Raw genomic sequence first — 115,343 nt, forward strand, 5'->3', positions numbered from 1 at the left:
TAAGTTCTGTTAAACGCTGAGCAAGCCTTTCCTGCTGAGGAATAGTAAAAATATTAGAGCAGTGCCATAATGAATCCAGTTGCTCCTTCAGTTTATCTGTAATGTATGGATGACAATGCCCTAGAGAGGTTGTAGAAATTCCTGCAGCAAAGTCTAAATTTTTTACCATCCTTATCGAAGAGATATACTCCTTCTCCTCTAACTATAGAAGCTTCAGATCTATTATAAGCGTTAACAACATGATCCATTTTAAATATTATCTATAGTGCATGAAAAAGCTTTCCCTTAATATTGCTTAAACTAAAAATTGGGCTAATATTATACAGTTCAACATAAAACTCAGAAATTTAATATGTAAAAAAGTAAAACTACACCAATTCACATTCAGCAAAAAAGAAAGCTATTTCTCTATGAGCGTTCTCTAGACTATCAGAACCATGCACTCTATTTTCACTAATATCATTAGCAAAATCACCCCTAATTGTACCTTTATCTGCCTGTTTTGGATCTGTAGCACCCATGATTTGTCTGTATTTACTGACTGCATTTTCACCGATTAAAACTTGAACTATCACAGACCCAGAAGTCATAAATTCCACCAACTCTCCAAAAAAAGGCCTATCCTTATGAATTTCATAAAACAGCTCTGCTTGTTTTTTTGTCAGCATCATCATTCTTTGTGCTATAATTTTTAGTCCAGATTTTTCAATGTAAGAATTTATACTGCCTGTAATATTATTTTTTACTGCATCAGGTTTTAATATTGAAAGTGTTCTCTCAATTGCCATATTATTTTCTTATATTAAGATCGTATATTTACTTTATTGTAAATTTTTGTTCCATCAAAGAGATTTTTTATTTATAGTCAAGAACAAAACATCAAGGGGTAGTTTATGGTTTACTCTCGTAAGAAACTAGTGAATAATCTTAAATCATCAATTTTCTGCGGAACAAAAGGTTTTTTAACCTTTAATTTGGCATTTTTAAGTTATTTAGAGTATAGCTTACACAATAATACAAAATTAAAAGGAGGTGCCGCTTTTGCGATGAAAAGGAACGTTGTTCCATTTGGTGAAATGATTGCCATACCGCTGTTTTTTTGCTTTGTATTACCAGCTATGGTAGGCAACATAAGCCTTATCGAGTGCGCACTTATATGTGCTGCACTGATGGTTGCAACATGTTTTGTTGTAAGAACCTTTCACTTGCGTGAAAAGTTATTGAAAAAAATGACTAATAATGAAAATCATACCAAGAAAGAAATAGAGCAGGAATTTAAGAAAGACATTATAAAATTTCCTATCTTTGATAAAAACAGACATCATATTGAGTATAATTCTCATAATCCAGGACAACTAATGAGTGAAAGTCCTCCCTCTCTCTTTGTTAGGGTTTTACTTTTTCCCCTTACGATTTTTCTGAAGGCTCTACAAAGCTGCATAATGATATCTTTGGCTGCTGTTGAACTTTTTGAAGCAGTGCCAAGTTTTTGTGTTGATGTGGTTTTTGATAGAAACTTTGTATCTACACAGAGTAACGTGAAGAGATCTGGCCATCTATTGTATGCTAGTGTGAGAAATTTAGTGCCTGTAACTAAACTTGATGAGTGTGTAGCTGATTTTATAGGCAAACCTGAAGAAAGGTGCTGTCAGTGAAGAAGGCAGTAATCTTATTTAACCTAGGAGGACCTGATTCACTAAGTGCGGTCCGTCCTTTCTTATTTAATCTTTTTTACGATAAAAGAATAATAAATCTACCAAATCCTTTTCGCTTCCTTTTAGCAAAGTTTATCTCCAAAAGGCGAGAAAGTACTGCACAAGAAATATACGAGCACATTGGAGGTAAATCGCCAATCTTGGAGAATACGAAAGCACAAGCTGATGCTTTAGAACTAAAATTAAATGAAAATGGAAACCATGTATATAAGATATTCATCTGCATGCGTTATTGGCATCCATTTGCTGATGAAGTTGTTAAAAGAGTAAAGCAATTCGACCCTGACGAAATCATTCTGTTACCACTATATCCGCAATATTCAACCACCACAACTCTATCATCCATCGAGAATTGGCAAAAAAATGCCAAACTGGAATGTAACACAAAAACAATTCACCATTATTATGAAAATGAAGACTTTATTGAAGCTCATGTTAATCTGACGTCTAAATATTATAAATTAGCTAGCAAAATCGGTAAGCCAAGAGTCCTATTCTCGGCTCATAGCTTACCTCTTAGTATCATTAAAAAAGGCGACCCTTACGCTTCACAGATAGAAAAAACAGTAAAATTAATAGTAAAAAAATTGAATATTGAAGATCTTGATTGGGGAATATGTTATCAGAGTAAGGTTGGCCCTGTAAAATGGTTGGAGCCTAGCACTGAAAGTGAGCTATCACGCTCAAAAGACGATAATATACCTGTAGTTTTATCACCTATATCTTTTGTTTCTGAGCATTCTGAAACACTGGTTGAACTTGATATAGAGTATAAAGCAATTATCAAAGACGGATATTACTTTCGCGTACCAACTCTCAGTACTGATCTCTTATTTATCAAGTGCTTGGCCGATTTATGTTTAGATCACTCTCAAAGTACTGATTTATACCACTTTTCTTTTTAGATTTTTATAGTATAATATTAAAAAGTTATTATTTTATTATCTACTTATGCCAAAAGGTAAGCCAAATACATTTATAGAAAGTATACATGATGCTCACAATCATGATATTAGAAAGATGTATTGTATTGCAGTAGGTTTAACAGGCATATTGTGTAAAATTTCATTGCAATTCTGTTGCGAGTTTATTGATAACAACAGATCCAATATTTGTACTATATTAGATATTTCTAAGTTCATAAAACTACCAACATCAATAATATTTGCTCTTCACTTTGGTCTCAATTTAGCTGGATATAAATCTAAAAAACTTCAGAATGGTAAAGGGGGAAATGAACCTGAAAAACCAATACAGGTTGTGGGTAGCTCAGCCTTCTTGGCAAACTGTGTCATAGGAATATTGATGCAGACAAAAATCATTCATTTCCTAGCTGGGAACAATAAAGATATAATAAGTTATATTAGCTTAACATCAGCAGTTCTGTTTCTATTTTCAGAATTCGTAAGCTGTTATTATAAGTGCGAAGAATATAAGGAAGTGCATAAAAAATATCAAGAAGCATGTAAAAAATACAAAAAGGGTGATGACGAACTTACGAAATGTGAAGCTGAGCTTGCTAAATGCAAGAAGAATGTTATGTTTAGCACATTCACTTTTTCATTAGGCTTATTAAGCTTTACATTAAAGAGAATGGAAATTGCAACTATACCGATAGACTTGGGTGGTGGCATAATCTATAATTTAAACTTAACTGTTACGGTCAGTTTGATACTAAGTATAGCATATCTAGTATCAAACATCGATAAGTTTGTCAATCAACCTAATAATGGTACTGATCCTTCTACTGGATTTGATGACGCTCACCATATTCAGCATAATGGCAGCATTGTAGAAAGTAATTATTCGAGATGAAAAGACTTAATTTCTACTGCCAATGCTAGCACTGCTAATTTGCTAACAATATTCCAAAGTGGCAAAGTTTTATTTTCTTGGCTGATGTCATAAAATTCACAGTCAGTGGAATTCAAGCTAGAATATACATCTTTCCTGCTATTACATCGGTATAAGTAACATGTTGGAGTATCTCCTATATAGTATATTAGCGGTTCTGCAGAACTACTTTTAAATATGTCAATAGTTGGTACACCTTCTTGTATAATAACACTATTGATTGCTATTCCTTCTTTTATCTTTTTCATTTTATGACGCTTTTTTTTATTGAGATTTAATATTTCCTTTCCACTTGTTGCTGTTATAATGCCCATTCCATATGTGCCATTGCTTGCTTTGATAAAAACGTAAGGTTGTGTTTTTATTTCATATTCCTCATATTTTTTTTGCACTAGAGATAATATTTGGTCAACTTTAGTCGCTACTGCTCCTAGTGATGAATCATCATTAAAGTCAACTCCATTACAGCTTTCTGTAAGCACAGAAATAAGCCATGGGTCCATTTTAAATTCGCCACAAAATTCGGACACTAATTTTTGATAGATTTCAAAATATTGAAATTTCTGCCTACTGTGCCAGCCATATAATGGACTTGGCACTATCTCTTGTTTTACGTTTTCTAGCGTGTCTGGAATGTGGCTCGTCATATCACGGTTCAGTATAATAATATCAGGCACAAATCCTGAAGTTGTCTTCAGCAAAGAGTTTTCTTTCACAACAGTTTCATACTGTTCTATTAAATTGTACGTTTCATTATGAAAGAGGCCAATTCTAGTTTCAAAACCTGCGAGTTGCAGTACCTTTTCTATGGCAAATACATTTTCTATATACATTTTATTTCGTGTGTAATTCTCCGGTATTATAAGGGCCTTTTTATATTGTTTTGTTTCGAAGTAGCTTTTTATCAATTTTGCTGCTATCACTTTTGATACTTCACTTAGGTTATTAAACCCTGCAGGAAATAAATTGGCGTCTACTGGAGCAATTTTGTAGCCTGAATTCCTAAGATCTATGGAGCTATAAAATGGTAATGTAAAACCATTAAATTTTGTTTTGAACCAATTATTTATATCTTTTTCCAGATTTGGATGAATTATGTTTTGCATCTACACTTTAAATGTTATAAGAAAAGTACTATATTATAAGTTATAATCTTAATGTAATATAACGAATTAAAATAACAAAAAAAATGATTCATCATGACAGCAGTGAAATGTATGGTACTACTATACTGTCAATTAGAAGAGACAAAAATGTAGTAGTAATAGGTGATGGGCAAGTCTCGCTAGGCCATACCGTTATAAAATCTGGAGCAAAAAAAGTTAGGCGTCTTTCTGGTGATTCCGTAATTGCCGGTTTTGCTGGAGCAACAGCTGATGCATTTACTCTCTTCGAAAGGCTAGAATCTAAACTTGATAAGCACCCAGGACAGTTAATGAGGGCATGTGTTGAACTTGCAAAAGACTGGAGAATGGATAAATATCTGAGAAAATTAGAAGCTATGATGATCGTGGCAGACAAGTCCATTTCATTGGTCATTACAGGAACGGGTGATGTTCTTGAACCTGAAGATGGCATTGCAGCCATTGGCTCTGGAGGAAATTTTGCTTTATCTGCAGCAAAAGCTTTGATTGACGTTGAAGGAATATCAATAGAGGAGATTGCAAAAAAGGCTATGAAGATAGCTGCCGATATATGTGTTTATACAAACCATAATCTAATTATTGAAAAAATAAAGGAGTAATATGTCAAGAACTTTGTGTACCAATTCTTCTGGTCAACCTGTAGTAGGTCAATCTGATAATAATGATGACTGCAATAAAAAAAACGGCCTCTATGAAAATGAAGGTACAGAAAGTAGCAGCATCCAAAGCTCACAAGCTTTATTAGATGATCTACCACCACAGAAGATAGTTAAAGAGTTGGATAGATTTATAATCGGGCAGAATGACGCAAAGCGTGCTGTTGCTATTGCACTCAGAAATCGTTGGCGTCGAAATAAAGTACCACTTCCACTACGTGAAGAGATTATACCTAAGAATATACTCATGATAGGCCATACGGGAGTTGGTAAAACTGAAATAGCTCGCCGTTTAGCAAAGCTTGCTGGTGCACCTTTTATAAAAGTTGAAGCAACCAAATTTACTGAAATAGGATATGTTGGACGTGATGTTGACTCGATAATACGTGATTTAGTTGACGCAGCAATAGTTTTAGTTAAGGAAAAAGCACGTAAAGCCTTAACTAAAAAAGCTTTAGGTTTGGCTGAAAAGATAATAGTCAACTCCATGGTTGGTGAAGATGCAACCGAGGAAAGCAAAAAAGTTTTCAGAGAAAGACTGAGAAATAAGGAATTTGAAGATGGAGAAGTTTCTATTAACGTCAGGGAGAGCAAGGGTATGCTACCCACTTTTGATATACCTGGTATGCCAGGTGGGCAAATTGGCGTGATGAACGTAACAGAAATAGTGGGTAAGATGTTTAATGGGAACAAAAAAACAAAAACTATTACAGTTAAAGTGAAAGAAGCGCGTGAAATATTGATTAATGAAGAAAGCGAAAGGTTAATGGATGAAGACAAGATAATCAAAGAAGCGATTGATCTTGTTAGCAATGAAGGTATAGTGTTTTTGGATGAAATAGATAAAATTGCAGCACGTACAGAAATAAAAGGTGAAGTCAACAGAGAAGGAGTGCAACGTGATCTGTTACCACTACTTGAAGGAACAACTGTTTCAACTAAGTATGGCACCCTAAAAACAGACTATATATTATTTATTGCATCTGGTGCTTTTCATTTGTCTAAACCATCCGATCTTTTACCAGAATTACAGGGTAGATTGCCAATTAGAGTGGAACTTAAGGCACTTACTCGAGAGGATTTAATAAAAATATTAAAGGAACCAGAATCTAGTTTGTTAAAACAGTACATAGCTTTAATGAAAACGGAAAATGTAACACTTGAGTTTACTGATGATGGTATAGAAACTATAGCTGAAATAGCTTTTACAGTTAATAGAGAAGTAGAAAATATAGGTGCAAGAAGACTTCATACTGTCATGGAGAAGCTTTTAGATGAAATAAGTTTTATCGCTTCTGAAAAAAATAATGAGAAATTTGTTATAGATAGCAAGCACGTAAGAGATAAGCTTGAATCAATTTCAAAGCAGCTTGATTTATCTAAGTTTATACTTTAGAAGAAACTTTTTCTTTAAGTAATATATAGCACTCAAGAAGTTTTATTTTTTCTTACTTCGTAATTCTTTAAGCTATTTTTCAATAGTAGAATTCAAGCTTAAATCAATTATTGCAATATCACAATCTATGCCTTTTGTTAACACATCAGTTAAAAGATCAGGTGGGGAAAGAACTGTTCTTTTATTACCAGCTCTCATTCCCACAACTCCAAGTTCTATAGCAAGCGGCATTTTTCTGTCACCAACTTTAAACTGCACTGTTTGATCTTTGACTATATACTCACCATTATATCTCTTTATGCTATATTGAGCCGATATCTCATCACCACACTTTACTTGTTTTCTAGTTTTGTTAATTAAGTCATTAAAAATCATTAGGTTATTTACTGAATCAGGATATTTATCTTTTACTTCAATCAGTTTGATGTAATAAGAGTTAAAACTCATTTTGTTGTCATCAGCGGCAATAGTAACTACACGCTCTCCACCTTCTTTCATACCTATTACCCCCAAACTCACTTCTTTTTCACCTATTCTCAGAGTAATATCAGAGACTTGACTTGGTAATGCTGCCAGATTGTTGGATATTTTGTACATTTGTAGCAGGACTTCTTGGCCACAGAAAGCCTTACTGCCGCTGCCTTCAGTAATTTCATAAAATTTTATCGTCTCTTCTTCCTTTTGCTGTGTTATTTCTTCTAAATATTCTGCTAGCCCATGCTTTTCAATATAGCGATCAAGTGCTGATTCAAGTATGGGCTTTACTAGATAACGTGCTATCGTCTGTGTTAAACCATCATGTGTGGCATTTATCTCGTAAAGCTTGTCCTCTTTTTCCGGTTTATCTTTATTTATATAAACAATAGTGATTATAAAAACAGAAGCTAAAGTGAGAACCATTACTAGAAAGATAAATATTTGTAATATAATTTTTTTAACCATCTTTTTTTACTTGATTCAATAAATCATATAAGTCATTAGTATTCCCTGAAAGCGTACTTAAATTATCTGAGGCCTGTTTAAAGAGACTATCTATATAGTTTTCCATTTCATTTTTGCCAAGCACGGACATTAAATTGTTTGTTTTATCTTGCTCATAATCTTCAATATCATCCTTAGCTTGAAAAATAAGCCCCAGATTTATTCCATAGTTATATAACGCTCTCCGCTCCTTGGTTGTAGCATTGCCTATTATAGCCCCTATTTCGCATGAAGCTGCAAATAGTTTTGCAGTTTTCATCAAATGAATTTCCTTTATTTTATTCAAATCTGCATCTATATCCAAAATCTGTCCTCCCACCATTCCCCTAACTCCTATCGCTTGAGAGAGCACTTTGATGATCTCACAATTTAACGAAGATAATACCTCAAAAGCCAAAGTAAGTAGTGCATCTCCGGCCAGTACTGCTGTTGCTTCACCAAATTTTTTGTGGCAGCTCAGCTGGCCTCTTCGAGTGTCACTATTATCCATGCATGGTAGATCATCGTGAATTAGAGAGTAAGCATGAATAAATTCAATTGCTGCTGCTGCTGTTATTGCTTTTTCAACCTTTATGTTGAATATCGACGAAGATGCTATAACTAAAAAAGAACGTATATGTTTTGCAGGAGCAAGAAGCACATAACGCATAGCTGATATAAATTTATTCTCGCTATTTTCAGGTAAGAGCTTATTCACTTCTACAACAAGCAAATTTTTTGTTGTTTCGTCTAGCATTTTTAAATTCATTAACTATCGAGTGCTAAGAGATAGGAAGTTTTTAATAGTTTATATAATCATAAAAGCTATTGCAAACATCAAAATTTCTTATAACATCAGAGAATAGGTTATTTTTTAGTAAGAAATGAGCGAATTGGCAAAAAGCACTAGGGAAGATATAGAAGAAAAAGTAAAGAAGATTATACTAGAGCACATCAGTAAGGATGTAGAGAGATTTGGTAGTTCTTCAAAGCTTTCAGACCATGGCACAGATAGTTTAGATGCAGTTGAAATAATCATGGCAGCTGAAGAAGAATTTGGTATAGAGATTCCTGATGAAGATGCACAAAAAATGGAAACTATGGAACAGATAGTTGAATATGTAGTAAACAAAGCAAACAATTGATGTTGAATGAGCAGAAGAGTAGTAGTTACCGGTGTTGGCTTAATTACTCCACTAGCAGCAGATGTTAATAACACCTGGTCAAAGCTGAAAGAAGGTAAATCTGGCATCAAAGCAATCAATACAAATAGGTTTGATTCTTCTGATCTTGCTTGCAGAGTTGCAGGGCAAGTTCCAATGCAATCTGATGATATTGAGAACTATTTCAATCCATTAGATTATATTTCTGAGAAAGATCTAAAAAGAACAGATCGCTTTATTCACTACGGCGTTGCAGCAGCTATTCAGGCAGTAGATGATTCACTAATTTTGGAAAATAAAAATATTAATAAAGAGCGAATAGGTGTAGCTATTGGTTCTGGTATAGGTGGTCTTCCATCAATTCAGGAAAATGTAATTACCATGCAGGAGAAGGGGCCTAGACGTGTTAGCCCATTTTTTGTTCCTGCAAGTCTAATAAATTTGATATCTGGTCATATTTCTATTAAATACGAATTTATAGGTCCAAATGACTCAGCGGTAACTGCATGTGCAACAGGTGCGCATGCGATTGTAAACTCAGCAAGAGCTATAAAACTCGGTGAAGCTGACATTATGATTGCAGGCGGAGCAGAAAGTGCGTTATGCAGAGTTGGAATTGCAGGTTTTGCATCGATGAAGGCGTTATCAACTAAATTCAATGATAATCCTGAAGAATCCTCAAGGCCATGGGATGAAGAACGTGATGGATTTGTCATGGGCGAAGGAGCAGGTATATTAGTGCTGGAAGAGTATGAACATGCAAAAAAAAGAAAAGCAAAAATATATGCGGAACTCACTGGATATGGACTAACAGGAGATGCACATCATATCACAGCACCTCATCCAGAAGGAAGAGGCGCATTTAAGGCAATGGAGCTTGCTTTAAAGAATGCACAAATCAGCCCAAGTCAAATTGGGTATATCAATGCACATGGTACATCGACACCGCTTGGAGATAAAATAGAAGTAATAGCAATGAAGCAGTTATTCGGTGACTATGCCTATAAAATACCTGTTTCCTCGACTAAATCTTCTATAGGACATTTACTTGGTGCCACAGGAAGTGTTGAAGCAATATTTAGTATCCTTGCATTAAACAATGGAATTGTTCCACCAACTTTAAACCTACACAAACCTTCAGAAGGGTGTGATTTAAATTTTGTACCACTTAAAGCTCAAGAGCATAAAATTCAATATGCGCTTTCTAATTCATTTGGTTTTGGTGGTACCAACGCGTCTCTCATCTTTGGAAAGGTGTAGATATAGCTCTTTTCATAATAGTCCGGAAAGTTCATAGAAAAGCAGAATCAACAGCATGACGAAAAGATGTGAATAGAGGGATGTTTTTCCTAGCTCTATTTTTTATAGCAAACCAATGATGCTCAATTTTATTGAAATCTGGGGAATACGTAGGAAGATACAAAATTTCAGCACCAACTTCTTTAGCAAGTTCAGTAATCTTATTAGACTTATGAAAAGTAGCATTATCAAGGATAACAGTTTGTCCAGGTTCCAAAATAGGTGTCAAAAACTGCTCAAACCATTTATTAAAGATATCCATATTACAATGGCCCTCAAATGTTAACGGAACAACTATTTTTCTACTATTTAGAGCTGCAATCATGCTAATTCGTTGAGTTTTCTTTCCAGATTTTAGGGCATAAAATCGCTGTCCTTTCTGAGAATATCCATAGGGATAGTCTTCGGTATTATCAATACCAGATTCATCTATATATACTAAGTTTTGAGGTTCTTTCGTTGCTATAATTTTCAAAAATTCAGCACGTTTTTCTTCATTCCTTTCTTTGTATCCATATGTCTTTTTTGCGTGTGAGTCCAATTTTTTAAGAGCTAGATGAATCGTTGGGATACTAACATTACTCCAAAGCTTAGCCATTTCCGATAGAGTTTTTCCACCATGTTTTTTGGCAAATTCAGTAAATTTATTCCAGTCGGTAATTTTATGATTATAACCTCCATTTCCAAGTTTTTTCGACTGAAAATCTCCTGTTTCTTTTTTTCTTTGCTGCCACTCCCATAATGTAGTTCTTCCAATTTTAAATCTTTCTGCTACCGTTTCTCTGCTTTCCCCTTCGTCTAGTACCTCCATTGCTTTTTTTCTTAAATCATAACTATATGCTGCTGGCATACTTACCTTCACTACTATAAACTCTTATTTTAAACCGTTTGGACCATTATGAAAAGAGCTATAATTATGCTATTTTGAATCGACTACGAAAATGTTATTCGAGTAGCTGAAACTGGAATCCATTTAAATTGGTCAGCATAAAAGTAATGTTGAAATATAACATTTTGATGATGATGAAGAAATGGATCCTAGTGTCAGCTACTCGAATGACAGAAGAAGAAAAAGCAAAATTTTGCCTTTTACCGCTAACCTATTATACTTACTTGATAAGTTCTATCGCTTGATTAAATGCATAAAATATTAGTAAGAAGTAACCATAAGCCCTTGATTGGAAAAATCAAGATTAATGGTTCAAAGAATGCCGTCTTGCCAATAATGGCGGCAAGCTTGTTTAGTGATTCTTCAATAACTTTGCATAACGTACCTGATTTAATTGACGTGCATTTGATGTCTGAGCTGCTTAAGAGTCTTGGTGCAGAAGTAAATTTTATATGCAATAAAGACTATAAAGCAAATCACACTTTGGAATTTGACTGTAGCAATATCAATAACTATTTAATATCACATGAAATTGCAAGCAGACTGCGAGCATCTTTTTTAATGCTAGGTCCAATGCTCAGCAGATTTGGTAGAGTTTCAACAGTATTTCCTGGTGGATGTAATATTGGAAAACGTCCTGTTGACATTCATATTAAGGCACTTGAAGCAATGGGAGCTAAAATTGAAATTGATAGCTGTAATATAACCGCAACAACAAAGGGGAAATTGCAAGGCAAAGAAATAACATTTGAAAAAGTAAGTGTTGGTGCAACAGAAAATATAATAATGGCAGCAACACTTGCAGAGGGAGTAACAATAATAAACAATGCTGCAATCGAGCCGGAAGTTCTTGATTTAATAGAGTTTCTGAAGATTATGGGTGCCAATATTGAAGTTAATAATACAAAAATCACAATAGAAGGTGTTGAAGCATTGAATGGGTGTGAGCATAAAATAATACCAGATCGCATAGAGGCCGGTACTTATGCTTTGGCTGCTATCATTACCGACGGCGAGCTAAAGTTAGAAGGAGTAAGTTTGTCTGATATAGAATGTATTGCAAATGAATTGAAGACTATAGGAGCCAGAGTTGAGTTACATGATGATGGTATTATTATTTCTAGAAAAAATGGCTCTATTAAATCTGCTCACGTTGCAACAAATCCATATCCTAACTTTCCCAGTGATATGCAACCACAACTAATGTCTGCTATGTCAATTGCAGGTGGAATATCAATCATTGAAGAGAACGTTTTTGAAAGTAGATTTGCACATGCAAATGAGCTAAGAAAATTAGGCGCTAATATCAGCATCGAAAAAAGTAAAGCTACTATAAGTGGAACAAAGAGCCTATCTGGAGCTAATCTGCATGCTAATGACTTAAGGTCAACAGCAGCTTTAATTCTCGCTTCTTTGGTAGCCAAAGGAGAAACTACAATAAATAACTCACATCATTTATGGAGAGGCTATGAAGCAATGCACGAAAAACTCAATTCATGCGGGGCTGATATTTTCGTTTCATCTTGAGGATATATTATGAATGAGACAACTAAGCGAGCTACAGTAAAAGAAATAGATGACATTCTATACGAAGAACATAAGGTGTTAGATCATGGATTTGTTCGAGTGATTGATTATATGGGCTCTGATAGCGCCATAGTTCAAGCCGCTCGTGTTTCTTATGGAAAAGGAACAAAACAGATAAATCAAGATGAAGCGCTTATAAAATATTTGATGAGACATCATCATACAACTCCATTTGAAATGTGTGAAATTAAGTTTCACGTGAAACTTCCAATTTTTATTGCAAGACAGTGGATAAGACACAGAACTGCAAATGTGAATGAATATTCCGGAAGGTATTCGATACTTGATAATGAATTTTATATACCAGAACAGGTTGCAAAACAATCTGATAATAATAAACAAGGCAGCGGTGAAGCTTTTGACTCAAGTACTTCAAAAGAAATAATAGATTCTCTAATAAATGATTCTAATTTAGTATATTCTCATTATGAGAAATTTATTGAACAGGGCCTTGCAAGGGAAATTGCCCGAACTAATCTAACACTTAATTACTATACTCAGTTTTATTGGAAAATAGATTTACACAACCTTCTTCACTTTTTAAGGCTTAGAGCTGATCAGCACGCCCAATATGAAATTAGAGTCTATGCAGAAGTTATGTTGGACATAGTAAAGAAATGGGTCCCGCTGGCCTATAATGCTTTCATTGAATACTCCTTAAAATCAGCCTGTATTTCAAAAACTGGTCTTGAAATAATTCGCAAGCTAATAAAAGGAGAAAATGTTACGAGAGAAGAAAGTGGCATTGGTAAAAGAGAATGGGATGAGTTGATGTCTATACTTTGTAAATAACAAAAAAGATCAAGATATGTACGTTCACAGACTTGCAGGTGTGAACAACAATTGATTCATGCCTTTATCAACTGATATATCAATTATTTTTGAATTTGTTCTTTCTGTTATTTCATAAAGCTTTTCAGCTTTCTTTAACATCAGCGTTGCATTTCTAAGCGTAATAAAAATTTCGCAATAATCTGGAGAATTTTCAACATACATATTATATGAATAATGGTTTACAGCAAGTTCTATTGCCCTACAAACTTCCTCTAATGTAAAATTAGCAACTCCTGTATCAGGACAAAAGCCAATCGCTCCTTTACTAGGATCAAAAAATATGTATTTATCATTCTCTGCTTTATATACCAACATAGAATGAGCAATATTCTCGTCATCTTCATCATCTGCTCCATTACAAGCATAACAAGAAAAACTAAATTCTAAGTAGCATCCTATCTTCACATCATTTAAAGCACGTTTGATTTGTTCTTGATTAGTATAGACCCATACCTCTGTTGAAGATAAATCGTTACATGCTTGTTCATATATCGTCTCATCATAAAATGGATCTCCTTCTCGCCTTTCAATGCTCTGAACATCGAGAACAGGTAAGAATTGCAATAAAAACTGCATCATTAATAACTCAATCGTTTGTTCTTTTCTTCCATCAATATAGTCCATAAAATCTTGTTCAGATATAATATTACCAGACTCGAGGAATTGAACAAAATCTTTCCTATTCTCTAATCTTATAAAGGTAATAAAGTAATTTAATGGGTGACATAACCCTTCTTCAGGGTCAAAATCTAAAATTTCTTCAAATCTACTTTTTAATTGTCCAATTTCAGATATGCTATCTGACATGAAATCATTCAAATGAAATTGAATGGCTTGCTCACTTTCAAATAATTTATTATATTGTTCTTCAGCTGATAAATCTGGCGCTTTATATACATATCTACCATTTTCTCTACGTATACCTTCTATATCTTCAACGATACCACGTTCTATATTTTTACTGATAGCAATTTCTTTATTTCCTTGATTCCTTATATTAGTAAATAAATTTAAAAATTCTACAATTTGCTGCTTTGAAAGTGTTTTCTCAACCTCTCCATCTTTAATTTTAGAAAACACTCTAATTTTAGCATTCTCCTTGTAATACCAAAATCCATTACTGACGGAACAAATAAGAAACATTACAAACTCGTTTAATAGTAGTACTGGAAATATTGACAATAAAATTACACAAAACATCTTCAAGTAAACCTATGGTATCGTAGATACTATTGCGTAAAGTATTGTATTTGATATATTGCCACAACCTTTCAACAGGATTCAGTTCCGGTGAATAAGGAGGCAAGTATATGATGGTAATGTTTTCCTGAATTTTCAAACTTTTTGATCTATGCCAACTTGCACAATCCATTACAAGAAAGGCTTCTTTCGTGCCTAAATCTTTCGACATCTGCTCCAGAAATATATTCATACAATCAGTGTTTACATATGGAGCAAGTAGGCTAATTTTCTTACCACTTCTTGGATTTACCGCACTTTAGATATAGAAATTTTGTCTACCAATTTTCATTTTAACCTGCGTTCTGACCCCTTTTAAACCATCCGTGTCCGATTTTTGAATGAGTCCCAAATCGTGATTCATCAAAAAAAACACCTCCCTTTTAGGGTGGAAATTGACTATTTTATTGAAGTATCTTTTAAACTCTTCTTGCTTGTTTTTATCTTGTTTATGGTGCATTGGCCTCGGTGTTATGTAAGAAAATTTCATCCTTTGTATCTCACGGTGCACTGTTGATTTGCTGATGTTTAGGGCAAATTCCTCTGAGATTTTTATTTGTACTTCCTTAATAGTAATATTTGGATTTCTTTCTACCCATATTTCAATTTGCTCACGTTGATTTTTGTTTAATTTGCTTTTTCTTCTCCGCTGAAACGGGGCAAATAATTTTTCTACTCTACCAAATTTTAGATGCTTTATCCATTCAGTCAAAGCAGTCCTTGAAATTTTACATATTCTTGCCACAGCGCTTATACTACTTTCTTTTCCTGCTATCACCGCTTGTAACTTTTTTGAAACATATGCGTTATTTCTTACCTTTTTTAACATTTCTTTCGCTAAATTTACAACTCTTTCGTCTAATAGTTTTGACCTTAATGCCATTTATACCTCGCTATTTCACTTACTCTAGTATGACTTTTTCCCCATTATTCTCTATCTGTTCTTTCTATAGCGGGAATTGGTATGAAAAAGAGGTATTCAATATATTGTTGGAGAAGATGTTATTACCTAAATTGCCACTTGGCACAACCATAGTTATGGATAATGCTACATTTCATAAGACCACTAAAACAAAATCATTAATAGAGTCTTTTGGCTTTCACGTGCTGTATCTTCCAACATATTCACCAGATTTGAATCCCATAGAACACTGTTGGCATACCATCAAAAGCCGCCTCAGACCTCTAATGTATAAATGTACAGACTTACAACTTTTGGTTGGTAATACCATAATGGAAATTTATCCATTCATTTTAGAAAATACTATAGTTTCCCTATACTAACAAGATCAGGAATTTAAAACCCACCATGGCTTCAGAGTACTTGCATTTGATGCTTCAATACTGATTCTGCCAAAGAGCGACAAAATAATAGGCGAGTTTGGCTCAAGAGCAGTATGAAATCGAATCCAGAGATTTGAAGACTATACAAGTGCAACCTTTGAAGTTTGCTACGATGTGCCAAATAATATTGCAATAAAATCTGTGCTAAGTAGAGGTGACAGCTATGAGGTTGATTTAGCGATCGGTATGCTTGAATCCATAAAATCAGACGATTTGTTAATCTGTGATAGAGGATACGTATCTTATCGATTTCTTGCTGAGCTTACAGGAAGGAAAATCAATTATATAATTCGCTGTTCAAGTTCGTCTTTCAATGAAATAAACGCTATGTTTAAGCCGGAAAGCCCATCTAGTACGGTGGTAGTGTCTACCGCACCTATTAAAGTAGCAAGACAGCTACGAAAGCTAGGATTACCTGATGAGATGAAATTCAGGTTAGTCAAAATAATACTTTCTTCTGGAGAAGTTGAAGTATTAGTAACATCTCTGTTAGATGAGAAACGTTTTACAGTTGAAGAGTTTGAGAGATTATATTACTTGCGCTGGGGAGTAGAAACATTTTTTTCTAGGCTGAAGGGAAGATTAAATTTAGAGAATTTCACAGGAAAAAGTATTGAAACTATCAAGCAGGATTTTTGGTCAACTATCTTCATCAGTAATCTAGAAAGTATCATGATAGAAGATGATGAAGAGACATTGAGCTCACAGAATAGTAAACTAAAAAAAAAGCATCAATAAATCTGTCTCATTTAATGCGATTAAAAACTTATCCTTTGATATTTTTTCTACAGAGTCAGACATAGACTGCATTATGTATCGACTATCACAGTTATTTTTGATGAACACTTTAGTGGTGAGAAAAGGGAGAAGAGTTGATCGTCATAAGATATCTGATATTCGTTCACTCAACTACCAGAAAAGAGCTAGAAAACATGTGTTTTAAATTCAAGATATCTTTTCAGTATCATTGTATTAGTACATTCTTTGCAAAATAACCTGCAATTATTACTTTTTTAAATAACTTGCACTTTTCAGACTCCCTTTTCTTAAAAATTCACCCTAGTATTTACCATAATTATCAATCACTTCAAATTTTTTGTCCAATCTTAACTTCTCTTTCCCTTAACTTAATGGCAGTGATAACTAGCTAATCCCCCATATTTTACTTCTATTGTAAGCTGATCGTTTATTACTATACTTTCTTTATTTGGAAATAATTTTTTAATCAAAGTTTGTGATTTATCATATTCAGAATTTGTTTTAAATTTCATATTCACCTCTTAAAAATTTTCACTATAAATAAGTCTTGAGAAAAATGCGTTAACTGTAGATTCAGCCTTTACCTTGTTTTTGCATAACTGCTTAGATAGTTGATCATCGCTAAAAAGCAGATTCTTAGTATCGAGATATTTAGCATAGTTGCCAGCAAGTATTGAGTAGAAACCGCTTTCAAGTTCAAGATAAGAGCTGCTATTCAGAACAAAAAATAAATCGCTCTGGTCAAGCAGTATGTCATAACCAGAGCTCGTGCAATGTAAGTATTCATTGCCTTCATACTCTGCTATGTAGTACTTACTTGCATCAAGATCACCATCAAGCTGCAAAATTGCCGCTGAACGTCCATTCCCAGTACTATGGACTTTTATTACTTTAAGTACTTTAATCTCATCATTTTCTATGAGTTCTCTTAACTTTTCATTCTTTTGACTTAATTCTTTCTCTGCTTTTCTTCTGTCTTCTTCTAATTTTATTTCTTTTTCAACAAGCTCATTTTGTATTTGCAAAAACATATCTTGAATGGTTAAGCCATTTAGAAAGTAATCCAATACAATTGACACAAACGGCTGCAATTCACCATTATCTTCAAAGCTCTTTTCCTGCTTTTTGTCATATTGAGTGGGGTTATAGATTGCATACATAGGATAAAAGCCATAATTCACCTCGTCGAATGATAACTCTATCGAAAATCCGCTCTGATCAAGTGGAAGTTTAGTAGCTAAATATCTACCATTATTATCACCATTATTATCTCTGACATACAGCTCATTTATACCATAGTGCCCACTATATTTGTTTTAATAAATATAAAAATTCTCAGGATTAAGATTAAAGTAATCATCTAAATTGTTAGGTTTACCGAGCTTTTCACATAGAAAACTCTTGCTCTTATCTGTAAGTTTGATGCGTGTAGAGAAGTAACACCGATCTATTCGGTCACCTTTTTCTATTTCAAAGTCTAGGACTATTTTATCGCTAAACATACAGAATTTCCTCACATTTCCAATATTTATGATTATAAATTGTGTACTATGAAAAAAGCATTAAGGCTTCTTTATGTATCTAAAAACAGCGCTAACTTATGACAAGAATAGTTGACGTATTACTACCACTTCCAATTGATCAGCTATTTTCATATGCAATTGAGAAAGATACTGAAGTTTCAATTGGAGATTACGTAGTGGTGCCGTTTGGAAGAAAGCGTTTGATTGGAATAGTTTGGAAATATAGCGGCAAGAGTGATCGAGAATTAAAATGCATTGAACAAAAGATCGAGTTACCGAGCATCAGACCAAAACTGATCGAATTTGCAGAGTGGGTTGTGCAGTATAATGTAATACCTATTGGTATGCTTGCAAAAGTGATAATGGGAGGAGTATTAAAGGTAAATCAGATAGATAAGTTAGTTTTCACTAAGCAAAAGCAGGAAATAAGTGAAATAGATTGCCAATTAAGCCCTGAGCAGCAAGCAGCTCGCGATAAGATAATAAGTAATTTGAATGAGTATTCAGTGACTTTGCTTGACGGTGAAACCGGGTCTGGAAAAACGGAAGTTTATCTCTCTGTGATTGCAAGGTTAATTGAAATCGTAAACGATGCACAAGTCCTGATCCTTCTGCCAGAAATTGTCCTAACTTCACAATTAGTAAATCGTGTTCACAGTCAGATATCTGGAAATATAGCTGAGTGGCATTCAGGACTTACTCCCAAAGCTCGCCGAAATAATTGGCTCAGTATCGCAAATGGAAGTGCGCAGATCATTATTGGGGCAAGGTCAGCACTTTTTTTACCTTATAAAAACCTAAAATTAATCATCATTGATGAAGAGCATGACTCATCCTTTAAACAAGAACAGGGGATTATATATAATGCTCGAGATATGGCCATTATCTTAGCCAAGCTCGAAAATATTTCGATTATTTTATCATCCGCCACTCCGCTACTTGAAACAATTTATCATGTTAAAAAAGGGAATTACAATCATGTAAAATTGACTAAACGATTCGGTGGTGCAGAGTTGCCACAAATAAAAGTAGTAAATAATAAGCAATGGATTTCCAATGAACTTTTCGAAGGAATAAAACAAACCATAGAGAAAAAACAGCAGGTTATGCTCTTTCTAAACCGCAGAGGATACGCACAACTTGCAGTTTGTAAAAAGTGTGGATACAAAATTTCCTGCTCAAATTGCACTGTATGGCTTACTTACCACAAGAAAAAGAACGTCCTTTTGTGTCACCATTGTTCTTATCAATCAAAACTTCCAGAAAAATGCTCCAATTGTCAAAGTGAGCAGTCATTGCTTCTTTATGGTGTGGGAATTGAAAGGTTAGTTGAAGAAATAGTGAAATTAATACCAAATGCAAAAACTGCGATTATCAGCAGCGATCAGAAGTCGCTTGGTAGCGTCATTGACTCAGTGCTCAAGGAAGAGGTGAATATTATAATCGGTACACAAGTGATTGCTAAAGGGCATAATTTCCCTAAATTAACTTTGGTTGGAGTGATAAATGCAGATTTAGGACTTGAAAATTATGACCTCAGGGCAGCAGAAAAGACGTATCAATTATTGCATCAAGTTGCGGGTAGATCTGGGAGGTTCAACGAAAAAGGAACGGTAATAGTGCAAACTAATAATCCTGAAAGTTTGATAATAAAAGCATTGCAGCAGCAAAAAAGGGATTTGTTTTATGAAATTGAACTTGAGTCAAGACGCAAAGCTAAAATGCCCCCATTTAGTAGGCTAATAGCGCTTATAGTTTGTGGTAAGGATCAATTTGCAACGCAGAAAGCAGCAAATGAGATAACAAACTTTTTGCATAATCAATTTTCAACTACCTCTCAGCACTTGAAATTGAAAGAATTTGAAATTTTTGGCCCATCACCAGCAGCAATAAATTTCTTAAATAATAAATATCGGTATAGAGTGTTACTCAAAATACACAATAAATACAGTCTGTCTATAAAGAAAAAGCTGAAACATTGCTGTAACTTGAGTTCAAACATTGCAATAACAATAGATGTTGACCCTGTGAGTTTCTTTTGATGCGGTCGGAATTTATTTGACATTTGTAGGAATTGCTAATAAGTTCTATTAAATTTTTAATTAAAAATTTGACTTTTATTAGAATTTATTATATAATTAATATAATTAGAATAAGGAGATGGTATGACTGCTTTACTTAAAATCATTAATGATAAAGAAAAGAAATTTACAGAAAAAATTAAAGAGTTACAAGAATATCTTAATGATAATAAGGAAATTGTGATTAACAAGGAGTTATTCATACTGGCTCTTTTAAATATATACCCTAGAAATGGAGATGTTATCAATAATGAAGTAGAAAAGATAGTATACCCTATATTGCACCACTGCATTGCACACGATAGTGCAATATCTGAGGAAAAAAAAGGAGTTATCGTTTCAAGGAGTGATGGATATCTTAAATGAAGCAGTGCATAGCCATATTAGTCTTGAGAGTTTCTACAAATTGATAAATTTTCAAGGTCAAAATGGAAATACATTATTACACCAAGCTGTTATAAGTAATGATACTGATGCTATAGTAGCCCTTTTGGAATATGGTGCAAATCCTTTGATAGAGAATGTAAATAAGCAAATTCCATTAGATTTAGCTCAAGGAGATACAAAAAAAGTACTCATTGAATGTATGAAAAACCAAGCTAAATTGAAAAAAGAAAGTGCTAGATGTAATAGTTTGATTGGCATTATACCTGGCGTTTTTCTTGGCATTGGACTCGGTGTTGGTGGTGCTTTAGTCCCTTCAATGACTATTATATTATGCGCACTCGCAGTATCTGCTCTTGTTGCTGGAATAGCAGTTGGAGTGGCTATATATTTCCTAAGTCAAGACTATAAACAGGCTAAATCAATAGAAGAAGCTGTTAATACTCAACTCTTTTCTGTCGAGCATGAAAATACTGCAGATAATAAAGCAGTACTAGGATAACTGTGAGTTTTTTAACATTAGATTTCTTGCATAATCAAGTGTGATCCCAGTGTCAGCTATAGTATTTTCTAAAATGAATGGATAAATTTCCATTATGGTATTACCAACCAAAAGTTGTAAGTCTGTACATTTATACATTAGAGGTCTGAGGCGGCTTTTGATGGTATGCCAACAGTGTTCTATGGGATTCAAATCTGGTGAATATGTTGGAAGATACAGCACGTGAAAGCCAAAAGACTCTATTAATGATTTTGTTTTAGTGGTCTTATGAAATGTAGCATTATCCATAACTATGGTTGTGCCAAGTGGCAATTTAGGTAATAACATCTTCTCCAACAATATATTGAATACCTCTTTTTCATACCAATTCCCGCTATAGAAAGAACAGATAGAGAATAATGGGGAAAAAGTCATACTAGAGTAAGTGAAATAGCGAGGTATAAATGGCATTAAGGTCAAAACTATTAGACGAAAGAGTTGTAAATTTAGCGAAAGAAATGTTAAAAGGTAAGAAATAACGCATATGTTTCAAAAAAGTTACAAGCGGTGATAGCAGGAAAAGAAAGTAGTATAAGCGCTGTGGCAAGAATATGTAAAATTTCAAGGACTGCTTTGACTGAATGGATAAAGCATCTAAAATTTGGTAGAGTAGAAAAATTATTTGCCCCGTTTCAGCGGAGAAGAAAAAGCAAATTAAACAAAAATCAACGTGAGCAAATTGAAATATGGGTAGAAAGAAATCCAAATATTACTATTAAGGAAGTACAAATAAAAATCTCAGAGGAAATTGCCTAAACATCAGCAAATCAACAGTGCACCGTGAGATACAAAGGATGAAATTTTCTTACATAACACCGAGGCCAATGGACCATAAACAAGATAAAAACAAGCAAGAAGAGTTTAAAAGATACTTCAATAAAATAGTCAATTTCCACCCTAAAAGGGAGGGGTTTTTGATGAATCACGATTTGGGACTCATTCAAAAATCGGACACGGATGGTTTAAAAAAGGGGTCAGAACGCAGGTTAAAATGAAAATTGGTAGACAAAATTTCTATATCTAAAGTGCGGTAAATCCAAGAAGTGGTAAGAAAATCAGCCTACTTGCTCCATATGTAAACACTGATTGTATGAATATATTTCTGGAGCAGATGTCGAAAGATTTAGGCACGAAAGAAGCCTTTCTTGTAATGGATTGTGCAAGTTGGCATAGATCAAAAAGTTTGAAAATTCAGGAAAACATTACCATCATATACTTGCCTCCTTATTCACCGGAACTGAATCCTGTTGAAAGGTTGTGGCAATATATCAAATACAATACTTTACGCAATAGTATCTACGATACCATAGGTTTACTTGAAGATGTTTTGTGTAATTTTATTGTCAATATTTCCAGTACTACTATTAAACGAGTTTGTAATGTTTCTTATTTGTTCCGTCAGTAATGGATTTTGGTATAAATATCCTTTTTCGTTTTGCACATTAGCTCCTGCTTTTATTAAAACTTGCGCTAGATTTGTTAAAGTGTACGTTTTATAGTTAATGGCGATGGAAAAAAGACTATCTATTGGAAAGCCATCATAATCTTTCAACTCAAACCTGTGATTAATATCAAATCCTTTTTTTCCCAAGAAGTATATAAATATTTACAATAGTCTCCTTTTTTATCTGATTTTTGCATTTTACATTTTAACCTTTCTTTTATTTTTATTATTGGTATCTAAATCGTCATCTTCATCCACTTCACACAACACATTGAATAAAACACCATAAAGCCAAGTTTCTCTGTTTGTCATAATTTGTGCCTCAAAACTATTAACAATACGCTTATGTAGTGTATAAACTCCAAATAACATTTTGCAAAATATTAATTGCTAGATAACATAATTAAAGTTTTTGTCTTACATTTATCATGGTTAGAGCTATACAAATTAAAAAAACTGGGGGGCCAGAAGTATTAGAATTTGTAGATAAGAGCATAGGTGAGCCAAAAGATGAGGAAGTCTTAATACGTCATACAACTATCGGCTTAAATCGTTATGATTTAGAACACAGAAAAGCTACACGCAAAATTAAAGATCTGCCATCAGCACTTGGAGTAGAGGCAGTAGGAGTTGTTGAAAAGCTTGGTAAAAAAATTAGTGATGGACTTAAGGTTGGAGATAGAGTTGGATATTGCACAGCTCCTCCAGGGGCATATTGTGAAAAGCGCATTGTACACCAGAAATATTTGATAAAAATTCCGAATGATATACCTGATGAAGTTGCTGCTTCAGTATTGTTTAAAGGTATGACAGCTCACTATTTAGTTAATCAATCTTATAGAATCAGGCCTGGTGCTTTTGTACTAGTTCATGGAGCTAATGGTGGTTTGGGGCAAATAATATGCCAATGGGCAAAGGATAAAAAAGGTGTAGTGATAGGTTCTATAAGCTCTGACGAAAAAATGAAGATAGCTTTACAAAGTGGCTGCACATACGCAATAAACTACAATGATAAAGATTTCGTTTCTAAAATCATGGAGATTACGAAAAATAGAGGAGTAGGTGCGGTGTATGACCCTATAGGTTACGCTACAAGCAAGCTCTCTTTTGAATCTTTAGGTAAGTTTGGCATATATGTTTCCTATGGGCAGATATCAGGTAATGCTCCTATTAATTTCTCTTTACTCAGTTCGCGTTCGTTATTTGCAGCTGGAACTTCGATATATCACTACAAGCACAATAGACTTACGTTAGTGCTTACTGCAATGGAAATTTTTGAAATGATAAGAAAAAAACTTTTAATTGTACGAATTAATAAAAAATATAAATTTGATGAAATAATAGAGGCTCATCGTGACATGGAAAATAGAAAAGTAAGTGGGCTAAATATTATCAAAGTTTCTTAAATAACTTAGTAACCTAAAATAATTATTCATTAAGTCATATCAACAATAATTTCAAATGGTTAGTTTTCTTATAACAAGTTAGTTTATTTGATGCAGGTGTAGAAGTTGATGATGTGTGTTCCTAGCTTTAGCTATTAGTCAATTCTTTCCATCCAAGAATCATTTTATTAGCTTGCCTCAATGTTTCAATAGAAGGCAAGTCTTCTGTGCTTAGTGGTAGACGAACAGTTTTGTGTTCTATAAGCCCAATGTCATGCAAGAGTGCTTTAGTAGGTATTGGATTGCTGGCAGTAAATAGAGTTTTGCAAGCTTGTTGCCAACTGTCTGCCTGAGGGTTCTCGCCACTCATGCATTGCTTAACATATTCATGTACTACACGTGGCCAAACATTGGCAGCAACAGAAACCAGACCAGCCGCACCCTTAGCAGCCATATCGGGTGTCATATTATCATCTCCGCAAAAGACCTCAATATTTGGTGCAACTTTCTTATACTGAGTTAAAGTATCAACGGTGCCACTTGAATCTTTGATAGCCCAAAATTTTTCGTGGCTGGATAAGTTGCGTACAGTTTCAGCGTGAAGACTCACTCCTGCTCTTGATGGAATATTGTAAAGCATGGCTGGCACATGTGCTTTTTCAAGCAGCTTTTCAAACCATAAAGTTTGCCCCATGATTCCAGGCTTTGCATAAATGGGAGTTGTCATTAGATAGCCATGAATAGGCATACCCTTGCAAAAATCAAGCCATTCAAGAGTATGATATAGATTCACTCCTGGTACACCAATTATAATTTTTGTATTTAATTTTAGCTCACATACAAATTCAACTAATGTGGGCTTTTCAGAATCAGTAAGTGATAAGCTTTCACCTGTGCTACCTAGCAAGACTACACCATTTTCAGCTTCATCTTGCATTGTTAGTAAACGCTGCAAGCTTTGGTAATCTATACTATCTCCACTGCAATTAAAAGGAGTAACACAAGCAGTCCATAAAAATGTAGATTTCAATTGAAGTTATTAAAATGGTATTTCATCATCGATTAGTTCGTCTTTTATATCGTTGTCAAAACTTCCGTGTTTATCTTTTTGTTCTGTTTCATTTTGTTTGTATTCACTTGGCTTGTAATCAGAGTTTGACATACTGTTGCGTGAATCTAAAAGGGTAAGGGCACTATTAAAGTTATATAGCACCACCTCTGTCGTATACCTTTCGCTACCATTTTGGTCAGTCCATTTTCTAGTTCTCAGAGAACCTTCAACGTAAACTTTACTACCTTTGCGCGCAAAATCCTTAACAATTTTTACTAATCCTTCACTAAAAATTACAATATTATGCCATTCTGTCTTTTCAGAGCGCGTACCAGAAAATTTGTCAGTCCAACTTTCAGATGTGGCTATCGAAAAACTTGCCATCTCTTTTCCATTTTGTGTAGTCCTAATTTCAGGATCTTTTCCTAAATTACCAACTAATATGACTTTATTTATAGTACCACTAGACATAATTATGCTTTAAAATAAATCTCTTTATTATCTTATGTGAGAGTATTATTGTCAAATTTAATTAAAAACGCGCTTGGAGGGATTCGAACCCACGACCTTTGCCTCCGGAGGGCAACGCTCTATCCAACTGAGCTAAAAGCGCAGATGTATTAGATTATTTAATAGATAAACTATCTAAATCAAATTTTTGTTCTTGATAAAGCGTAAACATAATACCTCCATGTCCAAAATGTACATTTTTAGAATTGCTTATCCGTTCTTTTGTTATCTTTTGGTTTACAGCCCATGAAAAAGTTACATAATTTTCAGTTACTGAGTGCACTTTTAAATCCTTAGTATTGATAAACAACTTTCCATTTACCCATATTTTCCATGTATCGGGGGAAAAGTATAAAATTGAATCTAAACTGACTACTTTACAATTGAAATTTTCTTCCTCTGTAACTCCTGAAGACTGTAAGTTAAACTTTTCCATCTCACTAACTATTCTATTAACCTGCTCTTCATCAAAAAAAATGCTTTTTATGCTACCATATTGCGATAAAGTACTCTCTGCTGCCTCTTTTATTATATCGTCTCGATCTATATAATAATTGTTGATAAAAAAACACTCCTTCGCACGCAAATTTGCTATATCAATGAAGTCATTTATTTCTTGATTTCCAACTTTTAAAATACTTTTTAAGTACTTCTTTTCTATAATCATTCCATCATTAGAATGATGACAGACCATTTCATCATTGCCTTGTCTTTCTATATATACACATAAATTTTCACTATTTAACCCTAATATTTTATGCTCAATAAAATCTTCATTACTAATATGCTGTTGGCAAGAATATTTTTTACAAATCCCTATATTTTCTACAAGATCTTCGCAATTGCAATATGCACTAAAATTAAAAAATAGCAGCGTAAAAATAAAAAACAACTTTATATTCATCTACTTAATATGGTATACCAATCAAAAACTATACTAGCTCTCACTATCTCTATCATATTACCACTTAAAATCTGGTTTATAACTTTAGCATCTATATTTCTCTGCTTATTCAAGGTAAGAGATCTGATCATAACATAACCAGGAAGATTTGGAATAGACTGTAGAAATAAAAAAATATGCTTATCGCTAATTGAGCTTAAACTTAGAACCACTTCACTTCTTATTACTTTTGTATGTTCACTTTTATTGTGGAGTTCAGCTTCTTCAGGTATAGAAATTGATATTTCAGGTTCTAACATGTAGTGTTTTTTATATAGCTTGTTAAGCTCAAAATTTAAATTTGTAATGTATCTGCTACTATGTAAGTTTGAAGAAGAAATCCTTTTCCATAAATCTAGGTTTTTATTTAGAACGACTTCTTTCTTTTGAATTTCAATGATCTGTAAATTAATAGAGCGTATTTCCTCAGCTGCAGTTTGATTTTTATTATAAACCTTTTTGTTATAGATAATAAAACACGTTGATAACCCTATTAATACAATAGATAACAATAAGTAATATATGCACTGAATTGTAGCTTTTCTTTTTAGTTGAGAGATAGTCATCAATCTACATTGCCTCTCCTATTTCAACATCAATAGATAGATTTTTCTCTTTAGTAGTAGGTAAGCTAGAAATACTAATATCATGAGTACGGAAATTATCGTTTAAATTTTTCTGTAGTTTCTCGTATTGATAAGAAATGTCTTTACCAGATTGAAAATTAAACCTTAAAGTTGTGGTAATATAACTTTTTGCCTCATTATAATTCCACTCAAATAATTGAAGCTCTACATCTGGTACTTTTAGCTTTTCTACATACTTAACCTGTATGAGAGGAGAGTACTCTATTTTTGATAAAATATTATTTATATTAATAAAATCGTAAACTTCATCTATCTTTTTTACATTATAGCTTTGGCTAAGTTTTATTAGTTTGTTATTTAAAGCACTCCTCGTTGCAGATAAATTATCAGCAACATTAAAATTTGAATACAAATTTTGCAAACAAAAGGTGTTAATTACAATTAAAGTCAAAAGGAGGTATAGAAAAATCCGAGGAGAGTTTAAATAAAGGTAATTGAATAGATAAAATTCTTTAGTTTCTTTTGTATTAAAAACATCTGTTGGCTTATTCTTAAAGCTATGGAACAAAATTGTAGTATCACAAAAGCTATCTTTTTCGCATATAGCTAATTCTGCTCCCAATAGTTTACCTAGCTCATATGGAGTCAATATGTTCACACTATTCTCTGAAAAATTTATAACTGATAAACTAGATTTAATAGCTTCTGATACTATGATGCAAAGGTCGATAGGGTCATTTTTTTCAAATCCAAACTTAGTTAAAGATTGAATTGTATTTTTCACTTCCTGATATATTTCACCAGCAATGATTCCTGGTAAATTATCATTAGTAAATGGTATTAAACGTGTAAATATCATTTTGTTCTCTTTAAGAACCACTTGTCTATAGCCACCTGTTTTAGTTGCAGCAACTATAATTTTCCAGTTACTAGGATCTTTGTGTAGAATCTTTTTTTCTATACTGACTAGTTCTATAGGAAACATTAATATTCCTTTAAAGTTAGAGCCTATTTCAACAAACACGTCCAACCAATATTCTATTAAATGATTTGCTTTTGATGAAACAAATAGATACCACCAGTTTTGATTAAATTTATTCGGCTTTTCGACCAAGAGAATAGAATTTATATCGTTATTATGAGCAAAATGCTCTACTTTTGTTTTTGCTGATAGATAAGCACTAATCCTATTTACTCTTGGGATAGACTGTAGCAAATAGTTCTGATCAGTGTGATTGAGAACCAGATATAAGGGTGCTTTTTTATCTGATGAGAGACATGAAATTAAGTCAGAAACAACTTTATTATTTTTGTCCTTAGCAAAATATCTTTTATTTAAAGTATCATTTTTAAAATATAGTAACATTGTGCCTTCTTTTCCTATAGAAAGCATAAACTTACTTTTGGGTTTTGACCCAAACATATTAACAAAGTGTATACTCATCTAGAATTAAAAAGGTAATTTATTGAAATTCATTAAACATTAGATGACAATATTACTTATATTATAAGTTTTTGATAAAATTAGTAGTAATATTAACCCTTTTGTATGATGAAGGTTTTTTATATTTGTGCTAGACACAACTTAACCTGACAAACGAGGATTAATTATATCTCAGCTTGATATTTTATTCTCCAACAGACTGAAAATTGAATTGAGCTAAAGACTTGATTTGACGCACGTTGTTGCACATTACCATTTAGTATACTTGAACTGAACATTTTCAGTGAATCCATCTGGCATGACTGAAACTTTTGTATTCATATTTATTTTTAAGTAATTTACTAGCTCGTCAACTAATATATCAGGAGCAGAAGCACCTGCAGTAATTCCTATTTTTTCTGCGCCCTGCAACCAATTTTTGTTCATACATTTATAATTATCAATCAAATAGGCTCTTTTTCCTGTGGAAATGCACAGGTCTAATAAACGGTTTGAATTTGAACTGTTTTTGCTTCCTACAATTAACACTACGTCTGTAATTTTAGCCAATTTTTTAACAGCGTTCTGCCTATTTTGTGTTGCATAGCATATATCTTTTAAGTCGGGGCCTGTAATGCTTGGAAATCTGAGCTTCAGTGTAGCAATAATTTCTTTGGTATCGTCAATACTTAACGTGGTTTGTGTTACATAAGATAAATTATCTGGATCTTTGATTTGTAAATTGTATACGTCTTGCATAGTTTGCACTAGAGATATAGGATTACTTACTCTTCCTATAATTCCTTTAACTTCTGGATGATTTTCATGTCCAATTAGAATTAATTCTTTACCACTATCCTCATACCTTTTTGCCTCTTTATGTACTTTGCTAACTAATGGACATGTTGCATCAATCACTTGAACACCCTTTCTTTTTGCCTCATCCTCTATACTTTTAGACACTCCATGTGCGCTAAAGATCAATATTCCTCTATTGTCTTTAATGTCTTCTATGCTGCTTACAAAAACCACTCCTTGTTTCTTGAAGTCCTCTACTATATACTTATTATGAACGATTTCGTGTAGTACATAAACTTGGCGTTCATTTTTGTATTTCTCTAAAGTGATTGCTAATATGTCTACAGCTCTTTTAACCCCTGCACAGAAACCGCGTGGTTCAGCTAAGATAATCTCCATTTTTTAAGTAAGTATGTAAACATTGCTAAAAAGTAAGCTCCGCTCACTATGTTTCATATCATGACTGCTTTACTATAATTTCAAATTTATCATTACCAAGATTTTTGTTAATATACCAGGAACCGTCATCTTTAATTACAAATTCAGGACCCTTAAGGTCTCTTTTTATTGTCCTTCCATCTTGGCCATCCATAGCAATATGGATATCGAATGTAACGATGTCTAGATTTAACATAGCCTTTTTCCCACTTTGTGAATTTAGGCTAAACTTGCCCAACATGACATCATTAATACTCACTTCTCCTGCATAAGTATCACACTGACCATCTATACAACACTCACTTTTAATATAAAAAAGATCTAACATATTTAAATCTATAAAAAAAAGAAGTAAATTTATATACTAAATACAATTCATCATTAATAAGCAACTATAGATTACTTTGGCTACAGCAATAATGCAACTGGAAGTATAACATAATTAATTGTATAAGAAACTACACTTTAGAGAAATGGTTGTTTAGTTTTTTTATTAATTTTTTTCACCATACTGTCAATCATGTGTTTTATTCCTTGATATACAGAGTGTGTACTTTCATCACTACGCATATAAGCAGAGCAGGAAAATATATTATGCTTTTCGTCTTCTATTGATAGCTTTGTATCGCATGTTATATGTTCGCCGCCGAGCTTCTCTATCAACTGGTCTTTGTCGTTTCCTATAGTTACCTTAATCTTACTTTCTTCTTTACCTATCTTGCTACTTAAAATTAAAACAATAATGGCTGGAGATATACATATAGTTCCTATTGGCTTTTTTGCAACAAAGAACTCTGAGACTAATCTTTCAAACTCAGGCATTACTGTTTTATTTTCAGCTAAGTCAGATAAATTTTTCGCAACTCCATATCCACCAGGTACGACTAGCATGTCAAAATTTTCAGCTTTAGCTTCTCTTAAATCATTTATCTCACCTCTTGCAATTCTTGCTGATTCTACAAGTACATTCCTTTTTTCTTTTACTTCTTCTTTTGTTTTGTGATTCATAACTTGTGTGATATCAACATCAGGAGCAAAGCACGTGACTTCAACTTCCTGCTGATCAAATACAAGCAGAGTTAAGACTGCTTCTCTCACCTCTGTGCCGTCGAGGTGGCCGCATCCTGATAAAACCACAGCGGCTCTTAATTTTTTCTCACCCATAAAATACCTTGATTTCATATAATCTAGGTATTGTAATACAAATTCCATATTTGGAAAGGAGTAATTATTTTATGTCAATTATAATATAATTAATAATTAGTATATATAATTAGGCATATTTATAATTGATGGGAATTGAATATGGTACAAGGTGGTGCAGCAAACTCAGCTATTTCCGAGAAGTTAATTGAAAGTGTAGTGGAATATATTATTGGAAAAGAGGATTTGTTACAAAAATTGGATAGTCTACTAATACTAGATGGCTTTGAAAAGAAAGGTGAAACTTCTGACAAATCAGATATCAGTAAATTTCTGATGAACAAACCAGTTTTTATTGAGGGTGTAATGAGTCTTATGTTCGAGAATTTTGAGAAGAACAAAGTTGAATTAGAAAAATTTATAAAACTAGCAGATAAAACAGAAGGCATGGAGAAAGAGCTTGAAGCTTTAGGTAACCAACTGTTAGCTCAGGGGGTAATAAGTGGAGCAGCAGTGACAACACTAACAGGTGCACTAGCAGTTTTATTAACAGTAGGAGGAGTGACTGGTGCATTAATTGTTGGCGGAGCAGCATTAGTAGGGTTTGTAGCACTAGTTGCTATAGCTGCTATTGGTTATGCTATATATCAGCATAGAGGTGAGATAAAAGAAGGAGCGATGAAAGCAGGAAAAGAAGTGAAAAGTTTTGTGAAAGATGTGATCGATAAATTACCTACGATTCAAGCAAGAGAGAATAATTTTAGAAAGTTAATAAGCAATTTGACAGAAAAGGGTCTTAGAGCTAATGGAGAAGAAAGAACAATTCTTGATAATAAAGTAAAAATAATAGAAATGCTTCGAAATCAAGAGCAGAAATCTGCTATACAAGAGTTAGTAAAGGATGGAGACATTAAAGAATTTTCAAAAAAGGATATGGAAAGACTTCTACAAAAGGGCCTCAGTACTCATCTAGATGATCAAAAACCATTTGATGATCTTATAGATAAATTTCAACCTGCAATTATGAAATTCGGTAATGATAAAATAGAGGAGTTGGAAAAAAAGGTTAATGAGAAAGTTGCAGCAATGAAGCCAAGTTCTAAAGTGAAGGAGTCAAATTCTGAACAAGTTGATGGAAACAACATTGCAAAATATAATTGATGCATTTGGGGAGCCTTTTAATATATCTGTCTATCTTATTTTGCCACCCTGCTAAGCGGACACAAAAAATTACTTCCGCGTATTTTGAATCCAATTATAATTACAATTAGAGATATTTATTGAGCTCAAAAATCTATTTCCGTCTGCAGACCTTTTTTATTAAACTCATAAAAAATGTAGCGTATCCTCTTCAGTGTATACTTAATTTCTGTCATATGTGCGCTGCATTTTTTTCTAATCTTTTTTACAGGGGGATTTTATGTCCAGAATTCCAGATATTTTACCTTTACTTTAGCTGATAAAAACCAACTGGTACCTGCGGTTTTTATAGCTACGTTTCTCAAACAAGTTTCAAATGAATAGATTTCTTGCATAACTGGAATTCAAAAGTTGATGTCATTCTAGCGCGTGACTCTAGAATCCAGTCCTTTTGTGCAAAAAACGTTGTAAAGTGTTTACCAACTTAGTTGGATCCCAGTGGGCTTTGTTGCATCGCTCAAGTGAAAAGAACTGGCAGTTACTGACAAAATTCATTATAAATAGCCATTTAACTGTTGAAGAAAAAATATGCCACAAAAAATGAGAGTCAGTAACTGCCATGAATATAACAAATTTCTCCAAGAAAGAGGAAGCATTTTTTGTTATATCAATGACGCCATAGAAAATTGGTATGAAAATAGTCCAAAAATGCAGGGCGGCAACTATATTTATAGTGATAAAGTTGTGATTTTAGTTCATATAATCGTCAGTTTCTTTAGAATTGGTTTAAGACAAACAGTCGGGTTTATAAAAGGATATCTGCAACAAATAGGAAAAAATTTGCAGCTATTCACAAGCATCAAAAAAAAACTTAATATTAAGATAAATGATTGCAGGATTGATCAAAGCAACATGGAAAATATTGAAATTATCATAGATAGCACAAATTTACAGTAACACTCCTGGCCAAAGTAAGGAAAACAGTGAAGATAGAAAGTACCGAAGCTACGAGCAAGTAAGAAAGTTACATGTTATGTTAAGTGTGAATAGTAAAAAAGCCATAGCTGCAAGATACAGTAATGGCGTCTACTCTGACCACTTGCGATTTGCTTGAAGAAGTTAATTTTCAGCATGCCATAAAAGCATTATATGCAGATAGGGCATACGATAGGCAAAAACTTTATAAATTGTGTAAGAAATACGATATAAAGACAAAAGTTCTACCAAAAAAGGATGCAGCAGAACATTCAAAAATAGATTATATGTCTGACAGAAATGCTGCTATTAGGTTAATAAAATTATATGGACAAGATGGTGTAAAAGAGTGGAAAAAGGAAGCAATTTATGGAAAAAGATCTTACATAGAAGGATTTTTCTCAAGGTTGAAGCAAGTATTTGTTTAGGAATAAATCTGAGATAAATCGAGAAAAAGAACTAAATGCTATTTGCTTAATAAATTCACTGATATTGGTATGGCTAAATTTGAGATATAGTATTTTCTAAAATGAATGGATAAATTTCCATTATGGTATTACCAACCAAAAGTTGTAAGTCTGTACATTTATACATTAGAGGTCTGAGGCGGCTTTTGATGGTATGCCAACAGTGTTCTATGGGATTCAAATCTGGTGAATATGTTGGAAGATACAGCACATGAAAGCCAAAAGACTCTATTAATGATTTTGTTTTAGTGGTCTTATGAAATGTAGCATTATCCATAACTATGGTTGTGCCAAGTGGCAATTTAGGTAATAACATCTTCTCCAACAATATATTGAATACCTCTTTTTCACACCCACCTTTGAAAGTCATTGGTGCAATAAATCTCATTCCAATCCACCCGGCTACTATACTGATTCTCTCTCGAGTTCTCCCTGGAATATCTGCATAAATTTTCTTTCCTCTTGGAGCACGTCCATATTCTCGGTATAACTTATTATCAACTCCTGCTTCATCTATATATAAGATGCTGGAATGTTCTATTTTTGAGATTTTATCAATAAATTGCTGCCTATCTTCTTGATTGCGCTCTTGATATAGTGTGACTTTTTTAAAGTAATTTTTAGCTGTTTTAGTCTATACCAAATTGAATTTATTCCAAATCCAAGATTTTGTTTCATCTCTGCCAGAGTATGATCTGGATTCTTTGTAACATATTCTTCGAGTATTTTTGGGTCTATTTTTCGAATAAAGCTACCGTTTTTAGATGGCTTTAAGCTTTCACCAGCAGCTTTCTTTTTTAACCAGCGGTACAGAGTTGCTATTCCTATCTCCATGAGCTCTGCTATCTCAACCTTTGTCTTCCCTTTTTCTATCATCAATACTGCCTTTTCCCTTAAATCCACACTATATGCCATTATAACTCAAATACTTTGTTATACCTTTATCATTTGCTTTGGGAAATACTATAGTGAATATAAAATACCATCAACAAATCTATATGATTGGCGTGATAGAGTATTGGCAAGGTTAAAAGACCTATTTGTTGAAGAAAGTGAAAGTGCGAGAAAACAAAGAATCTTAGCGCAAGAAATAGAAAGTTTACATAAAGTATAGCTCTTTTCATAATAGTCCGGAAAGTTCATAGAAAAGCAGAATCAACAGCATGACGAAAAGATGTGAATAGAGGGATGTTTTTCCTAGCTCTATTTTTTATAGCAAACCAATGATGCTCAATTTTATTGAAATCTGGGGAATACGTAGGAAGATACAAAATTTCAGCACCAACTTCTTTAGCAAGTTCAGTAATCTTATTAGACTTATGAAAAGTAGCATTATCAAGGATAACAGTTTGTCCAGGTTCCAAAATAGGTGTCAAAAACTGCTCAAACCATTTATTAAAGATATCCATATTACAATGGCCCTCAAATGTTAACGGAACAACTATTTTTCTACTATTTAGAGCTGCAATCATGCTAATTCGTTGAGTTTTCTTTCCAGATTTTAGGGCATAAAATCGCTGTCCTTTCTGAGAATATCCATAGGGATAGTCTTCGGTATTATCAATACCAGATTCATCTATATATACTAAGTTTTGAGGTTCTTTCGTTGCTATAATTTTCAAAAATTCAGCACGTTTTTCTTCATTCCTTTCTTTGTATCCATATGTCTTTTTTGCGTGTGAGTCCAATTTTTAAGAGCTAGATGAATCGTTGGGATACTAACATTACTCCAAAGCTTAGCCATTTCCGATAGAGTTTTTCCACCATGTTTTTTGGCAAATTCAGTAAATTTATTCCAGTCGGTAATTTTATGATTATAACCTCCATTTCCAAGTTTTTTCGACTGAAAATCTCCTGTTTCTTTTTTTTCTTTGCTGCCACTCCCATAATGTAGTTCTTCCAATTTTAAATCTTTCTGCTACCGTTTCTCTGCTTTCCCCTTCGTCTAGTACCTCCATTGCTTTTTTTCTTAAATCATAACTATATGCTGCTGGCATACTTACCTTCACTACTATAAACTCTTATTTTAAACCGTTTGGACCATTATGAAAAGAGCTATAATAGGAGAATTGACAGTGGAAAATAGCTATTTGAAAAAAAAATTACTGAAATAAGCAAAAAAGATAGAGTAAGGTTTATAGAAAAAGATTCTGATCTGTCAATTAGGAAACATGCTGATTTATTGGGGATTTGCAGATCTAGCCTATATTATAGGCCTATAATTAATAACGAAAGTGAAGTAGCAAATTTGATTCAAGAAGTATATTTGGCTTCTGATTGCCGTTATGGATATCGTAAAATTACTGCTGAAATCATAGCGAGTGGGGTAGTAGTCAATCGCAAAAATCTTAAGAATTATGAAAAATGAAGATTAGTGGGCTGTATTGTAGAAAAAGATGTAATACAAGTATTAAAGAAAAAAAGCATAAAATATATCCTTATCTACTCAAAGATTTGATTATTTGTAGAGTTAATCAGGTATGGGCTACTGATATAACATATATTATGGTAGAAGGTAAGTTTGTCTATTTTGTGGCAATAATGGACTTGTATAGTCGCTATATTATTGCTCATTCATTATCACCATATCTCGATGCTGGATTTTGCCTTTATACTCTCAAAGAAGCTCTAAAACAAGGTAAACATGAGATTTTTAATAGTGATCAAGGGGTACAGTTTACTTGCTACAACTTTATTACGGAATTAGAGCATGCTAATATTAAAATCAGTATGGACCATAAAGGACGTTGCTTCGACAATATATTTGTTGAGCGCTTATGGAGAACTTTAAAGCAAGAAGCTATATATTATTATAGACCAAATAGTATCAGAGATTTGAATCTTATAATAAATGACTTTGTTGGTTGGTATAACTATAGAAGGCTACATCAGACTCTAAATTATAAAGTTCCTGCTGATCTTTATTATCATAAACAGTAAATGAATATATTGATAAATACTTTAAATGTGTGTCGACGTATTTATCAACATATTCATTTTAAAAATCGGATCACTTTAAAAAATGGTCTAGACAAATGGGTGCACTATAAAAGCTAGGATTACCTGATGAGATGAAATTCAGGTTAGTCAAAATAATACTTTCTTCTGGAGAAGTTGAAGTATTAGTAACATCTCTGTTAGATGAGAAACGTTTTACAGTTGAAGAGTTTGAGAGATTATATTACTTGCGCTGGGGAGTAGAAACATTTTTCTAGGCTGAAGGGAAGATTAAATTTAGAGAATTTCACAGGAAAAAGTATTGAAACTATCAAGCAGGATTTTTGGTCAACTATCTTCATCAGTAATCTAGAAAGTATCATGATAGAAGATGATGAAGAGACATTGAGCTCACAGAATAGTAAACTAAAAAAAAAGCATCAATAAATCTGTCTCATTTAATGCGATTAAAAACTTATCCTTTGATATTTTTCTACAGAGTCAGACATAGACTGCATTATGTATCGACTATCACAGTTATTTTTGATGAACACTTTAGTGGTGAGAAAAGGGAGAAGAGTTGATCGTCATAAGATATCTGATATTCGTTCACTCAACTACCAGAAAAGAGCTAGAAAACATGTGTTTTAAATTCAAGATATCTTTTCAGTATCATTGTATTAGTACATTCTTTGCAAAATAACCTGCAATTATTACTTTTTTAAATAACTTGCACTTTTCAGACTCCCTTTTCTTAAAAATTCACCCTAGTATTTACCATAATTATCAATCACTTCAAATTTTTTGTCCAATCTTAACTTCTCTTTCCCTTAACTTAATGGCAGTGATGATTGTACCACTCTATACAAAAGCTCACCATTGTGTTACAATTTTAAACTATAACGATTTATTTTATATTAATAACCGCTTTTCACACCCACTTGACAAGAGGCGGCATCGACATCATAATTGCATCGGCCTTACCGTTAGTCATTAAACCAAACCTTGTACCACGATCATAAAGAAGATTGAACTCCACATATCTGCCACGTTTTATCAATTGTTCTTCTCGTTGTTCTTTTGTCCAAGATTTTTGCATATGTTTGTGTATGATGTGTAAGTAAATTTCTAAAAAGGCTTCACCTACTGCTTTTGTGAACTCAAAATCATTTTTCCAGTTGCCAGAAGTTAGATTGTCATAAAAAATTCCACCAATACCACGTGGCTCTTTTCTATGTTGTAAAAAAAAGTAATCATCACATTGCTTTTTAAATTTCGGATAATATTCGATGTTGAACTCATCGCAAGTTGCTTTAATTGATTCGTGAATATACTTGCAATCTCCCTCATCTTTATAAATTGGAGTAAAGTCCATTCCTCCACCAAACCATTGTTTTGAGGTATATATCAGCCTTGTGTTCATATGTGCTGCAGGGATAAGGGGAGATTGCATGTGAGACACTAAAGATATACCGCTTGCCCAAAACTCTCCATTGCTTTCACTTGCACCAGGAATTTCATTAATGGCTGAGTCTGCGAGCTTTCCGTATACTCTTGAAACGTTTACTCCAACTTTTTCAAAAATATTACCAAAGATAATTGTAGATTCACCACTTCCTCCACCTGGTCTGTTCCACTTTCTTTTTTCGATTTTTGGTTCTGTGAATGACTGTACCTCAATTGATAAGAAAGATTCGGTGATCTTGTTTCTCAGTGCGCAGAACCATTCAAATGCTTGTGTCTTTTTTTTTTCCATAATGCCTTCTGTTGGCTTATTAATATTATTGTACTCTATATTTACAGGACTTAATTAGATTGGGACAGTAACTACCCATCAAGGATGTTAATAAATCTATAATAATTAAATCAATATAGTAGAATATTTTTATATGTGCAAGGATGCCAAGCAATAATAATGAGTAAAAGATACATAGATAACAAAAAAGAGAACAGAGTTGACTTCATACTAAGAAATTATGGGATGTCAATTATTGTGATGGCAGTCATTATGTTCTTACCTCCAATAGCAATATCAGTACTCTATTTTTCTAATGTATATAGTCAGCATATTAATATAGAGATTAATTTATTAATTAGTACTCTAATGACTCTCTTTGTGGTATATAATATAAAACGTTACAAGTATCTACTTAATATCATAGAGTTTCAAAATGCAATATTTGCAAATGCGCTGAATCATAATACAGAGTTTTGTCTCATTTTACATAAAGATGAGGGTGTTATTTATGCTGATGCGAGGTTCTACGAAAGGTTTAAAGATCACATAAACGATGATGTTACGCTAGATAAAATTCTTGAAGCAGGAGATGTTTCAGAAAAAGACAGAAAATCACTCTATCATGCGTTAAGAAATAACACTTCTGTAAAAGTATGCATTTCCTTAAGCAAGAAGAGTAGAATATCTAACTTTCTTTTGCTCTCTGAACCAATACCGGATAATCCACAAATTTCTATAAATAGTAATAAGATTTTAAATTTATCATTATCCCCAATAGCAAGACCGAGTGGGTATTTTGTACTGAAGGCAACACAGGTAAACAAAGAGCAGGTATATGAAGAGTTGATAGAGAAACACAATATAGCAACTTACGTTGCAAATACAAAAGGAGGTATCTTATCTGTAAATAAAAGATTTTTAGACATGTTTGAACTAAAAAAATTGGAAAAAGGTAGCTCAATCAATGATTTTATATCTCAATCTAAGTATGACGATACAATAACCAAAAATGAAATTATGTTTTTTACTATAAGCGGTGCTCCATTTAAGGCTTATATGAGTACTGCTATATTTTGTGATAAATACAATCATAGCTATATACACGGCTTTATAACACCAACTGAATCAAATATTGTTGATTATCAACTACACCCTTGTTTTACAAATTCGTCAATTGCTATTGCACAATGCGACATAAATGGCAATTTTATAAAGAAAAATATAGCATTAGTAAAACTTGCGGGTTCAAATAATGGTTCTATCTTTGCATTGATATCAGATGGTTATCATATGAAAGTGCGTGAATATTTTTCAAGTAATAGGATAAATAATGCGTCCTTTGATGTGCAGCTCAATGGCGGTAATAACATGAAAATATATTTTAATAAGTTTCTTCATAATAAAGTGATGTTCATACTTTGTTATTTTATTGATAATACTGAACGTAAAAAACTAGAGATAAAACTTGAGCATTATCAAAAGGTGCAAGCTATAGGGCAGTTAGCAGGTGGTATTGCACATGATTTCAATAATATATTAACCGGAATAATAGGATTTTGTGATTTGCTTTTACTCCAGCACTCAGCTAGCGATCCATCTTTTGGAGATATAATACAGATACAGCAAAATGCAAAACGTGGGTCAAATTTAGTAAGACAACTGCTTGCTTTTTCAAGAAGACAGACTTTGCAGCCAAAGATTATTAATGTAAATGGTACGATAGCTAATCTTTATGAAATGATCAAAAGATTAATAGGTGAAAATATAAAATTTAATATTTATTATGGTAGCGATTTGGGTGCTGTTAGGGCTGACCAAGGACAATTAGAGCAAGTTATGCTTAACTTAGCAGTTAATGCTGGTGCTGCTATGGAAAAGGGGGGAGAGTTAACTATACGAACCTTTAATCAAAAGGTTGATTCATTAAATTCTACACCTCAGGATATGTTTTCTCCAGATAAGGAAACGATTGAACATGGGAATTATGTTGTGATTGAAGTGATTGATACTGGATGTGGAATGACGAGTGATATAATTGAAAAGGCATTTGATCCATTTTTTTCTACCAAAGATATTACTTCTGGTACAGGTCTTGGCCTCTCTACTGTATATGGCATTATTAAACAAACCGAAGGATACATCTATGTTGCTAGCAAAGTGAATCATGGAACTAAATTTAGCATATTTTTGCCCATAGTTTACATATCAGATGAAAATGATGAAGAGGAAGATAGTAAAGAAATAGAGAAACCGGTAGAGATGAAAGGTAATGGTATAATTTTATTAATTGAAGATGAAGATTCAGTAAGGGAATTTACTGCTAAGGCTCTTACAAGAAAAGGATTTAATGTAATAGAAGCGAGTATAGGCAGCGAGGCACTAGAGATCATTAGAAAAAAAAATCAACACATAGATCTAATAATCACTGATGTAATCATGCCAGAGGTGAGTGGTCCAGAAATAGTTAAAGAAACATTGATACATAGGCCAAACATCAAAGTTATTTTTATTTCTGGGTATGCAGAGGATGCTTTTTTAAAGAGCGATGAAATCAATATAGAAGACTTCCATTTTTTACCCAAACCATTTACTCTGAATGAGTTAGGAAATAAGGTTCAAAGTGTGTTACACAAGACAAAAAAAGGCAGTTTACTTTGAGCATGATTGGCAACAAAAAAATTTTTCTAATGCAAAAATTTCTTGCATATATACAATAGAGTTATTTTATACATAAGATGAAAGGCGTGAGCAAGATCATTGCAATAGTAAATCAAAAGGGTGGAGTTGGTAAAACCACAACTAGTATAAATTTATCGACAGCCTTTGCTGCTGTGGGAAAAAGTACTTTATTGGTAGATCTTGATCCCCAAGGGAATGCTAGTACAGGGCTCGGGGTTTCTTATCGTAGTAGAGAAGAAAAAAATATATATAAAATACTGCTGAGCAACGAAAGTGAATTGGTAGAGTCGGCAATTTTTCATATAAAGGAAATTCCAAATTTATCGTTAATTTCATCAGTGGTTGACTTATCAGCTGCAGAAATTGAGCTATCACAACTTGAGCAGGGAAAATTTGTACTAAAAGACACTCTAGAGAAAGTGCGTGATAATTATGAGTACATAATCATCGACTGCCCTCCATCACTTGGTCTGCTTACTATCAATGCTCTGACCGCTGCTGACTCGATTATTGTTCCTCTTCAGTGTGAATTTTTCGCTCTGGAAGGATTGAGCCATTTAGTTAAGACTGTAGAGCTGATAAAAAGAAATAACCTAAACCCTTTCCTGGCAATAGAAGGAATATTGCTCACAATGTATGACAGACGCAACAAACTTAGTGAGCAGATTAAAAATGATATTTGCCAATATTTAAATGATAAAGTATATAAAACTATTATCCCCTTGTATGAGACCATTATTCCACGTAATGTACGGTTATCAGAAGCGCCTTCTCATGGAAAACCTGCTATTGTATATGATCTTAAGTGTCCTGGTGCACAAGCATATATAAGTTTGGCAAAAGAAATTTTAAAGAAACACATGAGCATCTGTAAAGAGAAGAAGCTGATAAGTGAGGGTGCAGCGTGAAGGACAATAGGCGCTTAGGTAGAGGTCTTGCTGGCCTCATAGGCGATAATTATGATAATAAAGAAGATCGGTTACCTATTTCATTACTACACCCGAGCAAATTTCAGCCGAGAAAATATTTTGATGAGGAGTCATTGAAAGGACTTGCAAGTTCGATAGAGAAAAATGGCATTATACAGCCTATTGTGGTGCGCAAAGATCCAAATGATGACGATTATGAAATAGTAGCAGGGGAACGTCGTTGGCGGGCAAGTAAAATTGCAAATCTTGATAGTGTGCCAGTCATCATAAAAGATTTAAATGACAAGGAATGCTTAGAAGTATCGATAATTGAGAACATACAGAGGCAAGACATTAATCCAATAGAAGAAGGTGAAGCGTATAGGAAACTAATAGATGAATTCTCCTATACACACGAAGAACTAGCTTCAACTTTAGGCAAAAGCCGCAGTCACATAACCAATATGACTCGAATGTTATCACTCCCTGATGGAGTGATAACAATGATCAACGAGAAAAAATTGTCTATGGGCCATGCAAGGGCATTGATTAATGTTGAAAATGCGGAAAGTCTTGCAGAAAGAATAGTTTCTCAGGGCCTGAGCGTTAGACAAACTGAAAAATTGATAAAAGACTTACAACAAAATAACGACCGAAAAGAGCATAATTGTACTAAAAATCAAGATATGGCAGCATTAGAAGGAGCTATATCTTCTCAGCTTGGTTTAAAGATCAAAATTAATGACAGTAATTCTAAGGGTAAAGTCATGATACGTTATAACAACTCAAATGAATTGGATTTTATATTGAAAATTTTGAATAGAAGACTTGAATCAGCTATTAATGTCGAAAGTAGCTCATAGAAATTTCTTGACAAACCTTCCCACTTTCCTTGAAATGGAAGTGAAATGGTGGAGTTTGTCAAGTAAGTTATTTCGTTTCTACCTTCAATAAAAATTTGCACGCAATAGCACAGAAGCATACGTTGCTATTCCCTCATTTCTTCCAATAGAACCTAATTTTTCCGCTGTGGTTGCTTTGATATTTACGAATTCACCATTAATTTCTAATATTTTTGATATGAATTCCTTCATTCCTGCTTTGTAAGGCGATATTTTAGGCTCTTCACAAACTATAGTAATATCTAAATTAGACACGCTATATCCTTTTTCCTGTGCTTTTTTAGCAGCAAAGTCAAGAAAATGAGATGAATTGCAATCCTTCCATTTAGAGGAATTAGGAGGAAAATGTTCTCCTATATCGCCACATCCTAGTGCTCCGAGTATTGCATCAACGATTGCATGTATTGCAACATCACCATCGGAATGTGCCTCTATTGGCATATTATGCTCAATTTCCACACCACAAATTTTTATAAAGCTCTTAGCATCATTTTGAATTTTAACAAATTTATGTATATCATAACCGGTTCCGACACGGAATTTTGGCTCTCCAAAGAGAAGTTTTGCCATATTGATATCCTCTTTTGTAGTTAACTTAAAATTCTTTTTCTCACCTTCAATAATCGCAACATGTTTTTTATGCTCCACGATTAGTGATGAATCATCAGTAAATTCTTTGACTGACTGATGGCACGATAATAATTCTCTGAAATTAAAAATTTGAGGGGTTTGTATGGCTCTAAGTTTTTCTCTTGAAATCGTAGATTCAACGAAATTATTACTCACCAACGATATAGTATCCTCGACTTCTATTGCTGGAACTACTCCTGTATATTGACCATTAATCATAGATTCAATCAAGTTATTTATTAGAATATTTGATACAAAAGGCCTACAAGCATCATGTATGATAACAAAATCTGGATTGATCTTTTGCAAACTCTCCAGTCCAAGTTTAACTGAACTCTGCCTGCTTTTTTCTCCACATACTGGACTCAGCAATTTAGTATCTATAGTTGATGACGTAACTTCTTTATAGAAATCTTTTTGACTTTCATTGACTACCACTCTTATGTAACTTATGTACTGATTAGCTAAGAATTTTCTAATTGTGTGAAATAAAACAGACTTACCTGCCAGTTTTATATACTGTTTAGGGATTTTGGCATTGCATCTACTGCCTACTCCTGCTGCAACTATTAATGCTGCTATCTTGTATTCCTCAAGTCTGTTAGTGTACATGCTTATCATTTTCGTTGTTAATACAAGTTATCTAGCATTTTAAAAAAGTTTGATCCAATTCTCAAAAAAGAATATTCTTTTACTAGGTGTAATATATGTTAGAGGGAAATAATGCACGTTGCTAAGTATAATAAAGAAAATGATACCAATTCCCGCTATAGAAAGAACAGATAGAGAATAATGGGGAAAAAGTCATACTAGAGTAAGTGAAATAGCGAGGTATAAATGGCATTAAGGTCAAAACTATTAGACGAAAGAGTTGTAAATTTAGCGAAAGAAATGTTAAAAAAGGTAAGAAATAACGCATATGTTTCAAAAAAGTTACAAGCGGTGATAGCAGGAAAAGAAAGTAGTATAAGCGCTGTGGCAAGAATATGTAAAATTTCAAGGACTGCTTTGACTGAATGGATAAAGCATCTAAAATTTGGTAGAGTAGAAAAATTATTTGCCCCGTTTCAGCGGAGAAGAAAAAGCAAATTAAACAAAAATCAACGTGAGCAAATTGAAATATGGGTAGAAAGAAATCCAAATATTACTATTAAGGAAGTACAAATAAAAATCTCAGAGGAATTTGCCTAAACATCAGCAAATCAACAGTGCACCGTGAGATACAAAGGATGAAATTTTCTTACATAACACCGAGGCCAATGCACCATAAACAAGATAAAAACAAGCAAGAAGAGTTTAAAAGATACTTCAATAAAATAGTCAATTTCCACCCTAAAAGGGAGGTGTTTTTTTGATGAATCACGATTTGGGACTCATTCAAAAATCGGACACGGATGGTTTAAAAGGGGTCAGAACGCAGGTTAAAATGAAAATTGGTAGACAAAATTTCTATATCTAAAGTGCGGTAAATCCAAGAAGTGGTAAGAAAATTAGCCTACTTGCTCCATATGTAAACACTGATTGTATGAATATATTTCTGGAGCAGATGTCGAAAGATTTAGGCACGAAAGAAGCCTTTCTTGTAATGGATTGTGCAAGTTGGCATAGATCAAAAAGTTTGAAAATTCAGGAAAACATTACCATCATATACTTGCCTCCTTATTCACCGGAACTGAATCCTGTTGAAAGGTTGTGGCAATATATCAAATACAATACTTTACGCAATAGTATCTACGATACCATAGGTTTACTTGAAGATGTTTTGTGTAATTTTATTGTCAATATTTCCAGTACTACTATTAAACGAGTTTGTAATGTTTCTTATTTGTTCCGTCAGTAATGGATTTTGGTATTAGTACCTATGTTTGCCTGCTTACTAATAAAGCCATCGTTCTCTAGATTAAAACAAATTTTGTATGGAGTAATATCGTTTACTATTGTATGTGGCTTAAAGTGCCAACCAAAGCATTTGAGTATGAATTTTATTATAGGAGGAAATAGCCATTTAGGTTTTGATATGTGTAGTAATTTCACTACAAGTTTTTTGAATGAGCTAAAGGATTTATTGATAATGCATCTTAAGTGAACATTATCATCTTCTTTAAACTTTTTATAAACCTCCGCATCTATTGGTCCTCCAGCACAGCTTCCATACATTATAGCTCTTTTCATAATAGTCCGGAAAGTTCATAGAAAAGCAGAATCAACAGCATGACGAAAAGATGTGAATAGAGGGATGTTTTTCCTAGCTCTATTTTTTATAGCAAACCAATGATGCTCAATTTTATTGAAATCTGGGGAATACGTAGGAAGATACAAAATTTCAGCACCAACTTCTTTAGCAAGTTCAGTAATCTTATTAGACTTATGAAAAGTAGCATTATCAAGGATAACAGTTTGTCCAGGTTCCAAAATCGGTGTCAAAAACTGCTCAAACCATTTATTAAAGATATCCATATTACAATGGCCCTCAAATGTTAACGGAACAACTATTTTTCTACTATTTAGAGCTGCAATCATGCTAATTCGTTGAGTTTTCTTTCCAGATTTTAGGGCATAAAATCGCTGTCCTTTCTGAGAATATCGATAGGGATAGTCTTCGGTATTATCAATACCAGATTCATCTATATATACTAAGTTTTGAGGTTCTTTCGTTGCTATAATTTTCAAAAATTCAGCACGTTTTTCTTCATTCCTTTCTTTGTATCCATATGTCTTTTTTTGCGTGTGAGTCCAATTTTTTTAAGAGCTAGATGAATCGTTGGGATACTAACATTACTCCAAAGCTTAGCCATTTCCGATAGAGTTTTTCCACCATGTTTTTTTGGCAAATTCAGTAAATTTATTCCAGTCGGTAATTTTATGATTATAACCTCCATTTCCAAGTTTTTTCGACTGAAAATCTCCTGTTTCTTTTTTTTCTTTGCTGCCACTCCCATAATGTAGTTCTTCCAATTTTAAATCTTGCTGCTACCGTTTCTCTGCTTTCCCCTTCGTCTAGTACCTCCATTGCTTTTTTTCTTAAATCATAACTATATGCTGCTGGCATACTTACCTTCACTACTATAAACTCTTATTTTAAACCGTTTGGACCATTATGAAAAGAGCTATACTATATTGTCTGGGTGAATGCCTTGCTTTAGAAGATCTGAAATGACTCCAATTCCTGCATTTACTCGATTTCGACCGTTTAAAGAATGGCCTTTGCTTTTTCCAGAACCAGGAAAATTAATAAGGTGAACATCCACACCTGCTTTAGCTGCCCAATTCCATTCACTTTTGTCTTCATTTGGCTCTTTTTCAAAAGTATATGTAAGCCCTGGAAAGTAAACTATATGCTTTTTCTTTCTGCTATCTGCACTGCTCTTCGAGTTTGACATCACTATCTTTTGAATTCGCATTCCATTTTGAACTTCTACGAACTCTTCCCTAATTTTTATTGTATTTTCTTCTGTTACTTTCATTTTGCGTTTTTCACTATATTGATTTAATAATACATGAAATTTTAGAAAAAATCAATTTTACTAAAAAATTAACTTATAGCGTATCTATCTTTATATTTATCGGAATTAAAGTAGTAGTGAGAAATGCCTCTTGACATTTGATAAACCTAAACGTAGCCTAAAACAATTTACTGTTTATTTATGACATTTGTTCAATCACTTAATAATCAATTAGATAGTTTACACTTATTAAAACACCCGTTTTACGAGTCATGGAATGAAGGTAGCTTAAGCCTGCAGGCTCTGCAAACCTACGCTAAGGAATATTATCACCATGTTGCTGCTTTTCCTCGTTATATCAGCGGTATACATTCCTTGTGTCCGAATTTGAAAATGCGGCAAGTTTTACTTGGTAATTTAATAGAGGAAGAACAAGGCGACGAGAATCACCCAGAATTATGGCAGCGTTTTGCTGAAGGACTGGGAGTAGCACGTTCAGAACTTTGTGAAAATGCACAAATTAAGGAGACACGAGAATTAGTTGATGGTTATTTTGACATTGTAAAATCAGATTTTGCAGCAGGTCTTGGAGCTCTGTACGCTTATGAACGTCAAACTCCAGAGGTTTCTAAGTCTAAAATTGAAGGTCTGAAAAAACACTATTCAATAAATGATGAGCGTTCTCTCAAATTTTTTACCGTTCATATGGAGGCTGATGAGTGGCATTCTGAAGAATGTGCAAACCTTATTGCAGATTTAAACGAAGAAGAACAAGAGAAAGTTATGCAAGGCGCTGAAAAAGGAGCAAAACTCTTATGGGGTTTTCTTGATGGCATGATGAATGTTGATGTTTGTCATTAATTATAAGTAGATACTAAATTCAGTGGTAGCATGTAATCTTCTTATATCTGATTTACGGCTTTGGGTTCATTTGGGATGTAGTGCAGAAGAGAAGTTTTCTCCCCAATTGGTGAGTATTGACGTTGATTTCACTTTTAAATCTCCTCCTTCAGGTCTTACAACTGATCAACTTAAAGATACTATCTGCTATTTGGAAGTAGTGCAAAATATTCAATCTCTTGTTCAGGGCAAGCAATTTAATTTAATCGAGCATTTAACTCATGAGATATACAGAGCCATTAATAACCTTTTGCTACGAAAGAAGCATATTATTTCTTCTGTCAGGGTGACTACTCACAAAATCGCACCACCAGTTCCTGGTGTGCATGGGGGCGTTTTTTTTACTTACTGTAATGAATTGCAAGAATGATCTATATTTCTATTGGATCAAATATAGGGAATCGCCTTTCCCATTTACAAGGAGCTACTGAGTTACTAAAGAAGCGCTATTTAAAAGACTTAAAGTCTTCGATCATTCTAGAAACTAAGGCTATTTTACCAAATGGTGCTCCACCTGATTGGAACAAGCCATTTCTCAACATGATTGTCTATGGAAGTTGTTCTTCTTCTCCTGAGGAGCTACTAAAAGGCTTAAAACAAATCGAATGTGATATTGGTCGTCCACAAGTCTACGAAAAATGGGCACCTCGTGTTATTGATTTAGATATTTTGTTATGGGATGATCTAACGCTTGATATACCTGACCTTAAAATTCCTCACCCAGAATTAGTAAATAGACCATTTTTGCTCCACTTGATGGCAATGGTTAACAAAACCTTTGCTTTCAATGTTCAAGACTGTTTTTCAAAGAGTTTTACGCTTTCACCAAAGCTTATGGGTATCGTCAATATTACCCCTGATTCATTTTCAGATGGTGGTCTTTATTATGATGCGAATCGAGCAACCAAGCAGGCATTGCAGTTGGTATCAGATGGTGCAAGCATAGTTGATCTTGGAGCTCAATCAACAAGTCCTGGAGCTTCAATAAAGACGCCAGAGGAAGAGTATGAACGTCTAAAACCAGTACTTGATAATCTTAGCGACTATATGAAAAATGGTGATATTGAAGTCAGCATTGATAGTTTTTGGCCAGACGTTATTTTAAACGTTTTGAAGCACTACAATATTGCCTGGGTAAATGATCAGAAGGGAGATCTGAGTAGTAATACCTTAAAAGAAGTTGCTAGCAGTGGGTGTAGTGTCGTTATTATGCATTCACTTTCGATACCACCACATAAGGACAATATTATTCCACATGACACTGACCCAATTGATATCATAAATAATTGGGCAGAGAAGAGCATTAACAAACTACTAGGCCTGGGTTTTGATGAAAATTCAATAATTATTGACCCTGGTATTGGTTTTGGCAAATCTATGTATCAGAATATTCAGATTTTACGCAGTATAGAAACTTTACAAAATTTTGGCTGCAAGGTTTTAGTTGGCCATTCCAGAAAATCATTTATTTCTTCTTTTTCCATAGAATCTCCCTCTAATAGAGATTTAGAAACAATTGCTACATCTGCTATACTGCAAAATAAGGTTGATTTCCTTAGAGTGCATAATGTGCGTGATCATATGCGATTTTTTGTAGCCCAAGCTGTCTTAGAGGGATGAAGATTATTGGAATTATGGCTGTTGACCCTAATGGGGTAATTGGAATAAATAATGATTTGCCCTGGCGTTATCCAAGTGAATTCAAACATTTTTGTCAAGTAACCGACAAGCAAGTTATTGTGATGGGAAGAAAGACATTTGAAACCTTGCCTCAGAGCATACTAAAGAATCGTACACCTATTGTTTTCTCCCGTAACAAGTGTTTTAATAGAGGTCCAAAATGTACTGTTGTCTCTTCCATGCAAGAATTTCTGTCAATTCAAAGTAGTTCTCAAGTCTTTGTGATTGGTGGGGCACAAATAGCACACCTTTTTTTAGAGCATAACCTAATCTCAGAATTTATTATAACTGAAATTCACAAGCCCTATAAGGGTGATACATACCTCAATTTAGCATTTTTTGATGGATGGAATAAAACTATTCTCGTCAGAACAGAAGACTATACTATATTCAATTGTATCCGTTCGGCAGAGTAGTAAAATTATTAGCATAAAAGTAACCAACGTTTCTAATGAAAGCTGGATCCCAGCATCAAGTGCTAGCCTGGCGCTTTAGCTATAAATATTAAGAAATTTACCAAACGAAGAAAAAAGGCAGAAGAATCCCCGTGTGACGAGTTTTATAATGTAAATTGGCGCTATAATAATGTGCTAACAAGCGCGTTTTGGCTGAATGTAGAAAAAATAAAAAAAGCCGCTATAATTTTTGTGTAATTTGCCAATAAATATTTGAGTTTTTTACTGATTTTGTGATTGAGCCTGTAGGTCAAAAATAAGGATAAATACTCTTAGTATCATAGTAAAGGGAATGACGAAATTTGTAAAGTAGTTTTCACTCAAATGACGCCCAGGCAAAAAATACATGGTTATGCAAAAAATCTATTTTTAAAACTGTTAATATAACATAGAAAAAACCTCACCTTCATTAATAATAGATTACTTACCAATCGGATAATCACCAGTGAAACAAGCATCACAATATTGCGGTGCAGCATTGTTACGTTTTTCTTCTTTAACAGCTCTGTATAGCCCATCAATACTCAAAAAGGCTAAGCTATCTACTCCTATACTTTCCTTTATCTCTTCTATAGATTGAGTCGCAGCAATTAAATCTTTGCAATCTGGTGTATCTATTCCATAAAAACAAGAGTGCTTAATTGGTGGACTTGAAATTTTGAGGTGAATCTCTTTTACTTCTGCATCCTTTAGCATAACTATTATATTTCTGAGCGTACTACCACGCACTATACTATCATCTATTAAAATTATGTTTTTGCCTTTCAAAGTGTGCTTATTAGCATTGAATTTTAATTTTATTCTAACTTTACGTACTTCAGCGGTGGGTTGTATAAAAGTTCTTCCTATGTAATGATTACGAATTATCCCCAGTTCCATAGGTAATCCTGAATGCTTTGCATATCCAATAGCTGCAGGTATTCCAGAATCAGGTATTGGTACAACCATATCTACATTGTTTTTTGGTGGGCTCTCTTCTGCAAGTATTCTTCCTATTTCTTTTCTTATATCATATATGGACCTCTTCTCCATTATGCTGTCTGGTCTCGAGAAGTAAACGTATTCAAAAATACAAAAACTTGATTTTTGCTGTGGGAAAGGAAACATTGAGGCTAGCTTACTATCCGAACTGATGGTAACTAATTCTCCTGGTTCTATTTCTCTAATAAACTCTGCATTTATTATATCAAGAGCACAAGTTTCAGATGCAAGAACGTAAGAACCGTTTAACTTTCCTAAAACAAGAGGCCTGATTCCAGATGGATCACGTACTCCAATAACTACTTCTTGATTGATTGCCACAAAAGAATAAGCACCTTGTATTTGCTTTAATGCATATATAAAACTCTCTAAAAAGCTATCTTTTTCACCGCTTGCTGTCAGATGCACTACTACTTCTGTATCAATATCTGACTGAAAAACGCACTCTTGTTTAATTAATTGTTCGCGTATCGGAGAAATATTAATTAAATTACCATTATGTGCTATGGCAAAATCCCCAAATTTGCCACTTTTGCCAAACATGGGCTGCACTCCAAATTTACTACCACTTGTTGAGTATCGAACATGACCTATTGCACAATCTCCAGGTAAGGATTTCTTTATTTCATCTATATCATCAAATACACTGCTCACTTGACCCTGAAAGTGATAAGAGTGCAGCTTATCGTTGTTACTGGTTACTACGCCAAAAGACTCTTGACCTCTATGCTGCAAAGCGTGGAGAGCAAGTATAGAGTTAAAAGCAGCACTTTGGTTGTAACTTATGCCAAATACCCCGCACTCCTCATGTACTTCATCAAGCATGAAAAATATTAAATAAAGCCTGATTGTACTTTAGTAGAGGCAAAGTACAAGAATTTTATTTGTTAATCCCTTTCAAAGTTGAAGTTTTCTACGGTAGTTTTGATGTATACCAGAAAGTAGGTTATATGCAATTAACCAATTTTGAGATTTTTGACAATTTTTTAGCACTGAAGAGAAAAAGATATTTTTATTGACTTATCTATGTATTGAAGTAATCACTAAAAAGTTTTAGTGGTTATGGTATATAATATGTCTAAGCAAGCAGGTAAACAAGGTGAAAGTAATCTTATTTTAGAGCCTGAACAGTTCTCTAACAGCTTCTTCAATAGTCAACAGAGTAGTTCATCAAATCCAAAATTACCGACTATAAGTCGTAAAGATAGGCATATGGATTTAATCAAGAAAAGGTACGCAAAAAACAAAGATGTTGCAGAACATCTAAGAAGTTATGACTTTATTAAAAGAGCAGAAGAATTGTCAATAATTTATCTTTTTGAGCGAGACTCATCTTCTACGAAATTGCAAATACCATTGACTACAGATGAACAAATTCTAGTTAAAAAATTTTGTGATGAGATGATAAAAGGTATAACAGAACACGATGAGCAAGAAAGCGTTTTAAAGTACATGGAACGCATAATAGAGGGTTATTTAAATCAAGGAATAAGATTAAACTCATATTACGGTAAGGATAATAAGACTGTAACAAATTTTATATTTGAAAAAATGGAAGAATTAATTAATCGCTTTCATGCAAATCCACACAATTCAACTACAAAAAATATCATACAAAAGATCACTCGTAATTTAGTGTTAAAAGGTGGGGTAGAAAAAGGATTATCTTTTTATAGCGATATTGAAGGCGGATATTACGGCTCTAATTATTTAAATGATCTTAACGAACAATGTAAGAGTAAGAAAAAAATGCTAGAGGGTCTAGCATATGAAGGTATTGTGAAAGAAAATAACAAGCAAATTGATAAATATGATCTTGAAGTAGAAGTAGATAATAAATATTTTTATATTAAGTATCCACAAGGTAGTATTGTTGAAACTGCGAGAACTTTAAATAATGAAAAAGCTAAGGATTTAGAAGTTGGCATATTTCAGATTGAGGAAAGTATAGTAAAAGTTGAAATTACAGAAGATGGAAAAAGAAATTACACAGATATCTTAAAAGGTGGTATTGAAATATTTTTTACTACTAAAATAGGAGAGATGGTATGAATAAGTATTGCTTGGTTGGAAGCAAGAGAAGATAATGACTTCTCAGAGTGGATAGGTGGCAGGTTGGATATTTTTCTGAAGCACTTTCTGCTCAGGGAGTAGAAAGAAGACTTCGCAGGGGAGATTAACTGCCCCACTGCCATTAAGTTAAGGGAAAGTGATGGACTGTATTGTAAAATCAGGTAAGATCCACAAATTAAAAGAAGTAATGACATGAGTAAAAAAAAGAATAATCATGTTTATAAAAAATAAATTGATGAGTTTAAACTTTATAAACGCACACAGAGCATCCTCAAAAGACTTCTCACGAAAAAGAAATCTGCCCTTCATTAGTGTATTTCTCCTGATTTTTAGAAAGAGTGTAAAGTCATTACAAGTAATGCTTAATGAGTTTGTTCTGCATACAAGAAAAGATTACACAATTACGGCAAGTGCATTTACTCAAGCAAGAAAGAAGCTAAAGCATACTGCGTTTTCAGAGTTAAATGATGATATAGTTTCCCTATACTAACAAGATCAGGAATTTAAAACCCACCATGGCTTCAGAGTACTTGCATTTGATGCTTCAATACTGATTCTGCCAAAGAGCGACAAAATAATAGGCGAGTTTGGCTCAAGAGCAGTATGAAATCGAATCCAGAGATTTGAAGACTATACAAGTGCAACCTTTGAAGTTTGCTACGGTGTGCTAAATAATATTGCAATAAAATCTGTGCTAAGTAGAGGTGACAGCTATAGTATTTCCCAAAGCAAATGATAAAGGTATAACAAAGTATTTGAGTTATAATGGCATATAGTGTGGATTTAAGGGAAAAGGCAGTATTGATGATAGAAAAAGGGAAGACAAAGGTTGAGATAGCAGAGCTCATGGAGATAGGAATAGCAACTCTGTACCGCTGGTTAAAAAAGAAAGCTGCTGGTGAAAGCTTAAAGCCATCTAAAAACGGTAGCTTTATTCGAAAAATAGACCCAAAAATACTCGAAGAATATGTTACAAAGAATCCAGATCATACTCTGGCAGAGATGAAACAAAATCTTGGATTTGGAATAAATTCAATTTGGTATAGACTAAAACAGCTAAAAATTACTTTAAAAAAGTCACACTATATCAAGAGCGCAATCAAGAAGATAGGCAGCAATTTATTGATAAAATCTCAAAAATAGAACATTCCAGCATCTTATATATAGATGAAGCAGGAGTTGATAATAAGTTATACCGAGAATATGGACGTGCTCCAAGAGGAAAGAAAATTTATGCAGATGTTCCAGGAGAACTCGAGAGAGAATCAGTATAGTAGCCGGGTGGATTGGAATGAGATTTATTGCACCAATGACTTTCAAAGGTGGGTGTGAAAAAGAGGTATTCAATATATTGTTGGAGAAGATGTTATTACCTAAATTGCCACTTGGCACAACCATAGTTATGGATAATGCTACATTTCATAAGACCACTAAAACAAAATCATTAATAGAGTCTTTTGGCTTTCATGTGCTGTATCTTCCAACATATTCACCAGATTTGAATCCCATAGAACACTGTTGGCATACCATCAAAAGCCGCCTCAGACCTCTAATGTATAAATGTACAGACTTACAACTTTTGGTTGGTAATACCATAATGGAAATTTATCCATTCATTTTAGAAAATACTATAGTATAGCTCTTTTCATAATAGTCCGGAAAGTTCATAGAAAAGCAGAATCAACAGCATGACGAAAAGATGTGAATAGAGGGATGTTTTTCCTAGCTCTATTTTTTATAGCAAACCAATGATGCTCAATTTTATTGAAATCTGGGAATACGTAGGAAGATACAAAATTTCAGCACCAACTTCTTTAGCAAGTTCAGTAATCTTATTAGACTTATGAAAAGTAGCATTATCAAGGATAACAGTTTGTCCAGGTTCCAAAATCGGTGTCAAAAACTGCTCAAACCATTTATTAAAGATATCCATATTACAATGGCCCTCAAATGTTAACGGAACAACTATTTTTCTACTATTTAGAGCTGCAATCATGCTAATTCGTTGAGTTTTCTTTCCAGATTTTAGGGCATAAAATCGCTGTCCTTTCTGAGAATATCCATAGGGATAGTCTTCGGTATTATCAATACCAGATTCATCTATATATACTAAGTTTTGAGGTTCTTTCGTTGCTATAATTTTCAAAAATTCAGCACGTTTTTCTTCATTCCTTTCTTTGTATCCATATGTCTTTTTTTGCGTGTGAGTCCAATTTTTTTAAGAGCTAGATGAATCGTTGGGATACTAACATTACTCCAAAGCTTAGCCATTTCCGATAGAGTTTTTCCACCATGTTTTTTTGGCAAATTCAGTAAATTTATTCCAGTCGGTAATTTTATGATTATAACCTCCATTTCCAAGTTTTTTCGACTGAAAATCTCCTGTTTCTTTTTTTTCTTTGCTGCCACTCCCATAATGTAGTTCTTCCAATTTTAAATCTTGCTGCTACCGTTTCTCTGCTTTCCCCTTCGTCTAGTACCTCCATTGCTTTTTTTCTTAAATCATAACTATATGCTGCTGGCATACTTACCTTCACTACTATAAACTCTTATTTTAAACCGTTTGGACCATTATGAAAAGAGCTATACTATTGCGTAAAGTATTGTATTTGATATATTGCCACAACCTTTCAACAGGATTCAGTTCCGGTGAATAAGGAGGCAAGTATATGATGGTAATGTTTTCCTGAATTTTCAAACTTTTTGATCTATGCCAACTTGCACAATCCATTACAAGAAAGGCTTCTTTCGTGCCTAAATCTTTCGACATCTGCTCCAGAAATATATTCATACAATCAGTGTTTACATATGGAGCAAGTAGGCTAATTTTCTTACCACTTCTTGGATTTACCGCACTTTAGATATAGAAATTTTGTCTACCAATTTTCATTTTAACCTGCGTTCTGACCCCTTTTAAACCATCCGTGTCCGATTTTTGAATGAGTCCCAAATCGTGTTTCATCACAAAATACACCTCCCTTTTAGGGTGGAAATTGACTATTTTATTGAAGTATCTTTTAAACTCTTCTTGCTTGTTTTTATCTTGTTTATGGTGCATTGGCCTCGGTGTTATGTAAGAAAATTTCATCCTTTGTATCTCACGGTGCACTGTTGATTTGCTGATGTTTAGGGCAAATTCCTCTGAGATTTTTATTTGTACTTCCTTAATAGTAATATTTGGATTTCTTTCTACCCATATTTCAATTTGCTCACGTTGATTTTTGTTTAATTTGCTTTTTCTTCTCCGCTGAAACGGGGCAAATAATTTTTCTACTCTACCAAATTTTAGATGCTTTATCCATTCAGTCAAAGCAGTCCTTGAAATTTTACATATTCTTGCCACAGCGCTTATACTACTTTCTTTTCCTGCTATCACCGCTTGTAACTTTTTTGAAACATATGCGTTATTTCTTACCTTTTTTAACATTTCTTTCGCTAAATTTACAACTCTTTCGTCTAATAGTTTTGACCTTAATGCCATTTATACCTCGCTATTTCACTTACTCTATAGTATTTTCTAAAATGAATGGATAAATTTCCATTATGGTATTACCAACCAAAAGTTGCAAGTCTGTACATTTATACATTAGAGGTCTGAGGCGGCTTTTGATGGTATGCCAACAGTGTTCTATGGGATTCAAATCTGGTGAATATGTTGGAAGATACAGCACATGAAAGCCAAAAGACTCTATTAATGATTTTGTTTTAGTGGTCTTATGAAATGTAGCATTATCCATAACTATGGTTGTGCCAAGTGGCAATTTAGGTAATAACATCTTCTCCAACAATATATTGAATACCTCTTTTTCACACCCACCTTTGAAAGTCATTGGTGCAATAAATCTCATTCCAATCCACCCGGCTACTATACTGATTCTCTCTCGAGTTCTCCCTGGAATATCTGCATAAATTTTCTTTCCTCTTGGAGCACGTCCATATTCTCGGTATAACTTATTATCAACTCCTGCTTCATCTATATATAAGATGCTGGAATGTTCTATTTTTGAGATTTTATCAATAAATTGCTGCCTATCTTCTTGATTGCGCTCTTGATATAGTGTGACTTTTTTTTAAAGTAATTTTTAGCTGTTTTAGTCTATACCAAATTGAATTTATTCCAAATCCAAGATTTTGTTTCATCTCTGCCAGAGTATGATCTGGATTCTTTGTAACATACTCTTCGAGTATTTTTGGGTCTATTTTTCGAATAAAGCTACCGTTTTTAGATGGCTTTAAGCTTTCACCATCAGCTTTCTTTTTTAACCAGCGGTACAGAGTTGCTATTCCTATCTCCATGAGCTCTGCTATCTCAACCTTTGTCTTCCCTTTTTCTATCATCAATACTGCCTTTTCCCTTAAATCCACACTATATGCCATTATAACTCAAATACTTTATTATACCTTTATCATTTGCTTTGGGAAATACTATAGTTACATGAATTTACCATAAATCACCATTTCATAAAGTGTGATGCAACAAAGCCAATCGGGAGCCGCAATGGCTTTGTTGCATAGCTCCTGATAAGGCAGGTAGGTACAGTAAATTCATGCAGCTAATTCGAACTTAGCCATACCTATATCAGTGAATTTATTAAGCAAATAGCACTTAATTAGTAGTTCTTTTTCACGATTTATTTCAGATTTATTCTTGAGACTAAACCCAAACGTTTTTTCAACCTATAGAAAAAACATTCAACAAAGGATCTTAGTCCATATTTTGTTTCTTGTGTCCATTTCTTTATACCGTTCTCATAGTTTTCACATAATTTAATCACATTAATGTTGCTATTTCTTTCTAATTGATAATCAATTTTCTCATAGATTTTCGCACCTTTTATTGGTCGAATGATTGGTTTTATATTATGTCCTTTACGCACTTTATACATACTAGCTTTATCATAAGCTGCATCTGCGCGAACAGATGAAATATTATATTTATCTACTGTTCCCTTTAACATATCGCATGATAATCAAGTGTAGTACCATTAGTGCACTTCATATCTATAACTTTTTTATTATTTATACTTAAAATAATATGTAACTTTCTTACTTGATCATATCCATTATATTTTCTTACTTTTGCATTTTCTTTATTACGTTGATGGGTGTTGTTATAGATACAAATACTGGTGCTATCTATAGCTATTTCAATGTTTTCCATACCATTTTTATCAATTCTACAATCATCAATTTTCAAGTTAAGCTTTTTGAATCTTCTAGAAGCTTGAGTATAGCTAATGACTTTGAGGTCTTTTCCCATTTGCTCTATACAACCTTTTACTAAACCAACTGCTTGTCTTAAGCCAATCCTAAAAAAATGGACTACTATATGTATCAAAATTACAACTTTATCACTATAAATGTTATTGCCACCTGCAACTTTTGGACTATTTTCATACCAATTTTCTATGGCTTGATTAACAAAATGAAAAACATTTCCTCTTTTTTGAAGAAATTTGTTATATTCGTAGCAGTTACTGACCTTCATTTTGACTGGCATATTGGTGGTTAAATACCTGTTTTATAATGATTTCTGTCAGTAACTTCGAGTTTTTTTACTTGAGCCATCCAACAAAGCCACTTCGGGGCGGAGAGATTTGAACTCCCGACCCTTTGGTCCCAAACCAAATGCGCTACCAGGCTGCGCTACGCCCCGACTTCTTTACTAAGAGTATCGATAGTTCGGAAAAATGCAAGTTTCATTTATTTCTTTTAGGAAAAATATAATGCAGATTTCTTTATATAGAGTGTCAAGTTGCACGAGCCATATTAAAAATCTAGCTATACCAATTGGTGAAGGTTAATGCAGCAACTACAGCAGTATCAACTCTCAAAATTCTTTTTCCTAGACTCAGTTTCTGACAAAATTTATTGGCAGAATCAAGTTCGTAAGATGAAAAACCACCTTCGGGGCCAACAATAATAGCAACGTTTTTCTTGCCTTTTAGAACTTTATTAGGAGGTTGTCCTTCACCTGTTTCATCACACAAAACAAAATTTTTATTCTGGGAATCGGATAATTCACAAAAATTAATAGGAAGAAAAATCTGTGGTATACTTGTCCTACCGGATTGTTCCGCAGCTTCAATTGCCTGTAATTTCGCTCTACTTAGGTTAATGTTTTTTACTACTGTACGTTCTGTTGAAATAAATTGAATGCAGGTTACTCCCATTTCAGTTGCTTGTCTTACTATGTTGCTTAAGGCGCCGCTTTTTACCAGAGCACAATACAAATATAGATTTTTTTCATGTTGTTGTTGTTTAGTGCGTTCTTTTATTATAATTTTTGTCGATTTACTTGATATATTCACTACTTCTCCTAACCATTCTCCATCCTTCCCATTAAAAAGATAGATGTTATCATGCTTCTTAAGCCGCATTACATTGTAAATATAGTGACTTTGTCGTGGATGAAGCGCCAAACTTACATTTTGTGATAAAGCTTCTTCAACATAAAGCCTAATTTTTTTCATTCAAAACTTTAGTTATTTGCATTCTGTTTGAGTGACTCTTACGGGATTTGAACCCGTGTTACCACCGTGAAAGGGTGGTGTCCTAACCACTAGACGAAAGAGTCGACTTGAATCTAACTGAGTTATATCGATTATACATATAAAGTCAATTCAATTATTTTGAATCACACAGTTAGAGTGATATATCAGTGATTTTATATCGACAGCCTCCTATTACCCCATGTTCAATGCTTACTGAACCTATCTCAGATTTAGGAGCTTTAGATCCTAAATCTAATTTTGTTCAACTTTTGTATCTGAATCATAGCCAGAATCGTATCCAGAATGTCTACGCTCAAAATTTTGCCTTATTTCTTTTACGTTAAAGCCAGCCTTGGTCTTGATTTGCTGACTCGCTGGCTTATTAGCACTTTGCTCATTTAGTTTTACTTGCAAATTATTCACTTTATCCTTCACTAATCCATGATAAGTCCCAGAATTATCTTTTATATGTTTTGCTTGTCTTTCTGATCTCTTTTTCGATAAATCTACTTTAGCATAAATAGGCTCTGGTTGCTCTTTATGATTTAAGCTAGTGGGCTTTTTTTGCTCTGAGAAATCATCTACATCTTCATAAATAGGTTCTCCTGATATACTAGAATAACCACTATCTTTCAATGATAAATTTTCAGTAGATCTTTTATGCAAATCATATACTTCAGCATAAATGGATTCTTCCGATACGCTCAACTCTTCTAATGAGTTACTAACCTTAGCGTCATATACCTTATCATAAATGGGCTCTTTTAAAAGTAAAATATCATCATGCTCAAAAATTCTAGGAGGTTTTTTAACCCCAGTTATGGATTAGAAAACAGATAAAAGTAGAATTAATAAAGAGGGAAATAGGGTAAACTCAAGTATTTTAGCAATAATTTAAGAGGTTACCCATGAAGAAAGATATTACAGAACTTTACTGCTGCGTCGAGGATTTTTGTCGTGTAGTAGATGAAAATTTTGCAAATAAGTTCTTATCAAATGGCAAAAAACCAACCAGAGTACCAGAAATAGCGCACTCAGAAATACTAACCATAATCCTGTTATACCACCAATCGCCATGTAAAAACTTCAAGGCTTTTTATCTTTGTTACCTTAAGTTACTCTATAGATCAGAATTTTCAAAGATGCCTTCATATCACAGATTTATTGCCTTAAAGCCGAGAGTTTTACGGTATTTAGCATTACTTCTTCAATGGTTCTGCGAACAAGCGAAAATCTTCCTACATTGACACTTCTACGATTGCCGTTTGCCACAAAAAAAGAATCTCTAGGAACAAAGTTTTTGATGGTTTAGCAGAAATTGGTAAGAGCACGTATGGTTGGTTTTTTGGCTTTAAATTGCACTTGGTGATTAACGAAATTGGAGAAATTCAATCACTTACTCTAACCAAAGGTAACGTTGATGACAGAAAACCTGTGCCAACTATAACTAAAAGACTGACAGGACTTTTGTTCGGAGATAAAGGCTATATCAAGAAGGAGCTCTTTGAGGAACTCTTCGATAGAGGTTTAAAGCTTGTCACTAAAGTGAAAAAAGGCATGAAAAACGCACTAGTCTCACTAAAAGAGAAGATTTTATTGAGAAAAAGGTCGATTATTGAGACAGTCTTTGGTTGTTTAAAAAATAAATTTGAGCTTCGGCACAGATCGCCAATAAATTTTCTGGTACATATTTTTCTACATTAATTTCATATTCCATGCAGTCAAAAAAGCCTTCTATTTCTAAGTTTTATTGCCTTGGTTAATCCATAACTGGGGTTTATATTGCTATTTCTAGCGGATTTAATTAAAAAACTATCTACTATACCCATGATTGTACCACTGCCATTAAGTTAAGGGAAAGTGATGGACTGTATTGTAAAATCAGGTAAGATCCACAAATTAAAAGAAGTAATGACATGAGTAAAAAAAAGAATAATCATGTTTATAAAAAATAAATTGATGAGTTTAAACTTTATAAACGCACACAGAGCATCCTCAAAAGACTTCTCACGAAAAAGAAATCTGCCCTTCATTAGTGTATTTCTCCTGATTTTTAGAAAGAGTGTAAAGTCATTACAAGTAATGCTTAATGAGTTTGTTCTGCATACAAGAAAAGATTACACAATTACGGCAAGTGCATTTACTCAAGCAAGAAAGAAGCTAAAGCATACTGCGTTTTCAGAGTTAAATGATGATATAGTTTCCTATACTAACAAGATCAGGAATTTAAAACCCACCATGGCTTCAGAGTACTTGCATTTGATGCTTCAATACTGATTCTGCCAAAGAGCGACAAAATAATAGGCGAGTTTGGCTCAAGAGCAGTATGAAATCGAATCCAGAGATTTGAAGACTATACAAGTGCAACCTTTGAAGTTTGCTACGGTGTGCTAAATAATATTGCAATAAAATCTGTGCTAAGTAGAGGTGACAGCTATAGTATTTCCCAAAGCAAATGATAAAGGTATAACAAAGTATTTGAGTTATAATGGCATATAGTGTGGATTTAAGGGAAAAGGCAGTATTGATGATAGAAAAAGGGAAGACAAAGGTTGAGATAGCAGAGCTCATGGAGATAGGAATAGCAACTCTGTACCGCTGGTTAAAAAGAAAGCTGCTGGTGAAAGCTTAAAGCCATCTAAAAACGGTAGCTTTATTCGAAAAATAGACCCAAAAATACTCGAAGAATATGTTACAAAGAATCCAGATCATACTCTGGCAGAGATGAAACAAAATCTTGGATTTGGAATAAATTCAATTTGGTATAGACTAAAACAGCTAAAAATTACTTTAAAAAAAAGTCACACTATATCAAGAGCGCAATCAAGAAGATAGGCAGCAATTTATTGATAAAATCTCAAAAATAGAACATTCCAGCATCTTATATATAGATGAAGCAGGAGTTGATAATAAGTTATACCGAGAATATGGACGTGCTCCAAGAGGAAAGAAAATTTATGCAGATATTCCAGGGAGAACTCGAGAGAGAATCAGTATAGTAGCCGGGTGGATTGGAATGAGATTTATTGCACCAATGACTTTCAAAGGTGGGTGTGAAAAAGAGGTATTCAATATATTGTTGGAGAAGATGTTATTACCTAAATTGCCACTTGGCACAACCATAGTTATGGATAATGCTACATTTCATAAGACCACTAAAACAAAATCATTAATAGAGTCTTTTGGCTTTCATGTGCTGTATCTTCCAACATATTCACCAGATTTGAATCCCATAGAACACTGTTGGCATACCATCAAAAGCCGCCTCAGACCTCTAATGTATAAATGTACAGACTTACAACTTTTGGTTGGTAATACCATAATGGAAATTTATCCATTCATTTTAGAAAATACTATAGTATAGCTCTTTTCATAATAGTCCGGAAAGTTCATAGAAAAGCAGAATCAACAGCATGACGAAAAGATGTGAATAGAGGGATGTTTTTCCTAGCTCTATTTTTTATAGCAAACCAATGATGCTCAATTTTATTGAAATCTGGGAATACGTAGGAAGATACAAAATTTCAGCACCAACTTCTTTAGCAAGTTCAGTAATCTTATTAGACTTATGAAAAGTAGCATTATCAAGGATAACAGTTTGTCCAGGTTCCAAAATCGGTGTCAAAAACTGCTCAAACCATTTATTAAAGATATCCATATTACAATGGCCCTCAAATGTTAACGGAACAACTATTTTTCTACTATTTAGAGCTGCAATCATGCTAATTCGTTGAGTTTTCTTTCCAGATTTTAGGGCATAAAATCGCTGTCCTTTCTGAGAATATCCATAGGGATAGTCTTCGGTATTATCAATACCAGATTCATCTATATATACTAAGTTTTGAGGTTCTTTCGTTGCTATAATTTTCAAAAATTCAGCACGTTTTTCTTCATTCCTTTCTTTGTATCCATATGTCTTTTTTTGCGTGTGAGTCCAATTTTTTTAAGAGCTAGATGAATCGTTGGGATACTAACATTACTCCAAAGCTTAGCCATTTCCGATAGAGTTTTTCCACCATGTTTTTTTGGCAAATTCAGTAAATTTATTCCAGTCGGTAATTTTATGATTATAACCTCCATTTCCAAGTTTTTTCGACTGAAAATCTCCTGTTTCTTTTTTTCTTTTCTGCCACTCCCATAATGTAGTTCTTCCAATTTTAAATCTTTCTGCTACCGTTTCTCTGCTTTCCCCTTCGTCTAGTACCTCCATTGCTTTTTTTCTTAAATCATAACTATATGCTGCTGGCATACTTACCTTCACTACTATAAACTCTTATTTTAAACCGTTTGGACCATTATGAAAAGAGCTATAATAGGAGAATTGACAGTGGAAAATAGCTATTTGAAAAAAAAATTACTGAAATAAGCAAAAAAGATAGAGTAAGGTTTATAGAAAAAGATTCTGATCTGTCAATTAGGAAACATGCTGATTTATTGGGGATTTGCAGATCTAGCCTATATTATAGGCCTATAATTAATAACGAAAGTGAAGTAGCAAATTTGATTCAAGAAGTATATTTGGCTTCTGATTGCCGTTATGGATATCGTAAAATTACTGCTGAAATCATAGCGAGTGGGGTAGTAGTCAATCGCAAAAAAATCTTAAGAATTATGAAAAAAATGAAGATTAGTGGGCTGTATTGTAGAAAAAGATGTAATACAAGTATTAAAGAAAAAAAAGCATAAAATATATCCTTATCTACTCAAAGATTTGATTATTTGTAGAGTTAATCAGGTATGGGCTACTGATATAACATATATTATGGTAGAAGGTAAGTTTGTCTATTTTGTGGCAATAATGGACTTGTATAGTCGCTATATTATTGCTCATTCATTATCACCATATCTCGATGCTGGATTTTGCCTTTATACTCTCAAAGAAGCTCTAAAACAAGGTAAACATGAGATTTTTAATAGTGATCAAGGGGTACAGTTTACTTGCTACAACTTTATTACGGAATTAGAGCATGCTAATATTAAAATCAGTATGGACCATAAAGGACGTTGCTTCGACAATATATTTGTTGAGCGCTTATGGAGAACTTTAAAGCAAGAAGCTATATATTATTATAGACCAAATAGTATCAGAGATTTGAATCTTATAATAAATGACTTTGTTGGTTGGTATAACTATAGAAGGCTACATCAGACTCTAAATTATAAAGTTCCTGCTGATCTTTATTATCATAAACAGTAAATGAATATATTGATAAATACTTTAAATGTGTGTCGACGTATTTATCAACATATTCATTTTAAAAATCGGATCACTTTAAAAAAATGGTCTAGACAAATGGGTGCACTATAAAAGCTAGGATTACCTGATGAGATGAAATTCAGGTTAGTCAAAATAATACTTTCTTCTGGAGAAGTTGAAGTATTAGTAACATCTCTGTTAGATGAGAAACGTTTTACAGTTGAAGAGTTTGAGAGATTATATTACTTGCGCTGGGGAGTAGAAACATTTTTTTCTAGGCTGAAGGGAAGATTAAATTTAGAGAATTTCACAGGAAAAAGTATTGAAACTATCAAGCAGGATTTTTGGTCAACTATCTTCATCAGTAATCTAGAAAGTATCATGATAGAAGATGATGAAGAGACATTGAGCTCACAGAATAGTAAACTAAAAAAAAAGCATCAATAAATCTGTCTCATTTAATGCGATTAAAAACTTATCCTTTGATATTTTTTCTACAGAGTCAGACATAGACTGCATTATGTATCGACTATCACAGTTATTTTTGATGAACACTTTAGTGGTGAGAAAAGGGAGAAGAGTTAATCGTCATAAGATATCTGATATTCGTTCACTCAACTACCAGAAAAGAGCTAGAAAACATGTGTTTTAAATTCAAGATATCTTTTCAGTATCATTGTATTAGTACATTCTTTGCAAAATAACCTGCAATTATTACTTTTTTAAATAACTTGCACTTTTCAGACTCCCTTTTCTTAAAAATTCACCCTAGTATTTACCATAATTATCAATCACTTCAAATTTTTTGTCCAATCTTAACTTCTCTTTCCCTTAACTTAATGGCAGTGATTAAGTTTCACGTTTCTTACAAAGGATAAGTTATTAAAATTTCAATAATTACACCATTATCAGATAAACTATCACCCAGAACACAAAAATTTTTACACTTTGAATTAGAGTTATTCTTTTCATTTGACATAACATTCAATATCTAATCATACTGCTCTATGAAGCCTATAAAAAAAGAAAAATAGGGTAAAATTATAGAACTTTGGCTGAATTTTACCTATTTTTTGAGCAGCCCTTCTGCCTTAAAAGAAACCTCTAAGTTTTTTAGCACGGCTTGGATGCTTCAACTTACGTAGTGCTTTTGCCTCTATTTGCCTAATTCTTTCACGTGTAACATTAAAAATTTTTCCTACTTCTTCTAAGGTATGCTCCTTTCCATCTTTACCAAGGCCAAAGCGCATCCTTAGAATTCTTTCTTCTTTTGGTGTTAAAGTTGCAAGAACATTGGTCGTAATGCCACGCAAGTCGGCAAGTATTGCAGCATCCTCTGGTTTAGAAACTCGCTTATCTTCTATACAATCACCGAAGGTACTACTATCATCCTTTCCTGTTGGAGCTTCAAGACTTACTGGATCTCTTGCTATTTTCATAACTTTACGTATTCTTTCTATCGGCATTGCCAATTCTATACTTAATTCCTCTAATGTTGGCTCTCTACCCATTCCATGAGTCATCTTTCTTAATGCTTTATTGATTTTACTGATAATTTCCACCATATGAACTGGTATTCTAACTACTTTAGACTGTTCAGGTATTGCCCTAGTTATTGATTGTTTTACCCACCAAGTACCATAAGTCGAAAATTTATATCCACGTTTGTAATCAAACTTATCTACAGCCTTCATAAGACCAATATTGCCTTCTTGTATCAAGTCAAGTAGATCAAGTCCTCTTTTTGAATACTTTTTAGCAATTGAAACCACTAGCCTTAAATTAGCCTTTATCATCTCTTGCTTTGCTTCAGAGACTTCTCGTTCGTTTTTTTGTATTCTCTTGATTAGCTCCTTAAACTCTTGTACTTTATCTCCTTGTACATAACTCTTAATATTTCTTAAGGCACTAGCTATATATTCATAGTTATCGTTTATAAACCTTAAGAATTTATTTTTTAATTCACCTGTAAAAAGGGAATGATTTTCATTCTTCTTTAAAAGACTGATTTCGCTCAATTCGTGCTCTAAAAGCACAGCACAATAAATATTATAGAAACTTTCTCTATCAATATCGTACTTTCTAGCCTCAGTAATAAGATTAGCTTCTTCAAACGTGATTAGTCTATTTATTTCGTAAAGTTTTTGTGTAATTCTGGCAATAGCAGCATCACTAAACTGAATTTGTAATGCTACAGACCATATTTGATTATATAAATTTTCTAGCTCATTAGAGAAATCTTTAGAATTTTTTTTCAATACCAATGCTTCATTTGTTAAAGTAATGATCTCATCCAATGCTGTGATAACCTTTGGCAATAAATCACTTTCCATTTCAAGAACAGAAATGTTTAAATTCGCTGAACTTATATCTTCACTCTCATTTCCCTTTTCATCGTTGCCTTTTTCCTCATCATCAACATAATCTTTAACATCTTCAGCTTCACTTTCTTCTTTGGCTACCATATTGAAATCAGAGTTATAAATTGCATCTAGATTTATCATTTCTCTCAGCAAAAAAGTTCCCCCACTTAAATCATCACGCCATGTTTTGATCATGTTGAATGCCACTGATGTTTCAATTATTGCACGTAACATGTTATGCTTTTCAGATTCAATTTTTTTTGCTATCTTAATTTCATCTGCTCGTGACAAAAGCTTTACAGAGCTCATATCTTGTAAATAAATCCTTACTGGATCATCATTTTGCACTAAAGTTGTAGTAGTATTCAACGATGTCTCATCATCATCAAGCTTATTACCATCATCATTAGAAGGAGCTTCTTCCTCATCTTCACTACTTTCGAGTATGTTAATTCCAGAGTCTTGCAATAAAGCTATAGTATCATCTATAAAATCAGGTGGAAAACTTTCATCTGACAACTTATCATTTATATCATCAAAAGTGATAAAACCGCCCTTTCTTATACTTTTGGTTACAAGATCTTTGATGATCTTTTTCCTATCTTCCGCACCATTAATAGTTGACATCATTACCTTTACAGTTTATAATTTTGTTTCTTATTTATCAAATAAACTTACAATTAGCAAGCTTATAGTTTTATTCTTAATTTATAGTTACTTGCTACTTCATATAGTTTAAGATACTGTCAATTTATTCACACTCTTCTTAATCAACTAATCTCTCCATTCTTACTACTATGGACAATCCAACTGAAAATGTTGCAATTCCAACCACTATAGCAGTAAGCATTAAGACGTGAGGTATAGGATTGGTATATAAGTGAAAATTTGAAGTCAATATAGGAGGTAAAGAACTTTTTACATACCCTAAAGATATGTAAAACAACAAAACAGATGTTTGTAAGACACTTAATCCCATCATTTTTTTTATTAAGTTTTTATCATTTACAATGATATAGAAACCTAGCACCATTAATATAGTAATGCCTACATAATTATATAGAGTCATTGTTTTTTCTTGCGAGCAAAATTTATATATATGATTAACATGGAAGAAGAGACGGTAAGCAATACACCCAGCTCCACTAAGAAAATACCCAATTTTTGACCTGTTCTACTATCAGCTGACAATATACTATAGGATAAAAAATTTTGGCCAAATAAAACTGTTATAATACCAGCTCCTCCATAGGTTAAAATACCTAGTACGTTAGTAAATTTGATAATAGAGTAAGGTATTGCTTTTAAAGTTGTAGGTATATCAAATAACATAGAATATAATATTATCCCAGAAGCAATAATTATTCCCGCCTGAAAACCTCCACCTGGAGTATAGTCACCATGAAACTGTATGTATAAACCAAAAAAAATGATAAAAGGTATCATCAAAAATGTTACTGCACTTAATACCGGATCTTTAATCACTTTCTTTCTCTTCTAATATTAACATTATACAAAGTGCAGCAGTAAAAACTACTATAGTTTCTCCAAATGTGTCATAGCTACGAAAGCTTGCTAAAACAGCTGTCACTATATTAGGAATACCAATAGCTTTTTCAGTATTTTCTACATAATAAGGAGCAACGTGCAAGTGAACTGGAGCATTATGACTGCCAAAATCTGGTAATTGAATCATAAAGTATGATAAACATGCAGTCAAAAATAACATAAAAAAAAGTGTTGTGGGGCTATGAGATAAATTTGCTTTGTAATTCTTTACCCAAGAGAGTGCTGCAAACGTAAAGACTGTGCTCAATCCTGCACCAACAGAAGCTTCAGTAATTGCAACATCTGGCGCATTCATAATCAAGTACATAAGTGCAATAAGTGAACTAAATACACACATTAGAACAGCACTTACAACCAAATGTTTCGAAAGAACTATAAAAACCGTAACCGTGAGTAACAGCAAAAGTAATATTAGATTCAGTATTTCTAGCATCTTAACCTTCTTTAATAGCCTTTACTTTTATAATAAGTACGCGCTAAAATATAACTGTTAGTTGAATTGGCTATCCACATTATAAAAATCAATAATATAACTTTAACAGTATTGATTGAAAATTCATTTTGCCAAGCAAAACCAATCAACAACAACATTGCGCCACTAGAATCTGCAATACCTGCAGCATGTAGTCTAGTATAGAAATCAGGAAATACTACTACTCCTACGCTTGAAATGACTATTAAACAAACACCTAAAAATATGAGAATGGATGCTACCATAAATTATCAAAACAACATTAATCTCATTAGCGCTATAGTTGATATAAAGCTGATGCTAGCATATAGCAATGCTATATCAATTAAAAAAAAATCATTCAGAGTAATCGATATTGCTGTTATGAGTAAAACTACTTGTGTTGATAAACTATTGAATGCTAAAATCTTATTGTACACATCACTTGACCTAAATACTATACAACATAACATTACACTCATACAGAACAAAAGCGCATAGATAGCAATACTAATCATTTATAAGCTATTATAACCTCTGCAGATTTCTAAATCGGTACTTCTTCACCACTATCTTGATCATCTATTTCATCATCGTGGCTTTCTTGACTTACATCCAGACTTGTGTTAAGTTGATGATCAGAAAAATTTAACAAATTTGCTATCTTACTTGGACTATTAATATAAGTATCATCTGTGTTTCCTTTCATGTGCTCCTTGCACCTTTTCACCAAAAGGTTAAACAACTCATGAGTATTCACCTTCTTTTCTGCTATTTCATATAAAGAAACTATCGTATCCTTATGATCTTTAAACTTAACCATTTCAACGGGATCGCTTGCCCCTGTACTCAAATCATGCGTTCTTTGACTTGCTAGCAGAACCAATTTAAAACGGTTGTGTAACTGTTCTACACACTTTTCTACAATAGACTCAATCATAAAATACTACCTTGGTAAACTTTATACTATATCACAAAAAATAAGATGTCAACTTCGGATCTATTGAGATCCAATTCTACATTCTACTTTTTCTTCTTTAGCTTTTACTGATTGATTTTCTGTTATTGTAATTGTTATTTCATGATCAAGCTTTTTCAAAAAACCTAACAGTCTCTCTAAAGAAAAACCACTTGTCTTACCACTTTTAATTTGTGACACCTTTGGTTGATCAATACCAAGTTTCTCAGCCGCACAAGCTTGAGTCCAAGTATTTTTTCCTATAATTTTACTTATTATGCTCAGCAATTTTTTTTTTATTGCTTCACTATCCAGATTGTTTAATGATATTGTTTCCATAATTTTTACTCTCACATACCAACTAGCTTTATTAAATATTATATCATAATATTTAATATACCAATATATTAATACTATGTAATTTGTCAATAACTATAATGATATACTGATACTCAAAATTTTAAATTGACTATAATTTTTATCAAAATACTAGTAATTTCAAACTATTATTTTGTAAAAAACTTACTATTAAAGAGAATAAGTTGAAATTGCAAAGTTTAAAATACAGAAATAATCATTTTACAAACTCGTTTTAGAGACTGTACATGATCTCAAGAAAGGAATAAAGCAGGAGATAGAGTATGTAAATTATGAAAACAGAGCAAGATGAGTAGGAGAAAAACTGAGTAGAGTTCTGTAGAAAGAAACAAAATCAAGAAGATTTAGGATATATTTTACATAGTGTTACAGGTCCTAAAAAGTGGCTTCAGTGAATCAACAATGTTTTCAAAATGGCAAGATTATTTTAATAAATGAAGTAAAAAACATAGCGGAAGTAAAGAAAGTGTTTTGAAACATATATAAAAAGGTAATTGCAAAGAAACAAATAAAAGGATGTAACTGTAGAAATCTTTGCCGTATTGTCAAAAGGTAAGTCTCTAATACTCTTATAGAAAAGTGTAGACAATTGTGATAAGCAAAATTCAATACTAGCTTACAAATCGTCTTCTTGCTTCCAACGCTTTGCTTCTAAAAAGATTATGAATAGACCCTTATATCCTAAATTTATACCTCTATATTTTAATATAGGGATTCATTTCAATTTTTAAAGTTTCTATTTAATAAGAATGCTATATCATATTCGTAATTTAATTTAAATATCTGTTGCTTCTTAAATACTATTTGGTTAGTAAATAAAATCATGTCTAATACAGAAAAAATTAAAAAGGATGTTGCTGTAATTATGGGAAGCGAGTCGGATTATGGCACTATGGTGCATGCTATTAACCTATTAAAAGAATTGGAAATTTCACATGATGTATTTATAATATCCGCACACAGAACACCAGAGAGACTCTTTAATTTTACTAAGTCTGCTCAAGAAAAAGGCTTTAAGGTTATTATAGCTGGTGCAGGAGGAGCGGCTCATTTACCTGGTATGACTGCATCGCTTACTTATTTACCTGTTATCGGTATTCCTGTGCATAGCAAGCAATTAAATGGGCTCGATAGTCTATTATCTATAGTGCAGATGCCAAAAGGTGTTCCAGTTGCAACAATGTCTATAGGAGAGAGTGGAGCATGCAATGCAGCTATTACTGCTGCATCTATATTGTCGATTTCTAATAGTGAAATTGCAGATAGATTAAAAAAATGGAGAGAGGGGCAAACTAAAGCAGTAAAAGAAAAACCAACATTATAATGGCAATAGTTCTTTTAGATACAAAAACCATAAATCGTATAGCAGCAGGAGAGGTAATAGAAAGGCCTGCAAGTGTGGTAAAGGAATTAGTGGAAAATGCAATAGATGCCAGAAGCTCAGAGATAGAAATTAAGATAGAAAGTGGTGGGCGTAACCTCATTACTGTAATCGATGATGGTAGCGGAGTAAAAAAGGATGATTTAGAACTTGCGTTTATGCGCCATGCTACTTCAAAATTGAGTGACAGTGAATTGATAGAGATCAAGCATCTTGGCTTTAGAGGAGAAGCTTTGCCTTCAATTGCAGCAGTAAGCAGAATAAAATTATCATCTAAGGCAAGCAAAGCAGATCAAGCATGGTCTATAATGTATGAGGGGGGAGAAAAAATAGGAGAGCTTGTTCCTTATCCTTTATCGATAGGAACATATATTGAAGTACGAGATTTATTTTTTGCCACACCAAATAGACTAAAATTTCTCAAAACCGAAAGGGCAGAAACACAAAGCATTGTTGATATTGTAAACAACTTAGCAATGATCAATTATGGAATTGAGTTTACTCTTATCTCCGATAATAAGAAGCTTCTTAAGTATGCTAAGCAGACCTCATTATTTAGCAGGCTATGCGAAGTAGAAGAAGAATTTCATGAAAACTCTTTGCAAATTAGTGAAGAAGAAGATGGCATTAGACTTACAGGATACATCTGTAAACCTACTGTCAATCGTAGCAATTCAACTCAGATCTATACATTTGTTAATGGTAGACCAATTAAAGATAATCTACTTATTGGTGCAATTCGTTATGCGTATCACGACCTTATTCCAAGCAATAGATATCCTTTTGCAGCTCTGCACTTAGAGATACCGTATGATCAAGTTGATGTAAATGTGCATCCAAATAAATCAGAGGTAAGGTTTCAGAACAAGAGGCTAATATATGAAATAGTGAGAAGAGGGCTAATAAAAGTGCTATCAAAGAGAATAGATCTTGCAGAAACTGTATTGGCCCAGAATGGAACAACAACGAATCATCTATCATCAGATCCTTTTAGTAGGTCTAGTCTTAAAAATGAATTTTATGGAAGAAGGTCGGATCCTTTTGAAAACCAGTTAATGAGAGAATTTACTTCTCCAAATATAGAGACAAAAAGCTTATCAGAACATTCAAAATCGTTTGATTATACTGGTATGCAAAAATCTCCTCCACGAGCAGAAACTACAATTTTGGAAAGGAAACAAACCGATCTAATAAGGGACTATCCACTTGGGTTTGCACACTGTCAAATCTACAATACTTATATTATTGCCGAGGTAAGAGACAAACTAATTATAGTAGATCAGCATGCAGCCCATGAAAGACTAGTATACGAGTGCTTAAAGGAGAAATCAAGTATAAAAAGACAAAAACTTCTTTTGCCTGAAATGGTTGAAATCAAAAGTCAAGCCGGTATGGAAATGATAGAAGTTTATAAGGATAAGCTTTTCGAAATGGGCTTTGATATCGAAATTAAATCAGAAAATGCGATCATAGTAAAAGAAATACCTGCAATCTTAGGGGCAATAGATGTGAAGGAAATGCTAATTGATATAGTGGATAGATTAATAGAAATAGAAGATACTCTACCTATAGAGGATAAAATAAATAAAATACTAGCTACAATTGCTTGTCATGGATCAATTAGAGCAGGTAGAAAGATGAAATTAGAGGAGATGAATGAGTTGTTGAGGCAAATAGAAAAAACACCATATTCTGGACAATGCAATCACGGAAGACCAACCTATATAGAAATGAAATTAAGCGATATTGAAAAGTTATTTGAGCGAAGGTAAGAAATTGTCACAAATGTGTATAGATTATACAACCCTAGTTTCGTCATCTCAAAACTCAGATACACAATTGTTAGAACATTGCAATTTGCAGGTAATTTGTATAGTAGATAATGTCATTCTATTACTTGACTATGATTTATTATGCGGCTACTTGATTAAAATTAAGTTTCCTAAATCCCAGGCATTGTCTTTTATGTTAATAATTAATATACAACTAAAGATATAGCTCTTTTCATAATAGTCCGGAAAGTTCATAGAAAAGCAGAATCAACAGCATGACGAAAAGATGTGAATAGAGGGATGTTTTTCCTAGCTCTATTTTTTATAGCAAACCAATGATGCTCAATTTTATTGAAATCTGGGGAATACGTAGGAAGATACAAAATTTCAGCACCAACTTCTTTAGCAAGTTCAGTAATCTTATTAGACTTATGAAAAGTAGCATTATCAAGGATAACAGTTTGTCCAGGTTCCAAAATAGGTGTCAAAAACTGCTCAAACCATTTATTAAAGATATCCATATTACAATGGCCCTCAAATGTTAACGGAACAACTATTTTTCTACTATTTAGAGCTGCAATCATGCTAATTCGTTGAGTTTTCTTTCCAGATTTTAGGGCATAAAATCGCTGTCCTTTCTGAGAATATCCATAGGGATAGTCTTCGGTATTATCAATACCAGATTCATCTATATATACTAAGTTTTGAGGTTCTTTCGTTGCTATAATTTTCAAAAATTCAGCACGTTTTTCTTCATTCCTTTCTTTGTATCCATATGTCTTTTTTGCGTGTGAGTCCAATTTTTTTAAGAGCTAGATGAATCGTTGGGATACTAACATTACTCCAAAGCTTAGCCATTTCCGATAGAGTTTTTCCACCATGTTTTTTTGGCAAATTCAGTAAATTTATTCCAGTCGGTAATTTTATGATTATAACCTCCATTTCCAAGTTTTTTCGACTGAAAATCTCCTGTTTCTTTTTTTCTTTGCTGCCACTCCCATAATGTAGTTCTTCCAATTTTAAATCTTGCTGCTACCGTTTCTCTGCTTTCCCCTTCGTCTAGTACCTCCATTGCTTTTTTTCTTAAATCATAACTATATGCTGCTGGCATACTTACCTTCACTACTATAAACTCTTATTTTAAACCGTTTGGACCATTATGAAAAGAGCTATAACTAAAGCGAATTTGTAATCATTTCTTACGCTTTCTAGCTTTAGTTGTAGCTCTTGAGATAAGTCGTTTAGTATACTTGCCACGTCATGCTTCAAATCCAAAATTTCAAAACGCTGACCAGTAGCGTCATCCTGAATAATGTAAGATACACTAGGCAGGCTAAATGTTGTTTTGTTATTTAATCTTATTTGTGCAGGTACCCTACGACCAATTCTATTATTACAATCTTTTTGTAGGATACCTTCCTTTTCTAGTTTAAAACGCATCTCCACCTCCCTTTGCGATTAGATACAATTAATTTATGGGTATTAATTATTGATTAATAATGATGATAAGTAAATATGATTATGCTTTATACTAATTTAATTATAAATTAATTTGTGAAAGAAAGTTATACTTTTTAAACTGATTATCAAAAGGCTTTATATCATCCAGTTTCTTACCACTACAGCTCTTTCATCTTATGGATGATATCGTTCCAGTGCTTGATACTGAAGTCTAGTTCTTTCATAACCTCGTTGGAAAGGTTTTCAGTATAGGGATAAATTTTATTGATCTACAGAAAAACCCTTACCCTTAGGATAAAGAAGCTAGTTAAATTTGTCAAGCAATTTTTTCATGACCAGCTAGATAAATAGCTACTTCTTCAATTTGATTGAGGTGAAAAATTGATTGCCGTTGCGGTAAATAAGCAGCATTACTGAATCTTTGCCGTCTTTTTTTACTGCTGAATCAATTTGTTTTTGAAAATCATTAGTATTTTTAATATCGATTCCATCTAGTTGGATAATTATATCACCTTTCTTAATAACACGTAGTGTAGAATTACTACTACTATCTACACTAGTAACTACTACACCCTTTGTGGGTGCATTGTTTTTTAGTTCTTTTGGCAAATTTGAAACGGTTAAACCACTTATATAACTAGATGTTGATTTATTTTCTTCTTGATTATTACCTGAATCATCATTTGTAGATTCCTCGATTGCAACCTTGATATTGACTTCTTTATCTTTTCTAAGTAAATTAACCTGTACTTTCTTTCCGGGCTCAGTTAGTGAAACCATATGAGGTAATTGCGTCATTCTATCAATTTTTTTGCCGTCAAACTCTAATATTACATCACCTACTTTTATTCCTCCTTTCTCTGCAGGACTGCCCTTTACTACGCTTGCAACTAATGCACCTTTGATATCTTTTAAACTTAAGGATTTAGCAAATTCTTTTGTTATAGGCTGAACTTGCACGCCAAGCCAACCATGTTTTATTTTTTTACCACTTTTTAATGTGTCAATAATTGAAATAGCTAGATTAGATGGTATAGCAAAGCCTATACCCACGTTACCGCCAGACTCAGATGGGGAATAAATAGCAGTATTAATACCTATGACTTTTCCATTTAGATGAAATAGTGGCCCCCCTGAGTTACCTCTATTAATTGCAGCATCAGTTTGAATAAATTCATTCATAGTACCAATACTAATGTCTCTAGATCTTGCAGACACAATTCCTGTACTTACAGAGCCACCCAAACCAAAAGGGTTGCCTATTGCAATAACTGTATCACCAACTCTTGCTTTATCAGAATTACCAAATTCAACAAAAGGAAGATCTTTATCAGAATTAATCTTAAGCACAGCAAGATCAGTTTTTGCATCATAGCCTAAAACTTCTGCTTTGAAATAAGTATTATCGTTCATAGTAACTGTAATATCTTGGGCATTTTTAATAACGTGATAGTTGGTTACTATGGTTCCACTTTTATCTATAATAAATCCAGACCCAAGTAACGTCACTTCTCTATTAATGCTAGGAGCTCTATCGAAAAATTGATCAAAATGCTCGAAAAATTCTCTAAAGTCATCAAAGAAATTATTTCTTGGCGTAAAGGGAATTTTAGTTCTACTGTTATTTTCTTGCTTAACTATTTGCTCACTTGAAATATTTACAACTGCGGGAATAAGTTCTTCTACCAAATCAGCAATCTGATTATTACTGCATCTATCTTCTACTGTGGGTTCACTAAATTTCTTAGCAGCATATAGATAAAAAGGTGAAATTAAAAAACATATAAATATCAATAAAATCTTACTTTTCATTATTTCCACCCTTTGTTCAAAATATCTAAGAAATTATTATTTGGTGAAAGCACAAATTTAGTATTATCCTTAGCAAATGATTTACTATAAGCTTTCATAGAGCGATAAAAGTTAAAAAACTCTTCATCAACCTTGAATGCCTCATTATAGATTCTAGTTGCTTCAGCATAACCACGGCCTCTTATTTCATGTGATTCTTTTACTGCACTAGAGACAATTCCCCTTTTTAATTTATCAGCTTTTGATCTAATTTCTTGTCCAGCTTGTTCTCCTTCTGCTCTAATTTCTTTTGCTTCCTTTTCCCTTTCAGTTTGCATGCGGCGGAATATTGCAGAACTATTTTCTTCTGGTAGATCTGCTCTCTTAATTCTTACATCTATTACTTCTATGCCAAATTTTCCAGCTTCAGAATAAACTCCACGTTGAATTAATTGCATAACTTCTGATCTCTTTTCATTCAACAAACTAATTAATGAAAATCTTCCTATATTCTCCCTTATGTGAGCTTCTATGACAGGATATAATCTTCTAACTAGCCCTGATTCATTTTTCACAGTTTGATAAAAAGTGATAGGATCTATTATTTTATATTTTGCATAAGCATCTACTATAATACGCTTTTGATCTGCAGTTATCACTTCCCTTGGAGTTTTATCAGGACTTAAATCTAAAATTCTCTTATCAAGAAATTCTACGTTATTTATAAATGGCAATTTAAAATATAAACCACTTTCCCTAACATCTTTTACGACTTTACCGAGTTGTATAACTATTGCTTGTTTTGTTTCTTGAACAACGAAGATTGAATTAGATAAGGCAATCAATAATACAACAAATATAAAAGCAAAAACAATTTTTATATTACTACTCATGGCTATTTTCCTAAATTTGTAAGAGGTAAATAAGAGAACATACCTTTCAGATCGTCTGTTATAACAAACTTATCTACCTTGCTGAAAATATTTTCCATAGTTTCAAGATAAATACGATTCTTAACAAGAGAAGGATTTTGTCTATATTCTTCGTAAAGAGATAAAAAGCGATTTGCATTACCTTTTGCTTGATTTATTATTTCATTCTCGTATGCTTCTGCATCTAATTTTATCTTTATTGCTTCACCTTTTGCACGAGGTATAATATCATTACTGTAAGCGTATGCTTCGTTTATGGTACGCTCCTTATCTGCTCGAGCACTTTGTACATCCCTAAATGAGCTAATCACCTTTTCTGGTGGATCAATTTTTTTCATTTGAACGGATAAAATCTCTATACCCATTTGATATCCATCAAGAATCTGTTGCAATAAAATTATAGTATCTCTGGAAATTTCAGCCCTGCCTTGACCTTCGAGTGCAAAAGAGATCGTATTCTTACCTATTATTTCTCTCATAGCACTTTCAGCAGCATTTTTAACGCTAAAACCAGGTTTATAATCCCGCACTTTGAATAAATAATCTTTAGCATCCCTGACTCTCCATTGGACCTCAAAGTTAACGTTGACTATGTTCTCATCTCCGGTGAGCATCACTCCTTCACCACGATCTGTATCTCGCCCATAAGAGCTGCTTATCCCAATTTCTTCACGATTTACTTCTTTAACATTTACTTTAAAAACCTTACCAATAGGGTAGGGAAAGTGATAACGCAAACCAGATGTTTCTGTATTGGAATATTTGCCAAAAGTAAGTTCTATACCTTCCTCACTCGGATGGACAATATAGAAACCAGTACAAAGATAAAACAACAAAACAATAAAAATGATGAAATAAGGTTTTTTCCCTCTATTTTTGGTTAAGCCATTAAAAAAGCATCTTATATCAGACACAGCTTTACTTAAAATATCTTCATTACTTGAACCTGACGGTTTCTTTCCAAGATTCCAAGGATTACGCTCATCCATAAAAATTATTAATTGTATAACTAATACGCTGATATTACTTAATCTTATCAAAAAATGCAAAACTATTTTGTTTGCAGATTAATGATCGGAGTGAAGGATGTGATCATACACTTCCTTTTTCTCTATATGATGTGGTCAATTCTACAGAATTTCTGGCTTTTTTTGAATTCTTTATTGTCGTTTTTGATAAGTATAGCTCTTTTCATAATGGTCCAAACGGTTTAAAATAAGAGTTTATAGTAGTGAAGGTAATACCAAAATCCATTACTGACCGAACAAATAAGAAACATTACAAACTCGTTTAATAGTAGTACTGGAAATATTGACAATAAAATTACACAAAACATCTTCAAGTAAACCTATGGTATCGTAGATACTATTGCGTAAAGTATTGTATTTGATATATTGCCACAACCTTTCAACAGGATTCAGTTCCGGTGAATAAGGAGGCAAGTATATGATGGTAATGTTTTCCTGAATTTTCAAACTTTTTGATCTATGCCAACTTGCACAATCCATTACAAGAAAGGCTTCTTTCGTGCCTAAATCTTTCGACATCTGCTCCAGAAATATATTCATACAATCAGTGTTTACATATGGAGCAAGTAGGCTAATTTTCTTACCACTTCTTGGATTTACCGCACTTTAGATATAGAAATTTTGTCTACCAATTTTCATTTTAACCTGCGTTCTGACCCCTTTTAAACCATCCGTGTCCGATTTTTGAATGAGTCCCAAATCGTGATTCATCAAAAACACACCTCCCTTTTAGGGTGGAAATTGACTATTTTATTGAAGTATCTTTTAAACTCTTCTTGCTTGTTTTTATCTTGTTTATGGTCCATTGGCCTCGGTGTTATGTAAGAAAATTTCATCCTTTGTATCTCACGGTGCACTGTTGATTTGCTGATGTTTAGGCAAATTCCTCTGAGATTTTTATTTGTACTTCCTTAATAGTAATATTTGGATTTCTTTCTACCCATATTTCAATTTGCTCACGTTGATTTTTGTTTAATTTGCTTTTTCTTCTCCGCTGAAACGGGGCAAATAATTTTTCTACTCTACCAAATTTTAGATGCTTTATCCATTCAGTCAAAGCAGTCCTTGAAATTTTACATATTCTTGCCACAGCGCTTATACTACTTTCTTTTCCTGCTATCACCGCTTGTAACTTTTTTGAAACATATGCGTTATTTCTTACCTTTTTTAACATTTCTTTCGCTAAATTTACAACTCTTTCGTCTAATAGTTTTGACCTTAATGCCATTTATACCTCGCTATTTCACTTACTCTAGTATGACTTTTTCCCCATTATTCTCTATCTGTTCTTTCTATAGCGGGAATTGGTATAAGCAATTAGTTATAGATGCTTTATTGATGGCTGTTGATAGGCGCAAACCCGTTAAAAATCTACTATTTCATAGCGATCAAGGATCACAGTACACCTCTAAAAATTATCAATTTTTACTGAATACAAAAAGTATTATTTCTAGCATGAGTCACAAAGGTTGTTGTTACGATAATGCTGTTTCGGAGAGCTTTTTTAGTTCACTAAAGAGGGAATTACTCATTGATACCTCACAACACTCCGCACAAGAAGCTAGAACCGCAATATTTGAATACATAGAAATTTTTTATAACAAACAACGTAGACATTCTACTATTAACTATTGCATTCCTGAAAAATTTGATTCATCATTTTCATGAAAAAAACGTCTTAACTACCTGTCTACTTTTTCTGGGTAAGATCAATATCTTGAAAAAATTAAGCTTTAGTGCTACTAAATATTGTAACTTCTATGCTGAAACCTGACTATGAATATGGAAAAAATACGCAATGCTAAAATAAAATTACCAATATTTCTCGATTATCAATCTACTACTAAAGTAGATCCTCGTGTTTTGGAGGTGATGATACCTTATTTTGGTGAGTTTAGTAATGCACACTCTCGTAGCCATTCATTTGGTTGGACAGCTGAGGAAGCAGTAGAAAAAGCAAGGAAGCACATTGCTGATTTAGTGAATGCAGACAGCAAAGAAATCGTCTTTACATCGGGTGCAACCGAATCAAATAACATGGCTATCAAAGGTGTTGCTCATTTTTATAAGAATAAGGGAAATCATATAATAACTGTCTGCACAGAGCATAAGTGCGTTTTAGATTCTTGTCGACATCTGGAAAATGAAGGCTTTAAAGTTACATATTTGTCCGTTAAGCAAAACGGAATTATAGATTTGTTGAAACTTGAGGAGGCAATCACTGATAAAACAATTCTGATTTCAGTGATGATGGCAAATAATGAAATCGGAGTAATGCAACCTGTCAAAGAAATTGGTGCAATGTGTAGAAAGCATAATATATTTTTTCATACAGACGCTGCCCAAAGCTTTGGAAAAGTTCCAATAGACGTAAATGAAATGAACATTGATCTTATGAGCCTTTCTAGCCATAAAATTTATGGACCTATGGGAATAGGTTCATTATATGTCCGTAGAAAAAATCCTCGTGTTAGGTTGACGCCACTAATTAGTGGTGGTGGACAGGAGAGAGGCATGCGCTCTGGAACAGTTCCTACTCCCCTTGCAGTTGGTTTTGGTGAAGCGGCACGTATCGCTAAAGAAGAAATGGAAATAGAAGCAAGCAAATTAGAAGAGTTGAGAGATATTTTGTACAACAAAATAAAAGAGGCATTTCCTGATGTTGTTTTAAATGGTGACTACGAAAATAGGATTCCAGGTAACCTTAACTTAAGTTTTCCTTATGTTGAGGGTGAGTCTCTTATCATGGCAATCAAGGATTTAGCAGTAAGCTCTGGTTCTGCATGCACATCTGCATCCCTTGAGCCTTCTTATGTCATAAGATCACTAAACAATGGCCACGATCTTGAGCATTCATCAATTAGATTTGGCCTTGGCCGATTTACAACTAAAGATGAAGTTCTATATGCAGCAGATCTTGTTACTAAAAATGTTGGACGGCTAAGAGAGATGAGCCCACTTTTGGAAATGGTACAAGAGGGAATAGACTTAAGCACCGTAAAATGGGATTCTCATTGAAGAATAAGACGTTAACCATTAGCAGAGTGATGGTTGTCTAAGCTCTTTCTATGGGTGAAATCGGAAACTTAGCTTTAAGTCCTTTGTAGATGACACGGAACTAAGTAGCAATCCTATACATATTAAGCTCGCAGCAGTTGTGCTTCCGCCATAGGATAGAAATGGAAGTGGGTCACCTATTATAGGTAAGAAGCCTGTTGTCATTCCAATGTTTATAAAGAAATGAGCACTAAAAAAGGCAAAAACCCCGATAGATATTAACTTAGAAAAGTAATTTTTTGACCTGTAAGCAATGGAGAATATTATAGCAAGCAATGTGGTATAGAGTAAAACCAAAGTCATACTGCCTAAAAAACCCCATTCCTCACTCAGTACCGCAAAAGCAAAATCTGTTCGTTTCTCTGGCAAAAATCCAAGTTGAGTTTGACTTCCATTAATAAATCCCTTACCAAACAAACCTCCTGAACCAATAGCTATTTGAGATTGCTGTGCATTATAACCTATTCCAAGTGGATCTACTGATGAATCCAAAAATGATAATATCCTTTGCTTGTGATAAGGGCGCAAAAAAGGCCAAATAGCTGGTATTGCGAAAATGCCAAGAGTTCCAAAAATTATTAAATGAGGTCTCTCCATTATTGATGTGAATATGATTGATGCTCCTATAAACAATATTATTACAGCTGTTCCTAAATTAGGTTGCTTCAATACAAGGAATACAGGTAAGAAAATAATTATAAGTGGCTTAAATAAGCTTTGAAATTTCATCATTTTATACACACTTTGTTTATTAAAATAACAAGCAAGTGCAAGTATTAAGCCCACTTTTACAAATTCTGATGGTTGTAAACTAATTGACCCAATTCTTATCCATCTCGTTGCACCCATTATATGCGAGCCAAAAAAATTTACTGCTAACAGCGCAATTACTGCTGCTATGTAAAAAAAATAAGCGTGCTTCAAATAAAAATCTAGCTCTATAAATGACATAGCTATAGCAAGCAAAAGGAAGAAAGAGAATATGACCAATTGGTGAATTGCAAATGGAGCCCACTTTCCTCCAGCAGAAGAATATTGAACAACAATGCCAACGCAAAACAGAGCTATTACGTTCATGACTAATAATAAGTGAATCTTCTTCAGCTTATCCACAGCGAAAACTTTACAGACTTTTAGATACAATAAAACATAAGAAAATCAAAAAGCAAATTTATTAATTACCAACCGAATTGGATTACTATATATCCCAGTTATTACCGTTAAAATTGCCATAAATAATAGACAAAAGAGCATAAGAAATGGTACCTCATTAAGTGTCATTCCAGCGTTTGATGCTGTACTGTTTTCAAAATACATTTTCTCAACCATTTTCCAAATGTATACTAATGCAAAAAAAGAGCTAACAGCAAAAACCATCAGAGAGACCCATGCATGAGATTCAAGAATTGCTTGCATCATATACCACTTACTTACAAAGCCATTTGTCAAGGGTACACCGATTAATGCTAAACTAAGTAGAGTAAATGCGAGTGTTGTATAGGGCATTGACTTTTTTAGTACTGATAAATTTTCTATTTTTGTCATACCAACCTTATAAGAAATACACCCTGCAACCATGAATAAAGACGTTTTTATCATGCTATGATTTACTATGTGAAGAACTGCTGAAAACAAACCTGATTTTGAATTTAAACCCAGCATTAAAAGTATATAGCCAATCTGACTGATACTGGAGTGAGCAAACAGTGTTTTTATATCTTTTTCGATTATTGCAGATATTGATCCAAATACAATAGCGCAAAGTGCGAGGATAATTATCACATTATGCAGTGGTAAGAAAAAATTTTGCTGAAAAACAGTGTAAAAGATTCTGATAAAAACATATATCATCACTTTGGTTACTGTACCTGAAAAGAATACGCTAACGAAGCTAGGTGCTTCACTATATGCGTTAACCAGCCATCTGCTGAGTGGAAATAGTGCCATTTTGATTGAGAGACCAACAAAAATGAATAATGTACCAAGTCTTATGATGTTATTATCGTATAATGGTACTATTCTTTCAGCCATGTCAGACATGTTGAGCGTTCCGGTCATAGAGTATAAAAGGCCGATGCCAAACAAGTAAAATGTTGCTCCTACAGTACCACTAATTAGGTATTCAAATGCTGCAATCAGGGCTTTTTTGTCCCTTCCCATTGAAACTAATACATAAGAAGAAAGAGATGAAATTTCCAAAAAAACATAAAGATTGAATATGTCGTTTGTTACTAGAATCCCGAGTAGTCCGCTTAAGCACAGTAGAAATAGAGAGTAAAAACCAGTGATCTTGTTTTTGCTAATTTCTTTCTCGTTAATATAAAAGCTATAAAGCACGCTAATCAGCGCTATAAAATTCACCAAAGTTAGAATCAAGGAGTTCAATATGTCGATTCTCAATTCTATTCCGTATGGAGGAGCCCAATCTCCAAGATAATAAGTTATAATTTCACCATTGTATGTTTTCACTAGGAACGTTAATGAAATAAAGAAAATAGCTGCCGTTGTAAAAAAAGAGATAAACCAGGACACCCTATGTTTCCTGGTAAGAAAGCAGAACATCGAAGCAATTATTGGTATAATAACTTGTAGAATTGGTAATTGCATTAAACTGTTGTTAATACATCGTTAAAGTATTAGTATATATAATACTTTTTGTTTTAACACCTTTATGTTGTCTAAAATTTATAATGCAGTAACGAGCCTATTGCGGAGAGAAGGTGAACTTATAGGAAGGGACGAAAACGGAAATTCTTACTATGAATCAAGTAAAGGAAAAAGATGGGTAATATATGACAATGTTTCTGAGCCTACAACAATTCCTCCAGCATGGCATATATGGCTGCATTATACTAATAATGCAGTACCAGTGAATAATAACAAAAGAAAAATTCCTAATTTAACAGGTACAAAAGATGCATACTACCCAAACCAAAAGGTGAAAAATTACTATGAAAGCTGGAATCCTAATAACTAAAGATGCGAAGGTCAAATATACTTGAAATAACTGCTGGTTCATTTGTATTAATTTTTACTGTTTTTCTTATCTTCTTCGCTATTGATAAATTATCTTACATAAAGAAAAACTATAAGGATTGTTATAAAATACATGGCCTTTTTACTGATGCTAACGGTGTAGGAGTTGGTGATAGTGTCAAGATCTCTGGTGTGGAAGTCGGAAGCATAACTGGTGTATCACTCGACAAAGCTACCTACATAGCACGAATCGACATGTGTATAAGTAGGGATATAAAACTCCCATTTGATAGCTCAGCCCTAATCACTAGCAGTGGAGTTGTTGGTAGTAAATTTGTTAATATATCACCTGGCGCAGATCCCAAATTAATTTCACACGGTGGTAAGATAGCACACACTCAAGCTGAAGCAAATATGGGCGGAATAATGGATAAAATTATTGGCATTTTTACAAAGTGAGAATAACAACACATAAGCCGACTTGGCCTATGTACAATTAAGGGATTTTTCTATCAATAGCTTGAAGTTGTTCAGCGTTTGAATTATCAAGATTTCTGCTAGGTTTTACATTCCTAATAATCTCAACAAATGCTTGTACTTTCAGTATAGGAGTGTTTTTTCTTACGTACTTAGGGAAGTGTTAAATAAACCATACGCGTCAAGTTAAGAGATTGTGATACCAAAATCCATTACTGACGGAACAAATAAGAAACATTACAAACTCGTTTAATAGTAGTACTGGAAATATTGACAATAAAATTACACAAAACATCTTCAAGTAAACCTATGGTATCGTAGATACTATTGCGTAAAGTATTGTATTTGATATATTGCCACAACCTTTCAACAGGATTCAGTTCCGGTGAATAAGGAGGCAAGTATATGATGGTAATGTTTTCCTGAATTTTCAAACTTTTTGATCTATGCCAACTTGCACAATCCATTACAAGAAAGGCTTCTTTCGTGCCTAAATCTTTCGACATCTGCTCCAGAAATATATTCATACAATCAGTGTTTACATATGGAGCAAGTAGGCTAATTTTCTTACCACTTCTTGGATTTACCGCACTTTAGATATAGAAATTTTGTCTACCAATTTTCATTTTAACCTGCGTTCTGACCCCTTTTAAACCATCCGTGTCCGATTTTTGAATGAGTCCCAAATCGTGATTCATCAAAAACACCTCCCTTTTAGGGTGGAAATTGACTATTTTATTGAAGTATCTTTTAAACTCTTCTTGCTTGTTTTTATCTTGTTTATGGTCCATTGGCCTCGGTGTTATGTAAGAAAATTTCATCCTTTGTATCTCACGGTGCACTGTTGATTTGCTGATGTTTAGGCAAATTCCTCTGAGATTTTTATTTGTACTTCCTTAATAGTAATATTTGGATTTCTTTCTACCCATATTTCAATTTGCTCACGTTGATTTTTGTTTAATTTGCTTTTTCTTCTCCGCTGAAACGGGGCAAATAATTTTTCTACTCTACCAAATTTTAGATGCTTTATCCATTCAGTCAAAGCAGTCCTTGAAATTTTACATATTCTTGCCACAGCGCTTATACTACTTTCTTTTCCTGCTATCACCGCTTGTAACTTTTTTGAAACATATGCGTTATTTCTTACCTTTTTTAACATTTCTTTCGCTAAATTTACAACTCTTTCGTCTAATAGTTTTGACCTTAATGCCATTTATACCTCGCTATTTCACTTACTCTAGTATGACTTTTTCCCCATTATTCTCTATCTGTTCTTTCTATAGCGGGAATTGGTATTAGCAAATTTAGAGAAGTTAAGGTGGATACCCTAGTTTTTCTGCACTTGTCTTTTAATGAAAACTGCGACCAAGTTATGGTAAGCTTTTTGAGAAAAATATTTAAGCCTTTAATTTTATTATTTAGTGCTAAAAATAACTCTCTAACCCGTCTTTTTAGCTCAATAAATGCCTTTGTTAAGCTAAGCTCCGTATTTTTTTTCAGTTCTGTGCAACCCACTATTCCATGAAATATAAGAATTGCACACAATTTGGCATATAGCTCACATAATACTCTGTATGGCTTTCCTCTCAGCTTATCAATCCTTATATTACTCTTATATAATTTGAACAATAATTCAATTTGCCATCTTATTCGGTAAACTACTAGTATTTGCTCAGCATTAATCTTACTTTTTGGAACATTAGTTATAAATATTGACCAATTTAGTAACTTTTGGTTCCTTTGAGAAGATGTGTATCCATGTGATCTTGCTAACCTATTAGCCTTTCTTCTTCTAGCCACAGCTTGTTCTTCAGTTAGTTTTTTAAATATAATTCTTACTTTAACCCTTGTCTCTTTTCCTAACAATACCTCCTGTTCTAGAAAAGATCGATCTCCCAAATGTTCTAGTAAATCTATTTTTTGACCTGTCTCTATATCATATATGTTAGTATCGGATTTATAACGACTTATGAAATAAGCTCCTATTTCATTGATGTGTTTAAAAGAACTTGGCACAAAATAACCCAAATCAGATATTAGTAAATCGTTGTTCGATATATTGCTTAAATGGCTTCTATAACCCTGATCTGACCTTATTCCTTCAGTTATATTAAGCTGGTCTAATGTCTGGTTTAGGTAGTCAAAAACTAATTGTAACTTTATTCCAGACTTAGTATTGCTTTCATAACCACTGTAGCTGGTACCATAACCTTTATACATGTCTTCCATACTGTTATACCAATTCCCGCTATAGAAAGAACAGATAGAGAATAATGGGGAAAAAGTCATACTAGAGTAAGTGAAATAGCGAGGTATAAATGGCATTAAGGTCAAAACTATTAGACGAAAGAGTTGTAAATTTAGCGAAAGAAATGTTAAAAAAGGTAAGAAATAACGCATATGTTTCAAAAAAGTTACAAGCGGTGATAGCAGGAAAAGAAAGTAGTATAAGCGCTGTGGCAAGAATATGTAAAATTTCAAGGACTGCTTTGACTGAATGGATAAAGCATCTAAAATTTGGTAGAGTAGAAAAATTATTTGCCCCGTTTCAGCGGAGAAGAAAAAGCAAATTAAACAAAAATCAACGTGAGCAAATTGAAATATGGGTAGAAAGAAATCCAAATATTACTATTAAGGAAGTACAAATAAAAATCTCAGAGGAATTTGCCCTAAACATCAGCAAATCAACAGTGCACCGTGAGATACAAAGGATGAAATTTTCTTACATAACACCGAGGCCAATGCACCATAAACAAGATAAAAACAAGCAAGAAGAGTTTAAAAGATACTTCAATAAAATAGTCAATTTCCACCCTAAAAGGGAGGTGTTTTTGATGAATCACGATTTGGGACTCATTCAAAAATCGGACACGGATGGTTTAAAAGGGGTCAGAACGCAGGTTAAAATGAAAATTGGTAGACAAAATTTCTATATCTAAAGTGCGGTAAATCCAAGAAGTGGTAAGAAAATCAGCCTACTTGCTCCATATGTAAACACTGATTGTATGAATATATTTCTGGAGCAGATGTCGAAAGATTTAGGCACGAAAGAAGCCTTTCTTGTAATGGATTGTGCAAGTTGGCATAGATCAAAAAGTTTGAAAATTCAGGAAAACATTACCATCATATACTTGCCTCCTTATTCACCGGAACTGAATCCTGTTGAAAGGTTGTGGCAATATATCAAATACAATACTTTACGCAATAGTATCTACGATACCATAGGTTTACTTGAAGATGTTTTGTGTAATTTTATTGTCAATATTTCCAGTACTACTATTAAACGAGTTTGTAATGTTTCTTATTTGTTCCGTCAGTAATGGATTTTGGTATTAGTCTGTGTCATTTCTCACGAGCATCAGCAAGCTCGTATATACTCAATTTATCATAATCTATCAATACAATTCTTTCTTGAAAAATATAGCCTCACATTTTTTCAACCTGTATCTACTACAGAACAGAAACTGAATCTGCGAGAGTATAGAAACTATAGTATTTCCCAAAGCAAATGATAAAGGTATAACAAAGTATTTGAGTTATAATGGCATATAGTGTGGATTTAAGGGAAAAGGCAGTATTGATGATAGAAAAAGGGAAGACAAAGGTTGAGATAGCAGAGCTCATGGAGATAGGAATAGCAACTCTGTACCGCTGGTTAAAAAAGAAAGCTGCTGGTGAAAGCTTAAAGCCATCTAAAAACGGTAGCTTTATTCGAAAAATAGACCCAAAAATACTCGAAGAATATGTTACAAAGAATCCAGATCATACTCTGGCAGAGATGAAACAAAATCTTGGATTTGGAATAAATTCAATTTGGTATAGACTAAAACAGCTAAAAATTACTTTAAAAAAAAGTCACACTATATCAAGAGCGCAATCAAGAAGATAGGCAGCAATTTATTGATAAAATCTCAAAAATAGAACATTCCAGCATCTTATATATAGATGAAGCAGGAGTTGATAATAAGTTATACCGAGAATATGGACGTGCTCCAAGAGGAAAGAAAATTTATGCAGATGTTCCAGGGAGAACTCGAGAGAGAATCAGTATAGTAGCCGGGTGGATTGGAATGAGATTTATTGCACCAATGACTTTCAAAGGTGGGTGTGAAAAAGAGGTATTCAATATATTGTTGGAGAAGATGTTATTACCTAAATTGCCACTTGGCACAACCATAGTTATGGATAATGCTACATTTCATAAGACCACTAAAACAAAATCATTAATAGAGTCTTTTGGCTTTCATGTGCTGTATCTTCCAACATATTCACCAGATTTGAATCCCATAGAACACTGTTGGCATACCATCAAAAGCCGCCTCAGACCTCTAATGTATAAATGTACAGACTTACAACTTTTGGTTGGTAATACCATAATGGAAATTTATCCATTCATTTTAGAAAATACTATAGGTGATAGAATCAGTTCTCAAGACGCAAGACAAAAAGTAGAAGAGGTTTTATATAAGGTAGGCGATAATAGTGAAAGTATTTTGAAATTAAAAAAAAAGGTTGAACAATTTTTTTTATAAAATACTGCCTTGGAATGATAAAGAAGGTAACGCTGACAATAATGCTGATTACTCAAATGAGTTTGATGAGAATTTTGCGTGGGTTATTAATCAGTTTTCAATGCATCATTTGCCGAAAGAGATTAGAAAAGACTTGCCTCTAAAATTAGAACAGGAAGATATTTTGCCTGAATTTTTAAGCGAATATGGCAATTGTATTTTCAACAGATTCACATCTTTTAATAATAAAATTGAATCAAGTTTACAACCACCATTTTTGAATGAAGAGGATTACAAGCGTTTATTATCTTCTCTTGCAGAATATGAAAATAATATTTCTTCTAGTGCATTTGCTACGCTCATGTACAAGATTAAGCTATATTACGACTCTTATCTAAGGTATAATATAAGATCCTCGCTTTATATTCCATTTAAGCTTAATTTATTTGAGAAGCTAGATGTTTTAAAGAATGAAATATTGTCTTTTAAGTCTATAAGCCCTGAAAAGGCTATAGAAGTCTCGAATTTAATTAATTGGTTTAGGTCGAAAATTTTACCTGATTTCCAAAATTTTGAAAAACAATGGTTCCAAGAATTTAAGGACACTTGGAAACAAAAGTTTATACCGAATATGGAAAAGCAAATGTCTTGGACTGCGCTGCATGAAACTGTGTTGGAATATTTAGAAGAGGCAAAGAAAGAAGTCTAACAAGTATTAAGATGGCCAGATGAATGGGCAGAGAAAAATAAAGGCACATGTATCTGGAAGGATACAAAAATTTCTAAATGAGGATTAATATAGTATTGGGATGACAGAGTTTAAAAAATAAGTTACTTTTTTTATTTTTGGTAAAAAGTAGTCTATGGGTATTAAAATTGCACCTTCTATACTTTCAGCAGACTTTGCAAAATTAGGAGAGGAAGTAAAAAGAATTAGCGACTTGAATGTAGATTATATACACATAGACGTTATGGATGGAAATTTTGTTCCAAATATTACAATAGGTCCGAATGTTATCTCTGCGATACGTAAATATAGCAATCTTCCTTTTGATGTACACTTAATGATTAAATCTCCTGGTAACCATATTGAAAGTTTTATAAATACTGGTGCTGATATTATCACTATACATGCAGAAGCAGAGATACATCTTGAGAGGCTAGTAAGAAAGATAAAATCATACAAAGACATAAATCATACAAAAAAAACAATACGAGTTGGAGTTTCAATTGTTCCTTCAACTTCTCCAAGCGTGCTTGAATATATAATACATGAGCTAGATATTGTACTAATTATGACAGTCAATCCTGGATTTGGAGGACAGGAGTTTATTCATTCGCAGTTGAGTAAGATATCTACCGTGAGGAAAATGATACAGGACCGTAATCTTAAAACACAAGTTTCAGTAGATGGTGGAGTTAACTTTTCTAACGCAGCTGATATAATAAAAGCAGGTGCAAATATATTAGTTGCTGGATCAGCAATATTTAAAGCTGAAGACATGAAAAAGGCTGTAAACGATCTTAAAAATCTTTCGTTATAACCCTACAGATAACACAAACCATTTTTGTTATCTTGTCAGTTTTAAAAATTTCTATTATCCCAGTGCTTCGACACTGAGATAATAGAAAGTAAGTTAAACCTCAATAGAAACCTGATGATGAGTCATTATTACCAAATTTTGGTCTGTTTCTATTACTAAAACCAGAACGAGGACGAGTAGGTCTATTACTATGATAATTATCTCCAGGTTTTTTATTAAACGAGTTGTTATAATAATTATCCCTATTATTTAAACCATCTCTCCTTTCTTCATTGTAAAGCTTACCTTCAAAAAATTCACCTGTTTCTTGATCAACACGACGTCTTGATAATTTTGGACATCCACCTTTTTCAAAGTCAATTATCAAAGCTTTGAAGGTATCACCCTGTTTAAGTATATCCTCAATGGACTCTACATGTTGATTAGCTACCTCGCTTATATGCATTTTTCCTTTTCTTCCATTAAGAAGTTCTAGCTCTACAATATACTTCTCTATCTTTACAACTTTAGCATCAATTATAGAACCTTGTTCTAGCTCTGTTATTGAATCAATCATCATATTCTTTGCAGCTTCAGCTTCAGTACTACTAATGGCAAAAACAGAAACTTTACCGTCATCCCCTATTTCAATTTTTGCATTACTTCTTTCACATACACTGCGTATATTTTTTCCTTTAGTACCAATAGCTGCAGAAATTTTATCTTTATCTATATAAAACGATAACACTCTTGGTACATGATCTTTTATATCCTTACGATGTTCTGAAATTACTGCATTCATTTTTTCTAAGATATGTAATCTTCCGACTTTTGCTTGTTCTAAAGATTTTTCAACAATTTCAAAGCTTATACCAGGAATTTTCATATCCATCTGCAGTGCTGTAATCCCTTCGCTAGTTCCTGCTACTTTGAAGTCCATATCACCAAGATAGTCTTCATCGCCCAGTATATCAGAAAGTATTATATGCTCATTTTTGTCTTTGATGAGACCCATAGCAATTCCTGCAACAGGAGCCTTTATTGGCACACCTGTATCCATTAATGCAATGGAAGTTCCACAAACTGTTGCCATAGAAGAAGAACCATCAGATTCCATAATCTCAGATACTACCCTTATTGTATAAGGAAATTCAGATTTATCAGGTAAAACAGGATGAATTGCTTTCCAAGCAAGTTTACCATGACCAATTTCTCTCCTTCCTGGTGCGCGTATAGCAGAAGCCTCTCCAACAGCAAATGGAGGAAAATTATAATGCAACATAAAATGTTCACGTCTATCCCCTTCAATGTCATCCACAATTTGCTCATCTTGTGTAGTACCAAGAGCAGTAACAACTAGTGCCTGAGTGCTACCCCTTGTAAATAGCGCAGAACCGTGAGTCTTGGGTAGAATGTCAGCCTCAATTTCTATCTGGCGTATTTCATCATACTTACGGCTGTCTATCCTCACACTTTTCCTTCTAATCATTTCACGCACTAAAGATCTTTCAAAGCTTTTTACTGCATAAGTAATTAACTTTTCGTCTTTTCCAGCCTCTTTAAGAGTATTCAATATATTATTCCTGACTACTTCTAGAGCTTGAACTCGCTCTTGTTTTACTGTTTTTGAATATGCTTCTTCAAAGTCTTTTCGATATTTTTCAAGTTCTTGAGTTATATCTGATATATCAACAGGAGCAAAGCTTTCAGGTTTATTGCCTACTGTATCAGCAAATTCTTTTATAAGCTTAATAACAGGTTGAAGATGTTCATGGCCGAATTTTATTGCACTCAAAACATTTTCTTCAGAGAGCTCTTTGACTTCCGATTCGACCATTAAGATCGAATTTTCATCACCAGACAAAAACAGATCCAAGTTGCTTGCTTTCATCTCTTGAACGGAAGGATTGAGTATATAATTGTTATTTTCATCACAACCGACCATGACTCCAGCTATAGTAAAGTGGAAAGGAACACCAGAAATTGCAAGAGCTGCGACGGTACCTATCAATGCTGGTACTTCAGGAGAATTGACTGTATCGTAAGTTAGTAGATTACATACTACACTAATTTCATCATGAAAACCTTCAGGAAATAACGGCCTTATACTTCTGTCTATTACTCTTGAAATTAAAGTTTCTCTATCAGATGGTTTTCCTTCTCTTTTAAAAAAACCACCAGGAATCTTACCCATGGCATAACTCTTTGCAATAAACTGCACATTTAAAGGGAGAAAATCAACACTTTCTTCCTTCTTTTCTCGTACAACAGTCACTAAGATAGAAGTATCTCCATAATTTACAACTACTGAACCATCAGCTTGACGTGCTATTTTCCCAGTTTCTAAAGATAAGGTACGCCCCTCCCAATCTATAGATTTTTTTATAATTTCAAACATACAAAATTCCTCGATTATTTTCTAATGCCTAACTTCTCTATTAACTCTTGATAGGCTTCATTACCAAATTTACGTTTTATATAATTTAAGTGCTTGCGCCTTCTACCTATCAATATAAGTAAACCGCGCTTAGAATTATGGTCATGCTTATGCGTTTTAAAATGCTCAGTTAAATTACTGATTCTCTCGGTTAAAATTGCACACTGTACAAAAGATGAACCTGTATCATCTTCTTTAATTGCATATGTACTAATCAAACTTTTTTTCTTTTGGGATGTTATTGACATCTAAACCTCATTTCAAAATATTAAAAACACGAATAGGCTTCACATAACCATGAGTAAAACTGCAAATTGCAATAGGTACATTACCCACTATCGTACAAAAAATATCATAATTCTTTAAATTACGCAAGTTATTTAATATAATTTCTTGACCTTTTCTGATTTTCTCCGCTTCCTCTAAGGAAATTTCAACTTTGAACATCGATTTTAAAGCCGATTCAATGGGGATGATGAAACTTTTTGTATTACCTCCTGTCACTACATCATCTTCTGCCATCCCACCTCCCTCTGTTATCCCACCCTCCGATGTCATCCCAGTGCTTGACACTGGGATCAAGCCTATTTCATCACGAACATTGTTTTTTACATATGCTCCTAGAATCTTTTGTCCATTACATGATTTGTAAGTATTTGTATCCAGTGTCAAGCACTGGGGAGAGTAAGTTGTTGTGTTTTTTTTAGTAAGTTGCTCAATTGTCACTGATTCATCTTCCTTAAAATCACCTACCATCGTTCTTCTTAATTGTGTAATATGTCCAAAACAATTTAATTCAATTCCAAGATCTCTTGCAATTGATCTTACATATACGCCGCTACCGCAGATCATAGAAAAATCGGCAATATTATTTATGGTGTCCAAAAATATCATCTTTAGTTCATGTATTTTGACTTGTCGAGGTTTTATATTTACCTTTTGCCCACTTCTTGCTAATTTATATGCTCTTGCTCCCTTGATTTTAACTGCTGAAAATTGAGGAGGAGTTTGTGTTATCTCACCAATAAAATCCTTAATCACACAATTTATTTGGTTATATTCAGGTTTTATATTGCTAGTTCTAATAATATCACCATCTAAATCGTCCGTAGTTGTTTGCTTTCCCCATTTGATTGTGAAATTGTATGCCTTTAAGTCACAAGATAAATACGGTATAGTTTTTGTTGCTTCACCAAGAGCGATCGGCAATACACCTGAAGCCAAAGGGTCAAGTGTTCCCAGATGGCCGGATTTTTTTATTCCAAAAATCCTTTTAATTTGAGTTACAGCTTGTGCAGAACTCATTCCTGTTGGTTTATCAAGATTCAGCCAGCCATTTACCATGTATCAATCTTACATAATTAGTAACAATTTAGAAAGTAGATAAAATATTAAGTTGTTAATACAAATGCTTGACTAGTGTGCATTCTTAATATATAATTAACTTTTTATAAACCTTAATTAGGAGGAAGTGATTATGATTACAAGTATATGGAAATTGAAAAATATAGCACCCATAACGAAAATGAGTATTGAAGGTACAGTTGCAACTGCATCTTTAGCAGCAGCAATAACAACAGTATTGATTGCTACTAAAGTAATTGCTGGACCTACGTCTTTAGCGCTTATTGCTAGCCCTGCTGGAATTGCAGTTCTATTTATTGCCGCTGTATATTTTGCCGCAGCAGCTTATGCTTCATATCAGCAAATGATTGCAATAGAAAATGCTAAGGGTGAAAAGGGTGAAAGAGGCGAACAAGGACCTCAAGGTACAGTATAGCTCTTTTCATAATGGTCCAAACGGTTTAAAATAAGAGTTTATAGTAGTGAAGGTAAGTATGCCAGCAGCATATAGTTATGATTTAAGAAAAAAAGCAATGGAGGTACTAGACGAAGGGGAAAGCAGAGAAACGGTAGCAGCAAGATTTAAAATTGGAAGAACTACATTATGGGAGTGGCAGCAAAGAAAAAAAGAAACAGGAGATTTTCAGTCGAAAAAACTTGGAAATGGAGGTTATAATCATAAAATTACCGACTGGAATAAATTTACTGAATTTGCCAAAAAAACATGGTGGAAAAACTCTATCGGAAATGGCTAAGCTTTGGAGTAATGTTAGTATCCCAACGATTCATCTAGCTCTTAAAAAAATTGGACTCACACGCAAAAAAAGACATATGGATACAAAGAAAGGAATGAAGAAAAACGTGCTGAATTTTTGAAAATTATAGCAACGAAAGAACCTCAAAACTTAGTATATATAGATGAATCTGGTATTGATAATACCGAAGACTATCCCTATGGATATTCTCAGAAAGGACAGCGATTTTATGCCCTAAAATCTGGAAAGAAAACTCAACGAATTAGCATGATTGCAGCTCTAAATAGTAGAAAAATAGTTGTTCCGTTAACATTTGAGGGCCATTGTAATATGGATATCTTTAATAAATGGTTTGAGCAGTTTTTGACACCGATTTTGGAACCTGGACAAACTGTTATCCTTGATAATGCTACTTTTCATAAGTCTAATAAGATTACTGAACTTGCTAAAGAAGTTGGTGCTGAAATTTTGTATCTTCCTACGTATTCCCAGATTTCAATAAAATTGAGCATCATTGGTTTGCTATAAAAATAGAGCTAGGAAAAACATCCCTCTATTCACATCTTTTCGTCATGCTGTTGATTCTGCTTTTCTATGAACTTTCCGGACTATTATGAAAAGAGCTATATCTACGATACCATAGGTTTACTTGAAGATGTTTTGTGTAATTTTATTGTCAATATTTCCAGTACTACTATTAAACGAGTTTGTAATGTTTCTTATTTGTTCCGTCAGTAATGGATTTTGGTATGAAGACCTTCATAACTTAGCACGGTGGTTGAAAAAGTGTAAAGTTACAACAGTATAGTATTTCCCAAAGCAAATGATAAAGGTATAATAAAGTATTTGAGTTATAATGGCATATAGTGTGGATTTAAGGAAAAGGCAGTATTGATGATAGAAAAGGGAAGACAAAGGTTGAGATAGCAGAGCTCATGGAGATAGGAATAGCAACTCTGTACCGCTGGTTAAAAAAAAGCTGCTGGTGAAAGCTTAAAGCCATCTAAAAACGGTAGCTTTATTCGAAAAATAGACCCAAAAATACTCGAAGAATATGTTACAAAGAATCCAGATCATACTCTGGCAGAGATGAAACAAAATCTTGGATTTGGAATAAATTCAATTTGGTATAGACTAAAACAGCTAAAAATTACTTTAAAAAAGTCACACTATATCAAGAGCGCAATCAAGAAGATAGGCAGCAATTTATTGATAAAATCTCAAAAATAGAACATTCCAGCATCTTATATATAGATGAAGCAGGAGTTGATAATAAGTTATACCGAGAATATGGACGTGCTCCAAGAGGAAAGAAAATTTATGCAGATGTTCCAGGAGAACTCGAGAGAGAATCAGTATAGTAGCCGGGTGGATTGGAATGAGATTTATTGCACCAATGACTTTCAAAGGTGGGTGTGAAAAAGAGGTATTCAATATATTGTTGGAGAAGATGTTATTACCTAAATTGCCACTTGGCACAACCATAGTTATGGATAATGCTACATTTCATAAGACCACTAAAACAAAATCATTAATAGAGTCTTTTGGCTTTCATGTGCTGTATCTTCCAACATATTCACCAGATTTGAATCCCATAGAACACTGTTGGCATACCATCAAAAGCCGCCTCAGACCTCTAATGTATAAATGTACAGACTTACAACTTTTGGTTGGTAATACCATAATGGAAATTTATCCATTCATTTTAGAAAATACTATATGAGGTTGATTTAGCGATCGGTATGCTTGAATCCATAAAATCAGACGATTTGTTAATCTGTGATAGAGGATACGTATCTTATCGATTTCTTGCTGAGCTTACAGGAAGGAAAATCAATTATATAATTCGCTGTTCAAGTTCGTCTTTCAATGAAATAAACGCTATGTTTAAGCCGGAAAGACCATCTAGTACGGTGGTATAGTATTTTCTAAAATGAATGGATAAATTTCCATTATGGTATTACCAACCAAAAGTTGTAAGTCTGTACATTTATACATTAGAGGTCTGAGGCGGCTTTTGATGGTATGCCAACAGTGTTCTATGGGATTCAAATCTGGTGAATATGTTGGAAGATACAGCACATGAAAGCCAAAAGACTCTATTAATGATTTTGTTTTAGTGGTCTTATGAAATGTAGCATTATCCATAACTATGGTTGTGCCAAGTGGCAATTTAGGTAATAACATCTTCTCCAACAATATATTGAATACCTCTTTTTCACACCCACCTTTGAAAGTCATTGGTGCAATAAATCTCATTCCAATCCACCCGGCTACTATACTGATTCTCTCTCGAGTTCTCCCTGGAACATCTGCATAAATTTTCTTTCCTCTTGGAGCACGTCCATATTCTCGGTATAACTTATTATCAACTCCTGCTTCATCTATATATAAGATGCTGGAATGTTCTATTTTTGAGATTTTATCAATAAATTGCTGCCTATCTTCTTGATTGCGCTCTTGATATAGTGTGACTTTTTTAAAGTAATTTTTAGCTGTTTTAGTCTATACCAAATTGAATTTATTCCAAATCCAAGATTTTGTTTCATCTCTGCCAGAGTATGATCTGGATTCTTTGTAACATATTCTTCGAGTATTTTTGGGTCTATTTTTCGAATAAAGCTACCGTTTTTAGATGGCTTTAAGCTTTCACCAGCAGCTTTCTTTTTTAACCAGCGGTACAGAGTTGCTATTCCTATCTCCATGAGCTCTGCTATCTCAACCTTTGTCTTCCCTTTTTCTATCATCAATACTGCCTTTTCCCTTAAATCCACACTATATGCCATTATAACTCAAATACTTTGTTATACCTTTATCATTTGCTTTGGGAAATACTATAGCTCAAAGAGTATACAAAACTGAATTTGAAATTGTAGAAGATTTTGAAATTGTTCCATCTACTGAAAAAATGTATAAAACTAGAGCTGAACTCATCAGCGAAGGTTATGAAATTATTCCATTTGGTAATAGCTTTGAAAAAGACTCTGGTCATGTTTTCATAAAAGATAAAGAAATAACAATAGCTTACCACGGTACTCGTCTGAGCCATGGTGCAAATGATGGACTTACTGATATAAATGTACTTTTTACTACTTCAGAATTTTTACCTGAAGGTGGAAGAATGCATAGAGGATTTTATAATTCATTTACGGATTCATGTCCTAATCTTTATGGCATTTTGAAATCTCATGCTGAAAAACAAGGATCAAAAATCAAAGATTTTAAAATTAATCTCACAGGTCACAGTATGGGAGGAGCTATTGCCAAGATAGCTGCTTTATGCCTAAACAAAACAGAAGGAGCTGAAGATGTCCATGTTGCAACTTTTGGTGATCCACGAGTTTTTGATCTTACTGCTAGTGAATTTTATAATGATGTTCTTCAAGAAAAAACCATTAGAGTAACTCAACATAGACAAGACCCAGTACCAGCGGTATCACCTGGTATTTGTGGTTATGCTCATGTAGGTGCACAATTGAGAATATCAGTACCTGAAGGATATTTTGTTCATCAAATGGATGTTTATCATGAAGCCATTAAAATAATGGATGAAAATGACTTCCGATCAAACAATAACGTTTCTCTCTTTTACTACCCTTCGAGAATATTAAGCCGAATTAACTGTGCAGTTTTAGGTAACGTTCAATATTATGCTGCTAATTTAGGTAATTATATCCTTGGTGGACAAAACTTTTTCGAAGAAGTAAAAAATAAAAATTTTTCTCAGCTTGAACAAGCAGAAGTTAAGCAGATAGGATATGAGGATTCCTTGTCTACTGCAAGGAGTTTATAACTATTATTATGGAGCAGTTAATAACTGCTCCATAATATCTATTCATTTAAATTCAAATATAAAAGTTTTCACCACTAGTTATTTTCCATTCTTCTTTAAATTTCTTTAGGTGTTCTTTTTTTTCGCATTCTAAAAGCAGTTCTTCTATGCTCTTATTATAGCTTTCTGTAGTAATTCTTCCTTGATGATGCATAAACCTCAAATAAATCAAATAAGTGTTAATCACATCTGTTTCACAATAATCGCGAATCTCTTGTATTTTGCCACTATCATATAAGTCCATAACTTGTGAACCATCAACTCCAATCTTACCGGGAAGATTAAATGCTGCGCAAACTTCGTTCATCTTCATTCTTGCAGAAGCTCCAAAATCAGAGAGAGATTCAAGCAAATCACAATGCCAATCACTACTGTACCTCTGATTGTAACTATTCCACTTATCGCCAGCTTTGTGAAAATATTCTCCTTGAATGCCATGAACCATAGAACGGTACTTCAGTACCGGTATATCAAAAGTGCGTCCATTGAACGAAACTAGTCTTGGCTTTTTCTCTGATATGTAGTTAAAAAATCCCTTTACTAGCTCTTTTTCATTGGAGTTTACTGTGCCTCCAGATCTTATTTCTTGTAGTGTGAACATTTCATAACCGCTCTGGCGTGTTATATTACAAAGTAAAAAACTAATGACTACAACAAGCTGGAAGGGCTGACGCAGAAAAGAGTTTTGCCCGTTTGTTATTTCAAGATGATATTTTGTTAATGCGTTCCTCTTTTCTTCTACACTGCTATCATCACTAATATTTAGTAAATTCTTGCAGGAATTTACATCTGGTATAGTTTCAATATCAAATACCAACAAAGAATTAAGCATTACTTATATATTCCTCAGGGCGATCAGTCCAAGGTCGCACTTTTACGAACAAAAAGAGATGAACTTTACACTCAAATAACTTTTCCAATTCTGTACGCGCCTCGATATTAATTTTTTTTATGCTACTGCCGTCTTTTCCTAGCACTATTTTCTTATGATTATCTTTCAATACAAATATGATCTGTTTTATGACTAAACTCTTATCTTTTTTTTCCTCAAATTGTTCGGTTATAACAGCTGTAGAGTATGGCAATTCTTCACGTAGGTTCAAGAATAACTTCTCTCTTGTAATTTCTGCTGATAAAAAATCAGCTGAGGAATCGGTTACTTGATCTTCTTCATAGAACCAAGGGCTTATCGGTGCAATTTCAGACAAGTAACTAGTCAGATCAGAAAGTCCATCATTCTTCAGTGCCGATATCGTAAAAATTTTTTCAAACTTATAAAGTAAATTTAGGTGCTCATGTGCCATCTTGAGCTCTGATTTCTTTACTAAATCAGTTTTATTGATAACCAAAATGCACCTGCCTTTTGTGCGCTCCAGTCGTGCAAATATCGTTTTTATTCTTTCTATATTTTTTAGGTAATTGTTTACATCAACAAGCAACAAAGTAATGTCACTATCCTTAACTGCTCCCCATGCAGATTTGACTAAAGCTTTTTCAAGATTTGTTTCTGCTGAAAACACTCCCGGAGAGTCAGTAAAAACAATTTGCGCATTGTTGGATATAGCGACACCCCTTACCTGCGTCCTTGTTGTCTGCACCTTAGGAGTGACAATTGCAATTTTCTTGCCTACGATGCTGTTAATTAGCGTTGACTTTCCAGAATTTGGCAAACCAGCTATCGTTACAAATAAGCATTTTTCTTCTTTCACAAAGGAAATTATAAAGAAAACTAAACGTTAACGTCAAACAACTTTTTTTAATTATTCTTTAACTAGCCCGTTTTCTTCCTCTTTTGAAGAAAAACATTTTCCAACTTTTTCAACTATAGGTGATATAATATAATCATTCACTTTTTCAGCTATTGGTTCAATAACACAAACTGTTACAAATACCCCTGCCATTACTGCTATGGGTGCTATCACCGCACCTGCTAAAGCTGCTGATACCATTCCAAGCATTGCACCAGGGAAAACAGCAGTTGCAGCTGCAGCAAGACCAACTCCAATTGCAGTACATACAGAACAAAAACAAGCAGTCCGAAAAAAGACTTCTTTGTAGAGTCTTCTATTAGAGATTATCCGACATGCAAGTAAGGCTACCGGAACCGCAGCAATAATTCCACCCATCACCAAAGGTGACAGAGCTGTAAAACTGAGCGCTAAGCCTGTAAGTGCTCCTAGTGCTCCTATTGATGTAGCTATACCTAAGGCAAATAACATTTCTTTGGTCTTGTTGTCCATATAATCCTCCTAAATAATAATTTTCTAAAAAACTTTTAGATACTTTTAGTATAGCTGAACTAGTTGAACAGGGGAAGTAAATTTTTTATGTTAAAATTAAAGAGCGGGAGAAGGGGTTCGAACCCTCGACCTCAACCTTGGCAAGGTTGCGCTCTACCAACTGAGCTACTCCCGCAGTTAAATTCTGCTTAGATTCTACTTCTAATTATAGGTACATATTACAATTTGTAAACCCTACATGCATGAAAATCATGAGAGCCAATTTTCTATGATCTTTTCGTATACTTAAAACTCATTTTTGATTATTATATGTGTCATAAAATATATTAAATTTATGAGAATATTTGTACATAAAGATGACTTGCCAGCCAGTGCAACACCGAGAGATGTAAAATCTATAGCTGTTGATACAGAGGCAATGGGGCTACTGCATAGCAGAGATAGATTATGCCTTGTTCAGCTCTCTTTCAATGATGGCAACGCTCACTTAGTTCAATTCAAAAACGATTATACAGCTCCAAATTTGAGAAAAATATTAGAGGATAAAAATATAACCAAAATATTTCACTTTGCGCGATTTGATGTGAGTATAATACATTACTACCTTCAAACTTGGGCACTGCCTTGCTATTGCACGAAAATAGCCTCACGTTTAGTTCGCACCTACACAGATAATCATAGCTTAAAAGAGTTGTGCTTAGAACTACTTGATATAAAATTAAATAAGCAACAACAATCTTCTGATTGGGGAAATGAAAATTTAACAGACAAGCAAAAAAGTTATGCTGCATCTGATGTTTTATATCTCCATAAAATAAAGGAAAAGCTAGATTTAATGCTAGAACGTGAAAATAGAAAAGAATTAGCCGAAAAGTGCTTTGAATTTCTTCCTACTCGTATTGAGCTAGATTCAATGGGTTGGGGGAGTGTAGATATCTTTAATCATCATATGTAATCACTTCACTTGAATCCAGAAAAATTTAGTTGATCAGCTGTTAATTGATACGCTATATTTATAAAAATTTAGGTATTTTATGAGTGATGATATTAAAGCGGTAAATGATCAAAATTTCGAATCTGAAGTTGCTAACCACAAAGGATTTGTGCTGGTAGATTTTTGGGCAGAATGGTGTGGACCATGCAAAAGTCTGATGCCACGTATCGAGCAATTGGCTGAGGATAGAAAAGGCAAGATCAAGATCTGCAAGTTCCACATAGATGGAGAAACTGAGGTGCCAAGTAAGTATGGAGTTCAATCTATACCTACTTTAATCATATTTCAAGATGGTAAGGAAATTGCACGCAAAATTGGCGCAATAAATGATTTACACAGTTGGGTTGATAGTGAAATAAGCGAGTAGACAAATTTCCTTTTGCGTGTATTATAGGTGTTGATAAAAGGGATTGTAGCTCAGTCGGTTAGAGCAGTTCGCTCATAACGAATTGGTCGTAGGTTCGAGTCCTACCAATCCCACCACTATTGATACAATTGCAAGGCCTACTCTCTTAGATAAGCTTTTTGCCTTATTAAAGTACTTGGTTGTTAGTGTTTGAAAACTCCATGATATTAGATTCCTTGCATAACTGGAATTCAAAAGTTCCAGCGCGGTTTTCTTATTGGATCTCAGCTGGGATAACGCCTGGTTATCAAAGAAATCTATTGTCAAAAAAAATTACTTCCGCGTATTTTGAATCTGATTATAATGACAATTAGAGATATTTTAAGAGCTCAAATTTGTCTGAAGACTTTCAATTAACTTTTCAATAAAAAACGTAGCGTATCTTTTTCAGCGTATACACACTTCTGTCATATGTGCGCTGCATTTTTTTTCTAATTTATACAGGAGGATTTTATGTCCAGAATTCCAGATATTTGACCTTTACCTTAGCTAATAAAAAACAACTGGCGCCTTTGGTTTTTATAAAGAAAATCTAGGAAATAACCAAAAACTGTTTCCAGGCATAAATTTGCCATGTATACCTAAAAAGTAATGATATTAACATAATGTTCATATTTGTATGCTAATATTAATATTATTTAAATTGAAGAATATTATGGAACAACAAGCATCAAACAAAGAGAAAGGGATTAATTTTAGACAGAATCAATGTAGGCAGAAATGCTATATCCACACAAAAAAAATGGACAGATCCTGACTGCCTAAACAAATGCCTTGATAAGTACAGTTCTGAAGTTTTTAAACCTTATTCACAAGTTAGTGAGAAATTAGCAGCTAGTGAAAACAATCTCTATGATGAAAGCACAAAATTATCACTTATGGCAGATACTCTAGATGCAATGTTTTTTTAATCACAAAAGAAACACTTATTTCAATATTTGCGGGGATGTTAGCTTTTGAGGTATACTCTGACTTATTGAATAATTCTTTAAATTGGTAAAATACTGTTTCTTTTCCTCTATTTCTTTTTCACTATTCTTTTCAAATATCACTTCTGTTTTTATCTCTTGATTGAGCGAGCCCTTCTTTTCAAAATAATTATCTGTGGATTCTAAAAAGAGTGAAATCAGCTCAGGAATAGTGTATTTATGTTCACTTGATGAGCACAATTCTGTAATCGGAGAAAAGTGAATATCATCTGCCTTAATAGGTAGTAACGATAGAAACTTATTCCAGCATTTTCTCATTACTCCAACTTCAGGTTCAAGGTTTTTTATTTTAGCTAAGTTGGCATGCTCCATAAAAAACTCTTTGTATTGCTCAAAACCTTCAAAAGTTTCTTTTTTCTGATAATTTTTTTTCCTATGACTTTTTTCTATGTCGGCAATTTTATACCAATTCCCGCTATAGAAAGAACAGATAGAGAATAATGGGGAAAAAAGTCATACTAGAGTAAGTGAAATAGCGAGGTATAAATGGCATTAAGGTCAAAACTATTAGACGAAAGAGTTGTAAATTTAGCGAAAGAAATGTTAAAAAAGGTAAGAAATAACGCATATGTTTCAAAAAAGTTATACCAATTCCCGCTATAGAAAGAACAGATAGAGAATAATGGGGAAAAAGTCATACTAGAGTAAGTGAAATAGCGAGGTATAAATGGCATTAAGGTCAAAACTATTAGACGAAAGAGTTGTAAATTTAGCGAAAGAAATGTTAAAAAAGGTAAGAAATAACGCATATGTTTCAAAAAAGTTACAAGCGGTGATAGCAGGAAAAGAAAGTAGTATAAGCGCTGTGGCAAGAATATGTAAAATTTCAAGGACTGCTTTGACTGAATGGATAAAGCATCTAAAATTTGGTAGAGTAGAAAAATTATTTGCCCCGTTTCAGCGGAGAAGAAAAAGCAAATTAAACAAAAATCAACGTGAGCAAATTGAAATATGGGTAGAAAGAAATCCAAATATTACTATTAAGGAAGTACAAATAAAAATCTCAGAGGAATTTGCCCTAAACATCAGCAAATCAACAGTGCACCGTGAGATACAAAGGATGAAATTTTCTTACATAACACCGAGGCCAATGCACCATAAACAAGATAAAAACAAGCAAGAAGAGTTTAAAAGATACTTCAATAAAATAGTCAATTTCCACCCTAAAAGGGAGGTGTTTTTTTTGATGAATCACGATTTGGGACTCATTCAAAAATCGGACACGGATGGTTTAAAAAAGGGGTCAGAACGCAGGTTAAAATGAAAATTGGTAGACAAAATTTCTATATCTAAAGTGCGGTAAATCCAAGAAGTGGTAAGAAAATCAGCCTACTTGCTCCATATGTAAACACTGATTGTATGAATATATTTCTGGAGCAGATGTCGAAAGATTTAGGCACGAAAGAAGCCTTTCTTGTAATGGATTGTGCAAGTTGGCATAGATCAAAAAGTTTGAAAATTCAGGAAAACATTACCATCATATACTTGCCTCCTTATTCACCGGAACTGAATCCTGTTGAAAGGTTGTGGCAATATATCAAATACAATACTTTACGCAATAGTATCTACGATACCATAGGTTTACTTGAAGATGTTTTGTGTAATTTTATTGTCAATATTTCCAGTACTACTATTAAACGAGTTTGTAATGTTTCTTATTTGTTCCGTCAGTAATGGATTTTGGTATTATTTATTGAATTACTCATTGACCAACCAACTACCATGCGTGAATATAAATCTATTATTGCTGCCAAATATAGCCATCCTTCGTTGGTGTTTATGTATGTAATCCCATATCTTGTTTGGCTGATCAGTGGTGAAATTCTGATCCAATATGTTAGGAGTTATAACTCTATTGTCTGTTTGAAGTTTCTTAGTCTTAAACCTTCGTCTAAGTTGGGCTTGAATGCCATTTTCCTGCATAACATTTTGCACTGTTTTGATGTTATAATTTTTACCTAAAACCTTTAATTCAGCGTGGAGCTCCGTATCTGCATTGTGACGCTTGATATATCTTTTGAATATCTTTTATGAGCTCTTCTCTTGTTGATTTTTTATTACTTTTTTCCTTAGAAATCCATTTATAATAACCACAAGCAGATACGTTCAAAAACCTGCATAGCTCTCTTATTTTACAGCAGTTTTCATGCTCTTTTATAAAAGAATATTTCACTCTTTTTGGTTTTCAAAATATCCCAGGGCTTTTTTTAAAATATCTCTTTCTCTAGTTACTCTTGCCAGTTCTTTCTTTAAATCAAACCGTTCTTTGTCATAAGGATCCAACTTTCCTTTTCCTGGAAACGCGTCTGTCCCAGACATTTTATCATTGTATTTTTTTACCCACCTGCTTAATGAATCGCCGTTAATACCCAGATCTCTTGCTATTTTTGCTGATGATTGACCTGTTTCTTTAAATTTTAAAAAGTTCATGTTAGTCTCCTATAGTGTTAGTGGAATTTACTTTATGGTGGTGTCAGCCTCTTTGGTGTCATCTCAGCGTCCTTTTTCTTGTCATCTAAGTAGCCCTTTCCTTGTCATTCCAGTGCTTGACACTGGAATCTAGTTTCACCTTATGATGGTGTTATTCAAGTAGCCTCTATCCAAGTGCCCCTTTGGTGTCATCAGAGTAGCTGACACTGGGATCACTGCCATTAAGTTAAGGGAAAGTGATGGACTGTATTATAAAATCAGGTAAGATTCACAAATTAAAAGAAGTAATGACATGAGTAAAAAAAAGAATAATCATGTTTATAAAAAATAAATTGATGAGTTTAAACTTTATAAACGCACACAGAGCATCCTCAAAAGACTTCTCACGAAAAAGAAAGCTGCCCTTCATTAATATATTTCTCCTGATTTTTAGAAAGAGTGTAAAGTCATTACAAGTAATGCTTAATGAGTTTGTTCTGCATACAAGCATCGAACAGACAAAATCTGTCAAATCAGAAAGAAACACACAAATTTAAGTTTTTAGTAATTTTCAAGTATAGTTGTAGAGGGAGCGCCTCTGCAGTTATGATCGACATTTTCAATGGTGCCTAAGTGCCCGTATGCAAGCATGGTCTTGGAAGGAACGGTCAAATCATTGATGGAGTCATTTAGACTACCTCGGTTAGGAGATTGTACTATCAACCATACGCGTCAAGTTAAGGAACTGTGGTAATAAACTTAGTGTAAGGAAGAGAAAGAAAAGATATAAGTTCTCTTAAATCTAACAAAGAAAACGGAGAACTTATACAATGAAAAGAATAGTTTGCATCTCAAAAAAGCTCAAAGAATTTTTTAATGAAAAAGCAGATAAAATCTCAGCTACAACAGGGTTCATAAAAAGAAAGAGGAAGCTAAAAGGCTCGTAGTTCATAAAAGCCATCGTTTTGGGTAATATAGGGGTTGATAATTGTAGTATAGAGACAGTGTGTCAATTATTGAATGAAGACTCGATAAATATAACAAAACAAGGTCTGGACTTTAGATTTACCAAGGAAGCAGTGGAATTTATGAAAAGAATGTATAATGAATCTTTAACGTTACTTAAAAATACCTTACAAGTTGATTGCAGAATCTTGAAGCACTTTGGAGGTGTTAAATTATTAGACAGCAGCTACATTAGCTTACCTAACAGTATGGAAGACATGTATAAAGGTTATGGTACCAGCTACAGTGGTTATGAAAGCAATACTAAGTCTGGAATAAAGTTACAATTAGTTTTTGACTACCTAAACCAGACATTAGACCAGCTTAATATAACTGAAGGAATAAGGTCAGATCAGGGTTATAGAAGCCATTTAAGCAATATATCGAACAACGATTTACTAATATCTGATTTGGGTTATTTTGTGCCAAGTTCTTTTAAACACATCAATGAAATAGGAGCTTATTTCATAAGTCGTTATAAATCCGATACTAACATATATGATATAGAGACAGGTCAAAAAATAGATTTACTAGAACATTTGGGAGATCGATCTTTTCTAGAACAGGAGGTATTGTTAGGAAAAGAGACAAGGGTTAAAGTAAGAATTATATTTAAAAAACTAACTGAAGAACAAGCTGTGGCTAGAAGAAGAAAGGCTAATAGGTTAGCAAGATCACATGGATACACATCTTCTCAAAGGAACCAAAAGTTACTAAATTGGTCAATATTTATAACTAATGTTCCAAAAAGTAAGATTAATGCTGAGCAAATACTAGTAGTTTACCGAATAAGATGGCAAATTGAATTATTGTTCAAATTATATAAGAGTAATATAAGGATTGATAAGCTGAGAGGAAAGCCATACAGAGTATTATGTGAGCTATATGCCAAATTGTGTGCAATTCTTATATTTCATGGAATAGTGGGTTGCACAGAACTGAAAAAAAATACGGAGCTTAGCTTAACAAAGGCATTTATTGAGCTAAAAAGACGGGTTAGAGAGTTATTTTTAGCACTAAATAATAAAATTAAAGGCTTAAATATTTTTCTCAAAAAGCTTACCATAACTTGGTCGCAGTTTTCATTAAAAGACAAGTGCAGAAAAACTAGGGTATCCACCTTAACTTCTCTAAATTTGCTCACAATCTCTTAACTCGACGCGTATGGTACTATCAACCGTTCCAAGCTGAAGCGTTTCCCTGTAACAAATTATATGTAGGAGTTAGCATGAAAAAAGCAAAAAGTAAATTAGAAATAGTGAATCCTAATGCAGCAGGAATAGACATTGGTTCAGCTGTACACAATGTGTGTGTACCTGAAGGAGGAGATGAGCAACGCGTTCAGAAATTTGGTTGCTTTACTGAAGACCTTCATAACTTAGCACAGTGGTTGAAAAAGTGTAAAGTTACAACAGTAGCTATGGAATCAACAGGAGTATACTGGATTACTTTATTTCAAATACTTGAGTCATATAAATTCGAGGTAAGATTGGTAAATGCACGGCATGTAAAGAATGTACCTGGTAGGAAGTCTGACGTTCAAGATTGCCAATGGCTCCAACAACTGCATAGCTAAGGACTGCTTTATGGATCGTTTAGGCCAGATAATCAGATGTGTGTATTGCGCAGTTACGTGCGGCAGCGCAGAAATCTCACTGAAAGTGCATCTACGCATATTCTACGTATGCAGAAGGCATTAATTCAAATGAATATACAATTACACAAGGTTATTAGTCATATTACTGGGATAACTGGTATGAAAATCATTGAAGCTATAATTGAAGGCGAAAGAGATTCTGAAAAATTAGCAGAATTCAGGGACGTGCGAATGAAAAATGATCAGTCTACTATTGCAAAAGCGTTAGCTGGTGACTATAGAGAAGAACACTTATTCACGCTAAAGCAAGAATTTGAACTATATAATATTTATCAAGAAAAATAGCAGAATGTGATAGAAATATTGAAGCCTATTATAAAACGTTTGAAACAAAGTCTTGTGAAAGCAAACAGCTAAGTAAGCAAAAGAATAAAAATAGCAAAAGTAAGCCAAGCTTTGCTTTGTATGAGGAACTGCACCGAATCACTGGTATGGATTTCACTAAAATTCCTGGATTTGATGTATTAAGTATACAAACCATAATTTCAGAAGTTGGTATAAACCACAGTAAATGGCCAACAGAAAAGCACTTTTCGTCGTGGTTGGGACTCAGTCCTGCTAATAAAGTTACAGGGGAAAAAGTGTTTAATACAAGAACACGTAAAGTCATTAACCGTGCTGCAAATGCTTTGCGAATAGCTGCTCATTCTGTAGGAAAGAGTAAAAGTGCGTTGGGTGCATACTACAGAAGATTGAAAAAACGACTGGGAGAACCAAAAGAAATAACAGCTACTGCAAGAAAAATGGCATGCATATTTTATAGTATGCTCAAATACGGACAGGAATATGTAGAAAAAGGAATGGAATACTATGAAACACGCTATAAAGATAGAATTGTAAAAAATTTGATCAAAAAAGCGAGGGAATTTGGCTACATATTAGTTCAACAAGAAGAGTTAGTTGAGTGAGTTTCTTAGGAGAAAAGATTACACAATTACGGCAAGTGCATTTACTCAAGCAAGAAAGAAGCTAAAGCATACTGCGTTTTCAGAGTTAAATGATGATATATAGTATTTTCTAAAATGAATGGATAAATTTCCATTATGGTATTACCAACCAAAAGTTGTAAGTCTGTACATTTATACATTAGAGGTCTGAGGCGGCTTTTGATGGTATGCCAACAGTGTTCTATGGGATTCAAATCTGGTGAATATGTTGGAAGATACAGCACATGAAAGCCAAAAGACTCTATTAATGATTTTGTTTTAGTGGTCTTATGAAATGTAGCATTATCCATAACCATGGTTGTGCCAAGTGGCAATTTAGGTAATAACATCTTCTCCAACAATATATTGAATACCTCTTTTTCACACCCACCTTTGAAAGTCATTGGTGCAATAAATCTCATTCCAATCCACTCGGCTACTATACTGATTCTCTCTCGAGTTCTCCCTGGAATATCTGCATAAATTTTCTTTCCTCTTGGAGCACGTCCATATTCTCGGTATAACTTATTATCAACTCCTGCTTCATCTATATATAAGATGCTGGAATGTTCTATTTTTGAGATTTTATCAATAAATTGCTGCCTATCTTCTTGATTGCGCTCTTGATATAGTGTGACTTTTTTAAAGTAATTTTTAGCTGTTTTAGTCTATACCAAATTGAATTTATTCCAAATCCAAGATTTTGTTTCATCTCTGCCAGAGTATGATCTGGATTCTTTGTAACATATTCTTCGAGTATTTTTGGGTCTATTTTTCGAATAAAGCTACCGTTTTTAGATGGCTTTAAGCTTTCACCATCAGCTTTCTTTTTTAACCAGCGGTACAGAGTTGCTATTCCTATCTCCATGAGCTCTGCTATCTCAACCTTTGTCTTCCCTTTTTCTATCATCAATACTGCCTTTTCCCTTAAATCCACACTATATGCCATTATAACTCAAATACTTTGTTATACCTTTATCATTTGCTTTGGGAAATACTATAGTATCGGATTTATAACGACTTATGAAATAAGCTCCTATTTCATTGATGTGTTTAAAAGAACTTGGCACAAAATAACCCAAATCAGATATTAGTAAATCGTTGTTCGATATATTGCTTAAATGGCTTCTATAACCCTGATCTGACCTTATTCCTTCAGTTATATTAAGCTGGTCTAATGTCTGGTTTAGGTAGTCAAAAACTAATTGTAACTTTATTCCAGACTTAGTATTGCTTTCATAACCACTGTAGCTGGTACCATAACCTTTATACATGTCTTCCATACTGTTAGGTAAGCTAATGTAGCTGCTGTCTAATAATTTAACACCTCCAAAGTGCTTCAAGATTCTGCAATCAACTTGTAAGGTATTTTTAAGTAACGTTAAAGATTCATTATACATTCTTTTCATAAATTCCACTGCTTCCTTGGTAAATCTAAAGTCCAGACCTTGTTTTGTTATATTTATCGAGTCTTCATTCAATAATTGACACACTGTCTCTATACTACAATTATCAACCCCTATATTACCCAAAACGATGGCTTTTATGAACTACGAGCCTTTTAGCTTCCTCTTTCTTTTTATGAACCCTGTTGTAGCTGAGATTTTATCTGCTTTTTCATTAAAAAATTCTTTGAGCTTTTTTGAGATGCAAACTATTCTTTTCATTGTATAAGTTCTCCGTTTTCTTTGTTAGATTTAAGAGAACTTATATCTTTTCTTTCTCTTCCTTACACTAAGTTTATTACCACAGTTCCTTAACTTGACGCGTATGCTTTATCAGCCTGTCTTGAGTAAGCTTTAGCAGCATAATATTGGGCGCGTTTCTCAAAGCCCTTAGTTTTAGCGACCTGCATTTCGACTATGACTTGCAGCCCATTTTCATCCCTACAAAGAACATCAACAATGCTTTGTTTTTTAGAAGCAATATCAGGGTCTTGAATAGTACTTAAGAACTCTATATCCTGTATTGTGCTTTTGCCAGTGAAGCCAAGGATATCATTAAGGAAGTGAATAAGAATGTCCTTATTTTTTTCAGTACCAAAGATGCGCTTGAACGATATATCATTCTTGGGATCGAGAAACTTCGAAAGAGCCATGAGAAAGTAAGATAAAAGCATTAATAATTATACACAATTCTGAAGAAATATTCAACTAAAATGCAAACATTTTGTATATCTTTATTTGGTAGTATCAACCTGTATAATATTTATGGCAAATATCTCGATAAGGTATCAGATAGCACAAAAAGTAAGGAGCTGGAGGTTAAAGCGAGGTTATACTACCAAAAGATTTAGCGGGAAAAATCGGCGTAAAGTATCAAATAGTACTACAATATGAAAAAGGAACACGTAAAATTTCGATTGAAAAGTTGTATGCTATAGCAGAGATATTGTCGATTGGTATTGTAGACCTAATTCCTGTATCAAATGAAAAATCCGCCTTGAAGACGAGGAGGAGGAAATTAGTAAGAAAATATAAAACGATTAATGATCAAGAGTTGCGCAAGGTGTTTTACTTGCTAGCAAAATTTACCTGAGTTGGTGAGAAAAGTAGTAGAAAATCGGAAAAATAAAAATTGCAAAAGGTCTGGTTAAAGCAGGAGTTTCTGTTGATACTGTTTCAAAAACAATTGGTCTTTCTGCTAATGAATGTGTTGAAGAAAAAGTTGGTTCTATCTACTACAAAATAGGAAAAAAGATAAAAGAATGGACGGGAATATACTCAGAAGGATTTAGCAGAAAAAATGAGTACAACACGTGATGAAATAAGCAACTATGAGCAAGGACGTGTGGCCATTCCACTGGAAAAATTGTATGCAATAGCAGAAACATTATCAATTAGCATTACAGATCTGCTAATAGAGGAAGATGAGATAGTAGAAAATGAGCTACCTGATTTAATAAAAGAGTACAAAAAAATTGAGAGTCAAGAATTATGCTATGCGCTAATAAAATCTCTGTTTGAAAGCATACAAATTTGCGAAGAAAAAGTGAAAAGAGCAGAAAAGATCAAAGTTGCAAAAGACTTAGTAAAAGAAGGAATTTCTACCGATATTATTTTGCAAATAACAGGCCTCTCTTTAGGCGAAATTCAACAGATTTAAATTCAACCACTATGGATTGAAATCCATAGATTGAGAGAGAGCATGGAATGCTAATTTTCAACTTGAAAGTCACCAAATTTGTCTTCTCTTTTAGAGTGATTCTCAATGTAGTCCTTTATCATTTGATCAGTCACATTTCCGGTAGTCCTGACAAAATAACCAACTGCCCACAAATGATTCCCCCAATATTTTTTCCTTAATTCTGGAAAACTCTGCTGTATTTTTCTCGAGCACCTTCCTTTTATCAGTTGTACTAATTTACTGATACTCAAATATGGTGGTACTGAAACATATATGTGGACATGGCTTGATGCTACTTTACCTCTGATAATTTCTACTTGGTTATCTCTACATACTGCTTGAATTATCTCTCTTGCTTTTAGCCCTATGTCTCCAACAAGAACTGGGTATCTGTATTTAGTAATCCATACTATATGATAAGTGCAATCGTATACCGAATGGCTACTCTTTCTATAATATTTCACATCCCTCTAATTTTTTCACCTTTCAAATTATATTCTTGAAAGGATGGACTTCAAGTCCAGGGTTTTTCTCCCAAATTTGGGACAACAAAAATTGTTTAGAAACAGAAAGAAAGTTCATAAGGCAAGTTTGTATCAAGAGGTCCTTACTCTTAATGATTCTTTTATGGATTTATATTACTAATATAAGAAAAATTAGAGGGCGAGGCTGTGGTAAATATAGAAATTGACACATTACGGGATATACTTCACAGAACAGAAAAAAGACTTAACTCCCCTAATCGCTCAGAAAATTCGAGTTATAGAGAAATTTTAGATGAAATAAAACAAGCAAACACAGAAATATACAATCAATTAAACACAAATATCAATCACCTATTTAGAGTAAGTGGCAATATATTTCTCAACACCTTATTGCATTTTGCTGCTAAAGAAAATTGTCCACAAACTGTAAAACTTCTTTTGAGCAATGATGCAAATATTAACGCAGGAAATTCTCCTAATCATTATACACCACTACACTTTGCTGCCGAAAATGGTCATTCAGAAGTTGTGCGGGAGTTGTTAGATCATGGAGCGAATGTTGATGCAGAAGCTTCTCTACAGCGGAAAACACCACTACACTGTACTGCCCAAAATGGTCATGCAGAAGTTGTGCAGAAGTTATTAAATCATGGAGCAAATGTTGATGCAGTGACCCTTATAGATCAGAAAACACCATTACACTATGCTGCTGAAAATGGTTATTCAGAGATTGTGCAGGAGTTATTAATAAAGGGAGCCGATATCACGAAGAGAAACAACAGTAACCAAACACCGCTCGAATGTGCAGTTGGTAGAGGTTGTGAAGATGCCAGTAAGGTTTTGATTAAATACACATTAGCGCAGAATATTAGTGCAGAAAAGCCGAACTTTGCAACACTACTACCAAGCAACTTACTGCATGAAACATTATCAAAATACTGGGATCTTGAATTAACGAAGACCATTAACATTGGTTCAATAGGAATCAGACAAGTATCACTTTATGATTTTCTTACAGCATATGATGCTAAATTAGGATTATATGTGAAAACATTAAATGCTTTATCGGACCCAGATCAGCTACTAGAAAGATTTCCTGAATTCTCTGATATTCTTAGCAATAGGATTGAAAAAGCTTACTTATATAATGAAATAATAGAAAAAGTACAATTCTACAGAGAAGAAGGATCTATTTTACCTCCAGAGTTAGTAGAAAAGATTAATCAATATTTAAGTCATGAAGATAGGCAAAATTTACTAAAAGCATTAACTCCTTTACAAGGTAGTGGCAAAGACCTAGAGCAAGTTAATAATGAAAGCGAAATGGAGAAGCTAGGTGAGAACAATAGTGAACTGGATAATACTGAGCAAGAATTAAAAACTTTTACTAGAGAACCTATTTCCATCTTTCAAGAGATAC

99 protein-coding genes, 5 tRNA genes and 39 pseudogenes (2 of these 143 only partly in view) are annotated in these 115,343 nt (G+C 33.5%); 69 read left to right on the top strand and 74 right to left on the bottom strand.

What is annotated here, in order from left to right:
* Positions 1-248, bottom strand: a pseudogene (locus tag M3L71_RS01310) (acetylornithine transaminase) (it extends 927 nt beyond the left edge of the window).
* 120 nt (positions 249-368) lie between these two features.
* Entirely contained in the window at positions 369-788 is a 420-nt protein-coding gene (gene ndk / locus M3L71_RS01320) for a nucleoside-diphosphate kinase (RefSeq protein WP_264377498.1), read from the bottom strand.
* A gap of 105 nt (positions 789-893) precedes the next feature.
* On the opposite strand from ndk, the gene M3L71_RS01325 reads away from it, so the two are divergent.
* Genes M3L71_RS01325 through M3L71_RS01335 form a run of 3 tightly spaced genes read left to right on the top strand, consistent with a single transcriptional unit; the run spans position 894 to position 3,530 of the window.
* Positions 894-1,655, top strand: a complete 762-nt coding sequence (locus M3L71_RS01325) for a hypothetical protein (protein ID WP_349292704.1) — start codon at positions 894-896, stop codon at positions 1,653-1,655.
* The gene (hemH, locus tag M3L71_RS01330) at positions 1,652-2,620 is read left to right on the top strand and encodes a ferrochelatase (protein ID WP_280143776.1); all 969 of its coding nucleotides are present in this window, start codon (positions 1,652-1,654) and stop codon (positions 2,618-2,620) included. Before M3L71_RS01325 ends, hemH begins: the two co-directional genes overlap by 4 nt.
* Positions 2,621-2,666: 46 nt before the next feature.
* Positions 2,667-3,530 carry a hypothetical protein gene (locus M3L71_RS01335; RefSeq protein ID WP_280143777.1) on the top strand — a complete coding sequence of 288 codons (864 nt, stop codon included), beginning with the start codon at positions 2,667-2,669 and terminating at the stop codon, positions 3,528-3,530.
* On the opposite strand, the gene gshA is transcribed toward M3L71_RS01335, so the two are convergent.
* On the bottom strand, positions 3,518-4,675 hold the full coding sequence (gene gshA / locus M3L71_RS01340; RefSeq protein ID WP_265030757.1) for a glutamate--cysteine ligase: 1,158 nt from the start codon (positions 4,673-4,675) through the stop codon (positions 3,518-3,520). The two genes, M3L71_RS01335 and gshA, sit on opposite strands and share 13 nt — an antisense overlap.
* Positions 4,676-4,758: 83 nt before the next feature.
* On the opposite strand from gshA, the gene hslV reads away from it, so the two are divergent.
* The gene (gene hslV, locus M3L71_RS01345; protein ID WP_280143778.1) at positions 4,759-5,313 is read left to right on the top strand and encodes an ATP-dependent protease subunit HslV; all 555 of its coding nucleotides are present in this window, start codon (positions 4,759-4,761) and stop codon (positions 5,311-5,313) included.
* A gap of 1 nt (position 5,314) precedes the next feature.
* On the top strand, positions 5,315-6,766 hold the full coding sequence (gene hslU / locus M3L71_RS01350) for an ATP-dependent protease ATPase subunit HslU (protein WP_280143779.1): 1,452 nt from the start codon (positions 5,315-5,317) through the stop codon (positions 6,764-6,766).
* 72 nt (positions 6,767-6,838) lie between these two features.
* Here the strand turns inward: hslU and M3L71_RS01355 are convergent, their stop codons facing one another.
* Together M3L71_RS01355 and M3L71_RS01360 are read right to left on the bottom strand one after the other, a co-directional pair.
* Positions 6,839-7,708 (bottom strand): FKBP-type peptidyl-prolyl cis-trans isomerase, encoded by an 870-nt coding sequence (locus tag M3L71_RS01355; protein ID WP_264375137.1) that lies wholly within the window; start codon positions 7,706-7,708, stop codon positions 6,839-6,841.
* A complete protein-coding gene (locus M3L71_RS01360) occupies positions 7,701-8,483 on the bottom strand; it encodes a polyprenyl synthetase family protein (RefSeq protein ID WP_280144086.1) in 783 nt (260 codons plus the stop codon). The genes M3L71_RS01355 and M3L71_RS01360 overlap by 8 nt, the downstream gene beginning before the upstream one ends.
* Before the next feature lie 127 nt (positions 8,484-8,610).
* On the opposite strand from M3L71_RS01360, the gene acpP reads away from it, so the two are divergent.
* Both acpP and fabF read left to right on the top strand, forming a co-directional pair.
* The gene (gene acpP, locus M3L71_RS01365) at positions 8,611-8,871 is read left to right on the top strand and encodes an acyl carrier protein (protein WP_264375139.1); all 261 of its coding nucleotides are present in this window, start codon (positions 8,611-8,613) and stop codon (positions 8,869-8,871) included.
* A 6-nt stretch (positions 8,872-8,877) separates the two neighbouring features.
* Complete coding sequence (gene fabF, locus M3L71_RS01370) at positions 8,878-10,149, top strand: beta-ketoacyl-ACP synthase II (RefSeq protein ID WP_280143780.1); 1,272 nt, start codon at positions 8,878-8,880, stop codon at positions 10,147-10,149.
* Between the two features lie 31 nt (positions 10,150-10,180).
* Here fabF and M3L71_RS01375 read toward each other — a convergent pair whose 3' ends face one another.
* Positions 10,181-11,038, bottom strand: a complete 858-nt coding sequence (locus M3L71_RS01375; protein WP_280143306.1) for an IS630 family transposase — start codon at positions 11,036-11,038, stop codon at positions 10,181-10,183.
* Positions 11,039-11,326: 288 nt separating this feature from the next.
* Here M3L71_RS01375 and murA point away from each other — a divergent pair, with 288 nt between their 5' ends.
* Both murA and thyX read left to right on the top strand, forming a co-directional pair.
* Complete coding sequence (murA, locus tag M3L71_RS01380; RefSeq protein ID WP_280143781.1) at positions 11,327-12,604, top strand: UDP-N-acetylglucosamine 1-carboxyvinyltransferase; 1,278 nt, start codon at positions 11,327-11,329, stop codon at positions 12,602-12,604.
* A gap of 9 nt (positions 12,605-12,613) precedes the next feature.
* Positions 12,614-13,456, top strand: a complete 843-nt coding sequence (gene thyX / locus M3L71_RS01385; protein ID WP_280143782.1) for an FAD-dependent thymidylate synthase — start codon at positions 12,614-12,616, stop codon at positions 13,454-13,456.
* A 24-nt stretch (positions 13,457-13,480) separates the two neighbouring features.
* Here thyX and M3L71_RS01390 read toward each other — a convergent pair whose 3' ends face one another.
* Positions 13,481-14,641 carry a hypothetical protein gene (locus M3L71_RS01390; RefSeq protein ID WP_280143783.1) on the bottom strand — a complete coding sequence of 387 codons (1,161 nt, stop codon included), beginning with the start codon at positions 14,639-14,641 and terminating at the stop codon, positions 13,481-13,483.
* Positions 14,616-15,620: pseudogene (locus M3L71_RS01395) on the bottom strand (IS630 family transposase). The gene M3L71_RS01390 and the pseudogene M3L71_RS01395 overlap by 26 nt, the downstream one beginning before the upstream one ends.
* Before the next feature lie 116 nt (positions 15,621-15,736).
* Between M3L71_RS01395 and M3L71_RS01400 the strand changes: the two are divergent.
* Positions 15,737-15,877, top strand: a pseudogene (locus M3L71_RS01400) (transposase); the annotation flags it as partial.
* Between the two features lie 114 nt (positions 15,878-15,991).
* Positions 15,992-17,024: pseudogene (locus M3L71_RS01405) on the top strand (IS4 family transposase); the annotation flags it as partial.
* 337 nt (positions 17,025-17,361) lie between these two features.
* Here M3L71_RS01405 and M3L71_RS01410 read toward each other — a convergent pair.
* Entirely contained in the window at positions 17,362-18,000 is a 639-nt protein-coding gene (locus M3L71_RS01410; protein ID WP_280143784.1) for a hypothetical protein, read from the bottom strand.
* Positions 18,001-18,440: 440 nt separating this feature from the next.
* Between M3L71_RS01410 and priA the strand changes: the two genes are divergently transcribed.
* The 3 genes from priA (at position 18,441) to M3L71_RS01425 (ending at position 21,330) form a co-directional block, all read left to right on the top strand.
* The gene (gene priA, locus M3L71_RS01415) at positions 18,441-20,405 is read left to right on the top strand and encodes a replication restart helicase PriA (protein WP_280143785.1); all 1,965 of its coding nucleotides are present in this window, start codon (positions 18,441-18,443) and stop codon (positions 20,403-20,405) included.
* Between the two features lie 123 nt (positions 20,406-20,528).
* On the top strand, positions 20,529-20,810 hold the full coding sequence (locus M3L71_RS01420; protein ID WP_280143786.1) for a hypothetical protein: 282 nt from the start codon (positions 20,529-20,531) through the stop codon (positions 20,808-20,810).
* On the top strand, positions 20,794-21,330 hold the full coding sequence (locus M3L71_RS01425) for an ankyrin repeat domain-containing protein (RefSeq protein ID WP_280143787.1): 537 nt from the start codon (positions 20,794-20,796) through the stop codon (positions 21,328-21,330). The genes M3L71_RS01420 and M3L71_RS01425 overlap by 17 nt, the downstream gene beginning before the upstream one ends.
* Here M3L71_RS01425 and M3L71_RS01430 read toward each other — a convergent pair.
* Positions 21,322-21,780: a transposase gene (locus M3L71_RS01430; protein WP_280143788.1), complete on the bottom strand. Its 459-nt coding sequence runs from the start codon at positions 21,778-21,780 to the stop codon at positions 21,322-21,324. The genes M3L71_RS01425 and M3L71_RS01430 overlap by 9 nt on opposite strands.
* Between M3L71_RS01430 and M3L71_RS01435 the strand changes: the two are divergent.
* Positions 21,774-22,774 (top strand): annotated as a pseudogene (locus tag M3L71_RS01435) (IS630 family transposase). The gene M3L71_RS01430 and the pseudogene M3L71_RS01435 overlap by 7 nt on opposite strands.
* Positions 22,775-23,011: 237 nt before the next feature.
* Here M3L71_RS01435 and M3L71_RS01440 read toward each other — a convergent pair.
* On the bottom strand, positions 23,012-23,185 hold the full coding sequence (locus tag M3L71_RS01440) for a hypothetical protein (RefSeq protein ID WP_280143789.1): 174 nt from the start codon (positions 23,183-23,185) through the stop codon (positions 23,012-23,014).
* Between the two features lie 56 nt (positions 23,186-23,241).
* Between M3L71_RS01440 and M3L71_RS01445 the strand changes: the two genes are divergently transcribed.
* On the top strand, positions 23,242-24,219 hold the full coding sequence (locus tag M3L71_RS01445; RefSeq protein WP_280143790.1) for a quinone oxidoreductase family protein: 978 nt from the start codon (positions 23,242-23,244) through the stop codon (positions 24,217-24,219).
* 127 nt (positions 24,220-24,346) lie between these two features.
* On the opposite strand, the gene dapA is transcribed toward M3L71_RS01445, so the two are convergent.
* The 9 genes from dapA to elbB form a co-directional block, all read right to left on the bottom strand.
* Complete coding sequence (dapA, locus tag M3L71_RS01450; RefSeq protein ID WP_280143791.1) at positions 24,347-25,228, bottom strand: 4-hydroxy-tetrahydrodipicolinate synthase; 882 nt, start codon at positions 25,226-25,228, stop codon at positions 24,347-24,349.
* A 9-nt stretch (positions 25,229-25,237) separates the two neighbouring features.
* Positions 25,238-25,720, bottom strand: coding sequence for a single-stranded DNA-binding protein (gene ssb / locus M3L71_RS01455; RefSeq protein ID WP_006014313.1), 483 nt, complete (start codon positions 25,718-25,720; stop codon positions 25,238-25,240).
* 68 nt (positions 25,721-25,788) lie between these two features.
* Positions 25,789-25,862: transfer RNA gene (locus tag M3L71_RS01460), tRNA-Arg, on the bottom strand.
* A gap of 12 nt (positions 25,863-25,874) precedes the next feature.
* The gene (locus M3L71_RS01465) at positions 25,875-26,663 is read right to left on the bottom strand and encodes a hypothetical protein (RefSeq protein ID WP_280143792.1); all 789 of its coding nucleotides are present in this window, start codon (positions 26,661-26,663) and stop codon (positions 25,875-25,877) included.
* On the bottom strand, positions 26,660-27,268 hold the full coding sequence (locus M3L71_RS01470) for a hypothetical protein (RefSeq protein WP_010406999.1): 609 nt from the start codon (positions 27,266-27,268) through the stop codon (positions 26,660-26,662). The genes M3L71_RS01465 and M3L71_RS01470 overlap by 4 nt, the downstream gene beginning before the upstream one ends.
* 4 nt (positions 27,269-27,272) lie before the next feature.
* Positions 27,273-28,712, bottom strand: a complete 1,440-nt coding sequence (locus M3L71_RS01475) for a hypothetical protein (protein ID WP_280143793.1) — start codon at positions 28,710-28,712, stop codon at positions 27,273-27,275.
* Positions 28,713-28,982: 270 nt separating this feature from the next.
* Complete coding sequence (gene ispH / locus M3L71_RS01480) at positions 28,983-29,909, bottom strand: 4-hydroxy-3-methylbut-2-enyl diphosphate reductase (protein WP_139686676.1); 927 nt, start codon at positions 29,907-29,909, stop codon at positions 28,983-28,985.
* 58 nt (positions 29,910-29,967) lie between these two features.
* Positions 29,968-30,276 carry a hypothetical protein gene (locus tag M3L71_RS01485; protein WP_280143794.1) on the bottom strand — a complete coding sequence of 103 codons (309 nt, stop codon included), beginning with the start codon at positions 30,274-30,276 and terminating at the stop codon, positions 29,968-29,970.
* Between the two features lie 137 nt (positions 30,277-30,413).
* A complete protein-coding gene (gene elbB, locus M3L71_RS01490) occupies positions 30,414-31,112 on the bottom strand; it encodes an isoprenoid biosynthesis glyoxalase ElbB (protein ID WP_280144087.1) in 699 nt (232 codons plus the stop codon).
* 141 nt (positions 31,113-31,253) lie between these two features.
* Here elbB and M3L71_RS01495 point away from each other — a divergent pair, with 141 nt between their 5' ends.
* Both M3L71_RS01495 and M3L71_RS08535 read left to right on the top strand, forming a co-directional pair.
* Complete coding sequence (locus M3L71_RS01495) at positions 31,254-32,252, top strand: glycine zipper family protein (protein WP_280143795.1); 999 nt, start codon at positions 31,254-31,256, stop codon at positions 32,250-32,252.
* A gap of 567 nt (positions 32,253-32,819) precedes the next feature.
* Positions 32,820-33,724 (top strand): annotated as a pseudogene (locus M3L71_RS08535) (transposase).
* Here M3L71_RS08535 and M3L71_RS01510 read toward each other — a convergent pair.
* Together M3L71_RS01510 and M3L71_RS01515 are read right to left on the bottom strand one after the other, a co-directional pair.
* Positions 33,708-34,232 (bottom strand): IS630 family transposase, encoded by a 525-nt coding sequence (locus M3L71_RS01510; RefSeq protein ID WP_349292719.1) that lies wholly within the window; start codon positions 34,230-34,232, stop codon positions 33,708-33,710. The pseudogene M3L71_RS08535 and the gene M3L71_RS01510 sit on opposite strands and share 17 nt — an antisense overlap.
* A complete protein-coding gene (locus M3L71_RS01515; protein WP_280143348.1) occupies positions 34,211-34,588 on the bottom strand; it encodes an IS630 transposase-related protein in 378 nt (125 codons plus the stop codon). Before M3L71_RS01515 ends, M3L71_RS01510 begins: the two co-directional genes overlap by 22 nt.
* Before the next feature lie 52 nt (positions 34,589-34,640).
* On the opposite strand from M3L71_RS01515, the pseudogene M3L71_RS01520 reads away from it, so the two are divergent.
* A pseudogene (locus M3L71_RS01520) lies at positions 34,641-34,784 on the top strand (IS3-like element ISWpi17 family transposase); the annotation flags it as partial.
* Positions 34,785-34,812: 28 nt separating this feature from the next.
* Here M3L71_RS01520 and M3L71_RS01525 read toward each other — a convergent pair.
* Positions 34,813-35,670 (bottom strand): annotated as a pseudogene (locus tag M3L71_RS01525) (IS630 family transposase).
* A 60-nt stretch (positions 35,671-35,730) separates the two neighbouring features.
* Here M3L71_RS01525 and M3L71_RS01530 point away from each other — a divergent pair.
* Positions 35,731-36,613: pseudogene (locus M3L71_RS01530) on the top strand (IS3 family transposase); the annotation flags it as partial.
* A 110-nt stretch (positions 36,614-36,723) separates the two neighbouring features.
* A pseudogene (locus tag M3L71_RS01535) lies at positions 36,724-37,261 on the top strand (transposase); the annotation flags it as partial.
* Between the two features lie 280 nt (positions 37,262-37,541).
* Here the strand turns inward: M3L71_RS01535 and hemF are convergent.
* Positions 37,542-38,366, bottom strand: a complete 825-nt coding sequence (gene hemF / locus M3L71_RS01540) for an oxygen-dependent coproporphyrinogen oxidase (protein WP_280143797.1) — start codon at positions 38,364-38,366, stop codon at positions 37,542-37,544.
* Positions 38,367-38,525: 159 nt separating this feature from the next.
* Here hemF and M3L71_RS01545 point away from each other — a divergent pair, with 159 nt between their 5' ends.
* The 3 genes from M3L71_RS01545 (at position 38,526) to M3L71_RS01555 (ending at position 42,798) form a co-directional block, all read left to right on the top strand.
* On the top strand, positions 38,526-41,006 hold the full coding sequence (locus M3L71_RS01545; RefSeq protein WP_280143798.1) for a response regulator: 2,481 nt from the start codon (positions 38,526-38,528) through the stop codon (positions 41,004-41,006).
* An 86-nt stretch (positions 41,007-41,092) separates the two neighbouring features.
* Positions 41,093-41,935 carry a ParA family protein gene (locus M3L71_RS01550; protein WP_265031128.1) on the top strand — a complete coding sequence of 281 codons (843 nt, stop codon included), beginning with the start codon at positions 41,093-41,095 and terminating at the stop codon, positions 41,933-41,935.
* The gene (locus M3L71_RS01555; protein ID WP_265024839.1) at positions 41,932-42,798 is read left to right on the top strand and encodes a ParB/RepB/Spo0J family partition protein; all 867 of its coding nucleotides are present in this window, start codon (positions 41,932-41,934) and stop codon (positions 42,796-42,798) included. Before M3L71_RS01550 ends, M3L71_RS01555 begins: the two co-directional genes overlap by 4 nt.
* A gap of 84 nt (positions 42,799-42,882) precedes the next feature.
* Here M3L71_RS01555 and ispD read toward each other — a convergent pair whose 3' ends face one another.
* Complete coding sequence (gene ispD / locus M3L71_RS01560; RefSeq protein WP_280143799.1) at positions 42,883-44,088, bottom strand: 2-C-methyl-D-erythritol 4-phosphate cytidylyltransferase; 1,206 nt, start codon at positions 44,086-44,088, stop codon at positions 42,883-42,885.
* A 216-nt stretch (positions 44,089-44,304) separates the two neighbouring features.
* On the opposite strand from ispD, the pseudogene M3L71_RS01565 reads away from it, so the two are divergent.
* Positions 44,305-45,307: pseudogene (locus M3L71_RS01565) on the top strand (IS630 family transposase).
* Here M3L71_RS01565 and M3L71_RS01570 read toward each other — a convergent pair.
* From M3L71_RS01570 to M3L71_RS01580, 3 genes and pseudogenes are all read right to left on the bottom strand, one after another.
* Positions 45,301-45,639 (bottom strand): hypothetical protein, encoded by a 339-nt coding sequence (locus tag M3L71_RS01570; protein ID WP_280143800.1) that lies wholly within the window; start codon positions 45,637-45,639, stop codon positions 45,301-45,303. The pseudogene M3L71_RS01565 and the gene M3L71_RS01570 overlap by 7 nt on opposite strands.
* Positions 45,640-45,654: 15 nt before the next feature.
* A pseudogene (locus M3L71_RS01575) lies at positions 45,655-46,516 on the bottom strand (IS630 family transposase).
* A gap of 58 nt (positions 46,517-46,574) precedes the next feature.
* Positions 46,575-46,931, bottom strand: coding sequence for a type IV secretion protein Dot (locus tag M3L71_RS01580; RefSeq protein ID WP_280143801.1), 357 nt, complete (start codon positions 46,929-46,931; stop codon positions 46,575-46,577).
* A 180-nt stretch (positions 46,932-47,111) separates the two neighbouring features.
* Between M3L71_RS01580 and M3L71_RS01585 the strand changes: the two genes are divergently transcribed.
* From M3L71_RS01585 to M3L71_RS01600, 4 genes are read left to right on the top strand one after another with little or no spacing between them, the layout of a single operon-like run.
* A complete protein-coding gene (locus tag M3L71_RS01585; protein ID WP_108784268.1) occupies positions 47,112-47,771 on the top strand; it encodes a CADD family putative folate metabolism protein in 660 nt (219 codons plus the stop codon).
* 22 nt (positions 47,772-47,793) lie between these two features.
* Positions 47,794-48,180 carry a dihydroneopterin aldolase gene (locus M3L71_RS01590; protein ID WP_143689820.1) on the top strand — a complete coding sequence of 129 codons (387 nt, stop codon included), beginning with the start codon at positions 47,794-47,796 and terminating at the stop codon, positions 48,178-48,180.
* Positions 48,177-49,430, top strand: coding sequence for a dihydropteroate synthase (gene folP, locus M3L71_RS01595; RefSeq protein ID WP_280143802.1), 1,254 nt, complete (start codon positions 48,177-48,179; stop codon positions 49,428-49,430). The genes M3L71_RS01590 and folP overlap by 4 nt, the downstream gene beginning before the upstream one ends.
* A complete protein-coding gene (locus M3L71_RS01600) occupies positions 49,427-49,906 on the top strand; it encodes a dihydrofolate reductase (protein WP_280143803.1) in 480 nt (159 codons plus the stop codon). The genes folP and M3L71_RS01600 overlap by 4 nt, the downstream gene beginning before the upstream one ends.
* A gap of 459 nt (positions 49,907-50,365) precedes the next feature.
* Here the strand turns inward: M3L71_RS01600 and purF are convergent, their stop codons facing one another.
* Entirely contained in the window at positions 50,366-51,751 is a 1,386-nt protein-coding gene (purF, locus tag M3L71_RS01605; protein ID WP_280143804.1) for an amidophosphoribosyltransferase, read from the bottom strand.
* A 249-nt stretch (positions 51,752-52,000) separates the two neighbouring features.
* On the opposite strand from purF, the gene M3L71_RS01610 reads away from it, so the two are divergent.
* From M3L71_RS01610 to M3L71_RS01630, 5 genes and pseudogenes are all read left to right on the top strand, one after another.
* Positions 52,001-52,978, top strand: coding sequence for a hypothetical protein (locus M3L71_RS01610; RefSeq protein WP_280143805.1), 978 nt, complete (start codon positions 52,001-52,003; stop codon positions 52,976-52,978).
* A 235-nt stretch (positions 52,979-53,213) separates the two neighbouring features.
* A pseudogene (locus tag M3L71_RS01615) lies at positions 53,214-53,720 on the top strand (transposase); the annotation flags it as partial.
* A 44-nt stretch (positions 53,721-53,764) separates the two neighbouring features.
* A complete protein-coding gene (locus M3L71_RS01620; RefSeq protein ID WP_280143348.1) occupies positions 53,765-54,142 on the top strand; it encodes an IS630 transposase-related protein in 378 nt (125 codons plus the stop codon).
* A 24-nt stretch (positions 54,143-54,166) separates the two neighbouring features.
* A complete protein-coding gene (locus M3L71_RS08405; protein ID WP_280143806.1) occupies positions 54,167-54,331 on the top strand; it encodes a hypothetical protein in 165 nt (54 codons plus the stop codon).
* Positions 54,291-54,638: a transposase gene (locus tag M3L71_RS01630; RefSeq protein ID WP_280143644.1), complete on the top strand. Its 348-nt coding sequence runs from the start codon at positions 54,291-54,293 to the stop codon at positions 54,636-54,638. The genes M3L71_RS08405 and M3L71_RS01630 overlap by 41 nt, the downstream gene beginning before the upstream one ends.
* Positions 54,639-54,663: 25 nt before the next feature.
* On the opposite strand, the pseudogene M3L71_RS01635 reads toward M3L71_RS01630, so the two are convergent.
* From M3L71_RS01635 to M3L71_RS01680, 9 genes and pseudogenes are all read right to left on the bottom strand, one after another.
* Positions 54,664-55,524: pseudogene (locus M3L71_RS01635) on the bottom strand (IS630 family transposase).
* 59 nt (positions 55,525-55,583) lie between these two features.
* Positions 55,584-56,480 (bottom strand): annotated as a pseudogene (locus tag M3L71_RS01640) (IS630 family transposase); the annotation flags it as partial.
* 19 nt (positions 56,481-56,499) lie between these two features.
* Positions 56,500-57,018 carry an IS630 family transposase gene (locus tag M3L71_RS01645; RefSeq protein ID WP_349292721.1) on the bottom strand — a complete coding sequence of 173 codons (519 nt, stop codon included), beginning with the start codon at positions 57,016-57,018 and terminating at the stop codon, positions 56,500-56,502.
* Positions 57,019-57,028: 10 nt separating this feature from the next.
* Positions 57,029-57,376, bottom strand: a complete 348-nt coding sequence (locus tag M3L71_RS01650) for an IS630 transposase-related protein (protein ID WP_280143264.1) — start codon at positions 57,374-57,376, stop codon at positions 57,029-57,031.
* A gap of 168 nt (positions 57,377-57,544) precedes the next feature.
* Positions 57,545-58,499 (bottom strand): annotated as a pseudogene (locus M3L71_RS08540) (IS5 family transposase).
* Between the two features lie 82 nt (positions 58,500-58,581).
* Positions 58,582-58,655: transfer RNA gene (locus M3L71_RS01665), tRNA-Pro, on the bottom strand.
* 121 nt (positions 58,656-58,776) lie between these two features.
* Positions 58,777-59,472 carry a 16S rRNA (uracil(1498)-N(3))-methyltransferase gene (locus tag M3L71_RS01670; protein ID WP_015588133.1) on the bottom strand — a complete coding sequence of 232 codons (696 nt, stop codon included), beginning with the start codon at positions 59,470-59,472 and terminating at the stop codon, positions 58,777-58,779.
* A 32-nt stretch (positions 59,473-59,504) separates the two neighbouring features.
* A tRNA-Glu gene (locus M3L71_RS01675) sits at positions 59,505-59,576 on the bottom strand.
* A 169-nt stretch (positions 59,577-59,745) separates the two neighbouring features.
* Positions 59,746-60,201: a hypothetical protein gene (locus M3L71_RS01680; protein ID WP_280143807.1), complete on the bottom strand. Its 456-nt coding sequence runs from the start codon at positions 60,199-60,201 to the stop codon at positions 59,746-59,748.
* A gap of 200 nt (positions 60,202-60,401) precedes the next feature.
* On the opposite strand from M3L71_RS01680, the pseudogene M3L71_RS01685 reads away from it, so the two are divergent.
* The 5 genes and pseudogenes from M3L71_RS01685 to M3L71_RS01705 all read left to right on the top strand — a co-directional run bounded on the left by M3L71_RS01685 (position 60,402) and on the right by M3L71_RS01705 (position 62,857).
* A pseudogene (locus tag M3L71_RS01685) lies at positions 60,402-61,256 on the top strand (IS982 family transposase).
* A gap of 175 nt (positions 61,257-61,431) precedes the next feature.
* Positions 61,432-61,937, top strand: a pseudogene (locus tag M3L71_RS01690) (transposase); the annotation flags it as partial.
* A 44-nt stretch (positions 61,938-61,981) separates the two neighbouring features.
* Positions 61,982-62,125: an IS630 transposase-related protein gene (locus M3L71_RS01695; protein WP_280143808.1), complete on the top strand. Its 144-nt coding sequence runs from the start codon at positions 61,982-61,984 to the stop codon at positions 62,123-62,125.
* A gap of 44 nt (positions 62,126-62,169) precedes the next feature.
* Entirely contained in the window at positions 62,170-62,328 is a 159-nt protein-coding gene (locus M3L71_RS01700; RefSeq protein ID WP_280144090.1) for an IS630 transposase-related protein, read from the top strand.
* 28 nt (positions 62,329-62,356) lie between these two features.
* The gene (locus M3L71_RS01705) at positions 62,357-62,857 is read left to right on the top strand and encodes an IS630 family transposase (RefSeq protein WP_280144077.1); all 501 of its coding nucleotides are present in this window, start codon (positions 62,357-62,359) and stop codon (positions 62,855-62,857) included.
* A gap of 25 nt (positions 62,858-62,882) precedes the next feature.
* Here M3L71_RS01705 and M3L71_RS01710 read toward each other — a convergent pair.
* Positions 62,883-63,742, bottom strand: a pseudogene (locus M3L71_RS01710) (IS630 family transposase).
* A gap of 60 nt (positions 63,743-63,802) precedes the next feature.
* Between M3L71_RS01710 and M3L71_RS01715 the strand changes: the two are divergent.
* Both M3L71_RS01715 and M3L71_RS01720 read left to right on the top strand, forming a co-directional pair.
* Positions 63,803-64,690 (top strand): annotated as a pseudogene (locus tag M3L71_RS01715) (IS3 family transposase); the annotation flags it as partial.
* A gap of 111 nt (positions 64,691-64,801) precedes the next feature.
* Positions 64,802-65,342: pseudogene (locus tag M3L71_RS01720) on the top strand (transposase); the annotation flags it as partial.
* A gap of 439 nt (positions 65,343-65,781) precedes the next feature.
* On the opposite strand, the gene rpoD reads toward M3L71_RS01720, so the two are convergent.
* The 8 genes from rpoD to M3L71_RS01760 all read right to left on the bottom strand — a co-directional run bounded on the left by rpoD (position 65,782) and on the right by M3L71_RS01760 (position 70,370).
* Entirely contained in the window at positions 65,782-67,680 is a 1,899-nt protein-coding gene (gene rpoD / locus M3L71_RS01725; protein WP_280144091.1) for an RNA polymerase sigma factor RpoD, read from the bottom strand.
* Between the two features lie 139 nt (positions 67,681-67,819).
* The gene (locus M3L71_RS01730) at positions 67,820-68,122 is read right to left on the bottom strand and encodes a cation:proton antiporter subunit C (protein WP_280143809.1); all 303 of its coding nucleotides are present in this window, start codon (positions 68,120-68,122) and stop codon (positions 67,820-67,822) included.
* A complete protein-coding gene (locus tag M3L71_RS01735) occupies positions 68,119-68,538 on the bottom strand; it encodes a Na(+)/H(+) antiporter subunit B (protein WP_007302439.1) in 420 nt (139 codons plus the stop codon). The genes M3L71_RS01730 and M3L71_RS01735 overlap by 4 nt, the downstream gene beginning before the upstream one ends.
* Positions 68,531-69,055, bottom strand: coding sequence for a DUF4040 domain-containing protein (locus M3L71_RS01740; protein WP_280143810.1), 525 nt, complete (start codon positions 69,053-69,055; stop codon positions 68,531-68,533). The genes M3L71_RS01735 and M3L71_RS01740 overlap by 8 nt, the downstream gene beginning before the upstream one ends.
* An 11-nt stretch (positions 69,056-69,066) precedes the next feature.
* Positions 69,067-69,339: a monovalent cation/H(+) antiporter subunit G gene (locus M3L71_RS01745; RefSeq protein WP_280143811.1), complete on the bottom strand. Its 273-nt coding sequence runs from the start codon at positions 69,337-69,339 to the stop codon at positions 69,067-69,069.
* Between the two features lie 6 nt (positions 69,340-69,345).
* Positions 69,346-69,591, bottom strand: a complete 246-nt coding sequence (locus M3L71_RS01750; RefSeq protein WP_010404268.1) for a monovalent cation/H+ antiporter complex subunit F — start codon at positions 69,589-69,591, stop codon at positions 69,346-69,348.
* A 29-nt stretch (positions 69,592-69,620) separates the two neighbouring features.
* On the bottom strand, positions 69,621-70,013 hold the full coding sequence (gene rpoZ / locus M3L71_RS01755; protein ID WP_280143812.1) for a DNA-directed RNA polymerase subunit omega: 393 nt from the start codon (positions 70,011-70,013) through the stop codon (positions 69,621-69,623).
* A gap of 60 nt (positions 70,014-70,073) precedes the next feature.
* Entirely contained in the window at positions 70,074-70,370 is a 297-nt protein-coding gene (locus tag M3L71_RS01760) for a helix-turn-helix domain-containing protein (RefSeq protein ID WP_064085421.1), read from the bottom strand.
* Between the two features lie 862 nt (positions 70,371-71,232).
* Between M3L71_RS01760 and purE the strand changes: the two genes are divergently transcribed.
* Together purE and mutL are read left to right on the top strand one after the other, a co-directional pair.
* Positions 71,233-71,733: a 5-(carboxyamino)imidazole ribonucleotide mutase gene (gene purE / locus M3L71_RS01765; protein WP_280143813.1), complete on the top strand. Its 501-nt coding sequence runs from the start codon at positions 71,233-71,235 to the stop codon at positions 71,731-71,733.
* The gene (gene mutL / locus M3L71_RS01770) at positions 71,733-73,562 is read left to right on the top strand and encodes a DNA mismatch repair endonuclease MutL (RefSeq protein ID WP_280143814.1); all 1,830 of its coding nucleotides are present in this window, start codon (positions 71,733-71,735) and stop codon (positions 73,560-73,562) included. The genes purE and mutL overlap by 1 nt, the downstream gene beginning before the upstream one ends.
* A gap of 251 nt (positions 73,563-73,813) precedes the next feature.
* On the opposite strand, the pseudogene M3L71_RS01775 reads toward mutL, so the two are convergent.
* From M3L71_RS01775 to M3L71_RS01800, 6 genes and pseudogenes are all read right to left on the bottom strand, one after another.
* Positions 73,814-74,673, bottom strand: a pseudogene (locus M3L71_RS01775) (IS630 family transposase).
* A 29-nt stretch (positions 74,674-74,702) separates the two neighbouring features.
* Entirely contained in the window at positions 74,703-75,002 is a 300-nt protein-coding gene (locus M3L71_RS01780; protein WP_280143815.1) for a hypothetical protein, read from the bottom strand.
* A 372-nt stretch (positions 75,003-75,374) separates the two neighbouring features.
* Entirely contained in the window at positions 75,375-76,835 is a 1,461-nt protein-coding gene (locus M3L71_RS01785) for a DegQ family serine endoprotease (RefSeq protein ID WP_280143816.1), read from the bottom strand.
* Positions 76,835-77,707 (bottom strand): protease modulator HflC, encoded by an 873-nt coding sequence (hflC, locus tag M3L71_RS01790; protein WP_280143817.1) that lies wholly within the window; start codon positions 77,705-77,707, stop codon positions 76,835-76,837. The genes M3L71_RS01785 and hflC overlap by 1 nt, the downstream gene beginning before the upstream one ends.
* A 2-nt stretch (positions 77,708-77,709) precedes the next feature.
* The gene (gene hflK, locus M3L71_RS01795) at positions 77,710-78,735 is read right to left on the bottom strand and encodes an FtsH protease activity modulator HflK (RefSeq protein WP_280143818.1); all 1,026 of its coding nucleotides are present in this window, start codon (positions 78,733-78,735) and stop codon (positions 77,710-77,712) included.
* Positions 78,736-78,999: 264 nt separating this feature from the next.
* A pseudogene (locus M3L71_RS01800) lies at positions 79,000-80,002 on the bottom strand (IS630 family transposase).
* An 83-nt stretch (positions 80,003-80,085) separates the two neighbouring features.
* On the opposite strand from M3L71_RS01800, the pseudogene M3L71_RS01805 reads away from it, so the two are divergent.
* Both M3L71_RS01805 and M3L71_RS01810 read left to right on the top strand, forming a co-directional pair.
* Positions 80,086-80,442, top strand: a pseudogene (locus tag M3L71_RS01805) (integrase core domain-containing protein); the annotation flags it as partial.
* Between the two features lie 108 nt (positions 80,443-80,550).
* The gene (locus M3L71_RS01810) at positions 80,551-81,792 is read left to right on the top strand and encodes an IscS subfamily cysteine desulfurase (RefSeq protein ID WP_264375172.1); all 1,242 of its coding nucleotides are present in this window, start codon (positions 80,551-80,553) and stop codon (positions 81,790-81,792) included.
* A gap of 48 nt (positions 81,793-81,840) precedes the next feature.
* On the opposite strand, the gene rodA is transcribed toward M3L71_RS01810, so the two are convergent.
* Both rodA and M3L71_RS01820 read right to left on the bottom strand, forming a co-directional pair.
* Entirely contained in the window at positions 81,841-82,944 is a 1,104-nt protein-coding gene (gene rodA / locus M3L71_RS01815) for a rod shape-determining protein RodA (RefSeq protein ID WP_349292722.1), read from the bottom strand.
* A gap of 45 nt (positions 82,945-82,989) precedes the next feature.
* Positions 82,990-84,438, bottom strand: coding sequence for a proton-conducting transporter transmembrane domain-containing protein (locus M3L71_RS01820; RefSeq protein WP_280143820.1), 1,449 nt, complete (start codon positions 84,436-84,438; stop codon positions 82,990-82,992).
* 64 nt (positions 84,439-84,502) lie between these two features.
* On the opposite strand from M3L71_RS01820, the gene M3L71_RS01825 reads away from it, so the two are divergent.
* Together M3L71_RS01825 and mlaD are read left to right on the top strand one after the other, a co-directional pair.
* Positions 84,503-84,808 carry an NADH-ubiquinone oxidoreductase subunit NDUFA12 family protein gene (locus tag M3L71_RS01825; RefSeq protein ID WP_280143821.1) on the top strand — a complete coding sequence of 102 codons (306 nt, stop codon included), beginning with the start codon at positions 84,503-84,505 and terminating at the stop codon, positions 84,806-84,808.
* Positions 84,809-84,810: 2 nt separating this feature from the next.
* On the top strand, positions 84,811-85,266 hold the full coding sequence (gene mlaD / locus M3L71_RS01830) for an outer membrane lipid asymmetry maintenance protein MlaD (protein WP_280143822.1): 456 nt from the start codon (positions 84,811-84,813) through the stop codon (positions 85,264-85,266).
* Positions 85,267-85,496: 230 nt separating this feature from the next.
* On the opposite strand, the pseudogene M3L71_RS01835 reads toward mlaD, so the two are convergent.
* Together M3L71_RS01835 and M3L71_RS01840 are read right to left on the bottom strand one after the other, a co-directional pair.
* Positions 85,497-86,497, bottom strand: a pseudogene (locus tag M3L71_RS01835) (IS630 family transposase).
* 44 nt (positions 86,498-86,541) lie between these two features.
* A pseudogene (locus M3L71_RS01840) lies at positions 86,542-87,519 on the bottom strand (IS4 family transposase); the annotation flags it as partial.
* A gap of 83 nt (positions 87,520-87,602) precedes the next feature.
* Here M3L71_RS01840 and M3L71_RS01845 point away from each other — a divergent pair.
* The 5 genes and pseudogenes from M3L71_RS01845 (at position 87,603) to rpe (ending at position 91,339) form a co-directional block, all read left to right on the top strand.
* Positions 87,603-88,604: pseudogene (locus M3L71_RS01845) on the top strand (IS630 family transposase).
* A 221-nt stretch (positions 88,605-88,825) separates the two neighbouring features.
* A complete protein-coding gene (locus M3L71_RS01850) occupies positions 88,826-89,173 on the top strand; it encodes a transposase (protein WP_264336399.1) in 348 nt (115 codons plus the stop codon).
* Between the two features lie 28 nt (positions 89,174-89,201).
* Positions 89,202-89,816 carry an IS630 family transposase gene (locus M3L71_RS01855; RefSeq protein WP_280144093.1) on the top strand — a complete coding sequence of 205 codons (615 nt, stop codon included), beginning with the start codon at positions 89,202-89,204 and terminating at the stop codon, positions 89,814-89,816.
* Positions 89,797-90,504, top strand: a complete 708-nt coding sequence (locus M3L71_RS01860) for a hypothetical protein (protein WP_280143823.1) — start codon at positions 89,797-89,799, stop codon at positions 90,502-90,504. The genes M3L71_RS01855 and M3L71_RS01860 overlap by 20 nt, the downstream gene beginning before the upstream one ends.
* Positions 90,505-90,658: 154 nt before the next feature.
* A complete protein-coding gene (rpe, locus tag M3L71_RS01865) occupies positions 90,659-91,339 on the top strand; it encodes a ribulose-phosphate 3-epimerase (RefSeq protein WP_280143824.1) in 681 nt (226 codons plus the stop codon).
* Positions 91,340-91,439: 100 nt separating this feature from the next.
* Here the strand turns inward: rpe and pnp are convergent, their stop codons facing one another.
* Genes pnp through truB form a run of 3 tightly spaced genes read right to left on the bottom strand, consistent with a single transcriptional unit; the run spans position 91,440 to position 95,099 of the window.
* On the bottom strand, positions 91,440-93,716 hold the full coding sequence (gene pnp, locus M3L71_RS01870; protein WP_280143825.1) for a polyribonucleotide nucleotidyltransferase: 2,277 nt from the start codon (positions 93,714-93,716) through the stop codon (positions 91,440-91,442).
* A 14-nt stretch (positions 93,717-93,730) separates the two neighbouring features.
* Complete coding sequence (gene rpsO, locus M3L71_RS01875; protein WP_015588069.1) at positions 93,731-94,003, bottom strand: 30S ribosomal protein S15; 273 nt, start codon at positions 94,001-94,003, stop codon at positions 93,731-93,733.
* Between the two features lie 7 nt (positions 94,004-94,010).
* On the bottom strand, positions 94,011-95,099 hold the full coding sequence (gene truB / locus M3L71_RS01880) for a tRNA pseudouridine(55) synthase TruB (protein ID WP_280143826.1): 1,089 nt from the start codon (positions 95,097-95,099) through the stop codon (positions 94,011-94,013).
* A gap of 154 nt (positions 95,100-95,253) precedes the next feature.
* Between truB and M3L71_RS01885 the strand changes: the two genes are divergently transcribed.
* The 7 genes and pseudogenes from M3L71_RS01885 to M3L71_RS01915 all read left to right on the top strand — a co-directional run.
* Complete coding sequence (locus tag M3L71_RS01885; protein WP_280143827.1) at positions 95,254-95,535, top strand: hypothetical protein; 282 nt, start codon at positions 95,254-95,256, stop codon at positions 95,533-95,535.
* Between the two features lie 58 nt (positions 95,536-95,593).
* Positions 95,594-96,452, top strand: a pseudogene (locus M3L71_RS01890) (IS630 family transposase).
* Between the two features lie 20 nt (positions 96,453-96,472).
* Positions 96,473-96,592 (top strand): annotated as a pseudogene (locus M3L71_RS01895) (IS630-like element ISWpi10 family transposase); the annotation flags it as partial.
* Between the two features lie 303 nt (positions 96,593-96,895).
* Positions 96,896-97,084, top strand: a complete 189-nt coding sequence (locus M3L71_RS01900) for an IS630 transposase-related protein (RefSeq protein WP_280144085.1) — start codon at positions 96,896-96,898, stop codon at positions 97,082-97,084.
* A gap of 24 nt (positions 97,085-97,108) precedes the next feature.
* Positions 97,109-97,273, top strand: coding sequence for a hypothetical protein (locus M3L71_RS08410; RefSeq protein WP_280143806.1), 165 nt, complete (start codon positions 97,109-97,111; stop codon positions 97,271-97,273).
* Positions 97,233-97,577, top strand: a complete 345-nt coding sequence (locus M3L71_RS01910) for a transposase (protein WP_280143828.1) — start codon at positions 97,233-97,235, stop codon at positions 97,575-97,577. The genes M3L71_RS08410 and M3L71_RS01910 overlap by 41 nt, the downstream gene beginning before the upstream one ends.
* A pseudogene (locus tag M3L71_RS01915) lies at positions 97,573-97,773 on the top strand (IS4-like element ISWpi18 family transposase); the annotation flags it as partial. The gene M3L71_RS01910 and the pseudogene M3L71_RS01915, both read left to right, overlap by 5 nt.
* Here the strand turns inward: M3L71_RS01915 and M3L71_RS01920 are convergent.
* Positions 97,760-98,284: an IS630 family transposase gene (locus tag M3L71_RS01920; protein WP_349292724.1), complete on the bottom strand. Its 525-nt coding sequence runs from the start codon at positions 98,282-98,284 to the stop codon at positions 97,760-97,762. The pseudogene M3L71_RS01915 and the gene M3L71_RS01920 sit on opposite strands and share 14 nt — an antisense overlap.
* Positions 98,263-98,640: an IS630 transposase-related protein gene (locus M3L71_RS01925; protein WP_280143348.1), complete on the bottom strand. Its 378-nt coding sequence runs from the start codon at positions 98,638-98,640 to the stop codon at positions 98,263-98,265. The genes M3L71_RS01920 and M3L71_RS01925 overlap by 22 nt, the downstream gene beginning before the upstream one ends.
* A gap of 38 nt (positions 98,641-98,678) precedes the next feature.
* Here M3L71_RS01925 and M3L71_RS01930 point away from each other — a divergent pair, with 38 nt between their 5' ends.
* Complete coding sequence (locus tag M3L71_RS01930; RefSeq protein ID WP_280143829.1) at positions 98,679-99,647, top strand: lipase family protein; 969 nt, start codon at positions 98,679-98,681, stop codon at positions 99,645-99,647.
* A gap of 52 nt (positions 99,648-99,699) precedes the next feature.
* Here the strand turns inward: M3L71_RS01930 and M3L71_RS01935 are convergent, their stop codons facing one another.
* The 4 genes from M3L71_RS01935 to M3L71_RS01950 form a co-directional block, all read right to left on the bottom strand.
* Positions 99,700-100,518, bottom strand: coding sequence for a 3'-5' exonuclease (locus M3L71_RS01935; RefSeq protein ID WP_280143830.1), 819 nt, complete (start codon positions 100,516-100,518; stop codon positions 99,700-99,702).
* On the bottom strand, positions 100,511-101,395 hold the full coding sequence (gene era, locus M3L71_RS01940; protein ID WP_280143831.1) for a GTPase Era: 885 nt from the start codon (positions 101,393-101,395) through the stop codon (positions 100,511-100,513). Before era ends, M3L71_RS01935 begins: the two co-directional genes overlap by 8 nt.
* Positions 101,396-101,446: 51 nt before the next feature.
* On the bottom strand, positions 101,447-101,926 hold the full coding sequence (locus M3L71_RS01945; RefSeq protein ID WP_280143832.1) for a hypothetical protein: 480 nt from the start codon (positions 101,924-101,926) through the stop codon (positions 101,447-101,449).
* Between the two features lie 102 nt (positions 101,927-102,028).
* A tRNA-Gly gene (locus tag M3L71_RS01950) sits at positions 102,029-102,101 on the bottom strand.
* A 159-nt stretch (positions 102,102-102,260) separates the two neighbouring features.
* Here M3L71_RS01950 and M3L71_RS01955 point away from each other — a divergent pair.
* The 3 genes from M3L71_RS01955 (at position 102,261) to M3L71_RS01965 (ending at position 103,403) form a co-directional block, all read left to right on the top strand.
* Entirely contained in the window at positions 102,261-102,881 is a 621-nt protein-coding gene (locus tag M3L71_RS01955) for a ribonuclease D (RefSeq protein ID WP_280143833.1), read from the top strand.
* A 79-nt stretch (positions 102,882-102,960) separates the two neighbouring features.
* Positions 102,961-103,287 (top strand): thioredoxin, encoded by a 327-nt coding sequence (gene trxA / locus M3L71_RS01960; protein ID WP_280143834.1) that lies wholly within the window; start codon positions 102,961-102,963, stop codon positions 103,285-103,287.
* Between the two features lie 39 nt (positions 103,288-103,326).
* Positions 103,327-103,403 (top strand) — tRNA-Ile (locus M3L71_RS01965).
* A gap of 849 nt (positions 103,404-104,252) precedes the next feature.
* Here M3L71_RS01965 and M3L71_RS01970 read toward each other — a convergent pair.
* Complete coding sequence (locus tag M3L71_RS01970) at positions 104,253-104,627, bottom strand: hypothetical protein (RefSeq protein WP_280143835.1); 375 nt, start codon at positions 104,625-104,627, stop codon at positions 104,253-104,255.
* Positions 104,628-104,773: 146 nt separating this feature from the next.
* Positions 104,774-104,989, bottom strand: a complete 216-nt coding sequence (locus tag M3L71_RS01975) for a hypothetical protein (RefSeq protein ID WP_280143836.1) — start codon at positions 104,987-104,989, stop codon at positions 104,774-104,776.
* On the opposite strand from M3L71_RS01975, the pseudogene M3L71_RS01980 reads away from it, so the two are divergent.
* Positions 104,983-105,989: pseudogene (locus tag M3L71_RS01980) on the top strand (IS630 family transposase). The gene M3L71_RS01975 and the pseudogene M3L71_RS01980 overlap by 7 nt on opposite strands.
* Before the next feature lie 17 nt (positions 105,990-106,006).
* On the opposite strand, the pseudogene M3L71_RS08545 reads toward M3L71_RS01980, so the two are convergent.
* Positions 106,007-106,745, bottom strand: a pseudogene (locus M3L71_RS08545) (IS3 family transposase); the annotation flags it as partial.
* Positions 106,746-107,059: 314 nt separating this feature from the next.
* Here M3L71_RS08545 and M3L71_RS01995 point away from each other — a divergent pair.
* The 3 pseudogenes from M3L71_RS01995 to M3L71_RS02005 all read left to right on the top strand — a co-directional run.
* Positions 107,060-107,245, top strand: a pseudogene (locus M3L71_RS01995) (IS4-like element ISWpi18 family transposase); the annotation flags it as partial.
* A 309-nt stretch (positions 107,246-107,554) separates the two neighbouring features.
* A pseudogene (locus M3L71_RS02000) lies at positions 107,555-108,883 on the top strand (IS4 family transposase).
* A gap of 74 nt (positions 108,884-108,957) precedes the next feature.
* Positions 108,958-110,294 (top strand): annotated as a pseudogene (locus M3L71_RS02005) (IS110 family RNA-guided transposase).
* 227 nt (positions 110,295-110,521) lie between these two features.
* Here M3L71_RS02005 and M3L71_RS02010 read toward each other — a convergent pair.
* The 4 genes and pseudogenes from M3L71_RS02010 to M3L71_RS02025 form a co-directional block, all read right to left on the bottom strand.
* Positions 110,522-110,905, bottom strand: a pseudogene (locus M3L71_RS02010) (transposase); the annotation flags it as partial.
* Positions 110,884-111,261: an IS630 transposase-related protein gene (locus M3L71_RS02015; protein WP_280143223.1), complete on the bottom strand. Its 378-nt coding sequence runs from the start codon at positions 111,259-111,261 to the stop codon at positions 110,884-110,886. The pseudogene M3L71_RS02010 and the gene M3L71_RS02015, both read right to left, overlap by 22 nt.
* Positions 111,262-111,304: 43 nt before the next feature.
* A pseudogene (locus M3L71_RS02020) lies at positions 111,305-111,979 on the bottom strand (IS4 family transposase); the annotation flags it as partial.
* A gap of 107 nt (positions 111,980-112,086) precedes the next feature.
* Positions 112,087-112,410 (bottom strand): annotated as a pseudogene (locus M3L71_RS02025) (Rpn family recombination-promoting nuclease/putative transposase); the annotation flags it as partial.
* 112 nt (positions 112,411-112,522) lie between these two features.
* Here M3L71_RS02025 and wmk point away from each other — a divergent pair.
* Positions 112,523-113,417: pseudogene (gene wmk, locus M3L71_RS02030) on the top strand (WO male-killing family protein Wmk).
* A gap of 50 nt (positions 113,418-113,467) precedes the next feature.
* On the opposite strand, the gene tnpA reads toward wmk, so the two are convergent.
* Positions 113,468-113,902, bottom strand: a complete 435-nt coding sequence (tnpA, locus tag M3L71_RS02035; RefSeq protein WP_280143336.1) for an IS200/IS605 family transposase — start codon at positions 113,900-113,902, stop codon at positions 113,468-113,470.
* 207 nt (positions 113,903-114,109) lie between these two features.
* Here tnpA and M3L71_RS02040 point away from each other — a divergent pair, with 207 nt between their 5' ends.
* A protein-coding gene (locus M3L71_RS02040; protein WP_280143838.1) for an ankyrin repeat domain-containing protein crosses the window boundary here: on the top strand, positions 114,110-115,343 show its 5' portion. It continues 119 nt past the right edge of the window; 1,234 of the gene's 1,353 nt are visible here — the first part of the coding sequence; its start codon is at positions 114,110-114,112; its stop codon lies beyond the right edge, outside the window.

The organism is Wolbachia endosymbiont of Frankliniella intonsa (assembly GCF_029856955.1).
In the GTDB taxonomy this organism is placed as follows: domain Bacteria; phylum Pseudomonadota; class Alphaproteobacteria; order Rickettsiales; family Anaplasmataceae; genus Wolbachia.

Bases quoted from the DNA above. Each gene is read 5' to 3' on its own strand.
- ndk (WP_264377498.1), bottom strand. From the start codon at position 788: ATGGCAATTGAGAGAACACTTTCAATATTAAAACCTGATGCAGTAAAA.
- M3L71_RS01325 (WP_349292704.1), top strand. From the start codon at position 894: ATGGTTTACTCTCGTAAGAAACTAGTGAATAATCTTAAATCATCAATT.
- M3L71_RS01335 (WP_280143777.1), top strand. From the start codon at position 2,667: ATGCCAAAAGGTAAGCCAAATACATTTATAGAAAGTATACATGATGCT.
- gshA (WP_265030757.1), bottom strand. From the start codon at position 4,675: ATGCAAAACATAATTCATCCAAATCTGGAAAAAGATATAAATAATTGG.
- hslV (WP_280143778.1), top strand. From the start codon at position 4,759: ATGATTCATCATGACAGCAGTGAAATGTATGGTACTACTATACTGTCA.
- hslU (WP_280143779.1), top strand. From the start codon at position 5,315: ATGTCAAGAACTTTGTGTACCAATTCTTCTGGTCAACCTGTAGTAGGT.
- M3L71_RS01355 (WP_264375137.1), bottom strand. From the start codon at position 7,708: ATGGTTAAAAAAATTATATTACAAATATTTATCTTTCTAGTAATGGTT.
- M3L71_RS01360 (WP_280144086.1), bottom strand. From the start codon at position 8,483: ATGCTAGACGAAACAACAAAAAATTTGCTTGTTGTAGAAGTGAATAAG.
- acpP (WP_264375139.1), top strand. From the start codon at position 8,611: ATGAGCGAATTGGCAAAAAGCACTAGGGAAGATATAGAAGAAAAAGTA.
- fabF (WP_280143780.1), top strand. From the start codon at position 8,878: ATGAGCAGAAGAGTAGTAGTTACCGGTGTTGGCTTAATTACTCCACTA.
- M3L71_RS01375 (WP_280143306.1), bottom strand. From the start codon at position 11,038: ATGCCAGCAGCATATAGTTATGATTTAAGAAAAAAAGCAATGGAGGTA.
- murA (WP_280143781.1), top strand. From the start codon at position 11,327: ATGCATAAAATATTAGTAAGAAGTAACCATAAGCCCTTGATTGGAAAA.
- thyX (WP_280143782.1), top strand. From the start codon at position 12,614: ATGAATGAGACAACTAAGCGAGCTACAGTAAAAGAAATAGATGACATT.
- M3L71_RS01390 (WP_280143783.1), bottom strand. From the start codon at position 14,641: ATGTTTCTTATTTGTTCCGTCAGTAATGGATTTTGGTATTACAAGGAG.
- M3L71_RS01410 (WP_280143784.1), bottom strand. From the start codon at position 18,000: ATGTATGCAATCTATAACCCCACTCAATATGACAAAAAGCAGGAAAAG.
- priA (WP_280143785.1), top strand. From the start codon at position 18,441: ATGACAAGAATAGTTGACGTATTACTACCACTTCCAATTGATCAGCTA.
- M3L71_RS01420 (WP_280143786.1), top strand. From the start codon at position 20,529: ATGACTGCTTTACTTAAAATCATTAATGATAAAGAAAAGAAATTTACA.
- M3L71_RS01425 (WP_280143787.1), top strand. From the start codon at position 20,794: ATGGATATCTTAAATGAAGCAGTGCATAGCCATATTAGTCTTGAGAGT.
- M3L71_RS01430 (WP_280143788.1), bottom strand. From the start codon at position 21,780: ATGCCATTTATACCTCGCTATTTCACTTACTCTAGTATGACTTTTTCC.
- M3L71_RS01440 (WP_280143789.1), bottom strand. From the start codon at position 23,185: ATGTTATTTGGAGTTTATACACTACATAAGCGTATTGTTAATAGTTTT.
- M3L71_RS01445 (WP_280143790.1), top strand. From the start codon at position 23,242: ATGGTTAGAGCTATACAAATTAAAAAAACTGGGGGGCCAGAAGTATTA.
- ssb (WP_006014313.1), bottom strand. From the start codon at position 25,720: ATGTCTAGTGGTACTATAAATAAAGTCATATTAGTTGGTAATTTAGGA.
- M3L71_RS01465 (WP_280143792.1), bottom strand. From the start codon at position 26,663: ATGAATATAAAGTTGTTTTTTATTTTTACGCTGCTATTTTTTAATTTT.
- M3L71_RS01470 (WP_010406999.1), bottom strand. From the start codon at position 27,268: ATGACTATCTCTCAACTAAAAAGAAAAGCTACAATTCAGTGCATATAT.
- M3L71_RS01475 (WP_280143793.1), bottom strand. From the start codon at position 28,712: ATGTTTGGGTCAAAACCCAAAAGTAAGTTTATGCTTTCTATAGGAAAA.
- ispH (WP_139686676.1), bottom strand. From the start codon at position 29,909: ATGGAGATTATCTTAGCTGAACCACGCGGTTTCTGTGCAGGGGTTAAA.
- M3L71_RS01485 (WP_280143794.1), bottom strand. From the start codon at position 30,276: ATGTTAGATCTTTTTTATATTAAAAGTGAGTGTTGTATAGATGGTCAG.
- elbB (WP_280144087.1), bottom strand. From the start codon at position 31,112: ATGGGTGAGAAAAAATTAAGAGCCGCTGTGGTTTTATCAGGATGCGGC.
- M3L71_RS01495 (WP_280143795.1), top strand. From the start codon at position 31,254: ATGGTACAAGGTGGTGCAGCAAACTCAGCTATTTCCGAGAAGTTAATT.
- M3L71_RS01515 (WP_280143348.1), bottom strand. From the start codon at position 34,588: ATGGCATATAGTGTGGATTTAAGGGAAAAGGCAGTATTGATGATAGAA.
- hemF (WP_280143797.1), bottom strand. From the start codon at position 38,366: ATGGAAAAAAAAAAGACACAAGCATTTGAATGGTTCTGCGCACTGAGA.
- M3L71_RS01545 (WP_280143798.1), top strand. From the start codon at position 38,526: ATGAGTAAAAGATACATAGATAACAAAAAAGAGAACAGAGTTGACTTC.
- ispD (WP_280143799.1), bottom strand. From the start codon at position 44,088: ATGATAAGCATGTACACTAACAGACTTGAGGAATACAAGATAGCAGCA.
- M3L71_RS01570 (WP_280143800.1), bottom strand. From the start codon at position 45,639: ATGAAAAGAGCTATAATGTATGGAAGCTGTGCTGGAGGACCAATAGAT.
- M3L71_RS01580 (WP_280143801.1), bottom strand. From the start codon at position 46,931: ATGAAAGTAACAGAAGAAAATACAATAAAAATTAGGGAAGAGTTCGTA.
- M3L71_RS01585 (WP_108784268.1), top strand. From the start codon at position 47,112: ATGACATTTGTTCAATCACTTAATAATCAATTAGATAGTTTACACTTA.
- folP (WP_280143802.1), top strand. From the start codon at position 48,177: ATGATCTATATTTCTATTGGATCAAATATAGGGAATCGCCTTTCCCAT.
- M3L71_RS01600 (WP_280143803.1), top strand. From the start codon at position 49,427: ATGAAGATTATTGGAATTATGGCTGTTGACCCTAATGGGGTAATTGGA.
- purF (WP_280143804.1), bottom strand. From the start codon at position 51,751: ATGCTTGATGAAGTACATGAGGAGTGCGGGGTATTTGGCATAAGTTAC.
- M3L71_RS01610 (WP_280143805.1), top strand. From the start codon at position 52,001: ATGTCTAAGCAAGCAGGTAAACAAGGTGAAAGTAATCTTATTTTAGAG.
- M3L71_RS01620 (WP_280143348.1), top strand. From the start codon at position 53,765: ATGGCATATAGTGTGGATTTAAGGGAAAAGGCAGTATTGATGATAGAA.
- M3L71_RS08405 (WP_280143806.1), top strand. From the start codon at position 54,167: ATGAAGCAGGAGTTGATAATAAGTTATACCGAGAATATGGACGTGCTC.
- M3L71_RS01630 (WP_280143644.1), top strand. From the start codon at position 54,291: ATGAGATTTATTGCACCAATGACTTTCAAAGGTGGGTGTGAAAAAGAG.
- M3L71_RS01650 (WP_280143264.1), bottom strand. From the start codon at position 57,376: ATGGCATATAGTGTGGATTTAAGGGAAAAGGCAGTATTGATGATAGAA.
- M3L71_RS01670 (WP_015588133.1), bottom strand. From the start codon at position 59,472: ATGAAAAAAATTAGGCTTTATGTTGAAGAAGCTTTATCACAAAATGTA.
- M3L71_RS01695 (WP_280143808.1), top strand. From the start codon at position 61,982: ATGGCATATAGTGTGGATTTAAGGGAAAAGGCAGTATTGATGATAGAA.
- rpoD (WP_280144091.1), bottom strand. From the start codon at position 67,680: ATGTCAACTATTAATGGTGCGGAAGATAGGAAAAAGATCATCAAAGAT.
- M3L71_RS01730 (WP_280143809.1), bottom strand. From the start codon at position 68,122: ATGACTCTATATAATTATGTAGGCATTACTATATTAATGGTGCTAGGT.
- M3L71_RS01740 (WP_280143810.1), bottom strand. From the start codon at position 69,055: ATGCTAGAAATACTGAATCTAATATTACTTTTGCTGTTACTCACGGTT.
- M3L71_RS01745 (WP_280143811.1), bottom strand. From the start codon at position 69,339: ATGGTAGCATCCATTCTCATATTTTTAGGTGTTTGTTTAATAGTCATT.
- M3L71_RS01750 (WP_010404268.1), bottom strand. From the start codon at position 69,591: ATGATTAGTATTGCTATCTATGCGCTTTTGTTCTGTATGAGTGTAATG.
- rpoZ (WP_280143812.1), bottom strand. From the start codon at position 70,013: ATGATTGAGTCTATTGTAGAAAAGTGTGTAGAACAGTTACACAACCGT.
- M3L71_RS01760 (WP_064085421.1), bottom strand. From the start codon at position 70,370: ATGGAAACAATATCATTAAACAATCTGGATAGTGAAGCAATAAAAAAA.
- purE (WP_280143813.1), top strand. From the start codon at position 71,233: ATGTCTAATACAGAAAAAATTAAAAAGGATGTTGCTGTAATTATGGGA.
- mutL (WP_280143814.1), top strand. From the start codon at position 71,733: ATGGCAATAGTTCTTTTAGATACAAAAACCATAAATCGTATAGCAGCA.
- M3L71_RS01780 (WP_280143815.1), bottom strand. From the start codon at position 75,002: ATGCGTTTTAAACTAGAAAAGGAAGGTATCCTACAAAAAGATTGTAAT.
- M3L71_RS01785 (WP_280143816.1), bottom strand. From the start codon at position 76,835: ATGAAAAGTAAGATTTTATTGATATTTATATGTTTTTTAATTTCACCT.
- hflC (WP_280143817.1), bottom strand. From the start codon at position 77,707: ATGAGTAGTAATATAAAAATTGTTTTTGCTTTTATATTTGTTGTATTA.
- hflK (WP_280143818.1), bottom strand. From the start codon at position 78,735: ATGGATGAGCGTAATCCTTGGAATCTTGGAAAGAAACCGTCAGGTTCA.
- M3L71_RS01810 (WP_264375172.1), top strand. From the start codon at position 80,551: ATGAATATGGAAAAAATACGCAATGCTAAAATAAAATTACCAATATTT.
- M3L71_RS01820 (WP_280143820.1), bottom strand. From the start codon at position 84,438: ATGCAATTACCAATTCTACAAGTTATTATACCAATAATTGCTTCGATG.
- M3L71_RS01825 (WP_280143821.1), top strand. From the start codon at position 84,503: ATGTTGTCTAAAATTTATAATGCAGTAACGAGCCTATTGCGGAGAGAA.
- mlaD (WP_280143822.1), top strand. From the start codon at position 84,811: ATGCGAAGGTCAAATATACTTGAAATAACTGCTGGTTCATTTGTATTA.
- M3L71_RS01850 (WP_264336399.1), top strand. From the start codon at position 88,826: ATGGCATATAGTGTGGATTTAAGGGAAAAGGCAGTATTGATGATAGAA.
- rpe (WP_280143824.1), top strand. From the start codon at position 90,659: ATGGGTATTAAAATTGCACCTTCTATACTTTCAGCAGACTTTGCAAAA.
- pnp (WP_280143825.1), bottom strand. From the start codon at position 93,716: ATGTTTGAAATTATAAAAAAATCTATAGATTGGGAGGGGCGTACCTTA.
- rpsO (WP_015588069.1), bottom strand. From the start codon at position 94,003: ATGTCAATAACATCCCAAAAGAAAAAAAGTTTGATTAGTACATATGCA.
- truB (WP_280143826.1), bottom strand. From the start codon at position 95,099: ATGGTAAATGGCTGGCTGAATCTTGATAAACCAACAGGAATGAGTTCT.
- M3L71_RS08410 (WP_280143806.1), top strand. From the start codon at position 97,109: ATGAAGCAGGAGTTGATAATAAGTTATACCGAGAATATGGACGTGCTC.
- M3L71_RS01910 (WP_280143828.1), top strand. From the start codon at position 97,233: ATGAGATTTATTGCACCAATGACTTTCAAAGGTGGGTGTGAAAAAGAG.
- M3L71_RS01925 (WP_280143348.1), bottom strand. From the start codon at position 98,640: ATGGCATATAGTGTGGATTTAAGGGAAAAGGCAGTATTGATGATAGAA.
- M3L71_RS01935 (WP_280143830.1), bottom strand. From the start codon at position 100,518: ATGCTTAATTCTTTGTTGGTATTTGATATTGAAACTATACCAGATGTA.
- M3L71_RS01945 (WP_280143832.1), bottom strand. From the start codon at position 101,926: ATGGACAACAAGACCAAAGAAATGTTATTTGCCTTAGGTATAGCTACA.
- M3L71_RS01955 (WP_280143833.1), top strand. From the start codon at position 102,261: ATGAGAATATTTGTACATAAAGATGACTTGCCAGCCAGTGCAACACCG.
- trxA (WP_280143834.1), top strand. From the start codon at position 102,961: ATGAGTGATGATATTAAAGCGGTAAATGATCAAAATTTCGAATCTGAA.
- M3L71_RS01970 (WP_280143835.1), bottom strand. From the start codon at position 104,627: ATGGAGCATGCCAACTTAGCTAAAATAAAAAACCTTGAACCTGAAGTT.
- M3L71_RS01975 (WP_280143836.1), bottom strand. From the start codon at position 104,989: ATGCCATTTATACCTCGCTATTTCACTTACTCTAGTATGACTTTTTCC.
- M3L71_RS02015 (WP_280143223.1), bottom strand. From the start codon at position 111,261: ATGGCATATAGTGTGGATTTAAGGGAAAAGGCAGTATTGATGATAGAA.